This window comes from Shinella sp., assembly GCF_052438155.1.
Taxonomy (GTDB): domain Bacteria; phylum Pseudomonadota; class Alphaproteobacteria; order Rhizobiales; family Rhizobiaceae; genus Shinella.
On sequence record NZ_JBQVPI010000008.1, the window covers coordinates 162,240 to 247,618 of the forward strand.

The 85,379-nt window shown below is 62.0% G+C and carries 75 protein-coding genes and 2 pseudogenes (1 of these 77 only partly in view); 21 read left to right on the forward strand and 56 right to left on the reverse strand.

All coding sequences use genetic code 11. The features are described 5' to 3' along the window. The 10 genes from ACT6VE_RS17080 to ACT6VE_RS17125 form a co-directional block, all read right to left on the reverse strand. Nucleotides 1–747 carry the 5' portion of an ABC transporter substrate-binding protein gene (locus tag ACT6VE_RS17080; RefSeq protein WP_444799732.1) on the reverse strand. The gene continues 417 nt to the left of window position 1, outside the view, so only the first 747 of its 1,164 coding nucleotides appear in the window; its start codon is at nt 745–747; its stop codon lies off the left edge, out of view. A 1-nt stretch (nt 748) separates the two neighbouring features. After that, on the reverse strand, nt 749–1,735 hold the full coding sequence (locus tag ACT6VE_RS17085; protein WP_444799733.1) for a GntR family transcriptional regulator: 987 nt from the start codon (nt 1,733–1,735) through the stop codon (nt 749–751). Between the two features lie 131 nt (nt 1,736–1,866). Further along, nucleotides 1,867–3,660, reverse strand: a complete 1,794-nt coding sequence (locus ACT6VE_RS17090) for a hydantoinase B/oxoprolinase family protein (RefSeq protein WP_444799734.1) — start codon at nt 3,658–3,660, stop codon at nt 1,867–1,869. Beyond that, the gene (locus ACT6VE_RS17095; RefSeq protein ID WP_444799735.1) at nt 3,657–5,735 is read right to left on the reverse strand and encodes a hydantoinase/oxoprolinase family protein; all 2,079 of its coding nucleotides are present in this window, start codon (nt 5,733–5,735) and stop codon (nt 3,657–3,659) included. Before ACT6VE_RS17095 ends, ACT6VE_RS17090 begins: the two co-directional genes overlap by 4 nt. Nucleotides 5,736–5,802: 67 nt before the next feature. Then, on the reverse strand, nt 5,803–7,437 hold the full coding sequence (locus ACT6VE_RS17100) for an ABC transporter ATP-binding protein (RefSeq protein WP_444799736.1): 1,635 nt from the start codon (nt 7,435–7,437) through the stop codon (nt 5,803–5,805). A gap of 3 nt (nt 7,438–7,440) precedes the next feature. Further along, nucleotides 7,441–8,310, reverse strand: coding sequence for an ABC transporter permease (locus ACT6VE_RS17105; RefSeq protein WP_444799737.1), 870 nt, complete (start codon nt 8,308–8,310; stop codon nt 7,441–7,443). A 43-nt stretch (nt 8,311–8,353) separates the two neighbouring features. Continuing rightward, a complete protein-coding gene (locus tag ACT6VE_RS17110) occupies nt 8,354–9,295 on the reverse strand; it encodes an ABC transporter permease (protein WP_444799738.1) in 942 nt (313 codons plus the stop codon). Nucleotides 9,296–9,299: 4 nt separating this feature from the next. Continuing rightward, nucleotides 9,300–10,880, reverse strand: a complete 1,581-nt coding sequence (locus ACT6VE_RS17115) for an ABC transporter substrate-binding protein (RefSeq protein ID WP_444799739.1) — start codon at nt 10,878–10,880, stop codon at nt 9,300–9,302. Between the two features lie 80 nt (nt 10,881–10,960). Then, nucleotides 10,961–12,397: an amidohydrolase family protein gene (locus tag ACT6VE_RS17120; protein WP_444799740.1), complete on the reverse strand. Its 1,437-nt coding sequence runs from the start codon at nt 12,395–12,397 to the stop codon at nt 10,961–10,963. A gap of 68 nt (nt 12,398–12,465) precedes the next feature. After that, a complete protein-coding gene (locus tag ACT6VE_RS17125; protein WP_444799808.1) occupies nt 12,466–13,101 on the reverse strand; it encodes a hypothetical protein in 636 nt (211 codons plus the stop codon). Between ACT6VE_RS17125 and ACT6VE_RS17130 the strand changes: the two genes are divergently transcribed. Continuing rightward, complete coding sequence (locus tag ACT6VE_RS17130) at nt 13,075–13,890, forward strand: IclR family transcriptional regulator (RefSeq protein ID WP_444799803.1); 816 nt, start codon at nt 13,075–13,077, stop codon at nt 13,888–13,890. The two genes, ACT6VE_RS17125 and ACT6VE_RS17130, sit on opposite strands and share 27 nt — an antisense overlap. Nucleotides 13,891–14,015: 125 nt before the next feature. On the opposite strand, the gene ACT6VE_RS17135 is transcribed toward ACT6VE_RS17130, so the two are convergent. The 7 genes from ACT6VE_RS17135 to ACT6VE_RS17165 form a co-directional block, all read right to left on the reverse strand. Continuing rightward, nucleotides 14,016–14,357 (reverse strand): RidA family protein, encoded by a 342-nt coding sequence (locus ACT6VE_RS17135; protein WP_444799741.1) that lies wholly within the window; start codon nt 14,355–14,357, stop codon nt 14,016–14,018. Nucleotides 14,358–14,359: 2 nt separating this feature from the next. Continuing rightward, nucleotides 14,360–15,112: an aspartate/glutamate racemase family protein gene (locus ACT6VE_RS17140; RefSeq protein WP_444799742.1), complete on the reverse strand. Its 753-nt coding sequence runs from the start codon at nt 15,110–15,112 to the stop codon at nt 14,360–14,362. Continuing rightward, complete coding sequence (locus tag ACT6VE_RS17145; RefSeq protein WP_444799743.1) at nt 15,109–16,047, reverse strand: N-carbamoyl-D-amino-acid hydrolase; 939 nt, start codon at nt 16,045–16,047, stop codon at nt 15,109–15,111. Before ACT6VE_RS17145 ends, ACT6VE_RS17140 begins: the two co-directional genes overlap by 4 nt. A gap of 65 nt (nt 16,048–16,112) precedes the next feature. Beyond that, nucleotides 16,113–17,348, reverse strand: a complete 1,236-nt coding sequence (locus tag ACT6VE_RS17150) for a D-amino acid dehydrogenase (RefSeq protein ID WP_444799744.1) — start codon at nt 17,346–17,348, stop codon at nt 16,113–16,115. A 36-nt stretch (nt 17,349–17,384) separates the two neighbouring features. After that, nucleotides 17,385–18,326, reverse strand: a complete 942-nt coding sequence (locus ACT6VE_RS17155) for an ABC transporter permease (protein WP_444799745.1) — start codon at nt 18,324–18,326, stop codon at nt 17,385–17,387. A gap of 43 nt (nt 18,327–18,369) precedes the next feature. After that, the gene (locus ACT6VE_RS17160; protein ID WP_444799746.1) at nt 18,370–19,863 is read right to left on the reverse strand and encodes a sugar ABC transporter ATP-binding protein; all 1,494 of its coding nucleotides are present in this window, start codon (nt 19,861–19,863) and stop codon (nt 18,370–18,372) included. A gap of 60 nt (nt 19,864–19,923) precedes the next feature. Beyond that, nucleotides 19,924–20,895 carry a substrate-binding domain-containing protein gene (locus tag ACT6VE_RS17165; RefSeq protein WP_444799804.1) on the reverse strand — a complete coding sequence of 324 codons (972 nt, stop codon included), beginning with the start codon at nt 20,893–20,895 and terminating at the stop codon, nt 19,924–19,926. 140 nt (nt 20,896–21,035) lie between these two features. Between ACT6VE_RS17165 and ACT6VE_RS17170 the strand changes: the two genes are divergently transcribed. After that, on the forward strand, nt 21,036–21,803 hold the full coding sequence (locus ACT6VE_RS17170; RefSeq protein WP_444799747.1) for an IclR family transcriptional regulator: 768 nt from the start codon (nt 21,036–21,038) through the stop codon (nt 21,801–21,803). Nucleotides 21,804–21,865: 62 nt separating this feature from the next. On the opposite strand, the gene ACT6VE_RS17175 is transcribed toward ACT6VE_RS17170, so the two are convergent. From ACT6VE_RS17175 to ACT6VE_RS17200, 6 genes are all read right to left on the reverse strand, one after another. Continuing rightward, nucleotides 21,866–22,603, reverse strand: coding sequence for an SDR family NAD(P)-dependent oxidoreductase (locus ACT6VE_RS17175; RefSeq protein ID WP_444799748.1), 738 nt, complete (start codon nt 22,601–22,603; stop codon nt 21,866–21,868). Nucleotides 22,604–22,627: 24 nt separating this feature from the next. Next, the gene (locus ACT6VE_RS17180) at nt 22,628–23,473 is read right to left on the reverse strand and encodes an ABC transporter permease (protein WP_444799749.1); all 846 of its coding nucleotides are present in this window, start codon (nt 23,471–23,473) and stop codon (nt 22,628–22,630) included. After that, nucleotides 23,470–24,402: an ABC transporter permease gene (locus ACT6VE_RS17185; RefSeq protein ID WP_444799750.1), complete on the reverse strand. Its 933-nt coding sequence runs from the start codon at nt 24,400–24,402 to the stop codon at nt 23,470–23,472. Before ACT6VE_RS17185 ends, ACT6VE_RS17180 begins: the two co-directional genes overlap by 4 nt. 63 nt (nt 24,403–24,465) lie before the next feature. Further along, nucleotides 24,466–25,650: a polyamine ABC transporter substrate-binding protein gene (locus ACT6VE_RS17190; protein ID WP_444799751.1), complete on the reverse strand. Its 1,185-nt coding sequence runs from the start codon at nt 25,648–25,650 to the stop codon at nt 24,466–24,468. Between the two features lie 147 nt (nt 25,651–25,797). Further along, nucleotides 25,798–26,925 (reverse strand): ABC transporter ATP-binding protein, encoded by a 1,128-nt coding sequence (locus ACT6VE_RS17195; RefSeq protein WP_444799752.1) that lies wholly within the window; start codon nt 26,923–26,925, stop codon nt 25,798–25,800. A gap of 2 nt (nt 26,926–26,927) precedes the next feature. Continuing rightward, nucleotides 26,928–27,746 carry an SDR family NAD(P)-dependent oxidoreductase gene (locus ACT6VE_RS17200; RefSeq protein WP_444799753.1) on the reverse strand — a complete coding sequence of 273 codons (819 nt, stop codon included), beginning with the start codon at nt 27,744–27,746 and terminating at the stop codon, nt 26,928–26,930. 447 nt (nt 27,747–28,193) lie between these two features. Here ACT6VE_RS17200 and ACT6VE_RS17205 point away from each other — a divergent pair, with 447 nt between their 5' ends. Both ACT6VE_RS17205 and puuE read left to right on the forward strand, forming a co-directional pair. Further along, entirely contained in the window at nt 28,194–29,438 is a 1,245-nt protein-coding gene (locus ACT6VE_RS17205) for a Zn-dependent hydrolase (protein ID WP_444799754.1), read from the forward strand. Between the two features lie 10 nt (nt 29,439–29,448). After that, complete coding sequence (gene puuE / locus ACT6VE_RS17210; protein ID WP_444799755.1) at nt 29,449–30,402, forward strand: allantoinase PuuE; 954 nt, start codon at nt 29,449–29,451, stop codon at nt 30,400–30,402. A 38-nt stretch (nt 30,403–30,440) separates the two neighbouring features. Here puuE and ACT6VE_RS17215 read toward each other — a convergent pair whose 3' ends face one another. Together ACT6VE_RS17215 and ACT6VE_RS17220 are read right to left on the reverse strand one after the other, a co-directional pair. Next, nucleotides 30,441–31,361, reverse strand: a complete 921-nt coding sequence (locus ACT6VE_RS17215) for an IclR family transcriptional regulator (protein ID WP_444799756.1) — start codon at nt 31,359–31,361, stop codon at nt 30,441–30,443. Between the two features lie 297 nt (nt 31,362–31,658). Next, nucleotides 31,659–32,573 carry an N-carbamoyl-D-amino-acid hydrolase gene (locus tag ACT6VE_RS17220; RefSeq protein ID WP_444799757.1) on the reverse strand — a complete coding sequence of 305 codons (915 nt, stop codon included), beginning with the start codon at nt 32,571–32,573 and terminating at the stop codon, nt 31,659–31,661. A 382-nt stretch (nt 32,574–32,955) separates the two neighbouring features. On the opposite strand from ACT6VE_RS17220, the gene hydA reads away from it, so the two are divergent. The 5 genes from hydA (at nt 32,956) to ACT6VE_RS17245 (ending at nt 36,597) form a co-directional block, all read left to right on the forward strand. Then, nucleotides 32,956–34,329, forward strand: a complete 1,374-nt coding sequence (gene hydA, locus ACT6VE_RS17225) for a dihydropyrimidinase (protein WP_444799758.1) — start codon at nt 32,956–32,958, stop codon at nt 34,327–34,329. 23 nt (nt 34,330–34,352) lie between these two features. Beyond that, nucleotides 34,353–34,490 carry a hypothetical protein gene (locus ACT6VE_RS17230; RefSeq protein ID WP_444799809.1) on the forward strand — a complete coding sequence of 46 codons (138 nt, stop codon included), beginning with the start codon at nt 34,353–34,355 and terminating at the stop codon, nt 34,488–34,490. Then, nucleotides 34,444–35,220, forward strand: a complete 777-nt coding sequence (locus ACT6VE_RS17235; protein WP_444799805.1) for a nitroreductase family protein — start codon at nt 34,444–34,446, stop codon at nt 35,218–35,220. The genes ACT6VE_RS17230 and ACT6VE_RS17235 overlap by 47 nt, the downstream gene beginning before the upstream one ends. Before the next feature lie 119 nt (nt 35,221–35,339). Further along, on the forward strand, nt 35,340–35,825 hold the full coding sequence (locus ACT6VE_RS17240; RefSeq protein WP_444799806.1) for a 2,4'-dihydroxyacetophenone dioxygenase family protein: 486 nt from the start codon (nt 35,340–35,342) through the stop codon (nt 35,823–35,825). Next, on the forward strand, nt 35,803–36,597 hold the full coding sequence (locus ACT6VE_RS17245; protein WP_444799759.1) for an SDR family NAD(P)-dependent oxidoreductase: 795 nt from the start codon (nt 35,803–35,805) through the stop codon (nt 36,595–36,597). Before ACT6VE_RS17240 ends, ACT6VE_RS17245 begins: the two co-directional genes overlap by 23 nt. Nucleotides 36,598–36,650: 53 nt before the next feature. Here ACT6VE_RS17245 and ACT6VE_RS17250 read toward each other — a convergent pair whose 3' ends face one another. The 6 genes from ACT6VE_RS17250 to ACT6VE_RS17275 all read right to left on the reverse strand — a co-directional run bounded on the left by ACT6VE_RS17250 (nt 36,651) and on the right by ACT6VE_RS17275 (nt 43,974). Further along, entirely contained in the window at nt 36,651–37,418 is a 768-nt protein-coding gene (locus tag ACT6VE_RS17250; RefSeq protein ID WP_444799760.1) for an amino acid ABC transporter ATP-binding protein, read from the reverse strand. A gap of 11 nt (nt 37,419–37,429) precedes the next feature. Then, nucleotides 37,430–38,890, reverse strand: a complete 1,461-nt coding sequence (locus tag ACT6VE_RS17255; RefSeq protein WP_444799761.1) for an amidohydrolase family protein — start codon at nt 38,888–38,890, stop codon at nt 37,430–37,432. A 35-nt stretch (nt 38,891–38,925) separates the two neighbouring features. Continuing rightward, a complete protein-coding gene (locus ACT6VE_RS17260; RefSeq protein ID WP_444799762.1) occupies nt 38,926–40,008 on the reverse strand; it encodes an amino acid ABC transporter permease in 1,083 nt (360 codons plus the stop codon). A 2-nt stretch (nt 40,009–40,010) separates the two neighbouring features. Next, nucleotides 40,011–41,213: an amino acid ABC transporter permease gene (locus ACT6VE_RS17265; RefSeq protein WP_444799763.1), complete on the reverse strand. Its 1,203-nt coding sequence runs from the start codon at nt 41,211–41,213 to the stop codon at nt 40,011–40,013. Between the two features lie 147 nt (nt 41,214–41,360). Further along, on the reverse strand, nt 41,361–42,389 hold the full coding sequence (locus tag ACT6VE_RS17270) for an amino acid ABC transporter substrate-binding protein (protein ID WP_444799764.1): 1,029 nt from the start codon (nt 42,387–42,389) through the stop codon (nt 41,361–41,363). A gap of 535 nt (nt 42,390–42,924) precedes the next feature. After that, nucleotides 42,925–43,974, reverse strand: coding sequence for an ornithine cyclodeaminase (locus tag ACT6VE_RS17275; RefSeq protein ID WP_444799765.1), 1,050 nt, complete (start codon nt 43,972–43,974; stop codon nt 42,925–42,927). Between the two features lie 122 nt (nt 43,975–44,096). Between ACT6VE_RS17275 and ACT6VE_RS17280 the strand changes: the two genes are divergently transcribed. Next, nucleotides 44,097–44,552 carry an Lrp/AsnC family transcriptional regulator gene (locus ACT6VE_RS17280; RefSeq protein ID WP_444799766.1) on the forward strand — a complete coding sequence of 152 codons (456 nt, stop codon included), beginning with the start codon at nt 44,097–44,099 and terminating at the stop codon, nt 44,550–44,552. A 623-nt stretch (nt 44,553–45,175) separates the two neighbouring features. Here the strand turns inward: ACT6VE_RS17280 and ACT6VE_RS17285 are convergent. Further along, nucleotides 45,176–46,121: pseudogene (locus ACT6VE_RS17285) on the reverse strand (DUF1612 domain-containing protein). 400 nt (nt 46,122–46,521) lie between these two features. Here ACT6VE_RS17285 and ACT6VE_RS17290 point away from each other — a divergent pair. Both ACT6VE_RS17290 and ACT6VE_RS17295 read left to right on the forward strand, forming a co-directional pair. Further along, nucleotides 46,522–48,879 (forward strand): annotated as a pseudogene (locus ACT6VE_RS17290) (hypothetical protein). 373 nt (nt 48,880–49,252) lie between these two features. Beyond that, the gene (locus ACT6VE_RS17295) at nt 49,253–49,945 is read left to right on the forward strand and encodes an SH3 domain-containing protein (protein WP_444799767.1); all 693 of its coding nucleotides are present in this window, start codon (nt 49,253–49,255) and stop codon (nt 49,943–49,945) included. 100 nt (nt 49,946–50,045) lie between these two features. On the opposite strand, the gene ACT6VE_RS17300 is transcribed toward ACT6VE_RS17295, so the two are convergent. Continuing rightward, nucleotides 50,046–51,017 carry a 3'-5' exonuclease gene (locus ACT6VE_RS17300; RefSeq protein WP_444799768.1) on the reverse strand — a complete coding sequence of 324 codons (972 nt, stop codon included), beginning with the start codon at nt 51,015–51,017 and terminating at the stop codon, nt 50,046–50,048. A 274-nt stretch (nt 51,018–51,291) separates the two neighbouring features. Between ACT6VE_RS17300 and ACT6VE_RS17305 the strand changes: the two genes are divergently transcribed. The 3 genes from ACT6VE_RS17305 (at nt 51,292) to ACT6VE_RS17315 (ending at nt 52,850) form a co-directional block, all read left to right on the forward strand. Continuing rightward, entirely contained in the window at nt 51,292–51,576 is a 285-nt protein-coding gene (locus ACT6VE_RS17305) for a type II toxin-antitoxin system RelE/ParE family toxin (RefSeq protein ID WP_444799769.1), read from the forward strand. Beyond that, complete coding sequence (locus ACT6VE_RS17310; RefSeq protein WP_444799770.1) at nt 51,566–51,889, forward strand: helix-turn-helix domain-containing protein; 324 nt, start codon at nt 51,566–51,568, stop codon at nt 51,887–51,889. The genes ACT6VE_RS17305 and ACT6VE_RS17310 overlap by 11 nt, the downstream gene beginning before the upstream one ends. Nucleotides 51,890–52,019: 130 nt before the next feature. Further along, on the forward strand, nt 52,020–52,850 hold the full coding sequence (locus ACT6VE_RS17315; RefSeq protein WP_444799771.1) for a DUF3883 domain-containing protein: 831 nt from the start codon (nt 52,020–52,022) through the stop codon (nt 52,848–52,850). A gap of 521 nt (nt 52,851–53,371) precedes the next feature. Here ACT6VE_RS17315 and ACT6VE_RS17320 read toward each other — a convergent pair. The 6 genes from ACT6VE_RS17320 to ACT6VE_RS17345 form a co-directional block, all read right to left on the reverse strand. Continuing rightward, a complete protein-coding gene (locus ACT6VE_RS17320; protein ID WP_444799772.1) occupies nt 53,372–57,001 on the reverse strand; it encodes a caspase family protein in 3,630 nt (1,209 codons plus the stop codon). A gap of 247 nt (nt 57,002–57,248) precedes the next feature. Then, nucleotides 57,249–57,935, reverse strand: a complete 687-nt coding sequence (gene scpB / locus ACT6VE_RS17325) for an SMC-Scp complex subunit ScpB (protein WP_444799773.1) — start codon at nt 57,933–57,935, stop codon at nt 57,249–57,251. A gap of 1 nt (nt 57,936) precedes the next feature. Next, nucleotides 57,937–58,890: a DUF1403 family protein gene (locus tag ACT6VE_RS17330; protein WP_444799774.1), complete on the reverse strand. Its 954-nt coding sequence runs from the start codon at nt 58,888–58,890 to the stop codon at nt 57,937–57,939. A 486-nt stretch (nt 58,891–59,376) separates the two neighbouring features. Then, nucleotides 59,377–60,501 (reverse strand): TniQ family protein, encoded by a 1,125-nt coding sequence (locus ACT6VE_RS17335; protein WP_444799775.1) that lies wholly within the window; start codon nt 60,499–60,501, stop codon nt 59,377–59,379. Further along, complete coding sequence (locus ACT6VE_RS17340) at nt 60,498–61,436, reverse strand: TniB family NTP-binding protein (RefSeq protein ID WP_444799776.1); 939 nt, start codon at nt 61,434–61,436, stop codon at nt 60,498–60,500. Before ACT6VE_RS17340 ends, ACT6VE_RS17335 begins: the two co-directional genes overlap by 4 nt. After that, the gene (locus ACT6VE_RS17345) at nt 61,427–62,908 is read right to left on the reverse strand and encodes a Mu transposase C-terminal domain-containing protein (RefSeq protein ID WP_444799777.1); all 1,482 of its coding nucleotides are present in this window, start codon (nt 62,906–62,908) and stop codon (nt 61,427–61,429) included. Before ACT6VE_RS17345 ends, ACT6VE_RS17340 begins: the two co-directional genes overlap by 10 nt. Before the next feature lie 304 nt (nt 62,909–63,212). Between ACT6VE_RS17345 and ACT6VE_RS17350 the strand changes: the two genes are divergently transcribed. Both ACT6VE_RS17350 and ACT6VE_RS17355 read left to right on the forward strand, forming a co-directional pair. Further along, a complete protein-coding gene (locus ACT6VE_RS17350) occupies nt 63,213–64,352 on the forward strand; it encodes a tyrosine-type recombinase/integrase (protein ID WP_444799778.1) in 1,140 nt (379 codons plus the stop codon). Between the two features lie 107 nt (nt 64,353–64,459). Further along, nucleotides 64,460–65,395, forward strand: a complete 936-nt coding sequence (locus tag ACT6VE_RS17355; RefSeq protein WP_444799779.1) for a lytic transglycosylase domain-containing protein — start codon at nt 64,460–64,462, stop codon at nt 65,393–65,395. A gap of 149 nt (nt 65,396–65,544) precedes the next feature. On the opposite strand, the gene ACT6VE_RS17360 is transcribed toward ACT6VE_RS17355, so the two are convergent. Both ACT6VE_RS17360 and ACT6VE_RS17365 read right to left on the reverse strand, forming a co-directional pair. After that, on the reverse strand, nt 65,545–65,958 hold the full coding sequence (locus tag ACT6VE_RS17360) for a helix-turn-helix domain-containing protein (protein ID WP_444799780.1): 414 nt from the start codon (nt 65,956–65,958) through the stop codon (nt 65,545–65,547). After that, entirely contained in the window at nt 65,942–66,262 is a 321-nt protein-coding gene (locus tag ACT6VE_RS17365) for a hypothetical protein (protein ID WP_435268733.1), read from the reverse strand. Before ACT6VE_RS17365 ends, ACT6VE_RS17360 begins: the two co-directional genes overlap by 17 nt. A 417-nt stretch (nt 66,263–66,679) precedes the next feature. Between ACT6VE_RS17365 and ACT6VE_RS17370 the strand changes: the two genes are divergently transcribed. Then, a complete protein-coding gene (locus tag ACT6VE_RS17370) occupies nt 66,680–66,898 on the forward strand; it encodes a hypothetical protein (protein ID WP_435268732.1) in 219 nt (72 codons plus the stop codon). Between the two features lie 3 nt (nt 66,899–66,901). On the opposite strand, the gene ACT6VE_RS17375 is transcribed toward ACT6VE_RS17370, so the two are convergent. Together ACT6VE_RS17375 and mobC are read right to left on the reverse strand one after the other, a co-directional pair. Beyond that, nucleotides 66,902–69,475, reverse strand: coding sequence for a relaxase/mobilization nuclease domain-containing protein (locus ACT6VE_RS17375; protein WP_444799781.1), 2,574 nt, complete (start codon nt 69,473–69,475; stop codon nt 66,902–66,904). Beyond that, nucleotides 69,465–69,833: a plasmid mobilization relaxosome protein MobC gene (mobC, locus tag ACT6VE_RS17380; protein WP_163906375.1), complete on the reverse strand. Its 369-nt coding sequence runs from the start codon at nt 69,831–69,833 to the stop codon at nt 69,465–69,467. The genes ACT6VE_RS17375 and mobC overlap by 11 nt, the downstream gene beginning before the upstream one ends. Nucleotides 69,834–70,317: 484 nt before the next feature. Here mobC and ACT6VE_RS17385 point away from each other — a divergent pair, with 484 nt between their 5' ends. Then, nucleotides 70,318–71,001 carry a ParA family protein gene (locus ACT6VE_RS17385; RefSeq protein ID WP_444799782.1) on the forward strand — a complete coding sequence of 228 codons (684 nt, stop codon included), beginning with the start codon at nt 70,318–70,320 and terminating at the stop codon, nt 70,999–71,001. Then, nucleotides 70,998–71,378, forward strand: a complete 381-nt coding sequence (locus ACT6VE_RS17390; protein WP_444799783.1) for a hypothetical protein — start codon at nt 70,998–71,000, stop codon at nt 71,376–71,378. Before ACT6VE_RS17385 ends, ACT6VE_RS17390 begins: the two co-directional genes overlap by 4 nt. Nucleotides 71,379–71,395: 17 nt before the next feature. Here ACT6VE_RS17390 and repC read toward each other — a convergent pair whose 3' ends face one another. The 6 genes from repC to ACT6VE_RS17420 all read right to left on the reverse strand — a co-directional run bounded on the left by repC (nt 71,396) and on the right by ACT6VE_RS17420 (nt 79,334). Continuing rightward, nucleotides 71,396–72,610 (reverse strand): plasmid replication protein RepC, encoded by a 1,215-nt coding sequence (repC, locus tag ACT6VE_RS17395; protein ID WP_444799784.1) that lies wholly within the window; start codon nt 72,608–72,610, stop codon nt 71,396–71,398. Between the two features lie 199 nt (nt 72,611–72,809). Then, a complete protein-coding gene (gene repB / locus ACT6VE_RS17400) occupies nt 72,810–73,814 on the reverse strand; it encodes a plasmid partitioning protein RepB (protein WP_444799785.1) in 1,005 nt (334 codons plus the stop codon). After that, complete coding sequence (repA, locus tag ACT6VE_RS17405) at nt 73,811–75,025, reverse strand: plasmid partitioning protein RepA (protein WP_444799786.1); 1,215 nt, start codon at nt 75,023–75,025, stop codon at nt 73,811–73,813. Before repA ends, repB begins: the two co-directional genes overlap by 4 nt. A 532-nt stretch (nt 75,026–75,557) precedes the next feature. After that, entirely contained in the window at nt 75,558–75,932 is a 375-nt protein-coding gene (locus ACT6VE_RS17410; RefSeq protein WP_444799787.1) for a hypothetical protein, read from the reverse strand. Between the two features lie 392 nt (nt 75,933–76,324). Next, nucleotides 76,325–77,155: an N-6 DNA methylase gene (locus tag ACT6VE_RS17415; protein WP_444799788.1), complete on the reverse strand. Its 831-nt coding sequence runs from the start codon at nt 77,153–77,155 to the stop codon at nt 76,325–76,327. 142 nt (nt 77,156–77,297) lie between these two features. Further along, nucleotides 77,298–79,334 carry a ParB/RepB/Spo0J family partition protein gene (locus ACT6VE_RS17420; RefSeq protein WP_444799789.1) on the reverse strand — a complete coding sequence of 679 codons (2,037 nt, stop codon included), beginning with the start codon at nt 79,332–79,334 and terminating at the stop codon, nt 77,298–77,300. 652 nt (nt 79,335–79,986) lie between these two features. Between ACT6VE_RS17420 and ACT6VE_RS17425 the strand changes: the two genes are divergently transcribed. Beyond that, nucleotides 79,987–80,385, forward strand: a complete 399-nt coding sequence (locus ACT6VE_RS17425) for a hypothetical protein (protein WP_444799790.1) — start codon at nt 79,987–79,989, stop codon at nt 80,383–80,385. A 264-nt stretch (nt 80,386–80,649) separates the two neighbouring features. Here the strand turns inward: ACT6VE_RS17425 and ACT6VE_RS17430 are convergent, their stop codons facing one another. The 7 genes from ACT6VE_RS17430 to ACT6VE_RS17460 form a co-directional block, all read right to left on the reverse strand. Next, nucleotides 80,650–81,222 (reverse strand): hypothetical protein, encoded by a 573-nt coding sequence (locus ACT6VE_RS17430; protein ID WP_444799791.1) that lies wholly within the window; start codon nt 81,220–81,222, stop codon nt 80,650–80,652. A gap of 95 nt (nt 81,223–81,317) precedes the next feature. After that, nucleotides 81,318–81,758 (reverse strand): DUF3846 domain-containing protein, encoded by a 441-nt coding sequence (locus tag ACT6VE_RS17435; RefSeq protein ID WP_444799792.1) that lies wholly within the window; start codon nt 81,756–81,758, stop codon nt 81,318–81,320. Between the two features lie 813 nt (nt 81,759–82,571). Beyond that, complete coding sequence (locus tag ACT6VE_RS17440) at nt 82,572–82,997, reverse strand: type II toxin-antitoxin system VapC family toxin (RefSeq protein WP_444799793.1); 426 nt, start codon at nt 82,995–82,997, stop codon at nt 82,572–82,574. After that, nucleotides 82,997–83,251, reverse strand: a complete 255-nt coding sequence (locus tag ACT6VE_RS17445) for a type II toxin-antitoxin system Phd/YefM family antitoxin (RefSeq protein WP_444799794.1) — start codon at nt 83,249–83,251, stop codon at nt 82,997–82,999. Before ACT6VE_RS17445 ends, ACT6VE_RS17440 begins: the two co-directional genes overlap by 1 nt. Nucleotides 83,252–83,525: 274 nt before the next feature. Beyond that, nucleotides 83,526–84,011 carry a hypothetical protein gene (locus ACT6VE_RS17450; RefSeq protein WP_444799795.1) on the reverse strand — a complete coding sequence of 162 codons (486 nt, stop codon included), beginning with the start codon at nt 84,009–84,011 and terminating at the stop codon, nt 83,526–83,528. Nucleotides 84,012–84,041: 30 nt separating this feature from the next. After that, nucleotides 84,042–84,920 (reverse strand): hypothetical protein, encoded by an 879-nt coding sequence (locus tag ACT6VE_RS17455; protein ID WP_444799796.1) that lies wholly within the window; start codon nt 84,918–84,920, stop codon nt 84,042–84,044. Further along, nucleotides 84,920–85,240 carry a DUF736 domain-containing protein gene (locus ACT6VE_RS17460; protein WP_444799797.1) on the reverse strand — a complete coding sequence of 107 codons (321 nt, stop codon included), beginning with the start codon at nt 85,238–85,240 and terminating at the stop codon, nt 84,920–84,922. The genes ACT6VE_RS17455 and ACT6VE_RS17460 overlap by 1 nt, the downstream gene beginning before the upstream one ends. Nucleotides 85,241–85,379: the final 139 nt, after the last annotated feature.

Here is an 85,379-nt window from a genome sequence, read left to right on the forward strand (position 1 = left end):
CAGGCGCGTGGCGCCGGGGGTGAACATACTCTGTACGAGAACGCCGCGTTGCATGAGCCGCGCCGCTTCCTCATAATTCGACCAGAAGCCGCGAAAGTGACCGAGTTTCTTCATTTGAACCATCGTGTCCGCGACGAGATCGATTTCTTCGATGGTTAGATTGCCGATATCCCCGAAGGTAACGTTGTGCGCCGCCTCCGTCGCCAACGCCGCCTCGATCATACCAAGCACCGGATCCGACATCAGCGCCACGCGGCCGCGCAACCGGCTATCGAGGAGCCAGCCCCAGCTCTCGCGCGCCTCCTCGCCGATCAGTTCCCGCGCGCCCGGCAGATAAGCGAAAGAGTCCACGCCACGAAGGACCGGCAACATGGAAATATGGTCGCTGGGCGTGGGTCCGAGTTCTCCGTCAGGCTGCAGGAAGAGCTTGCGTATGATGGTCGGCGGCAAGGTCGCGTCGAGGGGAGGCCTGGCGAGGGCGCGCAGCTCCGCCGCGCAGTTGAGCCTTTTTAGGTCAATTGGCTGAATGGCGCGGGCAGTCCAGATCAAATCGACGGTATGCCACTGATGATAGACGTCGAAACTGTCCGGCGCGGTGACGACACGGCGCAGACTGTCGAGCGTGTCGACAACTTCGAACTCAATGTCGATGCCGAGCGCGCGCTTTGCCTCCTCGCGCCACGTCTTCGGCAGAAATTCACGCCGTGCGACCACGCGTAACGGGCGGGAGGTACTGGCAGAGCTCATCTCAGTGAATCCGCGTTAGAAAGGGAAGATCATTCGGCGCATCGAAGATCGATAGGACTTTGAGCCGTGCCCGCGTGCGTTGATGCTCGAAGTCAAGATGGCGACCGAGCGCTCGTGCCGCGCCCTCCGCGTCCCGTCCAAGCAGGTTGGCCACGACCATTGCGTGTTCTTCCAGCAGGGCGGACTCGTCTTGGATTCCGATATGTGATCGGAACAGCTCATCGACCACATGAGATATCTGAAGGCTGAGGATCGTCGTGATCAGACGACGGTTGCGGCATCGGCCGAGAAGGTCGCGATGCAGCGCGATCTCCAGCGCTGCGATTTCATCGTTTGTACAGCGTCCGTCCCATTCCCGGAGCGCGTCGAGCGTGTCACGCATGACGAGGAGCTCTTCCTTTTCCACCCTTGGCGCCGCGCCGACCAGCGCCAGAGGTTCCAGGAGCCGGCGCATTTCGTGTGTCTCGTCCAGCGTCCGCGCGGCAAGGGGACCGACGATCCAGTGCGAGCTCCTGTTCTTTTCGATCAACCCCTGCCCGTTAAGGCGAGCCAGCACGTCGCGGGAAACAGTCCGGCTGACACCGAAATGATCGCAAATTCCCGCTTCGGATATCTGGAAGGTTCCGAAGGGAATTGCACGCAGCACGCCGTGCTCCACCTCCTCTAGGATCGTCTCCCACCGCGGCGCGAACGGCGTGGAGCTTCCGTTTTCCAGGAGCGACAGATCCAGATCGAGCAGATGAAGATTTTCGCGCCCGCCCGCGGCCTCGCCGGTATCCGGGCCGACGACATAGCCATGCTGGGGATGAGGGACGAGCACGCCCTCGGCCATGAGCTCGTCGAGCGCGCGACGTACAGGTGGTCCACTCAACGCCAACCGGTCCGCAACCGCGGCGGTATAGAGACGAGTGCCGCGCGGAATACGTCCGGATTGGATGTTCTCAGCGAGAACGGTTCGAATGAGCTTGTAGTATCCCTTGTTCCGCATGGCTTCTCTCATGGTCCCGGCACAGACTTAACCCAGCTCGAGCGGGTAGGGAACGGACAATCGAAAGATGTCCTCCCCCGCTTAGGGTCGCAGCCTCCCGGGGAAAATTCCGATGAAATCAGAGCGCGCGCTCAGCCGGACCGTCGCGCACGCTCCGCCTCCGTGGCCGTGAGGTCAACACTGGCGTCCGTTGCCACCACGCCATAGTCGGAGAGTGCCGTCTCGGGGCCGAAATAACCTTCGCGCAGATCATGCTGGACGGCGCTCGGGTCGCGCTCCAGCGGGTCTCCGTAGCCGCCGCCGCAAGGCCCGACGCAGACCAATCGATCACCCGCCTTCGCCTTGAGATAGGAGACCTTGGAGACGAGCTCGCGCGCGCCATCCGAGGAAATCAGGCTCAGCGAAGCGGTGCGCCCATCGGCGCCGCCGTCATACCCCCACGGCGCGTATTTGTGGCCCTCGCCTTCGAGGGAAAAGCCACCGTCCGACAGGAAGGCAAACTCCCGCACCGTGCCGATGCCGCCGCGCCAGCGCCCGGCGGGTACCGCGTCCTCCCGCAACTCGTAGCGGTTGACCCGGAGCGGCAAGTGCATCTCAATATCTTCGATCGGGTTGTTGCGGGTGTTGGCATAAAGGGTATCGACCGCGTCCATTCCGTCCATGCCCGCCCGGCCGCCGTAGCTGCCTTCGAGGATCTCCATGTGCACCCAGTGTCGTCCGTCCTTGAGGCCGGAGAAGGAGGCGATGCGCAGGTTGCCGATCCCAGCGGAGATCTGCCTCGGCGCGACCTGCGCGAGCGCCTTCATCAGCGTGTCGGCGAGCTGGTTGCCGGGGCAGAAACGCGCGATCACAGGCGCCGGAAACTCCGGATTGGCAAGGCATCCCTTGGGCGCCACGATCGTGATCGGCCGGGTGAGGCCGGCGTTTTGCGGGATATGGCCATAGGTCACGCTGTCGAGCAGGATTGAGCGAATGGTCAGCCAGACGGCGCAATCCACCGTACCCTCGAGGGGCATATTGATCGGTTTGTCGCAAATCTGCGGCGCGGTTCCGGTCAGGTCCACGGTCATCGAATCCCCCTCGACCCGCACCGTGACGGCGAGCGGAAGGTCTTTCCGCGACGGGTCCGCGTCATCGAGATAACCGTCGATATGACCGAGCGCGCTGTATTCCCCGTCCGGCAGCGCGCGGATGGCATCGCGCATCAGCCGCTCGGAATAGTTCATCAGATCCTCGTGCGCCGCGCGCAGCGTGTCAAGCCCCCAGGTGCCGATCAGTTCCAGATAGCGCTCGGCGCCGATGCGCGCCGCTTTGATCTGCGCTTCCATGTCACCGACGACGATATGCGGCGCGCGAATGTTCGATTGGAGAATGTACCAGACGGGGTCGACGCGCCGGCCTTGGTCATAGACCTTCACCGCCTTGAATTGCAGTCCCTCGGCATAGGTGTCCACGGCGTCGACGATACCGCAGCTTCCCGGCGACAGCGCGCCGATATCGAGATGGTGCGCTGTGGTCACCGAAAAACCGACGAGCGTGTCGTCGCTGAAGACCGGCACGCAGAAGGCCACGTCCGGTCCGTGGCTCGCTCCGCCATAGGGGTCGTTGTGCATGATCACGTCGCCCGGCCGGATCACATCGCCGCGCTCCTCGACGGTCTTTAGAATATTACGGACATAGCCGGGGATCGGACCTGACTGCAGCGGCGTGGACATCCGGCACTCGCAGAGTTGGCTTCCCGTCGCGTCGGTCAGCGCGGTCCCGAAATCCTCCGATTCCCGGATAATCGAGGAGTAGCTCATCCGCATCAGCTTGTGGCCCATCTCCACCGCGATACTCTCCAGCGCGCCATGGATCACGGCCGCCGTCACGGGGTCGATCTGGTTGGCCGCGGTCGCTTCGGTCTTCGGCATGGTCGCGGTCATTTCGCACCTCCCAGGGTGATGACGATGCTGCCCGAGGGATGGACGCGGGCTGTCGAACCCGGCAGCACCACGGTTGTGCTGTCCTGCTGAACGATGATCGCGGGGCCCGCGAAATCCTGGCCGACCGGCAGGACCGCGCGGCGATAGACCGGCGTATCGAAGGTTTTGAGGCCGCCGTCGACGCGGAAGACGCAGCGATTGCGGCGGAGCTCCGCCTCGGCGAGCGTACCGCCCGCCGGTGCGTTAAGCGTGGTCAGCTTGGGTAGTTTACCGATGCCGCTGACACGGATGTTGACGATCTCGATCGCGCTTGCCGGGAAGGCATGGCCGTATTCGGTTGCGTGCCGGTCGTGAAACGCCTGCCAGACCTCGGCCAATCCCGGTTCTGTGATTGGCCCGGCGGGAAAGTCGATCTTCAGTTCGTAGCCCTGCCCCGGATAGCGCAGATCCCCCGTGCGCACGAAGCTCACCGCGTCGTCGGGAATCCGGTCGGCGACGAAACGGCGCGCAAGGTCGCTCTCCATCGACGCGAAGCCCTGGGTCAGGCGCTCGATGTCAAGCGCCGTCGACGTCTGGAACTCGGTCCGGATCTCATCGTACTTGAGATCCGTCGTCAAGAGCCCCATCGCCGAAGTGATCCCCGGATAGGGCGGCACGATCACCTCTGGAATGGAAAGCATGGCGGCCACCTCAACCCCATGCAGCGGCCCCGCGCCCCCCATCGCCACCAGGGCGAAGCCGCGCGGGTCGATGCCCTTCTGCACGGTGCTGGAACGGATGGCGTTTGCCATGTTGGCGTTGAGCACGGTCAGAACGCCCTCCGCCGCCTCATGTGGCGACAGGTCCAGGCGCTCGGCCAGACCGCCGATCACGCGAGCCGAGGCCTCCGCGTCGAGCTTCATGCCGCCGCCGAGGAAATCATCGGGATCGAGACGGCCAAGGACGATATTCGCATCCGTCACCGTGGGTTCGCTACCGCCTCGGCCATAGGCGGCTGGGCCCGGAACGGCGCCCGCGCTTTGCGGCCCTACGCGGAAAGCACCACCCCGGTCGATGTAGGCAATGGAGCCGCCACCGGCGCCAATCGTATTGACGTCGATCATCGGCAGAAGCAGCGGGAAACCCGCGAGCGATGTCGACCGCGCGTCGGTTTCGGCGAAGCGGCCGTCACGGATAATGCCGATGTCAGCCGAAGTGCCGCCGATATCGAAGGTGATGAGGTTGCTTCGCCCGGCGAGTCCGCCCACCCAGCCGCCGCCGAGCACGCCCGCGGCGAGACCCGACAGCAATGTGAGCGCGGGCTTCTCGGTTACCATCCGGGCCGTGGCAGCGCCGCCGTTGGAGGCCATAACGCGCAGTTCGCCGGCCACGCCGAGCCGCTCGAGCGCCGCTTCCAGGTTGGCGATGTAGCGTTCCACCTTGGGGCCGATCGCGGCGGCCAGGGCCGCGGTCGTGAAGCGCTCGAATTCGCGGAACTGCGGCGCGGTGATCGCCGACGTGGTTACGAAGGCGTCCGGCATCACTTGTTTGACGATGTCGCGGGCGCGCAGCTCATGCGCCGGATTGATGAACGAGAAGAGGAAGCAGATGACGACGGATTCGACGCCTTCGCCCTTGAGCTCCTCGGCGGCGCGGCGCACCGCGTCCTCGTCGAGCGGAACGAGCTCCTCTCCCGTCGGCGGTATCAGTCGGCCAGCCACCGTCTTGCGGTACCGCCGCGCGACGGGCGGGCGGTTCTGCCAAGGCAGCTCCTGCATGATCGAATAGTGCTCGACCCGCTGATGGCGGCCGATATGCACGATGTCGCGGAACCCTTCGTTGGTGATCATCCCCGTCCGCGCGACATTGTTTTCGAGGACAGCGTTCGTCGCCGTCGTCGTGCCGTGAAAGACATAGGAAATTTCGGAAGGAGCAACCTGAGCACGCTCGCAGAGTTCGCGGATCCCCCGCATCACTCCCTCGGACGGATCGTGCGGCGTCGTGGACACCTTGTGGATGACCAACGCCCCGCTCTCAAGGTCGCAACAGACGAGATCGGTAAAGGTACCGCCCACATCAACGCCGATCGTCTTCATCGCGCCGCGCCTCCCAGCGCTCTTCCTTCGAAAATCATGGTGCTTCCCTGGGGGCTTTCACCCAGGGCTAGCCGTAGGCGCGGAAATGCGCGAAGTCCCAGTCGCGACCAGGCGCCGCGGCGATCAGCTCGCGCGTATAGGGGTGGCTTGGCGTGGACAGCACGTCGTGTACGGCCCCCGCCTCGACGACCTCCCCCTTCTTCATCACCGCGATCCTGTCGCAGATCTGCGCCGCGACGCGTAGATCGTGGGTGATGAACAGGATGCCGACGCCGCTTTCGTCACAGATGCCGCGCAACAACTCGAGAACCTGCTTCTGTACCGAGACGTCGAGGGCGGAGACCGACTCGTCGGCGATCAGCACGTCGGGTTCCAGGGCCAGCGCGCGGGCGATGCAGATGCGCTGCCGCTGCCCGCCCGAAAACTGGTGCGGAAAGCGCGTCAGCATTTCCCGCGTCAGCCCGACTCGTTCCAGGAGGTCGCCGGCGCGGGCATAGGCCTGATCCTTCGGCATGCCGAAATTCAGCATCCCCTCCGTGATCACGTCGCGCACCCGCATGCGGGCATTGAGCGAGCGAAACGGGTCCTGGAAGACCACCTGAAGGCGCTGGCGGTGCGGACGCAGCGCCGACGTCGACATCCGCGAAATGTCGGTGCCGTCGAGCACGATCGATCCGCTCGACGGCTGGATGAGCCGTGTCAGGCAGCGTGCGAACGTGGTCTTGCCCGAGCCCGATTCCCCGACAATGCCGATGATTTCGCCCCGCCGCAGGCGGAGGTCCGTCGGACGCAACGCATCGACCTGCTTCCTGCGTGTGAAAAATCCACCGACAGGATAGGTCTTGGCAAGGCTTGAGACTGCCAAAACCTCGTCCCCCGGAGTGGATACGCGCTCAGGCGGCACAAGGCTCGGCACCGACGCCACCAGCATTCGCGTGTAGTCCTTCTGGGGGCGCGCGAGGATCTCGTCGCGGCTGCCGATCTCGACCATGTGGCCACGGTTCATCACCACGATGCGATCGGCGATCTCGGAGACCACGCCGAAGTCATGGGTGATGAACAGAACCGCCGTGCCGAAGCGTTCCCGCAGCTCGGCGATCAGCAATAGAATCTGACGCTGGGTCGTCACGTCGAGCGCGGTGGTCGGCTCGTCGGCGATCAGCAGCTTCGGCCGCATGATCAGCGCCATGGAGATGACGATGCGCTGCCGCTGTCCGCCCGAAAGCTGGTGCGGATAGGAACCGTAGATGCGCTCGGGATTGGGCAGGTGGACCGCCTCGAACATTTCGAGCACCCGCCGGCGGCGCGTGGCGGCGTCGCCCTCGCCATGCACCTTGAGCACTTCCTCGACCTGCGCGCCCACGGTCTCGACCGGATTGAGCGCCGTCATGGGCTCCTGGAACACCATGGACATGCGGGTGGCGCGCATCCCGCGCAACTCCCGCTGAGAGAGCGACAGGATGTCCTGCCCGTCCACAGTGATCCGCCCCGCCGTCACCTCAAGCGCGGAGGGGTCGAGCAAGCCCATCACCGCGAGCGAGGTCACCGACTTACCCGATCCGGATTCGCCGACGACGCAAAGCGTCTCGCCTGCCCGGACGGAGAAGGAGATGTCCTGCACGGTCGCCTTGCCGGTATCCTTCAGCGAGACGGTCAGCCCCTCGATGCGCAGCACTTCCGCGCCGATTTCGCTCTTGGTCATGGCTTACCTCCCGCGAATGAGTTTGGGGTCGAACGCGTCACGCAGCGCGTCGCCGATCAGGTTGATGCCGAGCACGGTGAGTGCGAGGAAGACGCCGGGGAAGAAGACCAGCCCCGGCAGGATCTGGAAGTAGGTCCGCCCTTCGGCGATGACGTTGCCCCAGGAGGGAACCTCCGGCGGCAGCCCTACGCCGAGGAAGCTCAGAACCGCCTCGGTCAGAATGGCCGAGGCCAGGATGAAGCTGCCCTGCACGATCAGCGGTGCCAGCGTGTTCGGCAGCATGTGCCGGAAGAGGATCCGCCATGTCGGCGTGGCAAGCGAGATCGCCGCTTCGACATAGGCCTCGTTGCGAAGGCCGAGGATCACGCCGCGCACCAACCGTACGACGCGGGGAAATTCCGGCAGTATGATCGCCAGCAGCACGGTGCCGAGATTGGCCCCGGTGATCGCGACCAGCGCCACGGCCAGCACGATCGAGGGAATGGACATGATCCCGTCCATGATCCGCATAATGACGCCGTCGAGGAAGGAGAAGTAACCCGCGACCAGGCCGATAGTCAGACCGAGCGCGAGCGAGATCGCCGCGGCGGAGACACCCACCACCAGCGACGTGCGCGCGCCGTAAAGGACACGGGCGAAGATATCGCGCCCCATGGGATCTGTTCCGAACCAGAACTCCGCCGATGGCGGCTTCAGCCGGCTGAGGGCGTTGATGCGGATCGGATCGGCATCGGTGATGAGCGGCGCGAACATCGCTGCGAGCGCCACGAGAACGAGAAAGGCCACGGCGACGCCGAGCAGCCGGTTGCCGCGAAACACGGCGAGCCATCGGCCAGCGCGGTATTCACTGGCGAGAGGAACAATGGAGGACATGGTCTTCCTGTCTTTTTCCGCCGCGCGGGGGCGGCTGATCGGATCAATAGCGGATGCGGGGGTCGAAAACTGTGTACAGCAGGTCGACCGCCAGGTTGATGACGATGTAGATCGCCGAAAGCAGCAGGATCAGGCTCTGGATCAGAGGATAGTCACGGGCGAGCACGGATTCGACCACCAGCCGGCCGAGGCCGGGAATGTTGAACACGCTCTCCGTCACCACGACGCCGCCGATCAGGAAGGCCGCGCCGGATCCCACGACGGTGACGATCGGTACCGCCGCGTTGCGCAGCGCATGGCGTAGGACGACCCGGGTCTCCGGCACCCCCTTGGCCCGCGCGGTGCGCACGAAATCCTCACCGAGAACCTCAAGCACGCTCGAACGGGAAATTCGGGCGATCAGCGCGATATAGGTGGTCGATAACGTCAGCGTCGGCAGTGCGACCGTGCGGAGGAAGGCGAGCGGATCCGTGGCAAGCGGCGTGAAACCCTGTACCGGGAACCATCCCGCCTTCAGCGAGAACAGGTAGATCAGCACGTAGCCGGTGACGAACACCGGCGTCGAAAAGCCGAGGACCGCCGCCGCCATGACCAGCCGGTCGCCAACCTTGCCGCGTGCCCAGGCGGCGTAAACGCCGACTGGAACAGCAAGCAGGATCGAGAAGGTCATCGTCGTCACCGCCAGCGAAAGCGTGGGGCCCACGCGGGCGGAGATCATGTCGACCACCGGCTTGTGCGAATGCAGCGAGGTACCGAAGTTCCCCCTCAGGATTTCGCTCAGCCAGTAGAAGAACTGGACATAAACCGGCTGGTCGAGCCCGAGATTGGCACGGATTTCGGCCAGTTGGGCCGGCGTGGCGGTATCGCCGGCCATGATGATCGCCGGGTCACCCGGCGCCAGATGCAGCAGCAGAAAGGCTATCAGAGCGACCATCCCCATAACAGGAATGGTCATCACGGCGCGGCGGGCGACATAGGCGAGCATCGGCTTACTGCTCGTCCTTGGAGACGTTCCAGAAGACGTTCGTCGGCGCTTCCAGGACACCCTTCACGTTGTTGCGGTAACCGCTGACACGAGCGAAGACGCCGAGCGGAGCGTAGACGCCCTCCTCATAAACGAGGCCCTGGATCTTGGTCGCAATCGCCTTGCGATCTTCCGGCTTTACAGCGGTCAGGAATTCGCGGGTGAGCTTGCCGATCTCCGGCACGTCGGCCCAGCCGGCATAGCCGCCCTTGCCGTCGGCGGCGATCATGTAGCTGCGCAGCGGATCCTGGATTTCGGTGTTGTGCCAGCTGGTGATGAAGATGTTCCAGCCGCCGTCGGCTACCGGCCCCTGGTTGGCGCGACGCGACAGCATGGTCATGAAATCCATGGCCTGCAGCTCGACGTTGAAGCCAGCCGCGCGCAGCTGCTGCGCCATGACCGGAGCAAGCGAGGACATCGACGCGATGTCGGAAACGTGCATGATCGAGATCGGCTTTCCGTCGTAGCCTGCTTGCGCCAGGAGCGCCTTGGCCTTCTCCGGATCGGGCTTCACAACCATCTCGGCGTTGACATCGCTCTCAAACGGCAATCCGCAAGCGAAGACGGCGCCGCAGATCGTGTAGTTTTCGGGCGCGCCGAACTGCGCCTGCATGACCTCTTCCTGCCCAATCGCCCACAAGGCCGCCTGGCGGACGAGTTTGTTGTCGAAGGGCGGCTGAAGGTGGTTGAACCGATAGCTGATCTGGTAGCCGAGTTTGTCGAGACGCTGGGTGGTGACGCTGTCGGGCGAGACGAGCGGCAACAGGTCGAACGGAATGGCCTGGAGATAGTCGACTTCGCCGCTGTTCAGCGCGTTGAGCGCGGTCATCGGGTCGGCCATCTCGATGCGCTCCACGCGGTCGACCTTGGCGACCTTGCCGCCGGCGAGCCAGCTCGGCTCTTCCTTGCGCGGCACGTAAGCCTCGTTCTTGACGTAGACAGCCTTTACGCCTGGCTCATACTCGTCGGCCTTGAAGACGAAGGGGCCTGAACCGGTGTAATCCGTGATGGCTTCCGTGACGGGCGTCGCGGCCACGCGCTTCGGCATGATGAAAAGCGGCACGCCGCTTGGCTTGGCAAAGGCGTCGAGAATGACGCCGGACGGCTCGGAAAGCTTGAGGACAAAGGTCTTCTCATCCGCGGCAACCATCTCCGTCGTGATCGACTTGAGGGCCATGCCCATGCGGTCACGGTCACGCCAGCGATTGATCGAAGCGATGACGTCTTCCGCCGTTACCGGGGCGCCGTCGTGCCACTTGAGGCCATCGCGCAGTTTAAAGGTATAGGTCTTGCCGTCTTCGGAAATGGCGTAGCTGTTCACCATCTGCGGTTGGATCTTCTGCTGTGCGTCCAGCCCGAAAAGCGTGTCATAAATGAGGTAACCGTGGTCTCGGGTCTGGTGCGACGCGCTGAGGATCGGGTCGAGGTTGCCGAGACGGCTTTCCATGACCACCTTGAGATCGCTTGCCAACGCGGGCGTGAAGAACAGGACGGCCGAGGCGACGGCTGCGAGAATCGGTGAGGTCCTAGGTCTGCTTACCTTCATTCTGGTTCCCCTTTTGATGAAAAATGGTTTGGCGTCTCCGCTCCGTTTCCTCTCGAAGCGGAGAGCCGATAAAAAATCCGTCAGCGCCGGAATTCCGGGTAGCTTTCGGGTGAAAGAGCGTTGATGTCGCGCTTGGCCCAGTCTTCGCGGTGCATGTTGTCCCACATGTCCTGCGCGCCCTTTTGCAGATCAGCGGTCAGCGCGGCGATGTCGAGGTTCGGCACGACGCGATCCTTCATGATGAAGTTTCCGTCCACCATCGACGAATTGAGATCCTCGGCCTGGGCCGAGTAGACGATGTTGCGCACGGGATCGCGCATCGGCGTCATGAACAGGCTCGCGCCCTCCCAGAACAGGAGGTCGGCCTTGGCGCCGGCCGAGATCCGCCCGAGGTCGTCGCGGCCGAGCGACTTGGCGCCGCCGAGCGTCGCCGAGCTGAACACATCCGCCGCCGTCGCCACCTCGGTCCGCCGGTCCATGATCTTGCTGATCACCGCTGTCCAGCGGAGCGCTTCGATCATGCTCTGCGGGCAGGTGTCCGTCCCCAATGTCATGTTGACGCCGCGGGCGAGGTATTTGGAATAGCTTTCCATCGCGATGCCGCGGCGGGCGAAGACCCAGACCGCGTGCGCGACGTTTGTGCCGGTATCTGCGAGAATGCCGATGTCATCGGCATGATAGTTCGTCCAGCTGGAGCCGCCCGGCATGATGACGTGGCCGAGAATGACGTTGGCGCCAAGGAAGCCGATTTTTTCCAACCATTCCACCGGCGAGCAGCCGTTACGGCGGACCATTTCCTGGAACTCGGGAACCGATTGCGAGGTGTGCAGCGCCACCGGCAACTTCATTTCCGCGGCAACCGCGTGTGTGCGGCGCAACAGCGCTTCGGAGCAGGTATCGATCTGTGACGGGGTCAGGAAGCCCTTGATGCGTCCGTTGGCGCGACCGTCGATTGCCTTGACGAAGTCGACCGCGTGCTCCATCGCCGCGACGCCGTCGTCCTCACACCATTGGTACTGCACGCTCTTGCCGTCGTTCGTGAACCAGCGGCCGGAACGGTACATTTCGCCGATATAGGCGCGCAGACCGGCCTTTTCGGACTGCTCGGCGACGTAATTGCCTTGCAGGCCCATCTCTACGATCGTGGTCGTGCCGGTCCGGATGAGTTCGGGAATCGAGGAGGCGACGGAGGCGCGCCGCGCCTGCTCGGTGATGGCGCCATCGCGCGCGGTGAGGAACTCGAAGAGCCCCGAAAGGTAGAAATTGCGCGGACCCCGGTCTTCGACGAAGGAGCGATCCAGCGGGGATTCGCTCAAGTGCGCGTGGGTATTGATGAAGCCCGGCGTGACGATCTTGTCGCGGGCATCAATGATCTCGTCCGCGTGACCGTCGAACGAACCACCGCCGACATGCGTGATCCGGTCGTCCTCGATGACGATCACGCCGTCTTTCAAATGCCTGTGTCCGCCATCCTGATAGGCAATGACATGGCCCGCCTGAATAACCTTCCTTACCACCGCAGTGCTCTCCTCGTTATCAGTTGGATTATGTATCCATAGTTATGTTATTTTAGCAATGGGTCATCTCATTTCTTTTCCAGCGCCCACATGCCCCATCGGGGCGCACGACCGAAAACCCGGTATAAAATGGGATACTTTAGACCTTTTTGGCGCCGATTCGGGAAATTTTGAGCGTCGGAAATGCCAAAAGCGGCCTGAAATCCTTCAGAACCGCGCGAAAAATTTTTATGAATTATGTATATATAATCCTGAAAATGCACTTCAGAATTGTGGCGCGCGACACCCTCGGCCGAAGCCGCGCGGCTTCTCCGATTTTCGATCGCCGCCGCACCCCGAGGGGTACACGCGCGGTCTGGTAGGTCGGGTTCCGACAAAAGGCCGCTCATCCGGACATTGCCTGAATGTTCTTTATGCAGTAAGACGGATTGCATAAAGAACATCGCATCGGCATTGTTGCTCGTCAAGGCCATGCGCGCCGCATGGGACAGGGATTGGGATGCCGGCTCTCGCATGGATGGACATGCCGCTGCGCGCACCCAGATTGAGGCAAAGGTTAGGGAAATAGAATGCCGACAAAACCCGGAAATGACGCCCGTTCCGACGAAGCCGCGAGCGAGGCGGCGCGGGACAAGGCCACCAATGAGACGTTGCAGCGAGAAGGTGACCATTGGCTGTTGAGCGCGGGCAATGACTATGTCCATACGCCCCGAGCGCCCGGCATTGTTCCCGCCCTGGAAAACGGCATCGCCATCATCAGCTACCTGAACAGGAAGGCGCCGCGCGCGGCAACCCTCGCGGAGATGGCATCGACGCTCGGCATTTCCAGAAGCCATTGCCATTCCCTGCTCAAAACCCTGACGCATTTCGAATGGCTGAGTTTCGACGACGAAACCAAAAAATATCGCCTTCAATCCGGCATCCTTAGCGACACCTCGTCGCTTCTGAACTCACCCATTATCAGCGTAGTCAGGCCACTTTTGACCGAGCTGGTGGATCGGCTGGAACTGCCTTGCGTGCTTTCCGAACCGATGTCCGACGATTCTTTCATCGTTATCGATCGCTTCAACGCCCACCACATCCTGGAAGTAAATTTTCCGGTCGGGCATCGCTTCCCGCGCAACGCACCGGCGCAAATGCGCGCCTATCTGGCCTGGCAGACGCCGGAGCGCATCGAACGCTGGATGCAAAACTGGCATCCCGTCGCCTACACGGAGACTTCGACGACGGACGCCCAGGCGCTGCGGACGGAAATCGGCGCGACGCGGCGGCGCGGCTATGCGCGCTCGATAGGTGAATTTACCGAAGGCCTGATGGCGCTTGCACTGCCGATTTTCGACCGCACCGGACGTGTCGTCTATGTCTATAACATATCGTCCCTGGTCGGCACTTTGCTGCCGCGGGAAGACGAGGTGGCGCGGGAGATGCAACGCACCGCCAGCCTCATTCATCGGGCGATCGCCGCCGGCGCGCCACTCGATTTTCCTTCCTGATCGCGTCCTCCGGCGAAGATATTTAGGTCCAACACGGGCCTTCCTTGCGGTAACCGCGGTCATTCAGCCGTGACGATTGCATCCGCGAGGCCTTGGCCACGCGGATGCAATACGCTTTCGTGGCGTCAGACTTCGGCGATCGCGCTTACTTCGATGCGCAGGGAGGGGTTGGCGAGACGCGCCTCGATCGTCGCCCGCGCAGGCGCCACCGGAAGATCCAACCAGGCGTCGTAGACCGCGTTCATGGCATCGAAATCCATGATGTTCGGCAGAAAGATATTGACCATCGCCAGTTTCGAACGGCTGCTGCCGGCCTGCTGAAGATAGCCGTCGATCTTTGCAAGGACCTGCCGCGCCTGCTCCTCGAGGGAAGCGTTCGGATCGTCCGCGACCTGACCGGAAATATAGACATTCCCATTGGATACGACGGCGCCGCTCAGGCGTTTTCCAGGGTTGAGATGCTTCATCACTATGCGTCCTTTCTTGATGAAAATGCTCCGGGCGCCGCCGCTGCGAACGCTCCGGAATATCGTTTGGGTCTCGGCGCGGCGAGAGAGTTGACCTTGCTTGTCCCGAAGCCAAGCCCGATCAGCGCTTCCAGCATGCGCGTCCCCGCCTGGACCCCGTCCACGACCGGAACGCCGCTGTCGCGGGTGAGCCGGTTTGCTATGGTCGCCATGCCGGCACAGGCCAGCACGATCGACTCGGCCCCATCCTGCTCGATCGTCGCGGCGATGGTGGCTTTCATACGCTGGTATGCGTCCTCACCGTCGAGATCGAGAACCGGCAAGTCCACGGCCCGCACCGCCCGGCACGTTTCCCGCATGCCATACCTGAGGACATTTTCCTCAAGTTGGCAGTTCGTGCGGGCGAGCGTTGTCATCACGGTAAAGCGACCGCCGAGCATGGCCGCCGTGTGCATGGCGGCTTCACCGATACCCAGCACCGGAGCCTCCACCAGCTCGCGCGCCGCGTTCAAGGCGGGATCGTTTCCACAGGCAATCAAATAACCGTCAATTCCCGCCCCTTGGCTTCGCCTGATGCACTCAAGCACGCCGACGGCGGCATAGGCGTCGTCATAATGCCCCTCTACGCTCTCCGGTCCGTCAATAGGATTGACCGCGACAATCTCCGTGCCTGGAGACGCGACCGCGCGCGCCGCGGCGCCGATTTCCTCCGTCATCGCCGCGCTCGTATTGGGATTGATCACCAAGATCTTCATTCCGCTCTCTCCTTCTGGCCTGCCGTGTCCGTGATCAGGCCGTAATGCTCCGGCCGCCGATGGGCCGCGAAGTTGAATTCGTTGCGCTTGCCGACCAGCGTTTCATCAAGGTCACACAGGGCATGCACGATCTCGTCGCCGCTGGTTTGCGCCTCGGCCCGTATCTCCCCATGGGGAGAGACGATCACGCTGCCGGCCATCATCTCGACCCCTTCCTCGAGCCCCGCTTTTGCCGCGCCCACCACCCAGCACGCGTTCTGATACGCGCCGGCCTGCATAACGAGGCGGTTGTGAAATTGGCGTAATTCGACTGGTTGAGGCGCGGCGGGGTTCTCCAGCGGCGTGTTGTAGCCAAGCAGGACAAGCTCCGCGCCTTTCAAAGCCATGACCCTATAGGTCTCTGGCCAACGCCGGTCGTTGCACAGGCACATCCCCACCGTGCCGCCGAAAGCATCCCAGACCCCAAAGCCCTGGTCACCGACTTCGAAATATCGCTTCTCCAAATGCTGGAAGGCGTCGAGAGGGCGATACTCCGAATGGCCCGGCAGGTGGATCTTTCGGTATTTTCCCACGACACGGCCCTGCCGATCGACAAGGACCGCGCTGTTGAAGCGCCGCTTGCGTCCGTTTTCAAAGTCGAGTTCCGCGTAGCCGAGATAAAAGCCGATGCGCAGCGCCGCGGCCGCCTCGAACAGCGGCATGGTATGCTTGGACGGCATCGCCGCCTCGTAGTAACTGTCCAGCTCGCTCTCGTCCTCGATCAGCCAGCGTGGAAAGAACGTGGTCAGCGCCATCTCAGGGAAGACGACGAGCTCGCAGCCCTTCGCGGCGGCCTCCCTGAGCAGGGCGACAAGTCTTGCCACCACTACTTCGCGCGTATCATTGCGATGGATAGGACCAAGCTGGCCCGCGGCAATTCGAAAGGTTCTGCTCATTTCAAGCCTCGACGGTGCAAGAGATGTTGACGTCGCGGGCCATGCCCAGTCCGACATAGGCCATGTCAAATCAACTCCAGCGCGGGTTTCTCGCCGGTAACGACGTCGGCGAGGAGGCGTGCCGATCCGCAGGCCATCGTCCATCCCAGCGTGCCGTGGCCGACATTGACGTAAAGGTTTCGAGCGCCGATCTGTTCAATCCGCGGAATGCCGTCGGGGGTCATCGGCCGCAACCCGCTCCACCGTTCCGCCTTGTCTATTTCGGCCTCCGGAATTGCCGGGAACAATTTGCGCGCGACATGGCGAAGCCCCTTATAGCGCTTGTCGGGCCGAGAGAGATCGTAGCCGGCGAGTTCGGCGGTGCCTCCGACCCGGATTCTATCGCCTAGATTTGTCACGCCGACCTTGTAGGTCTCGTCGGAGACCGTGGAGCGTGGCCCGTATTTTTCACTCTCGGCCATGATGGTGAGCGAATAGCCTTTCACCGGATAGACCGGAACCGCGGCCCTCAGAGGCCGCAGCAAGGCCAGACTATCAACGCCCGCGGCCAGGACCACGGCGTCGGCTTCGATCAAATCGCCCTCCACCCTGACGGCGCGAATGCGCCCGTCGCGTGCCACGAGTTCAAGGACGGTTGTGCCGTATCGAACATCGACGCCGCTCGCGACCGCCCGTGCAGCGAGCGCTTGGGTAAAGCGCCGGCAATCGCCGGTTTCGTCGCCGGGCAGCAGCACGCCACCGGGCGAGTTGTTGCCGGCGACGTCGAGATTGGGCTCAAGGTCGGTGAGCCTGTCTCGCCCGATACGCTCAAACGGCACGTTCAACCCATCGAGGACGGCGAGATCCTCCTCATACCGGGCGAGTTGTCCGAGGTCCCGGAAGAAGACAAGTGTGCCCCGCTCCTGAGCGGCGTATTCAATCGGCAGCTCGTCACGCAGCGTTCGCAAGCAATCGCGGCTGTATTCCGCCAGTCTCACCATCTTTTGCTTGTTTTGGGAGTAGGACCGGTTGTTGCAATTGGCCAGAAAAGGCCAGAGCCATTTGGCCATCTCACGATCGGGAAGACGGCTGATGACGAAAGGGGAGAACGGCGCGAACATGCCCGTTATCGCCTTGGCCAACATACCGGGGGACGACCACGGGGCGGAGAGCGCGGGCGATATCTGCCCGACATTCGCGTAGCTCGTGCCCAATCCCGCTGCCGGATTCCGGTCAAGTAAGGTGACACGGCATCCCGACCGAGCGAGATACCAGGCCGAAGTCACACCGATGACTCCCGCGCCGATGACGACGACATGCATGAAAACTTATCCTTGGAAAGTAGAGGCTGCGGAGCGTTATTTCGCCCTGTTGCTGGAAAGATACTGGAGAAGCACGGCCGTGATGATGATGATCCCCATCAACACTTCCTGGTGGTAGCCGGGCACGCCGATGAGGTTCATCACATTGCGGATCAGGCCAAGGGTGAGCACGCCCAGCAGTGTACCGAAAACGCCTCCCTTGCCCCCCATGAGGCTCGCGCCGCCGATCACCACCGCCGCGATCGCATCCAGTTCCGCCCCGGCTCCGATGCTCGGGGCACCGACGCCGGAGCGTCCCATGGTGATTACCCCTCCGATGACGGCCAGCACGGCGGAAACGACATAGACACTGTGCACGTAGAGACGGACATTGACCCCGGACAACCGGACGGCCTCCTCGTTGGAGCCGATGGCTGTGACGATGCGGCCCGCCCGGGTAAAGCCCAGAACAACACCGCCGATGGCGAAGATCACAAGCATCACGATGACGGGATAGGGAAGACCCAGACCATAGCCCGCGGCGAAATCCGAAAAGATCTGACCGGACGCGCCGAGCTGGATGGGCTGCCCCTTGGAAAGAATGAGCGCGAGGCCCCGGGCAACGGTCATCATGGCGAGCGTGACAACGAAGGCGGGAAGGCGCAAATAGGCGATAAACGCGCCAGAGATGAGGCCGACGCCAGCGCCGACCAGGAGGGCAATCAACAGCGCCAGTCCGGGGTGCGCCGTCTGCGCCATCAGCGCCACTACCACCGCGCCCAGCGCCGCGATCGAGCCCACGGAAAGATCAATACCGCGTGTTAGAACGACGAAAAGCATACCGACGCTTAATATGCCGACGCTCGAGCTCTGGCGCAGCACGTTCATAAGGTTGCGTTCCGTAAAAAAGGAAGAAGACGCAAACGCTGCCACCACCAGCATCAAGAGAAAGATGATGACCGTGTTGTTGTTCTTCATCCAGCCGATAGCAGTGCGCATGCCGACTCCATTCGCAGGTATTTCCGATTTCATTGTTCCCCCCTCAAGCGTCCGCGACCGAGGATTTGGCGCCGATGGACAAGGCGATAATGTTGTTCTGGGAATAGTCCTTCGGAAGCAGCTCGCCCCTAACCGCGCCCTCGCCCATGACGATGATGCGATCGCTCAACCGCATCAGTTCCTCATGATCGGAAGAGATCAGGAGGACGGCTTTGCCAGCTTCCGCCATGGATTGGATGATCGCGTAGATCTCCGCCTTCGCGCCGATATCCACGCCCCGCGTCGGCTCATCCAGGATCAGTATGTCTCCGTCGACATGAAACCACTTGGCGAGCACGATCTTCTGCTGATTGCCGCCGGAGAGCGACGAGACCGGATTTTCGATGCTGGCCGCCTTTAGCCGCAACGTTTTACCAAGCGCGGCGACATGCGTTTTTTCCTTGCGGGCGAGGATGAAGCCATAACGCGACAGCGCCTTTGAGGCGGCCAACGTCACATTCGTCCGGATAGACGCCTCCAGCACCGCTCCGTGTTCTTTTCGATCCTCGGGAACGAGCCCGATGCCCAATCGCACCGCGTCGCGAGGGCTCCTGATGCTCTCCAGCGCGCCTCTGATATGTATCGTTCCGGCTTCGGCCCGATCGGCTCCGAAAATCAGGCGCGCGGTCTCGGTTCGCCCGGACCCGACAAGCCCGCCCAGTCCAAGGATCTCTCCCTTGCGCAAGCCGAAGCTGACATCGCGCACAACGTCGCCGCGTCGAAGCCCTGTGACCCGCAAAGCCTCTTCGCCAACCGCGCGGTTCCGTGTCTCGAAGAGACCGCTGAGCGATCGGCCGACCATGAGGTCGACCAGACCGGCCATGTCGGTTTGCGACGGCGGAACGGAAGTAACGTTTCTGCCATCGCGCATGACCGTGATCTGGTCCGCGACCGCCAGAACCTCCTCCAGCCGGTGAGAGATATAGACGATCGAAACGCCCTCGGACTTCAATCGCCGTGCGAGGTCCAGCAGCCTGTCGGAATCCGTGGGAGAAAGAACCGCCGTCGGCTCATCAAGCACCAACACCCGCGCCTTGCGCGACAGCGCCTTGGCGATCTCGACCACTTGCTGGTGTGCGACAGTCAAATCCCCAGTGCGGGCCGCCGGATCTATCGTAAAGCCCAGACGCGCGATCAGCTCCGCCGCTGCGAGGCGCAGGCGCCACCACCCGATCACTTTCGGGAGCGTGCCGAGAAAGACGTTTTCGGCCACGCTGAGGTCTGGAGCCAGCGCGAGTTCCTGATGAATGACCGCGATGCCGGCTTCGAGCGCCTCGTGCGGACTCCGCAGGACAGTTTTCCTGCCCTGAAGCCGCAGGGTGGCGCTGTCGGCCTGGATTTCCCCGCCCAGCACCCGCATCAATGTCGACTTGCCGGCCCCGTTTTCGCCGATCAGCGCATGGATCTGCCCATGATCAATGCGCAGGCTCGCACCCTTCAGCGCGGCGATCCCGCCGAAGGATTTCGAAACCTCTACCAATTCCACCAGCGGATCCAAATCAGCCTCCAGTCAAAATTGTGTCGGGCACGAAGCCCGACACGCATCGCGTCGCAGCGATCAGAACACTGCCTTCGGATCGTAGTACTGGTCGACGTTGCCGGCATGGATCGCAGCTGGATCGGTGTGCGTCAGTTTAGAAAAGCCCGGCTCCAATTCGCCGCGCACCGCCTTCAGGCCAATATCGACGGCCGTGCGAGCGATCAGCGCCGGATCGTTGCGGCCGGTGACCGCGTATCCACCCGACTTGATGAGATCGAGCGCTTCCTTCTGGCCGTCGGCCGCCGCCGCCAACGTGATCTGCTTGGTAAGCCCCGCCTCGTCGATGGCCCGCTTGCCGCCGAGCACCATGCTGTCGTTTTCGCCGATCACGATATTGATGTCGGGATGGGCGGTCAGCAGATCCTCCATGGCGTCCAGCCCGCCGTCCGTCGACCAGTTGCCCCAGCCCTGCCCCACGATCTCGAAGCTGGTTGCTCCGCTCTTACGCAACTGACCTTCCGTGATGCCGGCGATGACGGCCAGCCGCCGCTCGCGGCCCGGCAAGTCGGCGGGACGACCGGACAACAGGGCGATCTTCAGCGGCCCGCTGATGTTTTCCGCCACCCACTGGCCGACAAGAAAGCCGTTGTCGAAGCTCGATGCCTGAACCTGGGTCACGAAATTGGCGGTGGGATCGAGCGTGTTGTCGATGGCAACGACCTTAACGCCGGCCGCGGTTGCCGCGTTCACCGCCGGAACAAGCCCTTGCGCGTCCATCGGATTGACAATCAGAAGATTTACATGTCCGGCGACCATATCCTCGATGTCGCTGATCTGCTTTGCCATATCGTCACGCGCGTCGGCCTCGACCGTTTCGCAACCGGCCTCGATCGCCCTCGCCTTCGCGGCTTCCAGCTGCGCGGCGAAGTAAGGAGCCCCGAGCGTCTTCATGGAAATGCCAACTTTGCAGTCCGCCGCGGTCGCCGGCGACGCCGCCATTATAGTGAGACCCAGCATCGCTCCGGCTGCCGCTTTTAAGTAATTCGACATGTGCACCCCTTCTGGTTTGTGTCTTATCTATTGGACATGTGTATTCTATACGAGACATTTAATTAAGGCGCACGGTGCTTGTCAATAGGGGTAGGCCCGCGTAATCGGTAATCATCGGGCGAAACGTGAATGAGAGCGGTATGGCAACGGAAAGCACTGACAGGGCGCGCGGCACCGATCGAATGCTCGACATTCTGGAACATCTGGGTCGCAACGACCGCGCGATGACAGCCGGGGAAATCGCCAGCGCCATCGGTGCGCCGCGATCGACCACCTACACGATCGTGGACTCCATGGTCTCTCGCGCTTTCCTGCAGCGCTCGGAGGATGGGCTTGTTTCACTCGGCCCCAAGATCGCCCTGCTCGGCCTCGCCTTCGAACGGGGATCGACCATCATACAGGCGGCGCGGACGATCGTGCATGACCTCTCCCAGGAGACTAGGGAGATCGCGGAACTGAACGTGCTCGACAACTGGAAGCAACTTGTGCTTCTCGCCGAAAATGGCCCCCGGCAATTCTACCTGCGCTCGGTGGAAGGCGGACGCTACCCTATTCCGCAAACAGCTTCGGGACGGTTCCTTGTCCAAGGCCGGAGCCCCGAGGAAATCCTGGCCAGCATTCCGGAAGCCGACTACGTTGGCAGCAATGGGGTACGACAGACCGCGAAGCAGTTTCTTGGCGATATCGAACAGGCGAAGACCGATGGTTTCGTCTGTACGCGGGGGCTCATCGAGCCCAACGTCGCGTGCATCGCGGTACCTATCTACAATCACTCCGGCAAATGCGTCGCCGCGATAAGCCTTGTCATGACCATCACCAATTTCGACGATCGTGAGACCGCGCTGCTCGAAAGCGTCAGGAACGCGGGAGAGCGGTTGAGCGCTCAGATGGGAAATTTCTCGTTCTAAGTCCAATGCGCGGCGGGCGTTCATCATTCCATGTCCGCGTGACCGCCGCGCGCCGCGCGATGCTATCCCGCGGTGTAGCCGCCATCCGCGACCCAGGTGGCGCCGGTCACAAAGGAGGCATCCTTTCCGAGCAGGAACGCAATGACCGAGGCAATCTCCGCCGGCTGCGCAAGGCGGCCCATGGGAATGTTGTGGGCGGCATCGTCCACGGTAAGACCCAAGCGCTTCTGCTCCCGCTCCATCATCGGCGTATGAACGCCACCCGGGGCGACCGCGTTGAAACGCACCCCGCGTCGCGCATATTCGAGGGCCATCACCCGAACGAGATTGATCACGCCCGCCTTGGCGGCGCCGTAGGCGGCAAGGCCGACGTGGCCGACCGTCCCAAGTTCGGAGGCGACGGCGACAAACGAGCCACGGCCAGACGCTTCGAGAAGCGGCGCGGTCATCTGGCCGAGGAGGTAGATCGCGCGCAAATTGACACGCTGCACCTGATCCCAATCGTCGGGCCGGGTCTCCTCGAGCGAGGCGGTCAGGCCGATGCCCGCCACCGCCGCCACGGCGTCCAACCGCCCTTCGCGGGCCTTGAGTTTCGAAACAGCCTCCCGAAGAGCCGCCTCGTCCGCCACATCCACGGCCACCCGATGGAGATCGGGGCAATCGGGCAACACGTCGAGCATGGCGGCATCGCGGTCCAGGGCATAGACGACGTAGCCCTTTTCGACGAGAGCGAGGACTGTGGCGGCACCGATACCGGAAGCGCCACCCGTTACGAGCGAGACAGGTTTAGGAGAAGTCACGGAAGTACTCCATTGTTGAGCCGGTCAGCCGGCCGTGGAAACGTCGTTCTGGCCGGCAAGCATCAGCACGGTGTCACGGCGCGAGGTTCCGCTGCGTGACAAATACAGACCGACACAAGTGAAGGTGAGGATCGTCAGGAAGAACATGACGGCGGAAACCGCGGCGATGTCGCCCTTCAGACCCTGGCGCACCGAAGCCAGAATATAAACCGGCAGCGTCGTGCTGTCGGCGGTTGCTACGAAAAGCGAAACGATCACGTCGTCGAAGGAAAGGGTGAAAGACAGAAGCCCGCCGACCAGGAACGCCGGCATCAACAGGGGAAGGGTGACCGTCAGGAATGTGACGAGCGGCTTGGCGCCGAGATCCGCCGCTGCTTCCTCCAACTTGCCGTCCATGCCCGCCAGCCGGGCGCGAACCACGAAGGCGACGATGGCTGTACCAAAGAGCGCATGGGAGAGCGCGATCCGGAGCAGTCCGATCCGCAGGTCGATTTTCACATACCAGACCAAGTAGGCGACCGCCTTGACGATCTCCGGGAAAGAAATGACCGTCAGCAGCAGCAAACCCAGCGGGTAGGCAACGAGCGCCGAGCGGCGGGAGAGGACCAGACCGCTGATGCCGCCAAGCACAACGCTCATTGCCGTGGAGAGAAGCGCGGCGGCGAAGCTGGTTTTCAGCGTCGCGAGGATGTTGCCGTCCTCGAGAATGCGCCAATACCAGCGCAAACCCGTGCCTTTCCAGATGATCAGATAATCGCCCACGTTGAAGGAGTAAGCGAGGACGACGAAGATCGGCAGAAGCAGAAACAAGGCGACCAGCGCGGACCATGCACCGAGCACGAGGGTCTTGATGTCTTTCGCTCGGGTCATCGGGTCGCCCTTCTGATTGTTTCCGGCAGGCGCTGGAGCAGCGCGCCGATACCGGTCATGGCCAGCACAGCCGCGACCAGAACAAAGACGAGCGACAGCGACATGGCGGAAGCCAGCGGCCAGTTTCCCCCCTGCAGGAACTGTGAGTAGATGAGCGTTCCGATCATCATGCCCTTGGCCCCGCCCATCAGCTCCGGCGTCACGTAGTCGCCTGTCATCATGATGAAGACGACGGTGAGGCCCGCCATGATGCCGGGATAGGTCAGGGGCAAGGTGATGCTGAGAAATGTCTGCCAGGGCCGGGCGTAGAGGTCACGGCTGGCATCCCGGTGATCGCGCGAAAGCTTCTCGATCGAGACGTAAATCGGCAGGATCATCATCGGCAGAAAATTGTAGACGAGGCCCAGTTGCACGGCCGCCTGGGTGAAAAGCAGGCCCTGCCCGGGCGCAAGCAGATGCATGGCCTGCAAAAGGCCCGATATTTCGCCGTTTGCCCCCAGAAGGATACGCCAACCCAGCATCCGCAGCAGATAGCTCGTCCAGAAGGGAACGATGATCAGCACCAGACACCAGGGCTTCAGCCGCTCCGGCACGCGCGCGCTGATAAAGTATGCCACAGGATAGCCGATCAGCAGGCAAAGCACTGTTCCCATGAGCGCGTTCGACAGGCTGTCGGCGAAGACGGAGCGGAACGTGACGGAAAAGACCGATGCGTAGTTTTCAAGCGTCAGGCGCGCGTCGTCGGCCAAGCCGCCATGCTGCCCGACCGCGTAGGGCGTCAAGCTCTGCAGAGCGATCACCATGACCGGCGCGATGAAGAAAGCGAGATAGACGGTGAAAGGCACGAGGACGACGAGCCAGCCGAGGCTGGTTTCGGTCCAGTTTCTCCGTGCCATGGCCGGGATATTCGCCGCGGCGGAAATCGACACTGCCGTGCTCTCCTGTCGTTAGATGGGGTGACGGGGCCGGAACGACCGACCCCGCGCGGGCGATCAGTTTTGGGCCGCGGCCGCCTTCAACTCGTTGAAGATCTCGATGCGAAGTGTCGGATTGGAGCCTTCGACCTTCTGGTAGATCAGCCGGTCGGTCACGCCTTCGGGGAAGACGATCATATCCTTGCGCACGATATCGGCCGGCAGCTTTTCGATAACGCCCTTGACGCCCGTGTCATAGCCGATATGGGCCACCTCGGCCGCGGCCACGTCCGCGTCCAGCATATAGTTGATAAAGGCGTGGGCGGCGTCCGCGTTCTTTGAGCCGGTGGGTACCGCGTAGTGATCGCTCCACAGTACGCATTGCGGCTCGGGGTAGACCCAGGTGTAGCTATCCGGATCCTGCTCGAAAATGTGACGGCTGCTGCCGAGATAGCCCTGAGCCAGGACATAGTCGCCGTTGAGGAGACCCTGGACCGGATTGGCGTCGAAAGCCTTGAGATGAGGAATGAGCTCCTTCGTCAGCACGTCCTTGGCTTCGCGCAGACGCTTTTCGTCGCCCGTGTTGTAGTCCTTGCCCTCGCGCCAGAAGACCAGGCCGAAGACGCTCGGCTGGTCGTTCAACACCGCCACGCGATGGCTCGCGACCTCGGTCGCGGCGACACGGAAGAAATCGTCCCAGGTTTTGATCTCCTCGGTGACGATCTTGCTGTTGTAAAGAATGCCGATCGTGCCAAAATTCTTCATCACCGTGTATTGATTGTCCGGATCGAAGGGCAAACTGCGGAATTCGTCGCGCAGGTTCTGGAGATTGGGAAGCTTGCTGTGATCGAGCTTCTGGATGAGTTTGCGCGCGATCATCTGTTCGACATAGGCGTCGCCGACCACGACGATGTCATAACCGGACGATCCGCCGGCAATCTCCAGCTTGGCGATGGCGGCTTCCACGGAATCGAAGGTCGCGATTTCGATGCGTGGACCTGCCCCCTTGCTGAAAGCATCGAGCACGTCCGGATTGGCGTAATCCGCCCAGGAATAAATGAAGAGGGTATCGCCGAGCGTGGCATCGCCTTTCAGCGACTTGGCTTTCTCGACCAGTCCCTCGGGAGCCGCGGCCAGCGCCACGCCATTGATCGAAAGCGTCGCTAAACCGCCGGCCATGGCGGCGAGCCGCATGAAATTGCGCCGGGTCCAGGTCTCGGAGGCGAGGATCCGGATATCCTTGTCGTTGGGGTTCTTCGTCATGTCATTCCCTCTCTGTTGAACTCTTCTGAAGGCGCCGGTTGCTCCGGTTTATGCTTGTTGCCCGCTACGCCCGGGCGGAGCGCAAGGGGAAGCGATCGCTGACGCCGTTGGGCGATCCGCGCTCGAAGACGTTTCGTTCAGGTATGGCTAGTCGGCGAGGATAGCGCTGTCGGCGGCCCTCCAGCTCAGCCAGACTTCAGCCACCGCGCCTCCCGAGACCGCGTTCACCGCTTCATGGCTCGCCTCGACGAGCAGCGGTTCCGGCAGGCTGGTCTTCACCCGCAGCAAATGCTTTGAGCCCAGAAAGGTATTCTCCAGCACCGTTCCCCTGAGCAGGGCGACGTCTGCGGGAAGCTGCGCCGGCTTCGCAGGGTAAAGGGCCACATTTTCCGGGCGCACAACAATGGTCCTCGGCCCTGCCTCGGCTGGCGCGGGGAGAGGAATAACCTCACCCCCCTTTGCGCGAAGGACGCCCGGTGCCTCCGGCTCGACGCGACCGTCTATGAAGTTCGATTGGCCGACAAAATCCGCCACGAAGCGGGTCGCCGGCCTGCTGTAAAGTTCGTGCGGGGTGCCGACCTGCTCCAGCCTTCCCGCGCGCATCACCGCGACCCGGTCAGAAAGCGCGAAAGCTTCCTGCTGGTCATGGGTGACGAAGACGAAGGTGATGCCGACCTCTTGCTGGATGCGGCGCAGTTCCGTCTGCATGGACGAGCGTAGTTTGGCATCGAGCGCGGCCAGGGGCTCGTCGAGCAACAGCACCTTCGGCCGGTTGACGAGCGCCCGCGCGAGAGCCACGCGCTGTTGCTGACCACCGGAAAGTTGTGTCGGACGGCGGCCGAGATACGCTTCCAGCTGCGCCAAACCAACAACCTCGGCGATCCGCTTTCGTCGCTCCTCGCGCTGGATACCCTTCCGGCGGAGGCCGTATTCGATGTTGTCGTACACATCCATATGCGGGAAGAGCGAATAGGATTGGAACACCATGTTGACATCGCGCCGATAAGGCGGAACGCCCGTGATGTCTTCGCCGTCCAGCAGCAATTCGCCCTCGCTCGGGTGCTCGAAGCCCCCGATCATTCTGAGCGCGGTCGTCTTGCCACATCCGCTTGGCCCCAAAAGTGAGAAGAACTCGCCCCGGCCGATATCGAGGTTGAGATTATTGATGACCGTCAGCGCTTGCGGCCCCTCGCCGAAGCGCTTGAATATCCCGCGAAATCTCACGCCGTGCTGAGCGTCGGAGCGCTTAGCCTTGAAACCGTTGGACATGATCATCTTCAGATCCCCCGGAAATGGCCGCCACTGATGTTGAACACCGCTCCGCTGGTCCACGCGGAGCCCGGACCGAGCAGGAAAGACACCGCCTCCGCGATGGGCTCCGGCCCACCGAAACCCAACGGATGGGCGGCGAGATAGGCCTGGCGACCGGCTTCCGAGTAAGGAGAGCCGGTATTGCCCGTCGGCCCCGGCGTGATGGCGTTCACCAGAATGCCGTCGGGTTCCAGCTGGGTTGAAAGCGAAACCGTCAGCCCGATGAACCCGGCCTTGGCCGTGGAATAGGCAGGCGAGATATGTCGATCGCCGAGACGGGCGGAAAGCGAACTGATGAAGACGATGCGCCCCCGATGCGCGGCGCGCATGAACGGAATAACGGCGCGTGAACAGTACCAGGCGCCGTTCAGGTCGACTTCGATCACGTGCCGCCATTGATCTGTCTCGACTTCCCAGGCTTTGCCATGAGGCGCATCGAGCCCCGCGTTGTTGACCAGGGCATCGATCCGGCCGAAACGCTCGATCACAGCCGCGGCTATTTCTTCCGCCTGCTCCGGGCGGGTGATGTCGAGCCGTAGCGCGGTTGCCTTGCCCCCCGAGGCGCGAATGGCCGCCGCAGTTTCTTCCGCCTCCCCTTCCAGAATGTCCGTGACGATCGCATGCCCGCCCGCCTTCGCGACAGAGTTAGCGATGGACTTGCCTATGCCACGGGCCGCGCCGGTAATGATAACGACCTGCTCTTCAAGAGTTCTCATCGGCGAACGCCTCCAAGAAAGAACGGCAAAGCCGCCCGGCGCATCGGCGAATGTTGGTTCGGCATGCAAAAATCTCCCGCTGGGGCGTCGCCCGTAATTCTATATGCAGATTAATATTCTTATTAGAGTAAATATTTTCTCCGACATAGCGAATTGTCAAGACCAATTTAGCGGCCAAATTGAACTGATTTCTATTTTAGAACCTCACTTGACATTGCCGTCAAAGTTCATAGCATCCCCTTATAGGAATTTCATTCTATATAAAGAACACTCAGATGCCTCAAAATAGGGCAAAAATCACTCCGCGGCGTCGCCGCGAATGGATCGCGGCCTGGTGTAGGGCCACCTGCCGCGTTTCCGATGACGGCGGCTCCTTTCTCGGGAGTTTCACCGCGGGCGCGGGATGACCCACGCCGCTCCTTTCCGACCGTCAGGCCCTGACCGCCGCGCCGAGGCCAATTCGCATCCGCAAGGCGTATCCCGCCCCCTCACCTTGAAGCTTCAACAGGAGAACACATGTCTGCCCCGACCCGCGTCACGATCGATCCCGCCTTTGTCGAAAAGCTGATCCTCGACATCGCCCAGTACGGTTCCGATGGCGGAACCGGCGTCTCTCGTACCGTCTATTCTCCGGAATGGGTGGCGGCGACGAAAACCTATGCCGACTGGTGCGAACAGGCGGGGCTCAGCGCCCGCATGGACACCGTTGGCAACGTCTGGGGGCGACTGGAGGGCAGCGAGGGCGGCAAGTCCATCGTTAGCGGCTCCCACATCGATTCCCAGACGCCGGGCGGCCGCTATGACGGCATTCTCGGAGCACTCGCCGGGCTCATCGCGCTGAAGGCACTGAAGGAGCAGTTTGGAACACCGAAGCGAACTCTCGAGTGCATCGCTTTTTGCGAAGAGGAATCCAGCCGCTTCCCATCCGCCAACTTCTGGGGGTCCCGGGCGATTACCGGCGGCATACGACCCACCGATCCGGAAACGACGATCGGCTTTGGCGGCGAGACCATCGGCGACGCCATGCGGGATGTCGGACTGGACCCGGCTCGCATCCCCGAAGCCCGCCGCGACGACATCGACACCTTCGTCGAGCTGCATATCGAACAGGGGCCAATTCTTGAGCATGCCGGCCTGCCTGTCGCCGTGGTGACCGGGATCACCGGAATTCGCCACTACGAGATCAAGCTGCGCGGCACACAGAACCATGCGGGCGCCTTTCCCATGGACCTGAGGCGCGATCCGATGGCCGGCTTCGCCGAGATTGCCAACGGCGTCGTCGATACGGCCCATCGCTGGGGTCGCCCGGCGGTTTCCACGGTCGGGCGGGTGCACGTCATGCCCAATGCCACCGCGATTATTCCCGATAGCGTGGTCTTCACTCTCGATACGCGTCACCCCGATCCGGATCTTTGCCGGAAACTTCACGAGACCCAGGAAGCCTACATGCGCGAAGTGGCCAAGCGCCGGAACCTCGATATCGATTGGAAAATCATGATCGATCACCCGGCCTGCCCGTCCGACAAAGGCGTGGTCGAGACCCTGCGGCGGGCCGCGGAAGCGCAGGGTGTGCCGACCATGCTCATGGCAAGCGGCGCTGGCCACGATTCCCAGCAAATGGCCCGAATTGCCAAGGTCGCCATGATCTTCGTGCGCAGCAAGGACGGCCGGAGCCACACACCGGACGAATTCTCCTCCATCGAAGACATCGTCGCAGGCATCGAAGTGCTGGCGGCCGGTCTTTACCGCCTTGCCTATTGAGGAACGCACCGTGACCGAGGACTTACCCGCCCGCGCCCCCACCCGCGCTCCATTGCCAAAACGGGATCTTGTCGGATTCGAAGGACGCCCGCCCCATCCTCGATGGCCGGGCGGAGCCAAGCTCGCGATTCAATTCGTGATCAACTATGAGGAGGGCGGCGAGAATTGCGTGCTGGACGGAGATCTGACTTCGGAGGCTTTCCTCACCGAGGAGCCTACCACTCCCCTGGCGGGACAACGCAATATCAATGTGGAATCCCAATATGAGTATGGTAGCAGGGCGGGGTTTTGGCGCCTTCACCGCCTCATGACCGAGCGAGCGTTTCCGGTTACCGTTTTCGGCATCGCACAGGCACTGGCCAAGAACCCGGCGGCCGTGGCAGCGATGAAGGCCGCGGACTGGGAAATTGCATCCCATGGCTTGAAGTGGATCAACTACGCCCACATGCCCGAGGCGGAAGAACGGCGTCAGATCATCGAAGCAATCCGGATCCACGAGGATGCGACCGGCCAGCGACCACGCGGCTGGTACACGGGGCGGATGAGCATCAACACGCGCCGCATCCTCTCGGAAATCGGCGGCTTGGAATACGATTCCGACTCCTTCGCCGACGACCTGCCCTACTGGGTGACGGACAATGGGGCGCCTCAGCTCGTCCTTCCCTATACACTGGACAACAATGACGGGCGTTATGTGAACGGATTCGGCCTTCAGGGACCGGATTTCTCGACCTATCTTATCCGCGCCTGCGATCTCCTGCGCAAGGAAGGCGAAACGGCACCGAAGCTGATGAACGTCGGCCTTCACTGCCGGATCGCGGGCAAGCCCGGGCGAGCGGCCGATCTTCAGCTTTTCCTCGATCACGTCGCCGCGCTGGACGATGTCTGGGTCGCCCGACGGATCGACATCGCCTTACACTGGCGCCAGCATCATCCGCCGCGGGAGGAGGCATCTTTCCCATGACAGGATCCGCGTGGGCCTGCTGGGCCCAGAAATGCCGCTCAGCCGGGAAAGCCGGGCGGCAGGCGGCCCTGGATCGCGTGGCTGATATCCATCGCGGTCCGGATCATTTCCTGCCCGATGGTTTCCTCGCGCGGCGCGACGGTCGCCAGCAGACCGGAGCAGCTGAAGATGTAGATCACTTCGCCGTAACGGTCGAAGATCGGCATGGCGAGCGCCATCAATCCTTCGGTCAGCTCGCCGACACTGCGCGCATAGCCACGCTTGCGGGTGGCGGCGATCTCGGCGCGCACCTCTTCCTCCGTCAGCAATGTCGCGCTCGTGTAGCGGACCGGCTGCCAATCCCGCATCCAGCGGTCGATCTTGTCCGGCGATTGCCAGGCAAGATAGGCTCGCAGATGGGCGGTGGAGTCGCGCGGAAAATGGTGGCCGAGCGGAAAGGAAACCTCCATCGCCTGTGGCGCGTTCAGTTTGTCGACACAGATAAAGCTGTCGTCCGCCTGTGGCTGCGTCAGCACCGTCGTCAAACCGGCCCGGCGGACGAACGCGGCAAGTTCGATTCGGATCCGATCCAGCACCGGGGATCCCAGGAACGACGAAGCACTGGCGACCAGACCGGAATTCAGCTCGTAGCTCTTTGAGCGATTGTCGAATTTTAGCCAGCCGAAATGCGTCAGCGTCTTGAGGATGGAGTGACAGTGGCTCTTGGATATCCCGAGCGTCGTTGAAAGCTCCGCCAGGGACGCGATATGGGGCGGTGTACCGTTGATGTAATCGACGATGGCGATCGCATTCTCAAGTGCCGGAACAAGGCCGGGCGGCTTGGGCTTTGCCAGCAACCCTTCCTCCGCCGTCAGCAGCCAGCGTGCGCCCTCCTGCTTCAGGGCGGAGCGATAGATCCGACCCTGAGGATCATCCTTTGCCGCGGCCGGCGCGTCGGTCTCATTCTTTGATCTGGGCACGGTTCTCGCTCACATGGGGCTAGGCGCGCCGCGCCTCGCCGAAACTCTTTGGAAATCTATATATGGGCTACAGTTCCACGTACAGGTCCAGGCCGCGCAATACGCCCTTCTCGCGGACTGTCGAGTTCACGACGGCCGTCGGTGCGAAACGAATGTCGGGCTTTGCCGCTCCGGCGACCCGCATCTCCTTGCGGATCGCCCTGAAGCGGTCGTGGTACTATTCCACCAGCGTCAACCTGGCGCGCCTGGATGTGACCCAGGCGCCGAGAACAACGACACACATGCTTTTCGGCAACCTCAGAGTTCCGCGATCAGACCATAGTGCTGGGGCTGACGATGCTGCTTGAAGTTGAAGATGTGTTCACGCAGTTCCCGGCAGCGATCGAGATCGACGGCGGCGGTGATCACCTCGTCTTCCAGCGTCGTCGTGAGAGCGACGATTTCCCCGGTCGGCGCCACGATGCAGGAGTGGCCGAGCAGCATGCAGTTCTCCTCCATGCCCACCTTGCCCGCGGCCGCGGACCAGGCCCCGTTCTGATAAGACCCGGCCTGCATCGATAGGAGATGGTGGAAGGACGTCAGGTGGTCGTGCTGGGGAACAGGGGGATTGTGGGTCGGCGTGTTGTAGCCGCCGCAGATGATCTCGGCGCCCCTGAGGCCCATCACCCGCCAGGCTTCAGGCCAGCGGCGATCGTTGCAGATGAACATCCCCATTTTCGCGGCGTCGACGTCATAGACCGGGAAGCCGAGATCGCCCGGCTCGAAATAACGCTTTTCAAGATGCTGGAACGGCCGGTAGGCCTCGTACTCCTTGTGACCCGGCAAATGGATCTTACGATACTTGCCGACGATCTTGCCTGACTTATCCACCAAAATGGACGTGTTGAAGCGACGCTTGACGCCGCCTTCGACGACGAGTTCAGCGTAGCCCAGATTGAAGCCGATCCCGAGTTCCGCGGCCTTCTCAAAGAGTGGACGGACCACCGGGCCGGGCATTTCGGTCTCATAGAAGCTATCGAGCTCGGCCTCGTCGGTGAAATGCCAGCGCGGGAAGAAGGTCGTGAGCGCGAGTTCGGGGAAGACAATGAAATTCGCGCCCCGGCTCGCGGCTTTCGTCAGCATGTCGAGAAGACGAACGACGACCTGTTCGCGTGTCTCCGCGCGCGCGATCGGACCTTGTTGTCCGACTGCAAGTATCATCTGACGTGTCATGAACCTCTGCTCCTTCCTAGGTGATGTCCGGCCCAGCGGCCGGGAAAACGTTGTGAAACACATCGCCGAAAACCGGCTTTGTGACTCGCGGCGCAATGCAAATTCTACATAAAGTACGAAATATTACACGCAGCACGACAATAACAGGCGTAAAATTTTTGATCTGTCAACCGGAGCGGAACCGGAATTTGCGCTGCTTGACAAGCTCTCGCGCGAGCCCGCCGTCGACTTCAACTCGTTCCGCCTCGAACGAGAGCGCTCTGCACAGAATCCTCTTCGCTAGGCCGCCGTTCCGCTTGACAGCTTCAAAACACCATGCAAACTTGTATAAAGAATTAAATTCCATATACGGAACAAACTCTTCAATCCTGAGAGCGACATCATGGACATCATTATCAAAAACGGAACCATCGTGACCGCGGATGGCATTTCTCGCGCCGATCTCGGGATCAAAGATGGCAAGATCACCCAGATCGGCGGCGCGCTCGGCCCAGCGGAGCGGACGATCGACGCGGCCGGCCGCTACGTCTTTCCGGGCGGCATAGACGTTCACACGCATGTCGAAACGGTCAGCTTCAACACGCAGTCGGCCGACACGTTCGCAACAGCGACGGTCGCGGCCGCCTGTGGCGGAACGACAACCATCGTCGATTTCTGTCAGCAGGATCGCGGCCACAGCCTGGCGGAAGCCGTCGCCAAGTGGGACGGTATGGCCGGCGGCAAGTCGGCGATCGATTACGGCTACCACATCATCGTGCTCGACCCGACCGACAGCGTGATTGAGGAGCTGGAGGTGCTTCCCGATCTTGGCATTACCTCCTTCAAGGTCTTCATGGCCTATCGCGGCATGAACATGATCGACGACGTGACGCTGCTGAAGACGCTCGACAAGGCGGTCAAGACCGGATCGCTCGTCATGGTGCACGCGGAAAACGGCGACGCCGCCGACTATCTGCGCGACAAGTTCGTGGCCGAGGGCAAAACCGCGCCGATCTACCACGCGCTCAGCCGCCCGCCCCGGGTCGAAGCCGAGGCAACCGCGCGGGCCCTCGCCCTGGCCGAAATCGTCAACGCCCCGATCTACATAGTCCATGTGACCTGCGAGGAGTCCCTTGAGGAGGTGATGCGCGCAAAATCGCGAGGCGTCCGCGCTCTGGCGGAAACCTGCACGCATTACCTTTACCTCACCAAGGAAGACCTGGAGCGGCCGGATTTCGAAGGTGCGAAATACGTTTTCACACCGCCGGCCCGCGCGAAGAAAGACCATGACGTTCTCTGGAACGCACTCCGAAACGGTGTGTTCGAAACGGTTTCCTCCGACCATTGCTCCTGGCTCTTCAAGGGGCACAAGGACCGGGGCCGGAACGACTTTCGCGCCATCCCGAACGGCGCGCCGGGCGTCGAGGAACGGTTGATAATGGTCTATCAGGGCGTCAACGAAGGCCGGATTTCCCTTACCCAGTTCGTGGAACTGGTCGCCACGCGCCCGGCCAAGGTCTTCGGAATGTTTCCGCAAAAGGGGACGATCGCGGTCGGTTCGGACGCCGACATCGTCCTTTGGGACCCCGAGGCCGAAATGGTGATCGAACAGACCGCCATGCACAACGCCATGGATTACTCCTCCTACGAGGGACACAAGGTCAAGGGCGTGCCGAAGACGGTGCTCCTGCGTGGCAAGGTTATCGTCGACGAAGGTTCCTATGTCGGCGAACCGACGGACGGGAAATTCCTGAAACGTCGCAAATACAAGCAGTAAACCGGCATTCTACGAGAACGATGATGACAATACACACTTCGACAAGTGTCGTCGCGCCTGACGGCGACAGCGTTGCAAGCGCCTTCGACAGGCGTTACGGCGCACCGACATTCAATCAGATACCATCGGGCGAACGGCTGGTGTCGGACTGCACGCGCTGATGCTGAAGCACCGTTCCGTCAGACACTACACGGGGGACCTCTCCCCCCAGGCACGCTGGAAATGCTGATGGCGGCGGGTCAGTCGGCTGCGACATCCTCCAACATGCAGACCGTGTCGGTCATCGCGGCGACGGACCCCGAGAAAAAGACCCGTCTCGCGAAGACATGCGCCGGGCAGGACTTCATCGCCAACGCTCCTGTGCTCCTGTGTTTCGTGACGGATCTTGCGCGCCCCGCCAGGGTCGCCTCCACGATTGGCGCCGATCTTTTCGCGTTGCCGATGATCGACACCTTTCTGGCGTCCATCAGCGATTGTTCCATCTTCGCGCAAAACCTTGTTCTCGCCGCGGAATCGCTCGGCATGGGCACCTGCTATGTCGGGAGCCTGCGCAACCGGCCTGATCTCGTGGCACAGGAACTGAACGTCCCGAACGGTTCCGCCGTGCTCTTCGGTCTCTGCATCGGCTACGAAAGCCGGGAGCGTGTCACCGCCGTCAGGCCAAGACTGCCACAAAGGGCCATCCTTCACCGTGAATCCTACAACACGGACGGCGAAGACGAGGCACTGGCCGAATATGACGCCATCTACGCCGCCGCCGAAAAGGCACAGAACAGGCCTGTCGTGTCGTGGCGCGAAAAGCACCGCGACCGGTTTGCCTCGTGGGGCTACCTGGATGGCCGTGAGCGGATGAAAAAAGTGCTTCGATCCCTTGGTATTCCTCTGGCGTGACGACAAGATCGTATGTCTTCCGTGATCCAGGCCGAGCGGACGGCCCAATACAGGAGAATCCAGTGACCGACCCATCAAAACCGGTGACTGACGCCGGGCCGGCGACCTTCTACAAAAACATGAACGGCACCACACACGTGCTCGCCTTGCCGGAAATCGCCGTTCAGGCCATTCCCGAGGATGAGAGAATATGGGTGCCGCAAGCGCCGGATGTCTGGTTCCGCCCGCTCATGCTCAATCGGATGGCCGGTCAGTGGTGCAATCTCTTGCGGGTGCGCAAGAGCGGGGTCTTGAGCCGCCATCTGCACCCCAACCCCGTGCACGGCTTCGTGCTGCGCGGAAAATGGAAATATCTGGAGCACGACTGGACCGCCGAAACCGGCTCCTACGTGTTTGAGCCGCCGGGCGAAATTCACACTCTCTGGGTGCCCGAGGAGGTGGACGAGATGATCACCTTCTTCAACATCACCGGCAGCATGGTCTATCTCGACCAAGCCAACAAACATATCGGCTACGAGGACGTCTTCACCAAGATCGATATGTGCCGGGCACACTACGCCGCCTGCGGGCTGGGAGCCGACTATGTCGACCAGTTCATCCGCTGAGACGGCGATACCGGCGGCATCGAATGGCCTGGCAATCTTCGTGCCCGGATTGTTTGATGGGCGAAGCGTTCTGGTTACAGGCGGCACCTCGGGTATTGGCGCTACCATCGCCGCGGGGTTTGCCCGTCTCGGCGCAACGGTGCTCGCGACCGGTGCCACCCAGGCCGACGTCGACGCGGCCGACGCTGACGGAGCCGCCGGCGCGTCGGTTCGCCATGTGGTGCTGGACGTCCGGGACGCGGAGGCCGTTCAAAGTCTGATCGGTTCGCTGGCTGGCCTTGATGTCGTGGTAAACTGCGCCGGTGTCATTCGCCGCGGCGCCGAGCTCGACCCTGAAACCTTCGCATCCGTCATAGATATCAACCTTACGGGCACCATGCGGGTTTGCGCGGCCGCGCGGCCGCTGCTCGCCAGAACCCAGGGGTCGATTATCAACACCGCATCGATGCTGAGCTATTTTGGTGGCGGTCTGGTCCCCGGTTATTCGGCGTCCAAGGGTGGCGTGGCGCAGCTGACCAAATCGCTGGCCATCGCCTACGCTTCCGATGGTATCCGGGTGAATGCGATCGCGCCGGGCTGGATCGAAACCCGCCTCACCGCCGCTCTGCGGGAAGATCCGGCCCGCCATCAGGCAATCAGCGAACGCACCGCGTTGAAGCGCTGGGGCCAGCCGGACGATGTCGTATCGGCGGTGCTCTTCCTCGCCTCACCCGGCGCGTCCTATATCACCGCGACCATATTGCCCGTCGACGGCGGCTATCTGGCCGTTTGACGTCTTTTCAAGCGCTTCAAAAGCCCGTCCCGTCGCCGGGGCGGGCTACATGTTCAATGCAGGATCTGGCTCAGGAACAGTTTGGTGCGTTCGTGCCGGGGATTGTCGAAGAACTCGGTGGGAGCGTTTTCCTCGACGATCTGGCCCTGGTCCATGAAGATCACGCGGTCGGCGACCTGACGGGCGAAACCCATTTCGTGGGTCACGCACAGCATTGTCATGCCCTCCTCCGCGAGGCTCACCATCGTATCCAGAACTTCCTTGACCATCTCGGGATCGAGCGCGGATGTCGGCTCGTCGAAGAGCATGATCTTCGGGTTCATGCACAGCGAGCGGGCGATCGCCACCCGCTGCTGCTGGCCGCCGGAAAGCTGGCCCGGATACTTGTTCGCCTGTTCGGGAATCTTGACGCGCTTCAAGAAGTGCATGGCGATTTCCTCGGCCTGCTTCTTCGGCATCTTGCGCACCCAGATCGGCGCCAGCGTGCAGTTTTCGAGAATTGTCAGATGCGGGAAGAGGTTGAAGTGCTGGAACACCATGCCGACCTCCCGGCGCACCTCATCGACTTTCTTCAGATCGTTGGTGAGCTCCGTGCCATCAACGATGATCTGTCCTCTCTGGTGTTCCTCCAGGCGATTGACGCAGCGGATCATCGTCGATTTGCCGGAACCCGACGGGCCTGCGATGACGATGCGTTCGCCCTTTGCGACACGCAGATTGATGTCGCAAAGGACCTGGAACTCGCCGTACCATTTGTTTACCCCCCGCAGTTCCACCGCGGGGGGATTGGCTTCGATAGCAACCTTTCGATCGATCAGCATGGCGGCGATCCTCAGCCGTTCGCGAGCCGGAAAGCACGCGGGCTGAGCTGATCGAGACGGCGGCTGGCCCAGTCGCGCTGCGGTGCCTTGGCGATGACCTCGGCCTGGCCCTTGCGCAGCATTTCGATGTCTTCGCTGATATCGAAGTGCAGGACCTCGCCGTCGCCGACGACCTGGCGACCGTCGACGTAAACGTCCTTGATGGCGCGATCGTTGGCGGAATAAACCAGGCTGCGGATCGGCTCGTAGTCCGGCTGCATGTAGGGATTGGTCATGTCCACGACCGAGAAGTCGGCCTTGCAGGCCGGCGCCAAGCGGCCGAGGTCCGGCCGGCGAATGATGTCGGCGCCGATGGCCGTCGCCGACATGACCGCGTCGTGCGTCGTCGATCCGGTGAAGCTTCCGGTAACGATGCGTCCTGCGTAGCAGGCCATACGCAGTTCATCGAGCATGTTGTGCGGGAAGCTGTCGGTACCGATGCCGCAACGGATACCCGCGTTCGTGTAACGGGTCAGCGAGTTGAGCGCGATGCCGCGGCGGGCGAAGACGACCGGGCAATGGGCAACTTGCGCGCCGCTGTCGCGCAGCATTTCGAAGTCGTTCGCATGCGGCCAGTGCAGCCACGGATGGTCGTTGAGGAAGATGCAATGGCCGATGACCGTGCCCGGCCCCAGCGCGCCGATCTTGTTCAGCCAGCCGATGGGCGTTTCCCCGTAGCGGCGGACGATTTCCTGGAACTCGATCATGCTCTGCGCGGCATGGATCTGGATCGGCTGGTTGCGCTCGCGCGCGGCATCCAGCGAGTCCCGGATCTGGCCTTCCGAGCAGGTGTCGATCTGAGCTGGGCCGAAATAGCCGGTGAAGAGGCCGCTCGGATGCTTCGAGACCGTGTCGGCGACGTCGATCGCATCGCGCAGCCGCTTGTCGCCCAGGGCGAAATCGAGATCGTATTCGACCGAGTGACCGTTGCGGGTCTTCCACGGGCCGGACCGGAACATGCCCCAGAGAACGGCGCGGATACCGGTCGGCTCGTAGTCGCCTACCCAGTCGGGCCGAGGCGCGGCTAGGTCGCAGATGGTGGTGACGCCGCTGCGCAGCAGTTCATAGGTGGCGACGCGGGCGGCGTGGCGCGCATATTCCGGGCCGATGTCGAAAACCGGCATGAACTCGTAAAGCGAGCTCTGACCGAGCTTCGGGCTGCCGAGTTCTTCCAACATGCCCTTCCAGCCGGGTTCGTGACCGGGGTGGCTGTGGATGTCGACGAAGCCGGGGATCAGCATACGCCCCTTGCCGGAGACTTCCGTGTCGGCATGACCGGCGTAGTTCGGGCCGACGTGAACGATCTCGTTCCCTCGGAACGCGAAATCCGCGCCCTGCATATAGACATGCGACCCTTGCGCCGCGTCCCACGCCAGAATCCAGTCACAGTTGCGGAACACTGTGATCTGTTGCTGGTCTTTTGCGTTTTCCATTACATCACCCATTCGTTTGCGAGAGTTGGTTTTGGCTAGTGTTGGCGTTTCTGCCGGATCGTCCGTTCCAGGTAGCGGCTGTACTTGGACATGGTGAAGCAGAGAACGAAGTAGGTCGCGCCGGCGACGACGTAGGATTCCGTCGCGAAGCTGCCCCATTCAGGGTCGCTGTAGGGCGAGCGCACCGCCCAGAGGAAATCGAGCAGGCCGACGATGACCACTAGGGTCGTGTCCTTGAAGAAGCTGATGAAGATGTTCATCAGCGGCGGGATCGAGGTGCTCAGCGCCTGCGGCAGGACCACCAGTCCCATCATCCGCCAGTAGCCGAGCCCCAAGGCCTTGGCGGCTTCGTACTGGCCAGCGCCGACGGCCTGCAAACCGCCGCGAATGACTTCGGCGATATAGGCCGCGGCGAACATCACGATCGCCACCTGGGCGCGAAGCAGCTTGTCCGGGGTCACACCCGCCGGCAGGAAAAGCGGCAGCAGTACCGACGCCATGAACAGCAGCGAGATCAGCGGAACGCCGCGAATGAACTCGATGTACATCGTCGCCAGCAGCCGGATCACCGGCATGGAGGATTTGCGTGCCAGCGCCAGCAGCACGGCGAAGGGAAATGCGATCGCCAGACCGAAGATCGCCAGCAGGAAGGTCAGCGGCAGACCACTCCAGCGCGCGGTCGGAACCGGGGCGAGGCCGAGGACGCCGCCAGCCATCAGCAGGTAGAGCGTCGGCACCGAGGCGATCCACACCCCCAACAGCCACGGGCGCCAGAAGCGCTTGAACATGCTGAGCGTCAGGAGCGCGAGAAACAGCACCATGACGAGCGCCGGGCGCCACAGCTCCTCGGCCGGGTATACGCCGAAGAACATCTGCTGCGCCTTGACGCGGACGTAGATCCAGCACGCGCCGCCGTTCTGCTTGCAGGTCTCGCCAGTGCCCTCCCAGGTCGCAGTCAGTACCGCCCAGCGGAACAGGAATGACGTGAGCGCCCAGAGCGACCAAGCGGTGCCCAGCGTGAGCAGCAGGTTGAGGGGCGTGCCGAAGAGCTGGCGGAAAAGCCGGGAGCGGAAAATCGCCGAGCCGCCGGTATGAGCCATTAATTGTGAAGTCGCCATCCTCAGCGCCCCTTGAATGCAAGGCGGCCGTTGAACCAGTTCAGGAACGCCGCGATGACGAGATTGATGACGAGGAAAGCCGCCATGACGAGTCCGATCGTTTCCACGGCCTGCCCGGTCTGATTCATAACGGTGTTGGACACGCTGACCAGTTCCGGGAAGCCGATGGCAACGCCAAGGCTGGTGCCCTTGATGATGCCGCCATAGCTGGAGATCATCGGGGGGATGATGATCCGCAGGGCCTGCGGCATGACCACGAGGCGAAGCCTCTGCATGTCGGTCAGGCCGATAGCGGACGCCGCTTCCCATTGGCCCTTGCCGACGGAAAGAATGCCGCTGCGGACCGTTTCGCCGATATAGGCCGCGCTGTAGAGGCTGAGCCCGATGAGGAGCGCGGTGAATTCCGGCGAGATGACCATGCCGCCGGAGAAATTGAAGCCGCGCAGTTCCGGCACGCTGAGGCCGAACGGGATGTCGAAGACGAGGACGGCGCCCACCGACAGCGCGACGAAGACGAGCAGCGACGGAACGAACACCGACGGCCGATGTCCCTTGGCACCTTGAATCTTTGTCGCGCGGACGGACAGAAACACCGTGGCGAGCGTCGCGAGCAGAAGCGCCGCGACTAGCCACCAGAACCGGCCGTCGCTCGTCAGCGCCGGCAGAAAGAGGCCTCGATTGCTGAGGAACATCCCCGGCAGCGGCGTCAGCGCGGTGCGCGCCGCCGGCAGCTTCAGCAGGATCGCGTACCAGAAGAAAAGTTGCAGCAGCAGCGGCACGTTGCGCAAGAGTTCGACATAGGCGCCCGCCAGACGCGAGGCGACGGGATGCGAGGAGAGGCGAAGAACGCCGATACACGTGCCGATCACGGTTGCCAGCACGATGGCGAGGAAGGCGACCTTCGCGCCGTTGAGCAGCCCGACCATGAGCGCCCGGCCATAGCTGGCGTCCGGCGCATACTCGATCGGGGTCTCGATGATCGAGAAGCCCGCGGTGTGGCTGAGAAAACCGAAACCGCTCGCGACATTGGCACGGCTCAGGTTCTCGACCGCGTTATTGCCGAACCAGCCGAGGATGATGGCAGTCACGGTCAGCGCGAGCGCCTGCCAGAGCGCCGAGCGCAAGGTGGTTCCGCCTGCGAGGAGGGAAAATGCTGGGCGCGGCGCGGGGGGACTCCCCGCATCGGGCACAAGAAGCTCTGACATGGTGGCGATCCTGGGAGAGCACGATGCGGACGACCATGCTCTGTCTATTTGTTTGGAGACGGATTCGGAATTCAGGTCGATCCGACCGAAGTTGATCCGGCTACCGGGGCGATCGAAACAGCGTTTGACCGCCCCGGTGCTATTTTCTTAGCGGAAGGCGCGGGCGTAAAGCAGGCCGCCGCGGGTCCACACGTCGTTGTCGCCGCGTGGCAGCTTCATCTCGGATTGATCGCCGAGGTTACGGTCGTAGATCTCGCCGTAGTTGCCGACGCCCTTGATCACGTTGACGGCCCATTTCTCGTCAATGCCAAGCGCCTTGCCGAGGCCGGGCGTGGTGCCGAGGAAGCGCAGAACGCGCGGATCCTGGCTGCTCGTCGCGGTGCTCTCGACATTCTCCTTCTTGATGCCCAGTTCGTCGGCCTCGATGAGCGCGTAGATCGTCCAGCGGACGATATCGGCCCACTGGTCGTCACCTTGGCGCACGACCGGAGCCAGCGGCTCCTTCGACAGCGCTTCCGGCAGAATCAAGTGGTCGTCCGGATTGGACTGCGCCAGCCGCTCGCTCGCGAGCGTCGTACGGTCGTCGGTCATAGCGTCGCAACGGCCTTCGTTGTAGGCCCGCCGCGTCTCGGCCTGGTTTTCGATCACGACGGCCTGAAACTTCATGCCGTTGGTGCGGAAATAGTCGGCGAGGTTGAGTTCGGTGGTCGTGCCCGGCTGAACGCAGATCGTCGCGCCGTCCAGATCCTTGACGCTGCCGACGTTCAGGGCCTTCTTCACCATGATGCCCTGGCCATCATAGAAGGTGACGGGGGCAAAGGTCAGGCCCAACTCGGTGTCGCGGGTCACCGTTTCCGTCACGTTGGCCACGAGCACATCGAGTTCACCCGTCTGCAGCGCCGTCAAGCGAACCGCGGGAGTCGTGGTCGTTACCTGCGCCTTGCTGGGGTCTCCGAAGACCGCGGCGGCCAGGCTGCGGCAAACGTCGGCGTTGAACCCCTGCCACTCTCCCTTTTCGTCCGCGTAGTTCCACGCCGGCAGCGGATTCATGACGCCGCAGCGGATCGCCCCCCTTTGACGGATCCCGTCAAGAATAGGGCCGGCCGATGCCGTTTCGACGCCCAGAGTCACCACCGAAGCGAGGCATCCAAGGATTGCCAGAGTCGTCCGTTTCATTTTCACTCCTCCCTTTCAACACACCTTCCGGGTCGCGGGTCCAGCGCGAATACGGAAGGCAAATTCCTCATAAAGAACGATATTCCTAGCTTGGTAAGTAAATTTGTATTCCGATATTCTCCGCTGTCAAGTTCGCAAACCCTGAAATCTCGCCGAAAAAACCACTATTTTCCGAGACCGGACGACCGCGCGAAAGCCATCGTCCACCGTGCACGAAAGCCTGCGCCATAAGCGTTTCAAGACTCACCACAGGGGCCTCTATCGGGGCGATGGAGAGGAGTGTTCTCGGCCCGTCATCGCAAAACGCGACGAACCTTTTTCGAACACGAAATCGACGTCGAGGGCAGCGGACACCTTTCCATTACAGTTCCATACAAGGAACGTTGTACTTTATTTAAATCCGGCCACGATCCAACGTGGTTGACCCGCCGGTAGACAACGATACGGGATAGACCTATTCCAAAAATGGAGTTGACTACAAAAGCGTCACTTTCAACAGCCCCGATACTCGGTCGTCGCCTTCGGGAGCCAAGGCTCAGCTCGCGGCGCGGCGCAGCATGCCGAAGAGATCGCGCGGGTCGTCCGGATCGGCCAGCAGGTCGAGCTCCTGGTAAAGTCCGGTTCCCTCGAGGCGGCGGCGCACATAGCGCAGCGACGAGAAGTCCTCGATCGCGAAGCCGACGCTGTCGAACAGGGTGATCTGGCCGGCGTCGCGACGCCCCAACGCCTCCCCGTTGATGACCTGCCACAGTTCGGTCACCGGGTAGTCCGCGTCCATCTGCTGGATCTCGCCTTCGATGCGCGTCTGCGGCGGATATTCGACGAAGGTGTCGGCGCGCAGGAGAATGTCGCGGTGCAGCTCCGTCTTGCCGGGGCAATCGCCGCCGATGGCATTGATATGCACGCCCGCGCCGACCATGTTGTCGGTGAGAATGGTGGCATACTGCTTGTCGGCGGTGCAGGTCGTGATGATCTCGGCCCCCTCCATCGCGGCCTCGGCCGAGGCGCAGTCGACGACGCTGAGGCCGCTGTCCTTGAGGTTGCGCACCGCCTTGGCGGTGGCCCTGGCGTCGATGTCGTAGAACCGCACCTCCGTGATCCCGACCACCACCTTCATCGCCAGCGCCTGGAATTCCGACTGCGCGCCGCAGCCGATCATCGCCATGGTCTTCGCGCCCTTCGGTGCGAGGTGGCGCGCGGCCACAGCCGAGGTCGCGGCGGTGCGCAGCGCCGTCAGCAGCGTCATCTCGCTAAGCAGCACCGGGTAGCCGGTGGCGACGTCGGCGAGCAGGCCGAAGGCCGTGACCGTTTGCAGCCCTTGAGCCAAGTTTTTTGGATGGCCGTTGACGTATTTGAAGCCATAGGTTGCATGATCGGAGGTCGGCATCAGCTCGATCACCCCTTCGTCGGAATGCGAGGCGACGCGCGGGGTCTTGTCGAAGCTTTCCCACCGGCGGAAATCCTCCTCGATCGCATCTGCGAGTTCGGCCAGCATCGTTTCGATGCCGACGTGGTGAACCAGCCGCATCATGTTCTCGACACTCACGAAGGGGACCAGAGCTTTTTTCGAGGGCAGAGCGGTCACAGCGGCTATCCTTTTTAGCAATTGAAGAAATTTAGGCTACCAAGGCGGATGGGTGGCGGAAATTGTAAAACATTGCTAATTTCGAACAAAATTCAGGCAACCTGCACAGAGAAATTGTGAAAATGGTCATACCCGCCGACAAGACGACGATCGCCAAATACATCCCCGACGAACTCGACCGACGCATCATCGCACATCTGCGCGCGGACGGGCGCGCATCCCTGTCGAAGCTCTCAGAAGCCCTCGGCGTGGCGCGCGGCACGGTACAGAATAGGCTCGACCGTCTGGTGGAAACTGGAACTCTGCTGGGCTTCACTGTGCGCGTGCGCGACGACCACGAAGCGCAGATCCGCGCGGTAATGATGATTGAGGTGACCGGCCGATCGACGACGCAGTTGACCCGCAGGTTGCGCGGGATTCCAGAAATCCACTCGCTACACACGACGAACGGCAACTGGGACATCGTCGCAAATATTCGCGCGGAAAGTCTCTCGGACTTCGATCGCGTGCTGCGCGAGGTCCGGATGATTGACGGCGTGTCGAAGAGCGAGACGAGCCTCTTGCTGACCAGCATATGAGCCAGAGCGCGTTTCGAATCCGGCCTTCGACAGGACGCCGGTCGCCTCCTCCACATTCCAGGCACGAGCATGCGCGGCTGACACCATGGTTACCGGTGATCACCTTCGACAAAATCTCTATCGCCGCGGATCGCGCTCGCTCATCTTACCGACATCTGGGAGAAGCATGTCTCAAGTGAAATGCAAATAGATGAACTGGAAACACTGGCAGGGAAGCTGGAATTCATCCGGCAATCGTTGCGGGCCGTTGGCAGTATGAACACTCGGAGTATCGAAAGTTCTCCCGTCTCCTTGGGCGCGGTGAGCCACGTCGTCTGGTCAAATCATGATCCCGACGGGTCGGCAGCGCCATATCGATCGACCTTGTGATAGCGATTCGAGAGATACCGTCGACCTTTAGATTGTTCTCGGTGTCCGCAGAAATGCCCGCGCACTCGCAACGGACGATTTTTCACTGACCAAGGGTCTCAATGATCGACGAGTTCCCGACAGTCGATCATGTAACCTTCATGGAGCTTGAGCCCATTACCTAATTCTCGCCCTTAAACTAACGTCGAAGCTCAGTTGAGAATGGCTCACCATCGCGGGGTTATGTCGGCGCCAAGTAATCTTGGGCTGGTGGATTAAATTGTCCCCCACGCCCGAAACCTCCCCCTCCCGGTCATCTCCTTCAAGCCCAGCTCCAAAACAATCCGCCGCGCCGCCTGCGGCGTAACCCCGAGCGTTTTGGTGACGGTCCCGGCATGAACAAGCGGAGTCGCCATGACGAACTCGACGAGCTCCGCCTCCCCTGCAGCTTCCGCTCCATCATTTTGCGAGCCAGCGCCAGCCGGTCATGTTGCTTCAGGCCGATCTCGGCGGCCGCCAAAAAGCCGTCGGCGATGGCCAGCAGCCGGACCTCGCGACTGTTATGCCGGCGCCGATCGACGGGGATGGTTTTGAGGCCGAGATTGATGGCGGCAAGATGCGCGCCGGTGGTGACGCCGGCCTGGCGCAGGATCGAGGCTGCCAGATGCCGGCCCAACCAAGGCGCGTGCTGCAGAACCGCGAGGCTGTTCTAGGCATCCAATGCCAACACCGCCTGCAGCACTGGCGGCAGGTCTGTCAGTTCGGCAACAACAGCGCGCCAACGGATCGGTGACGTTGTCGCTCTCCCCTTTAGGCAGTCTCGACTTCCGCGGCTGTCGGCGTCCCCTCCTTCCCTGTGGGATCGGTGGGTCCGGCGTCGACGCGGCACGGGCTGGTCAGGCCCGCCACCGACAGGGCCCAGCCGGGTGGCTGTCCGACGATCCGCCGGCGGGTGCGCAGGACGTCGCGGGCGATGGTCAGTTCGTGGGTCGGCGCGCGGATGTCATGGCCGGCGTCGTGCAGCACGAGGTCCTCGAGGCTGACGAGTTCGCCGTCGAGCCACAAGCAGGTACAGGCATCGGCAAAGTGGGCACGCTCAAGAAAACCGGCGCCAACCGGCGAGCGGGCGATGCGTTCGTCGAGACGGACGAGCGCGACGCCGGCCTCGAAAGTGGACTTCAGCAGGCTCTGAAGGGGCAAGACCGCGAGATCGTAAGCCATTGATTTTATGGTAAACGACTTATTAAAAGAACTCTATAGTAAAGTTACTGTTCCTCACTGCGTATGATTGCGGGATTCCGTTCTGACTTCTGATAACAAACGTTTATCGATGGTTACTATAAGCACCGTGACAGGACGTTTCTGCAGCAATACTTGGGTTCTCCGACAAGCCTTTTACGGAAAACCACCAAGCATCGATTGAATGGCAATCGATAACTGAAAGGGCGGAAGTTATTGTCCCAACAGAGGGTCACGCGATCCTACTAGGCGGATTTGCAGCCACACCCCACAGCAGCATCGCCACTTTGATCGTCGCCGCCTGTGCTACATTCTTTGTTAAATGACACGCCCTATCCCCGCTCGCCCTCGGCATTGGTGCCGAGCGAACGGGAATGCAAGCATGTCAAAACCAGACCTTTCCTCACGTCATTTTCAGAGCAAGATCTCAAAATTCTGCGAGCTGCGCATTGCGCCAATCGCGTCGAAGCGCTCGTTGAGCAACATCGAGACGTATCTCGTCAAACTGATTGCTCATCGTAGGGCACCACCTCTCCTGAACGGTCGCATCGACTGGGCAGAAGTCGCTCAAGCTTGCCGGCTAGGCGGCGATTTGACGGGCGATCTTAAACAACAGATCCGCATCGCTCTTGATGCAATCCTTAGATGGTTGGGCGAGCCGCCCGCGGCAGGGGACGTCCGTCAGGCGAAGCCGGTATCCCCAACCAAAAGTGCAGAGCAGCGGAAACCGGTAGCGACTGCGCCCTCTACCCGAAAGCCGAGACGGGTTGGTGATGACGATATTCGCGCTTACCCCGCCTCACCCCAGAGAGGACCAGAGCCGAAACCCATCCAACCATTCCCGGATCCGTTGTTCGAGGCACGCGACGATCCTGCTGCGTTTCAGGACGCATTGGTTTATCAGATGCGCCGTTTTGGCGAGAGCTACTGGCAACTCTACCGCGCTGTCGTTCGCCTCGGCGAAACGTTCGACCATAAAACCATGTTGTCCTGGATCCAGGGAGAGCGTGTGCCGCGATCCGTCGCAAGCTTCGAAATCCTCGCCCGCATCGAACGACGATACCGGCTGCCTGCAGGATACTTCAAAGCAAAACTGCCCTATCAGACCCGCTCCCTGCTCGGTCACGACCTTGGCGACATCAGTCCCGCCGAACGACGCCGGATTTCGTTGCACCTTCCCGACGATTTCAGCGGCCTGCCGTTCAGCAAGCGGGAGGAGATCATCGACTGGGTGCGCCGGGTCATTATTTCAGGATCGACCGACTATCGGCGCTATCAGGCCGCGGCCAGCAAGCAGCGCTATGCCATCCGCTTTCCGGGTGTCACCTATGGCTGAGCGGCGTTGTCACCTCGCACGAGTCCCCTGACGGCCGGCGCCAACAACAACGCTGCGGAAACCTTCGAGGACCCTGATCTCCTGTCCGGTGTCGTTGATGCGCCGGCACGGCTTGCCATGGAGATGGCTGACCTCATTCGGTTCAAGACCTCGACGCTGACGGCCATAGGCTTTCAGCGGAACGGGGTGTGGGGCGAGGAAACCGCCTCACAAAAGATCGAGCATCTCGGCCTGATGTTCGGAGCTCTGGCAGCCTCCCCCGCCGGCGTTGTCAAAGGCCGCGGCGTGCCGCTTAGCCAATTGACATTCGGCCTGCTGATCTTCCCCGGCGTCTGGGACTGGTATCTGCAATGGCGAGAAAAGCGCCGTGGCTTCTATACCAAATGGGAAGAGGACATGCTGATGGTCGCCCAGGCCCTCACGCGGTCAGAGGTTGGCTGGATCCGCCAGCATCCGGAGCTCTTGAAGAATGTGCGGCCGATCGAAGGGCTGATCGCACCGGAGGAGATCGAGTTCGCTGCTCGGGACTGGCATGGCGCCTGTGATGCGTTTCATCGGCATGCCGCCAATCGCTCGAAGGAAATCCAGCGGGTCATGCGTGTGCATCGCGACCCCTTCGAGCCCATCATGTGCGTTCTCGAGGCGGACAGCCCGCTGGCGGAGTATCGCAAGATCACCGACGAGATTTTGAACCGCATGCCGGACGAGGATCGCTACCCGCGTGCGGCCGCCGAGGCCGTTAGATCCTTTCTTCTGCTTCGTCTCGGTCTGCACCTCGGGCTTCGGCAGAAGAACCTTCGCCAGCTTCGTGTCTGCCCGCGCCATCATTTCCCAACCTCGGAACGGCGTCTCGAAGACATGAAATGCGGCGAGTTGCGCTGGAGCGACCGCGAGCAAGGCTGGGAGGTGCTGATCCCGTCGGCCGCCTTCAAGAACTCCGTCTCCTCCTTCTTCGGGCAGAAGCCGTTTCGCCTCATCCTGCCGGACTTGCTCGACCTCTACAAATACCTCGAGGCCTATATCGACCGGCATCGCGGCGTTTTGCTCGGTTCGGCGAAGGATCCCGGCACCTTGTTCGTCAAGACGGTGAAGACGACGAGCCTCGATGCGGCATATGACTCCACCAAATTCTACGAAGCCTGGCGGACCGTCATCCAGAGGTACGGCATCTACAATCCCTATACCGGTCGCGGCGCCATCAAAGGATTGCTACCGCATGGCCCTCATAACCTTCGCGACATCCTGGCAACCCACATTCTCAAGCAGACGGGTTCCTACGAGCAGGCGAGCTATGCGATCCAGGACACGCCGGATGTGGTGCAGCAGCATTACGGTCGGTTTCTTCCGCAGGACAAGGCAGCACTGGCCGCCAGGATCTTGAATCAGGTCTGGGAAGCCGCATAGGCCAGCTAGATCAAAGCCAGGGTTCCATAGCACCCGAGCGGATGCCGAGACATCCGCGTCCGCTCGGGATCTGTTTGATGGCACTGCGTTGGGGCTGACGGCCACCGGCTCTATGTGAGCCAGCCGATGACAAGCCCCGCTGCAAAGAGCATGAGCACCATGACAAGCATACCGCGCCAGACAGACGATGAGGGCTGTGCGCTAGCATAATCATTGTCCGGGCCGGGCGAGCGATCCCATCCTGTCATTGTCCAGCCTCCGATTATGAAGCGCCATGGTAGCAAATTCACGACGAACGGGAAATCAGGTTTCGCTCTCACCCTAGACTTGTCGTCCGGCTTCATGTGAGCCAGAATTCGGGTGGGGATTGGGGATGAAGAAACGATACTGGCTCATTGGTGCGCTGCTCATCTATGCGTTCTTCAGGCAGACGGACGATGGATCAACCGTGCCTTCGCCCCAGGATACAACGCCTACCCGCGTTGAACGAGCGGCTGACATCGAACCGGTCGAAGTTTCCGCAAAGCCGGCGCGCGAACTCTCAAGCGCGAAGGTTGAGACGCCGTCCAGCGATGGCCTGGAGCTTCGGTCTGCCGATGCACCGATCCGCTATGTGTCAGGCAGGCGCGTCGGGTTTCGCTCTGGCCCCTCAACGACCGATCCTATCATCGACCGTTTCGACTCCGGGAGAAAGGTCTTCCTGATGGAACAAGCCGGAGACTGGTCCAGAATTCGAGATGATCTCACCCAGCATGAGGGATGGATCGCCACTCGCTTTCTTTCCGAAACTGAGGTCAAGGCGAAAACCGCACCAGCAAGGAAGGAGAAAAAGCCGGAGGAGATCGAGGTTGCGGTCCCCGTCGTTCCGGACACAGTCTTGATCCAGCGCATTATTGCAGAATCTCTCGATTCCTATCCGAGCTCATGTGCATGTCCATACAGCCGCGATCGCGCTGGACGGCGCTGCGGCAAGCGCAGCGCCTATAGCAAGCCGGGTGGATATTCGCCGGTCTGTTTCCCCGGCGACGTCACAAAAGCGATGATCGACGCGTTCAGGTCGCGGTAGCCCTTTGAGCAGACGGGCTGACAGACGACGAAACCGGGTGAAGACTTGTGAGGTATGCCAACAGGTGCGCGCCCGGCCGGTTTGCCGTTCTAACGATGGCTCACGCCTTGAAGCGATCGAGGGCAGTGAGGCGTTTGAGTGGGGGATCGGCGTCGGGCCAGCGGTAGATTTCGGCGCGCAGATAGCGGAGTTCTTCGTCGAGCATGTCATCGGCGACCTCGATCCACCAGGATTTCGGCCGCCCGTCGCTCCCGTCCGACCATCGGTAGCCACGGGCCTTGAGATGGTCCTTCATCTCGAAGGGACTATGCTCGGCAAAGATGCGAACCCGTGAGCGCTGGCTTGCGGCGAAAAGCTCGGCGAACGGTGTGTTGCCCTGCTCCGGTCCACCTTCGTCCAGGACCTCGAGCAGCGCGAAGCAGTCATCGACGGCGCGGTGTCCATCGTGGAAGTAACCTGCCTGTCCGATGAGGTAGCCAAGCTTCGTTCCTTCGAAACCCCGCGCCGACCAGTCGATTTCGGCGACGGAGCACGCCCACGCCTTCGGCGCGAAGACCGGGGAAAATGTTTCGCAGAAGGGACGGTCGAAGCCGGCATTGTGGGCAATGATCAGATCGGCAGGCTCGATCAGGGCCTGCACCCGCGCAATGTCGATCGTCTGGCCGGCCACCATGGCGTCCGTGATACCGGTCAGCCGCGTGATGTCGGCGGGAATGGCGACACTTGGCTGCTGCAGCCCGCCATAGACATCCGTGACATCGCCGATATTTCCAACCGCGTCGAAGCTGAAGGCGACGATCCCGATCTCGATGATTTCATCCTTGCGGGCATTGAGGCCTGTCGTCTCCGTATCAACGATGACGCCCCGCAGGGGAAAGCCAGACCGGGGTGCATCCGCGACGGGGCGAGGCTCCAGTTTCCGCAGAACGCGATAGCGGCCGGTTTCTTCGAGCCGACGGACCATGTCGATCTCATCCTGAACCGCTTGAACGCCGTCCCTGGGGACGGACTGGGCCTTTACTTCGGGCTCCCTCACCTCCCCCGTTCCGAACAAGTCGAACTGCTGCTTCATGCCACCTATCTCGCATTGGCTAGCGCCTAACGCCGCGCGCTTGAGCGTCACTTATAGAGCCTGCAGTGAACATTCGAAAATAGAGGACGTCGGAGCCGCAAAACAGGGCGGCGCTTGCTGCCCGAATTCTGAATCGGCTATGGGAGGCGGCATAGCTCTCCTATTAAAATCTTGATGGATATAGCACTTAGTGCTATATGAACCGATGTCAGAACGAGTGTTCAAACAGCGTGGTTTGCCAAGGCGGCAAAGAACGCGCATCTCCGACAAGACGTTGTCGAAGGCAATCGTTCAGGTTGCCCTTGGACAGGCCGACGATCTCGGCGGTGGCGTCTTCAAGAAGCGCCTCAACGACAACATGCATCGTTCAATTGTTCTTGCGAAGGCCGGGGAGTTTTGGGTGTTTGCCTATCTCTTCGCCAAGAAGGATCGGGTGAACATCGACGACGAGCTTCTGGCGTTGCGGAAACTCGCGGGCCTCTACCGTGGCAAGGCGAAAGCCGACCTCGAAGCGGAACTCGAGATTGGCGCCTTACTGGAGATTGATCATGGCAACTAAACGCAGATTCAAGAGCGACGCCTTCGAGGCAATCCATAGCGCTGTCGAAGACATGTTTGCGGCTGGGACTATCGACAAGGAAACGATGCGGACCTTCGATGAGGATTGTCTTGTGATCCCGCAGGAACTGTCGCCTGGCGAGATCAAGGTGCTCCGCGAGGATAACCACGTCAGCCAGCCGGTCTTTGCCCGTTATCTGAACACGAGCCCGTCGACGGTTCAAAAGTGGGAAACCGGTGCCAAGCGCCCAAGCGGGCCAGCGCTCAAGCTCCTGTCGCTCGTGCAAAAGCACGGGCTGCAGATGCTCGCGTAACTGGATCTCCACTGGATGGTGGGTAGTATCGAGCATTGAGCAATGTCCGAGCATACCTATACCACCCGTCGCATTCGAATTTCCGGGGCTTCCAGATGACAAAGCACCTTGGCCGCCAGAGCGTGGCAGCATGAACGCTGAAAATTGGTCCGATCAGGAAAACGACGCGGTCGTCGCCGTCTACTTCCAAATGCTGATGGATGATCTGGCTGGCCGCGCCTACAACAAAGCCATGAACAACAGGGGGCTTCAGCAGTCCCTTGGTCGGTCCAAGGGCTCAATCGAGTTTAAGAACTGCAACATATCGGCCGCAATGATCGGCTTTGGGCTACCCTATATCAAGGGCTATCAACCTCGCTTCAATTTGCAGATGTCATTAGCGGAGGCCGTTTCGAGGTGGCTCGCAAAGAACCCGTCGTTTGAAGCGTCTAGTGCAACCATGGTCGCCCAACGTCATGTTGATACGCGAGCTCTCCCCTTTAGCTCGCCACCAACCATGACGAATGCTCCTCCTCCGGCCGAACTCTCACAGCTCGAGGCGATTGCTCGTAGATTTGATGTGGCAGGACGGGACGAAAGAAACCGCTCCCTCGGAAAGGCCGGCGAGGAGCGTGTTTTCCATCACGAACGCGGGAATCTACTAGCCTCCGGTCGCAGCGATCTAGCAGACAAGGTCCGTTGGGTATCTCAGGAGGACGGTGACGGCGCCGGCTATGATATCGCCAGTTTCGCGCCGAATGGCTCGCCACGGCTCATTGAGGTGAAGACGACGAACGGATGGGAGCGCACGCCTTTCTATATCACGAGAAACGAGCTTGAGGTTGCGGACGCCCGACGACAGGAATGGAGCCTGGTGCGGCTGTTCGACTTCTCCCGTCAGGTGCGCGCCTTCGAGCTCCGGCCGCCTCTAGAGGCGCACGTTTCTTTGATGGCGACGCAATATCGAGCGTCCTTCAATTAAAGCCCGCATCCAGTGATGCAGGCGCGCCGCGAAGTGGCTGGCGGGGAGGTTAAGGCGTTCCAACTTCCCGCCCCTCTCAGGAGCACGCACTCCATATGTGCGGGCGCCTACCATATATTGCCGAACTTACTTCCGGTTTCCAAATCAGGATATTCGATATTCTGGGCTTCTTAGTCATTGGGCATTGTTCATCAGAATTAGGTTAGTCGGTTTCGATTTGCGCTGGGCGTTGACCCGGGATTGGCGCGAACCCCTCGCGCTGAACCCGCGAGTCCCTCCAAACCAAGCCGCTCGCTGGGCGAGTTGGTTTTCAAATTCTGCCAGCAATCTTTAGCCAAGTGTTGAGTGCGACCGCTTGACGTTGCAAATCCCTTCGATTAACCTGGGCAAGCATCTAGCCACGTCCGCGAAGGTCTCGTAGCCGGCCGGATAGATAATGATCCCCACGCCAACACTTAGTGCACCCTACAGGCATCGGGCCAGGCGATGCTTCGCCATCAAGATAAAACCACTAATAGGTCTTATTCGCCGCCGCCCTCAGTGCGAGTGGTCATCCCCACTGAAAACAACGCCATGTCGCCGACCAGAAGGTTGCGGGCGAGCCACGGGCTCTGCCGGCCCTCGGTGTCGCGCAGCACGCGGGTCTTCACGGCAGCGTAGAACTCGCCCAGGTCGATGACCCCGTTGATATCCACATCGGCCGTAGTGCCGCCTTTTCCCAGCACCTCAACTATGGCCGAGGTGAAGACGCCACCGCCCCTGGCGGCGCTCTCTAGCGCCACCTGCCGCCCCTTCGATGCCGCGAGCACCACCATTGGCGCGCCGGCGGTCGTCAGCAGCGCACCGGCGACGTCGTCATTCGTCGCAAAAGCGCTGCTGCCGGCAAGGCCGGTATGGCACGCATCGAGCAGGACCACCACCTTGCCCTTCGCTTTCGCCAGAAGCGCCGCGATATCGCGCCAGGCGAGTGCCGTCTTCTTCAGTGCGCCGGTGCGCGTTTCCGGCAAAGCGAGCAGCAGGTCGCCGGTCGTGCCCGCCGCGCCGGAGCCGACCGCATGGCCGGCAAAGGAGAACAGCAGCGTATCCTCCGGACCAGTGGCGGCGACGGCCTGCGCCACCGCCTCGAGGATCGCCGCGGCGCCCGCCGCGCGATCGGTGAGGAGCGTCGTTTCGGGCGCGCCATGGTCCGCCAGAACCGCCTTCAGCCGTTCAGCGTCGCTACGCGCGAAGGTGAGTGCGGGAATGGCCGGATCGGCAGTATAGGCGTCGATGCCGATGAGAACGGCGCGCAAATTTCCGAGGCCGCGCGACGGCGGCGGCAACAGCAGGCCCTTCGGCGTGCTGACGAGGCCGTCGGCGTCATCGGCGAGGACGGTGATCCAGCGGCTGCCGCCGGGATCGGCGATCTCGAAGACCTCCGCGGCCGCGCGTCCCGCGACAGAACGCTCGTCCGTCAGTCGCCCATCGATGAAGACGCGGAGCCGGGCAAGCCCGCTTTCGTCGCTCGCGCGCACGGCAAGGCGCCGCTTGCCGCCCACCGCCGCATCCACCGTGAAGAAGACCTGGGGCGGAAAGCCGAGCGTCTGCGGCCGTGCCGCGACCACCCGCCCCTCCAGCACCGCGCGCGCCAGCCCGGGCCGCTGCAGTGTGGCAGCGAACTGGTGGACGGTCTGCAGGCCGGACATGCCGGCAAACCGGACGTTCAGCGCGTGCGCGCCTTCATAGGTCGTATCGAACCGGCCATCCGGCAGCATGACGACGATCTCGTCGTCGATATGCGCGCCCGAAAGCAGCCGCTCACCGGTATCGGCGCGCGACACGGTAAAACGTCCGTCATGGTTGAGCTGCACCAGATGCCGCCCGTCGCGGGTCAGCCGCATGGCGCTGACCAGCGTCGGATCGGCGAGCGGAACGAGGTTTCCGATACGCTTGCCGGTGCGCGTGTCGATGAAGGCCGCCATGCCGGAATAGCTCGCCGAGACGAGGATGCGATCCTTCGCCACCACGAAGACCCGGATCTCGCTCGCATCGGTCGCGCTCCAGCCGAAGGCGCTGGTATCGTCGGAGGCATTGTCGGGCACCAGTTGCCGGTCGATATTCTCGATGAGGTCGCCCGAAACAAGGATGAGGCCCGCTTGGCTGACCCGGGAGCTGCCAGCATAACAGTTGGCGAACAGCAGGTGGTGCACGCTCTCTCCCTCGCCCCAGCGCCAGGCCTGCTCGATGGCGGCCGGGTCGAAGGCCTCGGCGGAGGTCTTGCATTCGAAGCCAAAGTTTTCCTTGGCCAGCGGGCTGAGGCGCTTGCGGATGGCAGGCGTCGCCGCTGCGATCTTCTTGATCAGCGCCTCGACCTTCGCCTTCCGCCCGGCATAGGCGTCCATATGGTCGCCATAGGTGTCGTGGGTGATCGGCGACACCCGGTCGATCTCGCCGACGACATCGCTGATCCGGTCGAACACGGTCGCTTCGGAGGCCTGGAACACCGGTTGCGGCAGGCGGCCGAGCCCCCGGCCGGCCACCTCGACTGCGCACAGCACGCCATCGCCCGTAACGCGGGCAAGGCCGCGCCCATCCTTGATGGTCTCGCAACGCTGGTCGGCGGTCGTTGCCGTCGCCGTGACTGCCGGCAGCGGTGTCCGCACGACCTGGTCCTCGACAACGAAGGTCTGCATGTCCGTCGCAAACGTGTTCATCCGGTAGGCCTCGATGCCATGCGTGACGAGCACGGGCTCACCGAACCGCCAGAGAGGGTATTCAAGCGGGATGTCGATGCCGCGATGCGTCCTGACAAGCCGGCGAAGGGCCTTCCGGTCTCCGTCCACGGCCTGTTCCTGCTGCGGGATTGCCGACTGCGCCATCTGGTAGGTTTCACCAGAGATCATATCCCAGAAGCTCGCACCGGATTCAAACCCGTTGACGCTGGGATCCGACATCGCGACGAACATGCGGTCGACGTCGAGCACGACCTCCGCGAGCCATCCCACCCCCATGTTCGGCATGGACGTCCCGGTGACGATGTCGGCATTGAGGCTGGATACGATCGTGTTGTCGATCTGGCGAATTTCCGCACCGAGCACAATGAAACTGTCGTTGCGCGCCCAGGCGAGCATGCCGGGCCGTAGCACTTGAATGACCGCGCCATCGGCAAGGTCGATGATTTCGAGCCGGCGATCCTGCATCCTCTCCGCCGCCACGAACCGCCCCGCCGGTGAGAAGCGCGGTCTCAACCCCGCCCGCGACAAAAGCAGTGCGCCCGCCTCCCGGTCGAACACCTCGTAGCGGCCCTTGTAGACCTTCATGGTATAGCGCCCGGAGGCATCGGCCAGTAGTTCGTCCGGCGCATCGGTGGTGAAGCGGTCCTGGAGGACGATTTCCGGCAGGCCGAGTTCCACCGTCAGGCCCGGCGAGCGCTCCGTGCGCAGCACATGTTCGCCGCATCTGCCGATAGTGACGAGGCTGATGCCGATATCCTGCGGGCCGGCGGAGAGCAGGAAGACGGTGATCGCCCCGCTTGCCGCAGGCACGCGACCATGGAGCGGAATGATGGCGCGCGTGCGCTCCTCGGCATGCTTCAAGCCGTCCGGCCCCTTGGCGCCCGCAGTCAGCGGCAGGAAGCCCTTGCCCTTGAAGCGTGTCGCCTCCGGGAAATCGGCGACGATGAACAGCGGCAGCGGCGCGGGCTTTGTCGAGGACAGCGTATAGCCGAGCGGCAGACCGGTTCCTGGCGTCAGCGTCTGAACCATACCGATGGAAAACCGGATGCCCGCGGCCATTGTGCGTGCTTCGCCTAGCGCCTCGGGACAGGCGAGCCCCTCGCTCTCCGTCGCGGGCGATTGGCGCAGTTCCGCAATCCTCTTTCCCATCTGCACCGCAAGACAGATCGCATCGCTGCCGCAGCGGCCGCGCCGTTTCATCCAGGCTCGCTGGCCCGCCACCAGCTTTTCCGCCGCGCCGCCCTGCACGGCCGCCCGCGCCGCCGCATAGAGCTCGGCCATCTCGACATCGAGCGCCGCAAGGCCCGGATCAGAGCAGATTGCCCGCTCCACTGCATTCGACGCCTTGGCGCAATCGAAACTCGGCTGTGCGCGAGCCGATCCCAGCGCAAGAAGCAGGAGCATCACGGCGGCGGAAAGAACAGACCTGAAATCCATCGGCGTCACCCCGGTGCTCCCGACAAAGCGTTGGGCCGTCGTTCCGCCGGTGGCGCCAGCGGAATACGCAATCGTCCAACTTAGCAGAGCGCGCGGTGACTTAGAATTTCACCAAAAGAAGAAGGACACCCCTTTTCGAAGGACACTGGATTAGCATGGCCTGACTGTGAAGAGCCCGTTCACGCGTCAGTCACGCGGCAAGATCGAGCCCAAGAGCTCTTCTCGTGGCTTTTGTCAGCCTCGCGTTCTACGGTTCGTCACCATCTACCTCCGGTGAAAGCAGCTCCCCCTGAGTAACCTGCCGGCTGAGGAGGCCGGCATCCTCCAGCGCTTCGATATCCGGAAGATCGCGCAGCGTCTGCATGCCGAAGGCGGAGAGGAAATACTTTGTCGTGACATAGGTATAGGGCGCACCGGGCGTCGGGCTGCGCGGACCGGAGGCGAGGAAGTTGGCGTTGCGCAGCCCGGCGATCGTGTCGCGGCTGACCTCCTTGCCGAAGATTTTTGACAGATCTCCGCGGGTGATCGGCTGGAAATACGCAATCGCCATCAGCACCATGGCCTCGAAGTCGGACAGCGCGGGCGCCGCACTCCGCGTTGACGCCTGCGACGCCCTAATCGAAACGGCGAAACGCGAACGCGTTCGGTGCTGCCAGCCGCCGGCGACAAAGACGATCTCATAGGGCCGGTCACGGAGTTCTTCCTGCAGGTCCTCGATCAGCAGGTCGATGCTGCAGTCCTTGCCGACGACACGGGCCAGCGTCTCGCGACCGACCGGCTCGGCCGCGGCAAAGATCACCGCCTCGACGCGCAACATCCATTCGCGCCAGCGCAGCTCCGGCGGCAAATCCGCCAGTTCCCGATCCAGGAGGACTTCGTCCTCCGATGTCGATCTGCGGCCTCGCCGCGTGCTGGCCGCCTCGGGTTCGCTCATGTCACAACCCATAGATCCGGAACGCGCTGCGGCCGGACAGTTCACGCACCGCACCAAAGCCCTCCAGCCGGTCAAACAGCCGAGTCGCCGCCCAGCGCGAGAGATTGCTGCCGGGCGCCGAGGCGGCCACGGCGTCCTCATTGAGCAGGGCTTGGATGACGGCGCTGGCGCCTTTCGTCCGGACCTTTGGCGCGGCGGCATGCAGCGTCTCGGCGCGGCGCGCAATCTCGTCGGCGGTGCGCAGGGCCGCGCCCGTTGCCTCGGTGAGGGCGAGGCAGACGGCGCGTACAAAGGCCGGCTCGCCTGGGCGCACACGGCCCCTGCCCCCAAGCGTCTTGAAGGCCGGCCCATAGCGTTCGGCCATCAGCAGCGGCATGGCATAATCCCATTTCAGCAGCGCGGCGATCAGCAGATCGGCCAGCATCCAGGCGAGCGGCTCGGCATCCGGCCGCACGGCATGCACGGCGGTGACCAGGTCCGCCGCGGCAAGCGGCGCCGGACGGCCCGATTGCAGCGCGTCGTCGGCGTGGGCGACGGCCGCGGTCAATCGATCGTCCCAGGCAAGTCCGAGAAGATCGGCGAGTTCGGCCACCGCTTTCGAGGAAAAGGCGGGTTTCCGCGTGGCGAGCTTTTTGTAGGCGAAAAGCATCCTGCCCGCTGGTCCCGGATCGTCACTGGCGGCCGTCAGCAGAACGGCGTCGCGCAACGCCGCGTCGTCCTCGTTGCGCCCCATCAGCCGGACCGCGACGGTGGCACATTTCAGGGCTTGGCGGGAGCGCCAGCAGCCGCCCCACGGGGGCGCGGAGCGGATGAGATCATCCAGCGATTTCAAGGCGATGCCGGCGGCAAAGGCGGCGGAAACCTCGTCCGGCTCACGGCCACGCGGCAGGGTCCAGCTGGGCAAGGCAGCCGGGAACATCAGCGGGGCGGCGAGAGGGGTGACGGGCGAATCCATGGCCGCAATCCTATAACGAGCGTGCGGTTTATGCTATGGATTGTGACAAAAACCGCACGGCTTGTCGTTCCATAATAATGATGGATAAGTTTGCATTATCGTTCGTTTTCCTCATTATAGAGAAATGACGCAATGTCGTTCGCGTTTAACCGCCGGACGGCCCGTTTTTGGCGTCTCTGGCCGTCGAAATTCGCAGTCATTGGGCGGATTGGTTGTGCGCTTGATCAGTGGACTGCAGCGATCCGGCGCTTCGCCGGCAATCCCGACCGGCGTCGACAGCGGTCGCGGTAACTGGCCGGGTGCTCGCAGGCGCCTTCTTCCGAAAAATCACCGCCTTCGCTGATTTCGGCCAAGGAAGCCCGTGCAGCGGCTTTTAGCGCCTGACGATCAACGCCTCATCCTGACCCTCGAAACGCACTCCATGGTCTTCTGTGTGACTCGATTTTTGGGTACTTTCTGTCCCTCTGGCGGCGACCGGGCTGCGGGTCACCCCTTCCTGGAAAGCGCTGCATCGATCAGTCGCGCACGAGCACTGTAGCGTTTGCGCTGTGATAGGCATTGTGCGGCGGTCCACCTTGGGTCCGCCAGGATCTGATTGGCCAGACGCTCATATTCAGCCGAACTGCGCGGCAATGGACCGGTGGCCATTCCATGGAGCGGCGGTGGCATGGCGCGCATCCGCCGCGATGCTGCGCGGCGCGCCAGACGAATAGCGGTTTCCGAGCTTGTAGCGACCCCATCGGGGTTGACGCCGAATACATCATTCACAGCAAGCAGGGTAACGAAACGCCAGCCTACCGGCAATTGGCCGAGCGGCATCGCCACGCCGACGGCATGGCGAACCTCATAAGGGCATCGCCAGCCTGCCTGGTTTAACCAGAGCGCCAATACCGGGCGCGCCGCCGCCGGATGATCGAGTGGTGCCCAGAGCGTCGCAAGCGCCTGCCCGAGTTGTTCATGCGCGGGGCCTTCGCCGTCAACGATTTGAGCAACCTGCTGCTGGATCGATAACGCCGCTTCAATCAGAGCGGCATCCCGCGGCGCGTCGTCCTCCCCTCCCCTATCGATAAGAAGCGCTTCGCACCGGCTGCAGACCGCGCGTGCTTGTCCTTCTCGCAGGCGGAACGCGACGGAGAGACGGTGACCACATCCGAGGCAGCGATCGCGAAGAAGATGGCCATGCTTGGGGCAGATGCAGTGCTCGGCGAGCACCCAGTCAGCCCGTAGCCACGAATCGCGATCGGCCGTGTGATCGGCCGCTAAACAGGCAAGACAGACGGCTGGGGACCCGATCATCGCTGAAGGCGCCCATTCCGGCCCTCTGCACGTGTACCAGGAATTTGGGCGTTGCGGATGGCGCCGGCTCAGGGATAATCGGAGCAGCCGCTCTGGATCGACACCGCAGCTCCAGGCCCATTGTCGGACCTGTTCGGGGGCCGGCAGCCGATCATCGACGGATTGAATTGGCGAAAAACTCCGCCCACCATCGGTCATCCACTCGGCGAGTGCTTGATGAGTAAGACCGTAGCGACAGGCCACTCGTGCAAGCCACGACGATAGCAGTTCGCCACGATAAGGTCGCGGTACCACGGGGAGACGGCGTGCCGTCATGCACCCACCTGTTGCGGCCTGCGAGACGCGCGTCGTTCGACGGACTGCGTCATCGAAACGAGGGGCAGAACCAGATTGTCGCCGAAGCTCACCAGGTCGAGCCGCTCCTTCCCCGAACGGATGGCTTCCTCGGCTGCCGTTTCGAGCAGCCGGAAAATCCGCGCAGTGACGCCACTGGTAAGCACATGGATTCGCTCGCGTACCGCGTCGCTTTCGAGATCGGGGGAAGCGCGCAAGGGCAGGATTCGGGTCAGGCTCTTCAACAGAGCCGCAAAGACGTGATCGTTCCTCCATGGCTTGAGATGAAACGCTTCGAAGCGCTCGGCAAGCTGTGCGTCGGTCAGCAATGCCTGCCGCGCCAGATCGGTCCCGGCGCAGACAAGCGGAACTTTTAGGTCGTTGGCGAGAAACCGCAATGCGTTCAGAAAAATCCGCTGCTGCCGATAGGTGCCGGCCAGCATGCCGTTGACCTCGTCGAGCACAATCATTCTGGCGCCGACGGTGCGCAGCAACGAGCGGCAGATATCCTTCTCACGGGCAAGTGTGCCGCCGGCGAGCGCGGGAGCCTCAAGGCTTGCCAGCAATTCCCGGTAAAGATCGCGTTCGACCGGCTCCGACGGCACCTGCGCCACAACGACCGGTCTGATGGTCACACCGGTTGCCTGGCAGAACCTGGCCGGATGCGAACGCTGGAATTTGCGAATGATCTTGGTCTTGCCCATGCCGGTGTCGCCATAGATCAAAAGGCAAGGCATGCGATCCCGCGGCGGATAGGCAAGCAACGCGTTCAGACGTGTAATTGCTGCTCCAGCCTGTTCAAAACCAATCCAGCGATCGGCCTTGATCCAGGCAATGCGCTCATCGTTGGACAGCGCGGCGTAGCGACGGTAGCGGTCGTCGAGATGTTCGTAGGTCCCCTCCCCTCTCACGACCACTCCTCGACAGGAAAGATCGGCACCTTACTCCAATCAATCGGCCGGTCGTCATCAGCTTGTGGCGCCTCGGCGGGAGCGGGCGATCTGTTTGGCGTGGCAGCACCAAGCGCGCGGCTGCGTTTCTCCACCAGTTGACGCGCTGCCTTGGTGCGCCGGACCGCGTCATCAACCAACACGCGCTGCGCCTCGATCGTCTCGAAAATCAGCTGCTCGTCGACAAGCGCCAGGCCGCACTCACGCAAAGCTGCTCGGGCGCGTCGGTGCTCGCCGAGCGTGATCGGCGGGCGCCGCAGATCTGCAAAGCGGATCGGCCATTGCGCACCGTTGGGACCTCGCACGAAAACCGTCGAGAGGTCGCGCGGATCGTAGGAAATACGCAGCGGCCGATCGAGCCGGCCGGCCCAGATGCTCAGCACGTCATCCCAATAACGGAGGCCGAACAGGTGAATGCCGTCCCGTCGCACCAGCCGGTCAACACTCGGCAGGAAATCGATCATGAAGCCAGCAAGATCCTGGGGCTGCCGGACAGGCCGGACGCGCCGCGCCACAGCTTCGTGCCACGCCGCAAGCGGCGGAATACCCAAGGCCCCATGCCGATCGGCGTGATAACGGGTAATCTCGAGTGCTAACCAGCGCTCCAGTTCATCCAGCGTCATCGCCGCACTGGCGGCTGAATCGTAGTCGCCCCGCTCGTCGATGTCGCTGAAGGTCGTGCCCGGCAGAAGATGAATGGCGCCCATCATGGTGCCGATCAGCCGTTCGATATGGCCGCCATAGTGCGGTGTGGCGACCGGGCGATGGATGAGCTCTATGCCATACTCTTGGGCGCCGCGCTTCAAGGCACGGGATCGGAATTCCTTGGCGTTGTCGAGATGGATCGCATCGGGAAACCCGGAGACCGGCCACACCGCGCTGACGCCCAGCCCGGCAAGCCATGCCTCTTTTGGCTGCACGCAATGCTGGATCGCGAGCGCGACGGAAATCGTCGACGGTGCCTCGAGCGTCAGGTAGAAGCCCGCGATCATGCGGCTTGCGACGTCGATGGCAAGCGTCAGCCAAGGCCTCTGCAGCGGCTTTCTATATTGACGATCGACGACGATGATATCAGCCAGCGTATGGTCGATCTGGACAACGCCGAAAACGCACTCGGCCTCGTATTGCCCGGGAACCGGTCGGAAGCGGTCACGGGCTGCTTTCGGGCCATGCCTAGCCCCGATAAGTTCAGCTGGCTCCAGGGCAGCGACGCGCGCCTTCACGGCGTGCCAGGACGGCGCCCGCACGCCACGCACGCGGCAAAGCCTGCGGATCTCCTTGTGCAACTGGTTGATGCTCGGCTTCTGACGCGTCTTGTAGAAATCCCGTACCGCCTCGGCAATCACGGCTTCGGTCTCGTCCGGAAGCCGCCGACTGCCGCGTCGCGTTCCTGCCGGCTGCGGCAGCAGTGAACTCGTAACCGGATCCTCGCGATACACCCTGATCAACTCATACAGGCGGGTTCGTCGAAGTCCAAGTTCGCGACAGGCGCGCAGAAAGTCAGACCGACGGGGCTGCTCAAGCGATACCAGCCTCCGGATCACAGCCTCTCTCGCAACTGCCTCGTTCCAGACAGCGTCGTCGACAACATGCCTGTCAGGCTCATGAACCACAGCTGCCTCGCTGCAAAGTTCGTCCGCCGAATTATCGCGAAAAATCCGCCAATTCGACTAAAATCCGGTCATCAACTGCGAGTATGATTCGCCCTATATCAGAAGCTTACCGTCCGCCAGTGAACTATGAATGACAGCCCAAATCATCGACGAAAACAGCCAAAATCCCCCTCCGGAGCACGCTGCGCCGCCGCACAGCACAACGGATTCCGCTGATGTTTCCGCTGCCGGGGTTTCGGCCAACCTCCCCTCCCCTCTTGCCGTGCCCAACACCGGCCTGCCCGCCCAGTTGCAGGATCTCACCGAGCGCGCCCGCGGCTATGTCGAGGCGGCCAGTTCGGCCAATACCCGCAAGGCCTACGCCTCCGACTGGAAGCATTTTGCAGCCTGGTGCCGCCGCCAGAATTTTTCGCCCCTGCCCGCTGATCCGCAAGTCGTCGGCCTCTACATCACCGCCTGTGCATCGGGGACGGCTGAGCGTGGGATGAAAGCGAACACAGTCTCAACCATTGAGCGGCGCCTCGCCGCCCTCAGCTGGAACTATACCCAGCGCGGCGCGCAAAAACTCGATCGCAAGGACCGAGCGATCGCCACGGTCATGGCGGGCATTCGCAACAAGCACGCCGCCCCGCCCCGCCAGAAGGAAGCGATCCTGCCGGAAGACCTGATTGCCATGCTCGAAACCCTCGATCGAGGGTCGCTGCGCGGCATGCGCGACCGGGCTATGCTGCTCCTCGGCTTTGCCGGCGGCCTGCGCCGCTCGGAGATCACCGGCCTCGACCTGGGACGGGATCAGACAGACGATGGGCGCGGCTGGGTCGAGATCTTCGACAAGGGCGCGCTGCTGACGCTGCGTGGCAAGACGGGCTGGCGCGAGGTCGAGATCGGCCGCGGTTCCGCCGATGCCACCTGCCCCGTCGCCGCGCTGGAGGCCTGGATCAAGTTCGCGAGGCTCGCCAAAGGCCCCCTCTTCCGTCGCGTGACCGGGAAAGGCAAGGATGTCGGGCCAGACCGCTTGAACGACCAGGAGGTGGCGCGCCTCGTCAAGAAGACCGCGCTCGCTGCCGGCGTGCGCGGCGATCTCTCCGAGGCTGAGCGCGGCCAGATGTTTGCCGGCCATTCACTGCGCGCCGGTCTCGCCTCCTCGGCCGAAGTCGACGAGCGCCATGTGCAGAAGCAGCTTGGCCATGTCTCCGCCGAAATGACCCGCCGCTACCAGCGCCGGCGTGACCGGTTCAGGATTAATCTGACCAAGGCCGCCGGCCTGTAGGCGCCCCTCCCCTCTTGGGTCTGAATCTGAGATCTATTGGGATTAAAACTCCCGCCACAAATGAGATACAGTCCTGCCGTTTTCTAAATCGATGACGTGAGGGAGAGATGTGGCACGCGCGACGGAGATGGGACAGGAGAAGACTTGCCCTCCTGACTGCGGGATGGCTGGTCTCCTGCATACCGACGAATGCCGCGATCGCCCAGATTGAATGGCGCGCGCCGCCTTGTATTTATTCCGCAACCACCAGAACGGGAACGCTCTGTGTCCGCGCGGCCAGCTTTAATCGCGACATATGCAGAGCGCTTGCCCGTTTCGCCGGTGAAAACGATCTGCCGTCCGATTTCTTTGCGCGGTTGATCTGGAAGGAAAGCCGGTTTCGTCCTGACGCGGTTAGCCCGAAGGGTGCGGAAGGAATAGCGCAGTTCATTCCCACCACCGCAAGACTGCGCGGCCTATCGAACAGTTTCGACGCTTTGGAGGCATTGCAGAAATCGGCCCAGTATCTCGATGACCTGCGGGATCGGTTCGGCAATATCGGCCTGGCAGCTGCTGCCTACAATGCCGGCGAAGGCGGACTGCGGGCGTTCCTGAACTCCGGAAGCCTGCCGCAGGAGACCCGAAACTACGTCCTCGATATCACGGCTTACGCGGCCGAGGACTGGCGCGACAACCCGCCTGCTGTCATCGATCTGCGCCTCGACGGGCAGAAGTCCTTCGAGGAAGCCTGCGTAGCGCTTGCTGACACGCGGCGCATCAAGGCCCTGGAGTTTGAAACGGAAGGCGCTTGGGCGCCGTGGGGCGCGCAACTGGCGGGACATTTCCAGAAGACGGTGGCAGTCAGACTGTTCCTGTCGACCGTCCAATCTTTGCCTGCACCGCTGAACAAGGAAAAACCGCTGATCCAGAAGCAACGCAACCGAGCCTTCGGAACAAGGTTGCGCTATACGGCCCGCATCGGACGGCCGACCCGGCAGGAAGCCGAGGCCGTGTGCGTTGAAGTCCGCAAGAGCGGTAGCGCTTGCATCGTCTTCAGGAATTGACCGGACCAGCGGCAGCGTCATACCGCTGTCTTCGCTGTCTTGGATTGGTGCGGCAATCAGTTTGCCCCAATCTGCCGGCATTGCCGGGTCCGCCTTTCGCCGCACGAAGACACTAAAAGAGCCCGGCGCGGGAGGGAGGTGCACCGCATCTAAATGCCGGGATCGCCGGGGTTTGCGTGAAGGGCGGCTGCCAGCGCGGTCACCAGGCCAACGATTTTCCGTCGTGTGGTGGTCGAGGCAATTTTGGCGAACGCCACATTGAGATCCCTCCCCTCATTGGTCTCGATGAAGCTCACCAGTTCCGGCGCCGCCGATGGCGGATCGGGCCTGCGGTCGGCAGTTTCCACGGGGAAGAAATATGAGGGCGTCAGCCCGAACGCGTCCGCGATAGCCACCATCCGGCTTGCGCTGACGCGGTTGGTTCCTTTCTCGTACTTCTGCACCTGTTGAAAGGTAATACCGAGCGCCTCGGCCAGCCTGTCCTGGCTCATGCCCAAGAGCCGGCGCCGCGCCTTAATCTTCGCACCAACTTCAACATCGATGGGATCAGGCACCTTCGCCATATGCGCCTCCCTCGATCGTCTCGACTATCTCGTACGCCCCGACAATCGCACCCACCCCTTTGTTGAGCAGCGCGAGCATCGCCTCCTTCGTGACCGGAACCGTCTCGATCCGCTCAAGGCGCATCGGCGGCAGGTCATGATCAGGTTCGTCAGCAATGGCATCGCGTAGCTCGTCTACGGCCGCACGAGCCTTCTCTGCACTGGCGAAAAATACATCTCCAATGCCATCGTCCCGCCAGCGCGGTTCCTCGCACGGAAAAACGAGCGAGTAGGTGAAGAAAGTGAATGAGGGTGCTGCTGACACTCGGTTTCCTCCCAAGAGCAACTCGCGGTACGCCCCCGCTTCTGCTCTTTGACCCCTGGTGATCGGGGAGTTGGAAAACCGTGTACACACGATCCCCACGGCCTTTAGTTCGGAGAACCTGTTGCATACGCCGCAGGCTCCCCGACCATAAGGTCAAGGAGATAGTGCCGTTACAGGTCGGCACTCGTACCCGTGTACAAGGGTTTCCACGCCCTAAAGCAGCGCGTCACTGCTTCACCCGAGAGTCTAGGCGATCACGCGGCGCGGTGCAAACGTTCCGACCGAAAATGCCGAATGATTTCTAGCTGCTAAAAAAGCTGAAGATGGTTCCCTCAATACCCGCCGAGCGATATGGCTGGGTTTCAGCATCAGCGAAACTGACGGCCAGTTGTGCCGATCGGACCGAAGGTAAACGCCATGGACGAGCAGACCGAGACGATGACGATTTCAAGCCGCAGCGATTTTGCCCTTTGGGCAATCGAACGAGCAAAAACTATTGTTGCAAACGAAGGTGGCAATCTCGCCATCGCCACGCGTGACCACGGCGACGACGAAGTTGCCGCAACGGCCAACGCCCTTGGCCAGGCCATCGTAAACGCCTTGTTGGAAGTGTATGACGGCCTGATGGAGGAATAGGGGCTATCGCTCAGCGCCATCCCGGTCATTGCTGCGCTGGCGCTCCTGCTCGGCTTGCCGGAGGATCTGCTGACGCTGTTCGTCCTGTGCATTTTTGGCAGCACCGGCCTGTTCACGGGCAGCGCGCGCGGCGCGGCCGGCGGCGATCGCCTGCTGCTGAGCGGCAATGGCAGGATCGACATTCGAAGGCGTCGGCCGATCCAGGGTTTGGCCGTCTTCGACGCGAGCCGTCGTCGGCGTGCCCCCTCCTCCGCCGGCCGGCATGGTCAATGGCATCTGCTGCATTTGAATATCACGGCGTTGCTCCTCGAACAGAGCCGCGATTTCCTTGCGCATTTCCTCGACAGCCTGGCGCTCGGCGCCGCTGTCGACCATCCCCTCGAGGCGATCCATCGACTTGTTGGCGCGCGCAACGCGCTCGTCGAACTGTTCGAGTGATAGGGGCATGGCACTTTCCTTCTGCTGTTTGAGGTCTGCTATGAGCGTCATCAGGCCCGTCAAAGGCGCCGCTGGTTCGGTATCAGTATTTCGTTGAGCCGCGTCGAAGCGGTTCTGCAGCCAGGCCGTCGGCCCGCCGTCTTTTGCCGAGCCTGCGGCTTCCACGGTCACGGAGGTCTTTAATCCCGCCTGGAGCAGGCGTGCTTCGACGTCACGGGAGACCGCCTGCATCTCGGCGCCGGGGCCGAATTCATCGTTCTGTCGCGCCAGCTCCCGCTCGATCTTGCTGGCGCTCACCGATGTTGGCATCAGAACGGTTATCTCGCTTCCATCCACCAAGACGGATTCACGCCAGGCCCCGATAGCGCTCTGGATGGCTGCGACCACCCTCGCCTGATCCGCCGGCTGCTCGACCGCGACCCGCAAGAGAACGAACCCCGAGGCAGGTTGGGCCGCGGACTTCTGGGCATAGCCTGCGGCCGCGGCTGCGAAACGATCCGCTGCTGCGATGACCGATGGCTTCGCCCCGGCCTGCTTCAGCACGGCGGCCGTCGCCTGCCATTTCGAGGCGAGCGCAAGATTGCCGTTGGCAAGCGTTGCATGATCGGCGACGCTTGCCCGCTTGCGCTCCACCCGCTGATTGACCGCAGCGGATTTCAGATAGCGCGGATCGGCGCGGCCGCGCTCAAAGGCGCCAGCCTGTGCCTGGCTATAAGGCCGCGTGGCTGCCACATCCGCGCGGCGGGTGGCGACCATGGCAATGCCGTGCTCCCGCGCCTTCGCAGCGAACCGCTCCCGCCATGCATAAAGTTCCGGCTTCGTGAGCCGCAGTGCCTTGCCGACATCGTCTCGCGCCGAGATCATCGCGTGGACATGCACATGACCGGTATCGGGGTGATGGGCCGTGATCCAGCGATGGCCCGCCACCTGCTCGCTGAGGAAGTCACGCACGGCACGCTTCATCGCATCAGCATCCGTGCCGGCTCGGGCGGAGAAAATCACATGAAAGGCGTTGCGCGGTTCGACCGTCCGGATATCGGCCGACCAACCCCGCCAGATCCCGTCGGCGACATCCTTCACCGCTGCGCCATGCTTGACCGCCTCGCTGGCGCTGGTGACGACGTGCTTCTCGTTTCGGAGAAACTTCTCCAAAAAATACCGGCCCGATTTGTCGGAGACCGCAGCGCCGACAATCCACACCTCGGCCATAACACCAGCGTCCGACATCTTGCCTGCGATATCCGCCTCGGCCTTATCGAGCGTGCGGGCCGGCCCATCATCCTTTTCGCGCGCCCTGAGCGCGCCGGCGAGCTTCTTCGCAGGCAGGTTTGTGACAGCATAGACGGAGACGTTTCCATCCTGGCGACGAGAATAGAGGAACGGCTTGGCGCCGAAGGCTGCATTCAATGCGTCGTGCAGCTCCTCGTCACTGAGCGCATCCCCCAGTTTGATCGACATAGTGGCAACAGCATCAAGGGCGTAGGGTTCGCGGAACTCCGATATCCAGCCCTGAAGGACAGCGGCCCGTTCCTCGCGGCTCGCAATTGCGACCCCGTCCTGGTCGAAGATCGGAATATCCGCTTTGCCCTCCTCACCGTTTTCCTTCTCAACCTCGCGCGTTCCCAGATAGGTCATCAGGCCGGCGGCCGACGCCCTGCTCGATACCGTCGACGTCACCTTGATCACCACGGGCTGCGCCCCGCCCGCGATCGCCGCGCGGCTTGTGCTCTCGGCCGATGCCTGTTTCGCGGCGGACGGCCGAACACCACGCGATGGCACGATACCAGCCCCCTTGGTCGATCCCCCTCCCCCGCCGCCCGACCTGCGGTGCTCGTCATCCATCTCGGAGTTCGAACCTGCGCCGAGAGCGGCGACCAGAGCGATGATCTCCTGCGGCGCTGCCTGAGCTGGCTGCAGGATGGCGCCGATGGTTGTCTCATGGGCAGAGACAGCCGTCATTCGGCTCTTCCTGACGATACCGGACGGCATGAACCGCTGCTGTAACGGCTCGGTGGCCACGGCAATCTGCAAAGCTCCTGCTCGGCGGCGACGCTCGTCTTCCTCGTCGAGAAGGGATTTTGCCCGCAGCACGGTAAAGCTCTCGATATCCCCGAGCAGGCTGGACCAGTCATAGGCCATGACTGCCCCTCCTGCGCTCCTGCCGGCTGATCCGCAGCATCAGGTCGACGTCCGCCCGCAAGCGGAAGACACCCTCAAGGAGGCGGCGCAGCGCGGCGTCGAGATGCGGTTCGTAGCCGACGCGCCCTTCATTCATCGCGCGGACAGCCTGGTTAAGATTGATGCCGATGCGCCGAAGCTCCTCATTGGTGCCGCGCAAGGCCAGAGCTTCGGCCGGTCCGACCGGGAGCGGCAGACCGGCCTGGTCGCGAAACAGCAGCCGGATCACGTCGCTGGCGGTGCGATCGTCGCCGCAAAGATCCGCCAGAGCTTGCCGCTCCTCCGGCCTTAGACGGACCCTGACCACCTCGCTGCGCATCGCTTTCCTTCCTCTTGCCAGGTTGCCGGAGGCGACCCCAGAGCGCCACCGGCGCGAACCTGAGCCCTGCTAGGGGGCGGGGCGACGTCGAGTTTGTACCACAAACTTGACTATCCTGCCACAATAAATGACAACTATATTTTATTCACTGACCTGCTTCGCTCGACCATGCATCCTCACTCTCGCCATCATGTCACGTCGATAGCGGCGCGCAATTGTCCCGCGAACAATTGCCCGTTATTAATGCGATCGTTGCCAGCGATATCGCGGGCAATTGCCAATTACTCATTAACTATTGACAGTTAACCGCGCTCCATTTGCCCGTTAACAACGGGCAATTGATGATTGCTCATTCACCATTGCCCGTTGTCATTGGGCAATCATCAATCGTCAATCATCAATGGTGAACGAACAATGGGCAATGATTTCGTTGCGGAAAGAGGATAAGAGAGTAATTATAGTTTATTCATTTGAAGGAGCCACCATGATCGTCACCATCGCCAACCCAAAGGGCGGGACCGGCAAAACAACGCTCGTCCGTGCCTTGTCAGGCACGGCCGCCCATGCCGGCAACGACGTGTTTCTCATCGACGCCGACAGCCGGGCAAACACCATGCGCTGGGTCGCGATGTCGAAACAAATGAACGTCTGGCCGGACCGGCTGGAGGCGGAAAGCTGCCTCGACCCGAACCGGATCTACAAGATGGCGCTGGAGCACCAATTCGAAGGAAAGATCGTCTTCATCGATATCGAGGGAACCACGAATGAAAACCTGTTCGCCGGTCTCTATTGCGCCGACATCGTTCTGATCCCGCTGCAAACCACCCAGGACGATGTGGTCGCCGGAATGCAGCTCGCGCTGAACCATATTCCGGTGGTCGAGGAAGACCAGAAACGCAAGCTGCCGGCGATGATCGTCATCAACCAGCATGATCTTGTCACCGGCCGGGCGAAGGCCCACGAGCCGCTGCGCGAAATCCTGCGGGAGAGCGGTGTCGCCCTTTCGTCGCAGCCGATCGCCCGGCGCGCCTCCTATCAGTCGATCGGTGCCGCCGGCACGCTCCAGACCGTCGCGAAATCCGACCCGAAGGCAATTGCCGAGATGGAAACCCTACTCGGCGAGCTGCTCACCCTCTACAGATCGACAGCGAAAGAGGCTCTGCTATGAGCGAAGGATCGGATAACAAGAACCTCGTCCTCGGGCTGATTTCGACGGGCCGCGACCGGCCATCGGTGCGCGAAAAACCAGCCTCTTCCCCTCCCCCGTCGAACACCGACGATGAAGGCGCCACCTCTTCAAAGCCGACAGTCGGCCGAACCCAGTTCCGCGACCTGGTCGCCAAGGGCGAAAGTCGCGATCCTATTGCCGGGAAACGGTTCCGCGACACCGAAAAGGTCACGACCGGCATTCATATCCGTGCCGAGGTCCACAAGAAGCTGAAGATCCTCGCCGCCATCGAGCGCCGCAAGTTCAACAGCTACATCGAGGAGGCGATCGACGACTATCTCGTGAAGATCGCGGACCGGATTCCCGACATTTCCTGACCCGCGGAAGCGGATCGTCACGCGCTCCGCTTCTCGGCTCCTCCATTCGCCCTCAGCGCAGCCATCAACATTGGCCCGAGACCGAATTCGCCGCGCGCCGCCTTCCGTGTGAGATCGCGGAGATATCCGCCCGGCGAATTGATATGCTCCGCCCGCTCCAGGATGCAGGCGACGGCGATCGCGGCGTTTTCGCCTCCCATCACCTCGCAGGCTTCCTGATAGGCCGATGGACTGATGCCCAGCATCGACCGGACCAACACGGCGGTCGTCATCAGATCGCGCCAACCGTCTATTCGGCCTCCCGGCGTGTAATCCGCGATTTGGGGGCATGCCTTCAGTACCACATTCAAGGGGAAAGCCTTCAGCGGCTCGGCGATCCGTTTCGGTTTCTGGCTCGGCATCTCGCCCTGCTCTTTTTCGGAGCGAGGTTCAAGTTCAAGGAAGGATTCGGGTTTTGAATTCTGTATGTGACGGTCATCATGGTGGTCATTGACGTCCGTTTTTTCTGCTTTTAGCTGAATTTCCAATCGGTTGATGATTTCCTCGCGCAAAAGCTCCATTTCGTCGAGCGCAGCATGGATATCTTCACGCCGAGGAGAGCGCGAAAGGCGCGCGACGAGGTCGATATACATCGACTCTATGGCGGCCCAGTCGCCGTCCGCACCCTCTTCCATGGCGGCTGAGATCAGTTTGCGGACATCACGCCGGCAAAGCGACAACGCCTCTCTAGCGCGCTTGAACCGAAGACGCTCGGCAGCAACCTGTTGCGCGAGGTTCGCCAACTCGGCGGCGCGGGCAAGCAAGGGCGCGAGGCTAAAGCCGAAGGCCGCTTCGATCTCCCCTCCCCTGCCTCGATGGGCATAGCGCTTGCCATTCGGGCTGTCGCGACGCTCGATCAATCCTGCGTCTACCAGCGCGGCAAGATGCCGGCGCAAGGTCGTCCCGGCGATGCCATGCGCGCGAAGGGACAACTGGTTGTTCGACGGGAACACGACCAGGCCGCCACCCTCATCGGAAAGCTCGTCGCTCGGATAGAAGCTCAGCAGCGCCTGCAGCACCGTAATCGAACGGTCTTGCAGGCCGAAGACTTCCTTCGCCTCGCCGACGTCGTTGAAGACTTTCCATTTGTTGACCGCCTTACTCGGGCGGCGATCGGCCGTCGCGAGCTGTCCTTTCACCAAGGCAAGCGTCATCGGCCGCCCATGAGGCGTCGTTACACGTCCTATCTGCATTTACCTTCACCTCTCAAAAGGCAAAAGAAATCCACTCACCAAAACGGCGCCAAAGACTCTTGACTGTGATTCGTGGAAATGCGATTCTCTGGGTGCTTAGATCAGAGGAAGACTTCCACGGCGGTAACGCTTTGGGGGTCTTTTTCTTTTGCGGCGGTCTCTCCTTCCGACCAATTGATCCTCTCAGCCGAAATCCCGCTTACTGCGAGGGATCGGCCGCGTTGAACTCACGCATCAGCTCCGGCATTCGTTCTGCCAGCCATCGCGCAAAGACCTGCTCCTTTTTCGGGATCGTCACGATCGTTCCCGACAAGGTAGATTTCATGCGGCCGAAAACGCGGCCGCCAATGACGAAGTCAAGAATTTCTTCCTGTACGTGTTCTTCCGCCTGAGACACCGGCGAGGTGGTCGCCCGCATTGCCAGGGAAATACGCCCAGCACCGTCTGCCTGTTGAAACTCGGCCGTGGGGACAATTTTTCGGACGGCGTCAACCTTGCTCGCGTCCTTCAGCAGTTCTGCAAACGCGGTCCATTTCGGGCGGCCCGCTGACTGAGCACGACCTATTGCAAAGATGATGTCTTCCGGAATGGCGGACGTTACGCGGAACATTTGTGAGACCGCGACTTCGGATAGCCCCATGATCGAAGCGATTTCACGCTGAGAAATGCCGCTGGCTTTCAGCTGCACGGCCCACATTGCTTTCTCGATCCAACTGAGATCCTCTCGGGGACCATTCTCAAGCGTTTGCTCCTCGATCAACTGGCGATCGGTCAGGTCACGCACATAGGCCTTGATCTTGATGGTTTCAGGACGATCAGCCTCCGCCATGATTGCCAAGATGGCGTCGCGCCTACGGCGCCCATAAGCAAGCTGATAGTGATCCCTCTTGGTTGGATGAGGCCGGACAAGGACTGGGATTCTTTGGCCTTCCGTGGCTATTGAGAACTTCAAGGCACCGAACTTTTCATCGGCTTCTGCATCGTACTCAAACCTGTCCTTGAAGGGCGAAGCCTCTACTTTCGAGGGATCGAGAGAAACAATAACGTCTTCGCTGAGGTGGGAAAGCGCCCTTCCTACGTTGGAGACGACTGGAGATGAGTGGCGACGAGTAAGGCCAATCCTGTCCGTCCCATCGCTTGCAGGAGCTGCATCACCGCGATTTTCGGCATCCGCCGCCATCCGTTGGAGTATGCTCTTCTTCATGCGCTACGCCCCCAAACCTTGTGAACGAGTTCAAGAATTTCGAAATTAACGCGGTCGGCGCTCTCGATAGCCCGCTTGAGCGCTTCTCGGCCGACCTCGCCTGCTTCAAGCTCGTAGAGGGTCTTCTTGGCGACTGCAGCACCGGCGATGGCAGTCGATTCCAAGGCATCGGCAACCAGAACGTCGCCTCCAAAGAGACGGCGCATGACACCCGACATATATTTCTGCGGCCCATCGTTCGGGTTTACGCGGGTCAATAGGAAACGGAAGAAGTCGTGCTCGAACCGGGCACCGAACTCCGCCAGGGTTTCACTGAGATCGGAAATCATGATGAGAAACTGATTGCACGACGCAACATCCAGCATGGCGGGATGGACCGTGATGATCAGGGACGTAGCCGCATAAAGTGCTGCAAGCGTGGAGTAGCCGAGCGACGGCGGCGTATCGAGAATTACGATGTCGTATCGATCCTCTACGCCAGCGATCGCGTTGTTGAGCCGCTCAAAGAACAGTCCGAGATCATCACGATTTTTCTGCGAGAGGTAGGAAGGGGTGTCGAACTCAAAGTCCATGAGTTCCAGATTTCCAGGCACGAGATCGACCCCCGGAAAATACGTGGTCCGGATAACGTCTGCCAGAGGCCGCCGGTCGTTGTCGTACCGGATCGCAGCATAGGCCGTTTCATTCTCGCCAAGATCGAATTCCGGCTGGAGACCGAACAATGCCGTCATTGACGCTTGGGGGTCCAGGTCAATGCAAAGAACACGATAGCCTTGAAGGCCAAGAAAATGGGCAAGGTGGATGGAGGTCGTCGTTTTGGAACTGCCGCCCTTGAAATTCGCTGTCGCGATTATTTGCAGTTTCTCCCCTGCACGCCGATGGGGCAGCAGAGTTTGAGCATCGTCTGGACGAAGCTCCGCGAGAAATGCGCGCAGCTCTCTCACCTGATCAACGGTATAGGTGCGTCGATTGTTGTCCGCCCGCTCGGGTACTGGCCCCTTCCCCTCGATGGTGAGCTGCCGCAACGTGCTTTCAGGAACTTTCAGCAGTCGCACGAGGTCTGTTGTCGAGAAGGTGCGCGCAAACGTCTTCTTCGCGGTCGGCGGATAGAAGCCTTCGCGCATCTCATGCAGTTCCGCCGACAGCTTCGACGTGTAACTGCCGATCTTCGATGCGGTATCGGTGACGCTTCGAGAAGCCGGTTGAAGCATTTATTCCTCTTGACGGTTTTGGACGCGATACGCGATCATTTCCGTCATGGATGCCAGACAGACTCCGATTCTTCAAGGTGTTTTTCGTTAACGAAAGGTTAAAATGGTGGATCGTGCGGAGGCGCTCGGTTCTGTAAAATGGCATTCCATTGACCAGACCTGAGCGGCTTAACAGCTGTTAAGTTCGCGCTGACGTGACGCGGATTCCTCCAGCTGACAAGTTGGCCAAATCCAGACGCAACTTAACAGCTGTTAAGCTGCAGAAAATCGTGACTGACGACCGAATCTCGCCCCGCCTCAAACGATATCACATACGCGAGCACTTAACCGAGGGAGGGGGATAGGGGTTTGGGGAAAGGGAGGAGGGAACCGTCCCTTTCCCCACGGGTGGCTTCAAAGGGAGGGGCTTGCCCTTCCCGGAGGAGGGGGCTTGGCCTCGTTCATCAGCCTGGTCGGCCGGTCGAACCGGCTGACCAGGCTCACTTGTCGAGGTAAAGGCGAAAGGCGGCCGTAGCCGCCTTTCGCCTGCATCTCAGTCGGTGGCCGGTCCCCAGAGCGGATTGCGCTCCGGATCTTCGATGCCGTCATAGTCGGGCGCCATCGCCTTGATCACTGCCCTGATCTCGCAGCCTCCTATCCTAGTGCGTCCCTGCGCCACGAGGATACTCACGGCCGTCTCGTTCGCCTCGATCACCCGGATTGCATCTTCCATATCGTCATGGGGGCTGAGGTTTTCGATGGCGATCACGTCGCCGTCCTCGTCGTAGCCGCCGTGAAGATACATCGGCGCATCCGCTAGTCGCTGCGCAGCATGCTCCGCTTCGCGGATCAACCGGAAGCCTTCTGTCCGTTGCCTCCAGTATTCTGCGCTGCCGCCGTCGAAAATGGTGACTTTCAGTTGTGTCATAGAAGCCTCCTTTTCGCTCTGACGAAAAGGAGCCCGCATTGGCGACCCAAGCAGTCAAGGATCGCGAAGCGACCGCCGGAGGCGGCGGGTGGGGGAACCGAAATGCGTCAGCATTTTGGGGGAACCGCTCGTCCTTTATGGCGCAGGGGCGAATGCGACACTGAGGAATTCAGAGAGAGAGATGAGCCCGCGGCCCCGGCAAGGGGCCGCGACCGCTTGGGCCGGGGAGGTTTGGAGGGGGTGGCCCCCCCCTTTCGTGGGTGGGGGTTTGAAGGGGGGGCTCTGCCCTGCCCCCTTCATGGGGGAGAGATTGAGAGGGGCCGGCCAGCCCCCCTCTCAAAAAAGCTCCGGCCGGTCAATCCGGTCGGAGCTTCTAGCCTCTGCGCTGCGGTCTAAAACAAGCGCAATTGCCCATTCCCCTCAAGGGCCGGCGCGGAGGCTCCTTGCTTTGGTGCGGAAGTGCCAGCGGCGACCACCGCAGCCCGTCGCGGTACCGCAACAGGAAGAGCCCTTTCCTCTTCCCCTACCCCTGCCCCGGCGTTTTCCCTTGCGCGCCGCAACTTTGTCGACCAACCGCCCATGACATGGGCCATCGTGCGCCATTCCTCCCGGAACCGCATCGCCAGGCTGTCGCCTACGATGACGGTCGCCGGAATATGAAGGAGCGAAAACTGGATATAGGCCATGTGGACGGCGCGCGGGTCGATGTCCACGGCGGTCACATGGAGAAGCTGCTGGTAGTTGAAGCCCGCTTCAAGGATGGCCTCGGCAAGCGCGACGATCATTGCGCCGCTCCCTACGGCGGGTTCCTGCGCAAGCATGAAGCCACGCTCCGCAATCGCCTTCTGCATGTCCTCGGCGCTCCCGGCGATAATGCGGGCCATCAATTGGCAGATGGGGTACGGCGTGAAGAATTGCCCCCTCGCCTTGTTGTGCAATTCGAGAGCATGAAATGTCATGCCCAAAATATCTTGCGGCTTTTCCTCCAGCGCCATGACCACCTCACCGAATATTTTCGAGAATGTCGCCATGGTTTCGCTCCCGCATTTTCGAGCGATTTCGACATATCGAGCCTCGCGCTTCTCAAAGTTCGCCACATCGACGGCATTGCTCATGGATATGGCGGAGCATTCGCACCAGTCTCCAAAGACGGTGTAGAGATCATGCTTATATCGGCAGGTTTCAAACAGCTTCACGATGGGATTGAGACGGGGGGAGGTCATAGGATCACCTGTCCGGGCCGGGCCGCAGGGCTCACTTCGCCAATCGCCGGAGCAATGCCCGGCGTTTCGTTGCGGCTGGTTTTGAGAAATTCAGGGGGTGGAACAGGCCGCGCCGGAGACTGGCGCGACCTGTCGCAACCGATTACTCGGCTGCTACGGGGAGCTGCTGGTGTTCGGCGTTCGGCTTGTCATCGATGTCGAACGGGCAAACGCCGTCATCTTCGCCATCGGCCTGCGCCATCCGCTCACGCTCCTGCTCGGCCGTGAGAGCAATCCGCACTGGCGCGGGCAGCCATCCGGTTCCGGTGACCTTCCGTTCGGCATATTCCACGGCTTTCGCCTTCTCCATGCCGGGAACGCCGAGCGCGAAATCCTCGCCAGCGGCTTCGGTGATCGCCTGCTTGATCCCCGCCTTGCTGATCCGGCCGAAGTAGTTTTCGCCGGTCGGGGCGTACCACTGCGTCATGTCGATCTTGAGGGCCTGCGCCAACCGTTCGGCATGGGCGCGCTGCGACTTGCGCTCATAGTGCGGGTATTGCACGGCATTGATGGACTTTGCCGCCGCATAGGCAAGGAGGTCGAGAAGCGTTGACGTCGGCTGTTCCAGGCACCATTCGAGAAGATCGCTCGGCTTGCCGGGAATGGTGTGGCCGTAGTTTTCCTTGAGTTCGTCCAGCGCCACGATGCCCTTGCACGCCGCCGGATTGGCAATGCTGGTTTCGAGACGTTCGCTTTTCACCGTCACCTCAAGGGACGTATAGTCGCTGCCGCCATAGCTGCCGAAGAGGTTCACCAGCATGGCATGCACCACGGCCGCAAGAGCGACCTCCGGATTATGCGCAAGTTCGGCCCGGATGGCGGCGGTCTTCTGTGCCGTAAGCTCCTGCACAAGTGGGGCAGGCATCTTGAAGGTCGGCTCGAGGCGTTGTTCGGGCTGCGGCGCGGCCGTAGTCCCACCCTCTTCCGCCTCGTCGGTATCGCTATCCGCGTTTTCCTCGCCGTCGTCCCCCTCGTCCTCGTTTTCGGCTTCCTCATCGGGCCGAACGAGACCGCGCTCGATTTCGACATTGCCGTAATAGTCGATCGTGACGTAGCAACCGGCCTTGGCGATGTCCTCTGGGGTGTAGTCTTCCTGTGCCGTCGACAGAACCGCCAGACGCGCCTGAATGGCTTCGATGCGCGGTTCGGCGTCTTCGCTGGCCTCGCCTGACTCGATCTGCGCCACCAGATCGTCATGTTCGGCTTCCAGCCGTTCTTCCTCGGCCTGTTCCTCGTCCGTCAACGGAAAGTCGGACGGATAGACCCTGTTCATGTAGTGGGCTTCGTTCGGGACGACCGGCACGACCTCCACCCATTTCCAGCCTTCGCCGCGAAGTGCATCCGCCTCGGCTTCAAGCCGGTCGGCAACAAGCTTTTCGACAAGAGCGACGTCGAGCGCATAGCCGCCGTTCTGCTCATCGAAGAGATCGCGCTTGACGGCTCCGCCAGCGGCTTCGTAGGCGTCGAGCCCGCCGATGAACTTCATGCGCTTGTCCGTGGCCTTTACGGCCTCGCCTTGCAGGGCCGCACGAATGGCGCGTTGATCGCAGTTCCACGATGGCAGACTATTCCAGACCTCCACCTGCCTTTCGTGATCGTCGGACACGGTAAAGGCCGAAAGCTGCTGGAAGCTGATTTCCTCCTGCCGATGGAGGTCGAGCAAGATGGGCGAAACCCGCCCGAGCGCCATACGCTTGCGGACCATGGTTTCGGTGGTGCCGAAGCGGGCCGCGATGTCTTCGACGGATTTTCCGGCCTCGGCCAAGACGCGATAGGCCTCGTATTCATCGACCGGGTGCATGGCTTCGCGCTGCGTGTTCTCGATCAGGCTGATTTCGGTGGCGTCCTCGGCGCTGCGCTCCTTGCATTCGACGGCAAAATCCTTGGCGATTTCGCCCAGGTCGGCCAGAAGGTCGAGGGCGGCGAGGCGTCTGCCGCCGGCGATGACATAGAAGCGGCCGCGCTTGTCGCTCTTGCGAACGATCAGGTTCTGCAGAATGCGGTAGCCATCGGCGCGGATGGTCGCCGCCATCTCTTGGATGCCCTCCTTGGTGTAAGTCTTGCGCACGTTCAGAGGATCGCGGTCCAGCTTGTTCAAGGCCACGGTGATGGTTTCGGTTGCTGCACTGGTATCAGTCATTGTCGGTCTCCTTGGTTTCCCGTTCCCAGAAGGGGAAGCCCCCTTGGGCGAAGCCTCCCCGGTCTTTCCGGGGGAATGGCCTCTGACATTCCCCCGGACAGAGGGGGGAGGGCGCAGCCCGCCCCACGGCGGCGGCCGTTCGGGTCAAGGGGTCGTGACGGGGGAAAGCGGAAAGTTCGGCCGCAGGCTGAAAGCCGCTTTTTTCCCGGCGCGACAAGCGGCTTGCCGCGCCTGCCCCTTGATCCGAGCGGCCGACGATGTCATGGGGCGAAGAGAACGATGCGGCCCGGAACGGGCCTCTCCTTCGGGTGCGCAGCGCCCTATGGACAAGCGATCGTCACCGGTATCGGCGGAGACGGCCGCAGGCTGGCTCCGTGCGCGCATAGAGCGCGGCCGCCCTGAAAGGGCGGTGTCCCAGCCTTCTTAAGGGCGGCGGACCCCAAGCAGACTGACTACAGATCCAAAGCGGAACAAACTAGGAACGCATACCCATCAAAAGCAATTTGCCCTATGTGCCATCACGCACGGGCTGATCTCGCTCGCCCACATTTTCGTAGAGCCCGCCGATGGGAAACCCAGACAAAATCGAACGGTTGCACATTGATTTTGATAGATTTTTCGCCTCGGTCTTACAACAGGGCGATCCGCGCCGATGGGGCAGGCCGGGCGGCGGCGTCCCGTTCAGCGGGATCGACCGAACCGCCGTGCTCGCCTGCTCGAAGTCGGCGAAGGTGCAAGCGTCAAGAAGCTGATGACGATCGGCGAAGCGCGGCGCGTCGGTCCGGGCCTGATCCTCGTGCCGCAAAATCCGGACATCTACCGGCGACCGCACAATGCCCTGCTGCCCGAGAACGGGACCGTCATCGACACGGTCAAGAGCATCGACGCGTTGACCCGCGGGCTCGATGACAGCGGCCGGCGCGATCCCGCGCTTCTTGCCGCCCGCCCCACGGCGGAGATCCCGGACAATAGCTGCCGATCGGGCCATTGCGGAGCGGAGCGAGCACGGCACGATCCTGGGAGAAGGCGCGCATCGGAGGAATCAGCATAGCGCCGGCCGTCGGCCGGGATTTCGGGAATTCTCGATGCGCCGCGGGCGGAATGAGCGCAGCCGCGGGAGCCTCAGCATAGCGTCCCGGAGGGGAGGCGGAACCGACTGCGCCCGCTCGCGGCGCGCCGTTTCGTCGGGCGGGCAGGGGAGTTGGAGGGGCGGGGCTTCGGGGCGCCCCCTCGTCCTGGTCCGACCCGCTCGACGCGGTGAGGACCAGGCACTCGCGCTGCGGCCCCGAGGGAGAGGACACCACCAGCCCCCTCCTTAGTCCTCGCCCTCTGTGGGCTCCACGTCGCGCAATTCGACAAGGACGACTTTCTCGGTGCGCTTCTGCCCGATCAGGTCGAGATTGATATGGACGTAATCGGCAAATGGCTCACCGCACAAGCGCCAGACGACGCCGACGCGGCCGACACGCCGCTCGTTGGTGCCATCGATGGACGGCGAAGTGCCGGTGATGCGAACCCGCTGGCCGAGGCGGAGCCAGTTCGCCGCGCTGGCGATCATCGCGGCCTCTTCTTCCGGTGTCAGCGCCTTGTGGGTCGTGCGCGCCGAAGGCGTGTGAGGATCGGCGGCGAGCTGCTGTGCCGGCTCCTCCGGCGAAAGGTCGTGGAACCGCGTGATTTTATAGTCGAGCGGCCAGTCCTCCGCCTTTGGCGGCTTCGGATTCCGATGGAAATGCTCGGTCGCAGGCGCACCGAACATATCCGGCTGGACGCTGGCAATCCGGCGCTGGCGCTGCGCCTTGCGATAGTCGGCACGCCATTGACCATCGGGGGTCAGGGTAGGGCGCTCGCTTTTGCCTAATAGACGGTCCAGTTCTTCCCGGTCGTCCATGTCCGTTCCTCCGATGGCATCACTTCGGCTGGCGGGGAGGGGAGGGGGCGAAACGGGACGACATCGCCGCCCCGCTCTATAATGAGGCTTGGCGCTTACGGCTCGACGGCTTTCACGGCTTTCGGCGCGCTGCGGTCGAGGATGATTTCGATGCGGGCGATCTCGGCCGCGATGATGCCGGGTCGCTCGGACACCACGATGACCGGGCGAAGGACCGGACGGACAATGGCGAAAAGCGCCGCAACCCCCTCGATGGCCTCGGTTACGTCCACCAGTTCGCCCAGCCTGTCGGATTTCGTGACCAGAAGATTTCCAGCCAGCGGCGTGGGCGCGCCTGCGACTTCCGTCAGGCACGGCACGGTGTCCCCCAGGCCGTTGTCATCGACGATGATATCGAGACCGTTCACCCGCACGATGTCGATCATGTCGCAATTTACCAAACCCTTGATCTCGGCATAGCTGCCTTCAAGGTTGATCGTCACCGGGCGAATGGTTCCTGCCATCGGCTCGATCAGGAAGGCATTGACTGCGCTCATTTTTCCGTCTCCTCGGTTCGCGATTTCCCGAAGGGGAAGGCCCCTTGGGCGAAGCCTCCCCGGTCTTTCCGGGGGAATGGCCTCTGACATTCCCCCGGACGGAGCGGGGAGGGCGAAAGCCCGCCCTGCGGCGACGGCCGGTCGGGTCAAGGGGTCGTGACGGGGAAAAAACGGAAGGTTAGGCCGCAGGCGGAAAGCCGTTTTTTTGCCGGCGCGACAAGCGGCTGTGCCGCGCCTGCCCCTTGATCCGAACGGCCGGCGCTGTCATGGGGCGGAAACAGAGATGCGGCCCGGCGACGGGCCTCAGTGCCGGGGGCATAGCCACCGACCGGACAAGCGATCGTACCGGGATCGGCGGAGACGGCCGCAGGCTGGCTCCGTGCCATCGGCATAGAGCGCGGCCGACCGGAACGGGCGGTGGCCTGACAGCATACCGAGGAACATCACATTCATGAAAAAACGCCCGTTTCCCACGAGGCTCCGGAAAACCCTTCGGCGCTATTGGGGAGCGCGGGTTTCCTCCGCCTGCTCCGCTCACCTGCGGCTCGCTGCGGCCGCGGCCGCGCCGTCCTCACGGCGCTGCGGCTGGAAAACGGTCTGCATCACCGCAAAACAGGCGGCACACAACGAGAGTGTTGGCTGGCAAAAACCGAATTGCAGCTCCGCAAACAGGCGCGCGATTGGAGCAATAGACCGGCCACGTTCAAGGCGCAGGGCTACAGCCGACCGCGTTGGCTGGAAGCGAAAGCGTGGATTGATTTCATCGTCTCTTTCCACCGTCGGACATGACGGCGGGACCGAATCGTCGGAATGCTATTCCGAGAGGTCCCACGGATTGACGAGTGCGACACCCATGCCGTCGAAATCCCTGATGTTGCGCGTCACCAGGGTCATGCGACGGGTGAAGGCCGTCGCCGCGATATAGGAGTCGTTGATCGGCTTGGGATCCGGCACATGCCATCGGGCCGCCTGAACGGCCGCCGCCTCGTCCAGAGGCAGGATTCGGCCCGAAAACGTCGTAAGGACGGTATTTTCGAGCCAGTTTCGCAACACTTTGCCGCCGGCGGGATCATTGTGCTCCACCAGCCGGACACCAATTTCCAGCTCGTGCAGCACAACAGACGAAATGAAGGTCTCGGCCGGATCGACTGTTTCGTTCCAGACCACGACATTGGGATGCGCCCTGCCGCTCGCAACCTTGCGCAGTTCGGACACGACATTGGTATCGAGCAACAGCATCAGGACAGATCGACCGGCCGGGCATGCTCGGTGCGCTGCGGGAGCGGCATGTCGACGTCTTCCGCCCCCGGCGCAGCCAGCATGTCACCGAGCGTCCGCATTTTTCCGGTAAGCCGCTTGTACTCGTCGAACGACAAAAGGACATGCGCCGGCCGCCCCCTGTCGGTGATGATGACAGGCCCCCCGTTGGCGGCGCGCTTTGCGCGGCCAAGATCCTGATTGAGTTCCCGGCCTGAAAGTGTGGTGATGGTCATATCAAGCCTCCAACAGTCGTGGTTACGTAACCACATTTAGCCCGTATGTGTCGGAATTGCAAGATGCGACTGCGCCGAGCGCGATGTCCCGTGTGCGATCGAGACAAAAATCAGGAAACGAACGGGGCGTCGCGTTTCGCCGCGGGCGGACAGGGGAGGGCGAGGGGAGGGGCTTTGGGGCTCCTCTCGCAACGCACTGCGCCCGCTCGATGCGGGTGCAAAGCGGTCACTGGCGCTGCTGCCCCTCCACGGCGGGAGGAGGGGTAGTGGTTAGCTACCGAATGAAGCCGAGTTTTTCCGCGACGGATGGCTCGTAGTCGTGACCCGCCTCTGCAAGCATGGCGATCATGTCTGCGTGATCGAGATCGCTCACCTCGTAACCCTTTCGGCGGGCCACCTCGATAACCCCCTCCAAGGTCGGGAATTCCTCCAAGAGGGTGCCGAGCCAGATTTCCGGCGTGCCAAAATCGTCATCGGTCTCGAAGCCCTGAAGGAAGAAGGTGCGCAGCGGCGGATCGAAACCGATAACGGCCTCGTCGTCCGTTCTCTCGCCTTTGAGAAGGATGATCGTGTAGCGGCTCATTCGTATTCCTCGCTTTGCAAATTCCACACCGTATTCCACCGGATCGTCAAAGGCTGGAATGTCGGCATCGCCATTCTGGAACCCCTCGATGGCGCGCTCGTGACCGGCCGCATCCTCCACGGTGATCCGGCGCTCGGCGCGGAATGTTTGGATTATGGTAATTGTCTGCTTACTCACTGGCATTTTCCTTTCCCGCTCGTGCCAACGCTAAAAGAGGAACGCGGCTTGACCGCTTGCCTGCACATAGGAGGCGCTATCGCCGGCCGCGTAACGCTCGCGTCCAAGCTCGGACCATTGAAGGAAACCGGCACGGTCATGGCGAAACCAGCCGTCCTCGATGCCGAGGATCATGCCCCACGCCTCCGCCTCGGCGGGTAGGCGGCCAGTGTTGATCGGCCAATGCTCCGCGCCCTTTTCCTGACGGCGAAGGCTCGGGGCCGAAAAGGCGCGGATGGTGGCGCTACGCTCGTTGGGCTCTTGCGCGCCGACCGCGTCCATGACCTTTCGGGCGTCGGCAATCGAGATATAGCCGGACGCCTTTTTGTCCTCATGATGGGAATAGCGGCAACCGAACGCCACGGCGTGCATGATGCAATGCGGCTCGGTGAATTCCCGCGTTTCCAGCAGTTCGCGCCATTTCCCTGCCATGACCAGATCGACGGCGTGCCACCAGCGGGCGGTCGGCGCGGTGGAATAGCCGTGACGGTTCGGCGCGCCGTTGCGGGCGATCTCGAAACCCAACACGGCCTCGACATGCCGCACATAGGGATGGTCGGCTAAGAGGGGATGGCGAAGGCCGAGGGTGCGCGGCTGATCGTCATCGGGGCGGCAAACCTCGATGGGAAAACGGAACATGCGCGACGGAAGATTCCACGGCGCAGGCAGGTCGAAATTGTGCGGGACCGACAGGGAGTTGTTGATATCGAGAATAGCAAGGTTGGGCTCAAAGCCCTTATCCACCAGCGCAACGCCCAGCGTGTCGATGTTCGGGGCATCCATGATCGTATCCTTGAGATCGTCGTCGAAGGTTCCCGGAGCGCCGAAGGGGAACGATCCCCCTCGGCCGCTGTCTTTCTGTCGCGCCATCACTCCCACGGAATGACGGCCATCAGGTCTTCGTCGTCCTGACCGGGAAAGCGGCCGAGATTGGCATTGAGCCGGCCATGGCCCGTGCTGACGGACAGGCTGAGATAGTCGCCGCCGTTCTGGTTCTTCTTCTTCCAGATGCCGCCGACTTCGATGCGCCGACCGCGCGGGGACTTGGCAAAGAGGCGATAGACCGGCGCTTTCGCATTGGTGCTGGTGAAGGGTTCGCCGCTGATATCGAGGTCGTAAGAGATCGAGGCAATGTTGCCGCTGATCGTGTTGTCTTCGTTGAAGCGGATGAAGTTGGTGAGTTCGGTCATGGTCTGTCTCCTGAGTTTGCGTTTCCCGAAGGGGAAGCCCCCTTGGGCGAAGCCTCCCCGGTCTTTCCGGGGGAATGGCCTCTGACATTCCCCCGGACGGAGCGGGGAGGGCGAAAGCCCGCCCTGCGGCGACGGCCGG

What these genes read in the sequence shown, in the direction of transcription:
- ACT6VE_RS17195 (WP_444799752.1), bottom strand. Translation starts at nt 26,925, where the DNA reads ATGATCATGTCCAACGGTTTCAAGGCTAAGCGCTCCGACGCTCAGCAC.
- ACT6VE_RS17440 (WP_444799793.1), bottom strand. Translation starts at nt 82,997, where the DNA reads ATGCTGTTGCTCGATACCAATGTCGTGTCCGAACTGCGCAAGGTTGCG.
- ACT6VE_RS17280 (WP_444799766.1), top strand. Translation starts at nt 44,097, where the DNA reads ATGGTCATACCCGCCGACAAGACGACGATCGCCAAATACATCCCCGAC.
- ACT6VE_RS17105 (WP_444799737.1), bottom strand. Translation starts at nt 8,310, where the DNA reads ATGTCCTCCATTGTTCCTCTCGCCAGTGAATACCGCGCTGGCCGATGG.
- ACT6VE_RS17085 (WP_444799733.1), bottom strand. Translation starts at nt 1,735, where the DNA reads ATGCGGAACAAGGGATACTACAAGCTCATTCGAACCGTTCTCGCTGAG.
- ACT6VE_RS17295 (WP_444799767.1), top strand. Translation starts at nt 49,253, where the DNA reads ATGAAGAAACGATACTGGCTCATTGGTGCGCTGCTCATCTATGCGTTC.
- ACT6VE_RS17315 (WP_444799771.1), top strand. Translation starts at nt 52,020, where the DNA reads ATGAACGCTGAAAATTGGTCCGATCAGGAAAACGACGCGGTCGTCGCC.
- ACT6VE_RS17445 (WP_444799794.1), bottom strand. Translation starts at nt 83,251, where the DNA reads ATGACCATCACCACACTTTCAGGCCGGGAACTCAATCAGGATCTTGGC.
- ACT6VE_RS17320 (WP_444799772.1), bottom strand. Translation starts at nt 57,001, where the DNA reads ATGGATTTCAGGTCTGTTCTTTCCGCCGCCGTGATGCTCCTGCTTCTT.
- ACT6VE_RS17240 (WP_444799806.1), top strand. Translation starts at nt 35,340, where the DNA reads ATGAACGGCACCACACACGTGCTCGCCTTGCCGGAAATCGCCGTTCAG.
- ACT6VE_RS17230 (WP_444799809.1), top strand. Translation starts at nt 34,353, where the DNA reads ATGACAATACACACTTCGACAAGTGTCGTCGCGCCTGACGGCGACAGC.
- ACT6VE_RS17095 (WP_444799735.1), bottom strand. Translation starts at nt 5,735, where the DNA reads ATGAAGACGATCGGCGTTGATGTGGGCGGTACCTTTACCGATCTCGTC.
- ACT6VE_RS17150 (WP_444799744.1), bottom strand. Translation starts at nt 17,348, where the DNA reads ATGCATGTCGTCGTCATCGGCGCGGGAGTCATCGGTGTGACTTCGGCC.
- ACT6VE_RS17370 (WP_435268732.1), top strand. Translation starts at nt 66,680, where the DNA reads ATGGACGAGCAGACCGAGACGATGACGATTTCAAGCCGCAGCGATTTT.
- repB (WP_444799785.1), bottom strand. Translation starts at nt 73,814, where the DNA reads ATGAAGAAGAGCATACTCCAACGGATGGCGGCGGATGCCGAAAATCGC.
- ACT6VE_RS17180 (WP_444799749.1), bottom strand. Translation starts at nt 23,473, where the DNA reads ATGACCCGAGCGAAAGACATCAAGACCCTCGTGCTCGGTGCATGGTCC.
- ACT6VE_RS17265 (WP_444799763.1), bottom strand. Translation starts at nt 41,213, where the DNA reads ATGTCAGAGCTTCTTGTGCCCGATGCGGGGAGTCCCCCCGCGCCGCGC.
- ACT6VE_RS17390 (WP_444799783.1), top strand. Translation starts at nt 70,998, where the DNA reads ATGAGCGAAGGATCGGATAACAAGAACCTCGTCCTCGGGCTGATTTCG.
- ACT6VE_RS17420 (WP_444799789.1), bottom strand. Translation starts at nt 79,334, where the DNA reads ATGACTGATACCAGTGCAGCAACCGAAACCATCACCGTGGCCTTGAAC.
- ACT6VE_RS17350 (WP_444799778.1), top strand. Translation starts at nt 63,213, where the DNA reads ATGACAGCCCAAATCATCGACGAAAACAGCCAAAATCCCCCTCCGGAG.
- ACT6VE_RS17330 (WP_444799774.1), bottom strand. Translation starts at nt 58,890, where the DNA reads ATGGATTCGCCCGTCACCCCTCTCGCCGCCCCGCTGATGTTCCCGGCT.
- ACT6VE_RS17170 (WP_444799747.1), top strand. Translation starts at nt 21,036, where the DNA reads ATGGCAACGGAAAGCACTGACAGGGCGCGCGGCACCGATCGAATGCTC.
- ACT6VE_RS17140 (WP_444799742.1), bottom strand. Translation starts at nt 15,112, where the DNA reads ATGAAGATCTTGGTGATCAATCCCAATACGAGCGCGGCGATGACGGAG.
- repC (WP_444799784.1), bottom strand. Translation starts at nt 72,610, where the DNA reads ATGCAGATAGGACGTGTAACGACGCCTCATGGGCGGCCGATGACGCTT.
- ACT6VE_RS17375 (WP_444799781.1), bottom strand. Translation starts at nt 69,475, where the DNA reads ATGGCCTATGACTGGTCCAGCCTGCTCGGGGATATCGAGAGCTTTACC.
- ACT6VE_RS17245 (WP_444799759.1), top strand. Translation starts at nt 35,803, where the DNA reads ATGTCGACCAGTTCATCCGCTGAGACGGCGATACCGGCGGCATCGAAT.
- ACT6VE_RS17135 (WP_444799741.1), bottom strand. Translation starts at nt 14,357, where the DNA reads ATGAAGCATCTCAACCCTGGAAAACGCCTGAGCGGCGCCGTCGTATCC.
- ACT6VE_RS17190 (WP_444799751.1), bottom strand. Translation starts at nt 25,650, where the DNA reads ATGACGAAGAACCCCAACGACAAGGATATCCGGATCCTCGCCTCCGAG.
- ACT6VE_RS17410 (WP_444799787.1), bottom strand. Translation starts at nt 75,932, where the DNA reads ATGACACAACTGAAAGTCACCATTTTCGACGGCGGCAGCGCAGAATAC.
- ACT6VE_RS17300 (WP_444799768.1), bottom strand. Translation starts at nt 51,017, where the DNA reads ATGAAGCAGCAGTTCGACTTGTTCGGAACGGGGGAGGTGAGGGAGCCC.
- ACT6VE_RS17255 (WP_444799761.1), bottom strand. Translation starts at nt 38,890, where the DNA reads ATGGAAAACGCAAAAGACCAGCAACAGATCACAGTGTTCCGCAACTGT.
- ACT6VE_RS17355 (WP_444799779.1), top strand. Translation starts at nt 64,460, where the DNA reads ATGTGGCACGCGCGACGGAGATGGGACAGGAGAAGACTTGCCCTCCTG.
- ACT6VE_RS17260 (WP_444799762.1), bottom strand. Translation starts at nt 40,008, where the DNA reads ATGGCGACTTCACAATTAATGGCTCATACCGGCGGCTCGGCGATTTTC.
- ACT6VE_RS17125 (WP_444799808.1), bottom strand. Translation starts at nt 13,101, where the DNA reads ATGGACATAGTCATTGCCCGCGCTCAACAGCCAATGGTCACCTTCTCG.
- ACT6VE_RS17145 (WP_444799743.1), bottom strand. Translation starts at nt 16,047, where the DNA reads ATGAGCAGAACCTTTCGAATTGCCGCGGGCCAGCTTGGTCCTATCCAT.
- ACT6VE_RS17090 (WP_444799734.1), bottom strand. Translation starts at nt 3,660, where the DNA reads ATGACCGCGACCATGCCGAAGACCGAAGCGACCGCGGCCAACCAGATC.
- ACT6VE_RS17115 (WP_444799739.1), bottom strand. Translation starts at nt 10,880, where the DNA reads ATGAAGGTAAGCAGACCTAGGACCTCACCGATTCTCGCAGCCGTCGCC.
- scpB (WP_444799773.1), bottom strand. Translation starts at nt 57,935, where the DNA reads ATGAGCGAACCCGAGGCGGCCAGCACGCGGCGAGGCCGCAGATCGACA.
- ACT6VE_RS17165 (WP_444799804.1), bottom strand. Translation starts at nt 20,895, where the DNA reads ATGTCGAATTACTTAAAAGCGGCAGCCGGAGCGATGCTGGGTCTCACT.
- ACT6VE_RS17455 (WP_444799796.1), bottom strand. Translation starts at nt 84,920, where the DNA reads ATGGCGCGACAGAAAGACAGCGGCCGAGGGGGATCGTTCCCCTTCGGC.
- repA (WP_444799786.1), bottom strand. Translation starts at nt 75,025, where the DNA reads ATGCTTCAACCGGCTTCTCGAAGCGTCACCGATACCGCATCGAAGATC.
- ACT6VE_RS17460 (WP_444799797.1), bottom strand. Translation starts at nt 85,240, where the DNA reads ATGACCGAACTCACCAACTTCATCCGCTTCAACGAAGACAACACGATC.
- ACT6VE_RS17110 (WP_444799738.1), bottom strand. Translation starts at nt 9,295, where the DNA reads ATGCTCGCCTATGTCGCCCGCCGCGCCGTGATGACCATTCCTGTTATG.
- ACT6VE_RS17155 (WP_444799745.1), bottom strand. Translation starts at nt 18,326, where the DNA reads ATGCGCACTGCTATCGGCTGGATGAAGAACAACAACACGGTCATCATC.
- hydA (WP_444799758.1), top strand. Translation starts at nt 32,956, where the DNA reads ATGGACATCATTATCAAAAACGGAACCATCGTGACCGCGGATGGCATT.
- ACT6VE_RS17270 (WP_444799764.1), bottom strand. Translation starts at nt 42,389, where the DNA reads ATGAAACGGACGACTCTGGCAATCCTTGGATGCCTCGCTTCGGTGGTG.
- ACT6VE_RS17220 (WP_444799757.1), bottom strand. Translation starts at nt 32,573, where the DNA reads ATGACACGTCAGATGATACTTGCAGTCGGACAACAAGGTCCGATCGCG.
- ACT6VE_RS17100 (WP_444799736.1), bottom strand. Translation starts at nt 7,437, where the DNA reads ATGACCAAGAGCGAAATCGGCGCGGAAGTGCTGCGCATCGAGGGGCTG.
- mobC (WP_163906375.1), bottom strand. Translation starts at nt 69,833, where the DNA reads ATGCGCAGCGAGGTGGTCAGGGTCCGTCTAAGGCCGGAGGAGCGGCAA.
- ACT6VE_RS17335 (WP_444799775.1), bottom strand. Translation starts at nt 60,501, where the DNA reads ATGACGGCACGCCGTCTCCCCGTGGTACCGCGACCTTATCGTGGCGAA.
- ACT6VE_RS17360 (WP_444799780.1), bottom strand. Translation starts at nt 65,958, where the DNA reads ATGGCGAAGGTGCCTGATCCCATCGATGTTGAAGTTGGTGCGAAGATT.
- ACT6VE_RS17435 (WP_444799792.1), bottom strand. Translation starts at nt 81,758, where the DNA reads ATGAGCGCAGTCAATGCCTTCCTGATCGAGCCGATGGCAGGAACCATT.
- ACT6VE_RS17205 (WP_444799754.1), top strand. Translation starts at nt 28,194, where the DNA reads ATGTCTGCCCCGACCCGCGTCACGATCGATCCCGCCTTTGTCGAAAAG.
- ACT6VE_RS17415 (WP_444799788.1), bottom strand. Translation starts at nt 77,155, where the DNA reads ATGACCTCCCCCCGTCTCAATCCCATCGTGAAGCTGTTTGAAACCTGC.
- ACT6VE_RS17430 (WP_444799791.1), bottom strand. Translation starts at nt 81,222, where the DNA reads ATGGACGACCGGGAAGAACTGGACCGTCTATTAGGCAAAAGCGAGCGC.
- ACT6VE_RS17385 (WP_444799782.1), top strand. Translation starts at nt 70,318, where the DNA reads ATGATCGTCACCATCGCCAACCCAAAGGGCGGGACCGGCAAAACAACG.
- ACT6VE_RS17310 (WP_444799770.1), top strand. Translation starts at nt 51,566, where the DNA reads ATGGCAACTAAACGCAGATTCAAGAGCGACGCCTTCGAGGCAATCCAT.
- ACT6VE_RS17425 (WP_444799790.1), top strand. Translation starts at nt 79,987, where the DNA reads ATGGGGCAGGCCGGGCGGCGGCGTCCCGTTCAGCGGGATCGACCGAAC.
- ACT6VE_RS17250 (WP_444799760.1), bottom strand. Translation starts at nt 37,418, where the DNA reads ATGCTGATCGATCGAAAGGTTGCTATCGAAGCCAATCCCCCCGCGGTG.